Here is a 114,535-nt window from a genome sequence, read left to right on the forward strand (position 1 = left end):
GGATCCTTGCGCCCGACCTCGATGAACTGGAAGTCATTACTCAGACGTTCAGCCATGTTCAAAAAACCTCATCAAACTCTTCAGGCGCATATCACTGCGGGTTGGCACGGGTGCTGGACAGCAAGGATTTCAGGTTGGCGGCCTTGGGCTTGACCAACCAGAAACGGCGCAGGTAATCGTCGAGGTTTTCCCAGACGTTGCGCCCCCACTCGCTTTCGGTTTCCGCGACGTACTCCTTGAGCACGCCGTCCAGGTGCGTGCGGTAGGCTTCCATCGCTTCGCCGCTGATCCGCTGGATTTCCACCAACTCGTGGTTCACCCGGTCGACGAAGGTGTTGTCCAGGTCCAGCACATAGGCGAAGCCGCCGGTCATGCCGGAGCCGAAGTTGTAACCGGTCTTGCCAAGAACGCAGACGAAACCGCCCGTCATGTATTCACAGCAATGGTCGCCGGTGCCCTCGACGATGGTGTGCGCGCCGGAGTTGCGCACGGCAAAACGCTCACCTGCGGTGCCAGCGGCGAACAGCTTGCCGCCAGTGGCGCCGTACAGGCAGGTGTTGCCGATGATGGCGCTGTCCTGGGTCTTGAACGGACTGCCCTTGGGCGGCACGATCACCAGCTTGCCAGCGGTCATGCCCTTGCCCACGTAGTCGTTGGCATCGCCTTCGAGGTACATGTTCAGGCCACCGGCGTTCCATACGCCGAAACTCTGCCCGGCGGTGCCGGTGAAGCGGAAGGTCACCGGCGCCTTGTTCATGCCCTGGTTGCCGTGACGCTTGGCGATTTCCCCGGAGATGCGCGCGCCGATGGAGCGGTCGCAGTTGCAGATGTCCATGGCGTAGTCGCCGCCGCTCAGCGATTCGATGGCCGGCAGCGCGAGCTCGACCATTTTCTCGGCCAGCAGGCCTTTGTCGAACGGCGGGTTGCGGTCCACTTCGCAGAACTGCGGCTTGTCGGCTGGAATGTGGTCGCTGCCCAGCAGCGGCGTCAGGTCCAGGTGCTGCTGCTTTTCGGTCTCGCCAGCCAGGATCTCGAGCAGGTCGGTGCGCCCGATCAGTTCACCGAGGCTGCGCACGCCGAGCTTGGCCAGCCACTCGCGGGTCTCTTCGGCGACATAGGTGAAGAAGTTGATCACCATGTCGACGGTGCCGATGTAGTGGTCCTTGCGCAGCTTGTCGTTCTGGGTCGCCACGCCGGTGGCGCAGTTGTTCAGGTGGCAGATGCGCAGGTACTTGCAGCCCAGGGCAATCATCGGCGCGGTGCCGAAGCCGAAGCTTTCGGCGCCAAGGATGGCCGCCTTGATCACGTCCAGGCCGGTTTTCAGGCCGCCGTCGGTCTGCACCCGCACCTTGCCGCGCAGGTCGTTGCCGCGCAGGGTCTGGTGGGTCTCGGCCAGGCCCAGCTCCCACGGTGCGCCGGCGTACTTGATCGAGCTCAGCGGCGAAGCGCCAGTGCCGCCGTCGTAGCCGGAGATGGTGATCAGGTCGGCATAGGCCTTGGCCACGCCGGCCGCAATGGTACCGACGCCCGCTTCAGCCACCAGCTTGACCGAGACCAGCGCGGCAGGGTTGACCTGCTTGAGGTCGAAAATCAGCTGCGACAGGTCTTCGATCGAATAGATGTCGTGGTGCGGCGGCGGCGAGATGAGGGTCACGCCCGGTACTGCATAGCGCAGCTTGGCGATCAGGCCGTTGACCTTGCCGCCTGGCAGCTGCCCGCCCTCGCCCGGCTTGGCGCCCTGGGCCACCTTGATCTGCAGCACTTCGGCATTGACCAGGTATTCCGGGGTGACGCCGAAGCGGCCGGTGGCCACTTGCTTGATTTTCGAGCTGCGGATGGTGCCGTAGCGGGCCGGGTCTTCACCGCCCTCGCCGGAGTTGGAGCGCGCGCCCAGGCGGTTCATGGCCTCGGCCAGCGCCTCGTGGGCTTCCGGCGACAAGGCGCCGAGCGAGATCCCCGCCGAGTCGAAACGCTTGAGGATGGCCTCCAGCGGCTCGATCTGGTCCATGGCCAGCGGTTGCGCGGCCTCTTTCACCGCGAACAGGTCGCGGATCATCGACACCGGGCGGTTGTCCACCAGCGCCGTGTATTCCTTGAACTTGCTGTAGTCACCCTGCTGCACAGCAGCTTGCAAGGTGTTGACCACGTCCGGATTGTAGGCGTGGTATTCGCCCCCGTGGACGAATTTGAGCAGGCCGCCCTGCTGGATCGGCTTGCGCACGCTCCAGGCCTCGCTGGACAACGCCTTCTGCTCGGCTTCGATGTCGACGAAACGCGCACCCTTGATGCGGCTCGGCACGCCACGGAAGCTCAGGTCGCAGACTTCCTCGGACAGGCCGATGGCCTCGAACAGCTGCGCGCCGCGGTACGAAGCCACGGTGGAGATGCCCATCTTCGAGAGGATCTTCAGCAGGCCCTTGGTGATGCCCTTGCGGTAGTTCTTGAACACCTCGTAGAGATCGCCCAGCACTTCACCAGTACGAATCAGGTCGCCGAGCACTTCATAGGCCAGGAACGGATAGACCGCCGAGGCGCCAAAACCGATCAGCACGGCGAAATGGTGCGGGTCGCGCGCGGTGGCGGTTTCGACGAGGATGTTGCTGTCGCAGCGCAGACCCTTTTCGGTCAGGCGATGGTGCACTGCACCGGTGGCCAGCGCCGCGTGGGCCGGCAACTTGCCCGGCTGGATGTTGCGGTCGCTGAGGACGATCTGCGTGTTGCCGCCCCGCACGGCTTCTTCCGCCTGATCGGCGATGTTGCGCACGGCGGCTTCCAGGCCCAGCGCCTCGTCGTAGTTGAGGTCGATCACCACGCGGCCGAAACCCGGGCGGTCGAGGTTGCTCAGGGAGCGCCACTTGGCCGGGGAGATCACCGGCGAGCTGAGGATGACGCGCGAAGCGTGCTCCGGCGACTCCTGGAAAATGTTGCGCTCGGCGCCCAGGCAGATTTCCAGGGACATCACGATGGCTTCGCGCAGCGGGTCGATCGGCGGGTTGGTGACCTGCGCGAACTGCTGGCGGAAGTAATCGTATGGCGTGCGCACACGGCGCGACAGCACCGCCATCGGCGTGTCGTCCCCCATCGAGCCCACGGCTTCCTGGCCCTGCTCGCCCAATGGCCGCAGCACCTGGTCACGCTCCTCGAAGGTGACCTGGAACATCTTCATGTATTGCTTGAGCTGATCCGGATTGTAGAAGGCCGAACCGTGATCGTTGTCTTCCAGGTTGGCCTGGATGCGCAGGGCGTTCTTGCGAAGCCACTGCTTGTAGGGGTGGCGCGATTTCAGACGGTTGTCGATGGCGTCAGTGTCGAGGATCTGCCCGGTCTCGGTGTCCACGGCAAAGATCTGCCCAGGGCCAACGCGGCCTTTGGCAATGACGTCCTCGGGCTTGTAGTTCCACACGCCGATTTCCGAGGCCAGGGTGATGTAACCATTCTTGGTGGTCACCCAGCGCGCCGGGCGCAGGCCGTTGCGGTCGAGCAGGCACACGGCATGGCGACCTTCGGTCATGACCACGCCAGCGGGGCCGTCCCAGGGTTCCATGTGCATCGAGTTGTATTCGTAGAACGCCCGCAGGTCGGGGTCCATGGTCTCGACGTTCTGCCACGCGGGCGGGATGATCATACGCACGCCGCGGAACAGATCGATACCGCCAGTGACCATCAGCTCGAGCATGTTGTCCATGCTCGAGGAGTCCGAACCCACGCGGTTGACCAGCGGGCCGAGCTCTTCGAGGTCGGGGATCAGTTCGTTGGCGAACTTGGTGCGCCGCGCCTGGGCCCAATTCCGGTTGCCGGTGATGGTGTTGATTTCACCGTTGTGCGCGAGGAAGCGGAACGGCTGGGCCAGCGGCCACTTGGGCAGCGTGTTGGTGGAGAAGCGCTGGTGGAACACGCAGATCGCGGTCTGCAGGCGCTCGTCACCCAGGTCCGGGAAGAAGGCTTCCAGGTCCGCCGGCATCATCAGGCCTTTATAGATGATGGTCTTGTGCGAAAAGCTGCAGATGTAGTGGTCGGTGTCGGCGGCGTTGGCCACCGACGACCGACGACGGGCGCTGAACAGCTTGATGGCGAATTCCTGGTCACTCAGGCCTTCGCCGCCAATGAACACCTGCTCGATCTGCGGCAGCCGCTCCAGGGCCAGGCGGCCGAGCACGCTGGTGTCGATCGGCACCTTGCGCCAGCCGATCAGCTGCAGGCCGGCGGCGAGGATCTCGCGGTTCATGTTCTCGCGAGCCGCGTCGGCACGGCTTTCGTCCTGGTTGAGGAAGACCATGCCCACCGCGTACTGACGCGGCAGCTCGACGCCAAAGGTTTCCTGGCCGATGGCGCGCAGGAACTGGTCGGGCTTCTGGATCAGCAACCCGCAGCCGTCGCCGGTCTTGCCGTCGGCGTTGATCCCACCGCGGTGGGTCATGCAGGTCAGGGCCTCGATGGCCGTCTGCAACAGGTGATGACTGGGTTCGCCCGTCATATGGGCGATCAGGCCAAAACCACAGTTATCCTTGAATTCGTCGGGATGGTACAGACCTGTTTTCATAGACACTTTCTCACCAGGCTGCCTCTCTTGGAGGGAAATCTCTCTCGGAGGCAAATTTCTTTTCAATTCAACCGCTTACCACCCACGCTAGACGTTCGCCAGCTTTGTGGGGGCAAAAGGGAGGTCATTGTACACAGCGACAGGGTCGCTCACAAATTCGGCGACGAACGCGCGCAAACTCGTGTCGCTTTTTTGAATGTTTCTAGCGAGGTGTTGTGATAGCAACTTTCGCTGGAGTCTGCCGGTAATCAGACAGTACGGCAATAGCTATGCGCTACCAACCGCTCTGGGACGCGGAAGCCCGCCGCATTGTGTGCAGCAGGCTTCGCTTGATCAGATTAGTGCTTCAGGTGAAATAGAGCGAGCCTTAGAGTGGCCCGCCCATCACTGGATCAGTGTGCCGTGGCAAGGTCCTGTTGGACGCTGGCCACCGAGCGAGGCCAAGGTTTACCAGCCTGGACCTTCTCTGGCAAGTTCTTGATCGCGGCGAGCGCCGCTTCGCGGCTGGCGAAGTTGCCGTAGGTCACCACGTACAGCGGCTTGCCCTGCAGGGTTTTCTTGAAGTAGCGGTACTCGCCACCCTGGGCGGTATAGGTGCGTGCGGTGGCTTCGGAGCTAGTGCCGATGATCTGCACCACATAGTTGCCCGGCGCCTGGCCTGCGTACCAGCCACTGCCGGCAGCGCCTGCGGCAGCGTGTGCGGCGGGTTTTTCGGCCGGCTTGGTTTCGGCCTTGGCCAACTGGGTCGCCGGCTTGGCGGCTTCATGCTTGATCGGCTCGGCCTTGGCCGGAGCCGGCTTGGCCGCTGCCACCGGTGCCTGAGCCCGCGGTGCCGGGGTCGGCGCCGGCGCCATGGTCGCGGCGGGACCGGCCTGTACACCTGGAGGTGGCGCGGTGGTAGTCACGGTTGGCGGCTTGAACGAAGACTGCGGCACGGCATTGTTCGGCGTCGCAGGCGCCGGCGCAGCGGCTCCTGGGGCGCTGTCTTCGCCGTCGGCATCACCGGCACCAGCGCCAGCATTGGCCGCCAGCGGGCCGCGCATGACCGGCTGGCCATTGAGCGGCAGCGATTGGGTGTTGCCGGAGAATTCGACGGCCGGGCCGTCGGCATTGTTGGACTTGGCCGTGGTCGGCTGACCCTGGCCCAATGGCAGTTGCGCCTGCTGCGGCGCGCCGGCAGTCGGCGCCTTGTTGCGGCCCGGGATGATCCAGGCGGCGGCAACGGCCACCACAACGACGGCGGAGAACGCCAGTACCAGTTTTTTCGGCATTTTAAACCCCATAGATGGACGCTTAACCGCAGAACGGCTTGCGATCATGGCCTCGATCATTGCATCGCGGGCGACCTGGTTGATGATTCCCGGCCAACCCGCCGAATTCTCGTGGATATCGGTGATCTGTTCGTTACTGAACAGCTTGATGCTCTGGCCTGCACCTTCAAGGCGTTGGGCCAGATACTCGCGGGTTTCTTCTTCGGTGTACGGTTCCAGCTCGATGACGTGGAACACTTCCTCCTCGGCGGCGAGGTTTTCCAGACCGGCGATCAGCGACGGCTCGCCGAACAGGAACACATGCGGCCGCCCCTCAGGGGCGCCGGCCGCCAGGGCGAGCAGGGCTTCGAGTGCGGATTCGTCGAGTTGTTCCGCATCGTCCACCAGCAGGTAGACTTCCTGCCCGGTCAACGCCAACTGCACGATCTGCGCAAGAATGGCAGTGACTTCCAGCTGCGCCACGCCCAGGCTCTGGGCGACCTGGCTGAGCACAGCGGCCGCATCGCCGGCGCCACGGGCCGACACCACCACGCTTTGCACCGACTGCTTGTTGGTGCTGGCCACCAGGGCCTGGCGCAACAAGGTCTTGCCGCTGCCGTGGGGCCCGGTGACCACCAGCAGCAGCTGGCTGTAGCGCGCCAGATGGTGCAACTGGCCCAGCACCGGCTTGCGCTGGGCAGGGAAGAACTTGAAGCCGGGAACGCGCGCCGCGAAGGGGTCGTGTTCCAGCTGATAGTGGCCGAGGAAAGCCTCGTCGGCGTGCAGACTTGTCATCGAATTCTCATAGATCTGATTGTTTGTTGATGGACGAGCGCCTGTGCATCAGGTTACCAGCAGGCCATCGGCGATGGCCTGGTAATCGGCGATCAACGTCGCCTGGAGCACCTCGCGAGGATACTCGTCGGTGATCACCGCCTCGCCGATACGGCGCAGCAGTACCAGGCGCAGGCGACCGTCGATGACCTTCTTGTCGATGGCCATGTGCTCGAGGAAATCCTGCGCGGTCATCTCGGCCGGAGGCACCACGGGCAAGCCCGCGCGCAGCAGCAATACGATGCCGCGGTCGCGTTCGGCCTGGCTGATCCAGCCCAGGCGCATGGACATTTCCAGGGCCATCACCGTGCCGGTAGCCACTGCCTCACCATGCAGCCAGACACCATACCCCATGTGCGTCTCGATGGCGTGACCAAAGGTGTGACCCAGGTTCAAGGTAGCGCGCAGGCCAGCCTCGCGCTCGTCGGCGCCGACCACGTCCGCCTTGGCCTGGCAGGAGCGCGCGATGGCTTCGGTGAGAGCGGCCTGGTCGAGATTGCGCAAGGCCTCGATGTGCTCCTCGAGCCAGCGCAGGAACGGCTCGTCGCAGATCAGCCCGTACTTGATGACCTCCGCCAGGCCCGCCGAGAGCTCGCGCGGTGGCAGGCTGGCCAGGGTCGAGGTGTCGATCAGCACGGCCTTGGGCTGGTAGAACGCGCCGACCATGTTCTTGCCCAGCGGATGGTTGATGCCGGTCTTGCCACCCACCGAGGAGTCCACCTGGGACAGCAGCGTGGTCGGGATCTGGATGAAGTCGACGCCGCGCTGGTAGCAGGCCGCCGCGAAGCCGGTGAGGTCGCCGATCACCCCGCCGCCCAGGGCGATGAGGGTGGCGCGGCGGTCCAGCCGAGCTGTCAGCAGGGCATCGAAGACGGTTTGCAGGGTTTCCCAGTTCTTGTGCGCCTCGCCATCGGGCAACACCACCGACACCACCGAATAGGCACCCAGCGACTGGCTCAAGCGCTCCAGATACAGCGGCGCCACCGTGGTGTTGGAGACGATGGCCACCTGACGCCCGGCGATATGCGGCGTCAGCAGCCCGGGCTGGCCGAGCAGGCCTTCGCCAATGTGGATGGGGTAGCTGCGCTCACCCAGTTCGACGGTCAGTGTCTGCATGTCATGCACTCGGCTTCTTGTTGGTTTGAGTTCCACCTAACGCGGTGGCAGCTGCTGCAGGCGCTCGAGGATATCCAGCACCACCATGCGGGGCGGCCGCTCGTCGGTCTGCACCACCAGGTCGGCAATCTCTCGATACAGGGGGTCGCGCAGCTCCAGCAAGGCGCGCAGCGTGGCGGCTGGATCGGCGGTACGCAATAGTGGCCGGTTGCGGTCACGGGCGGTGCGCCCCACTTGCTGCTCCACCGAAGCGTGCAGGTAGACCACACGCCCGCCGGCGTGCAGGGCCTGGCGATTGGCATCGCGCATCACCGCACCGCCGCCGGTGGCCAGGACCAGGCCATCGAAGGTGCACAGCTCGGTCAGCACAGCCTGCTCGCGATCACGAAAGCCGGCCTCGCCCTCACGGTCGAAGATCCAGGGAATGTTGGCGCCGGTGCGCTGTTCTATTTCCTTGTCGGAATCCTTGAACGGCAACCGGAGCTCTTTGGCCAGCAAGCGGCCGATGGTGCTCTTGCCCGCACCCATCGGCCCTACAAGTATCAAATTTCGCACGGAATCAACGACTCACAGCAATCGCCTGGTTGTTCATGATACGCGGAGTCAGGAACACCAGCAGCTCGGATTTTGCTTCCGAAACGGTATCGCTGCGGAAGAGGCGGCCAAGATACGGCACATCGCCGAGAAATGGCACCTTCGCCGTGGTTTTACTTTGCGTGTTGGAGAACACCCCACCGATCACGATGGTCTCGCCGTCGTTGACCAGCACCTTGGCGTTGACCTCGTTTTTCTTGATCGGCGGCACGCCCAACACTGCGTTGAGGTAGTCCGGTTCATCCTTGGTGACCTTGACCTCCATGATGATGCGGCTGTCCGGGGTGATCTGCGGGGTCACCTCCAGCGACAGCGAGGCCTCCTTGAACGATACCGTGGTGGCGCCGCTGGAGCTCGCCTCCTGGTACGGCACCTCGGTACCCTTGAGGATCTTCGCGGTCTCCTTGTCGGAGGTCACCACCTTGGGTTGCGAGACGATTTCACCGTTGCCCGTGGCTTCCATGGCGCTGAGTTCCAGGTCCAGCAGCACGTTGCTGGTCAGGAAGCCGATGCCGATGCTGGAGGTGGCATCGGTGGCACCCAGGTCGACGAACGGCTGGGCAGTGGTGACCGTGGTCCCGGTGGTGGCCGTGGTGGTCGAGCTGGTCGACGTGGTGGGCAGGCCACCGTAGGTGGTGAAATTGCTGTTGCCGGTGCGGTTGGTCTGGCCACCCCACTTCACGCCCAGGCTCTTGTTGTAGTTGACGTTGGCTTCGACGATGCGCGCCTCGATCTCTACCTGGCGCACCGGAATGTCGAGCTGCGCCACAATGCGCCGCAATTCGTCAAGGCGGTCCTGGGTCTGATAGGCAATGATGTTGTTGGTGCGCTCGTCGACGGTGATCGAACCGCGCTCGGTTTCCTTGCTCTCGCCGGCGGTCACCGACTGGAACAGCTTGGCGATGTCGGCGGCCTTGGCGTAATTGACCTGCAGCAGCTCACGGCGCAGCGGTGCCAGCTCCTGAATCTGCTTCTGCGACTCCAGCTCCTGACGCTCGCGGGCGGCGATCTCGTCGGCCGGCGCCACCAGCAGCACGTTGCCGATCTTGCGCTTGTCCAGACCCTGGGTCTTGAGCACCAGGTCCAGCGCCTGGTCCCATGGCACGTTCTGCAGGCGCAGGGTAATGCCGCCCTTGACCGTGTCGCTGGCCACCAGGTTCAGGTTGGTGAAGTCGGCGATCAGTTGCAGCACCGAGCGCACGTCGATGTCCTGGAAGTTCAGCGACAGCTTCTCGCCGGTGTAGACATTGCGCTCGGCGTTGCGCCGCGCCAGGTCGTCGTTGGTCAACGGCCGCACGCTGACAGTCAGCTTGTTGTCGGTCTGGTAGGAGGAATAGTCGAAAGCCCCGGTGGGCTCGATCAGGATGGTCGCGCGGTCGGCGGCGATCGATGAATTGACGAACTGCACCGGCGTGGCGAAATCCTTGACGTCCAGGCGTACGCGCAGTGCGTCCGGCAGCTGGGTGCGCGGGAAGTCGACGCGGATCTTGCCGCCTTCTTCCTTGATATCGGCGCTGATCGACGGGTCGCTGAGGTCGATGACCACATTGCCCTCGCCCAGCTCGCCGCGTTGGAAATCGACGTTGCGGATGGCCCGGCCCAGCGGCGAGCTCGACTTGCTGGCCACTGCCGAAGGCGCGGCCACCGGGCGTGCTGCAGCCGGCGGATTGGTCGGCGCGCGTGGCGTGGCGCCCAGCGAAGCGGCGCCCTGGCCGATCAGGATGAACAGGTCGTTGCCCTGCACGCGGGTGCTGTAGGGCACCAGCGTGGTCAGGTTGACGATGATCCGGGTGCGATCCTTGGCCTCGATCACCACCGCGCTGCGGGCGTTGCCGCCACCCAGATCGCGGCTCTTGTTGTCGACCTGGCTGGTGACGCCCGGCAGATCCAGGGCGATGCGCGCCGGCTGGTCGGTGGTATAGCCGCGCGGCGGCGCGACCGGCCCGTCGAAGGACAGCTTGAGCTCCACCCGGTCACCGGGCAGCGAGGCGACGTCGAGGGTCTTGAGTGTGGCCGCCATGACGGCAGGCGCTCCCAGGGCTATCCATAGCCAGATGCCGAAGGCGGAAAGAATCCTGTTCATTTTCGAGTTCCACTGTGCATGCTAGACCAGCCCTTATGAGCGTTCCTTGAGAGGTATGGTGCGCGGACGCTCCAGCCACCCCCCTTCACCATCAGGAACGATTTCGACGACGTCGACCTGTGATTCGGAGATCGCGACGATGCGACCTTCATTGCGGCCCAGGTAGTCGCCTACCTTCACTCGATGAACGCCGCCCGCCCCGCGCATCAACGCGTAACGGCCTGTTTCGTTGGCGAGTGTACCGACCATTTCGAAACTTTCTATGTTGAAGCCTTCCAGGAACTGCTTGGTGCGATTGGGATCGGGCTTGACCAGCTGCGAGCCCTTGGCGCGCTTGGTCAGGTCGATCTTGATCGGCGGCTGGAACGGACTGCGCAACGCCGAGGCCTCGTAGGTGAACGCCTCGTACGGGGCGAACCGCGGGATCGGCTCGATGGCGCCCTTGGGCCGCTTGTTGGCGGCGTCCATGAACGCACGAATGTCGCTCGTGTCGCTGTTGCCGCAGCCGCTCAGCGCCAGGGTCAGGGCAATCAGCCCACCTGCTACCCACGCCCTCATTTCGCTTGCCCCTGTGCCGCGGCCGGCTTGGCCATGCCCTGATCGTTGTAGCGGTAAGTCTTGGCCAGGATGCTCATGCGCAGCTTGGTCGTCGAGTTCTCTTCGGCCGGCTTGATCTCGAAGTCATGCAGGGTAACGATGCGCGGCAGGCTGGCCACGCCGCTGACGAAGGTCGCCAAGTCATGGTAGTTGCCGGTGACGGTGATCTGTATCGGCGTCTCGATGTAGAACTGTTGCGGCACCTCGGGCAACAGCTTGATCTCCTCGAACTCCAGGCCGCTGCCCAGGCCCGTGCGGGTGATGTCTTCGAGCAGCCCCGGCACCTCGGTGACACTCGGCAACTGGCGCAGCATGGCGCCGAAAGAGGTCTCCATCTCCTTCATCTGTTCGATGTAGGTGTCCAGGTTGGCGGCCTGGAACGCCTTGGTCGAGTACTGTTCGCGCAGCGCCTGCTCCTGGGCCCGGCTGGCTTCGAGCTGGTCGCCCATGTCACTGATGTGGAACTGGTAACCCAGGCCCAGCAGCAGCACCAGCAACAGCACGCCGGCAATGGTCTTGATCGCCGCCGGCCAGGAGCCGACGTTGTTGATGTCCAGGTCACTGAGGTTGACCTTGCGCAGGCTGTCCATCCATTCCGACATGTTCATTTGGCCTCCCCTTCGGCCGGCACGGTCTGGCGCACCGTCAACTGGAAGGCGTTGGCCTGGTCGACGTCACCCGAGGGCTTGGTCTTGACCTCGGTCAGCACCGCCTGCTCCAGCCACGGCGAGGATTCGAGGTTGCGCAGCAGCTCGGACACGCGGTTGTTGGACTCGGCATTGCCGGCAATCGAAATCACTTTGTCGACCATCTTCACGTCGGTGAAATACACCCCGTCAGGCAAGGTGCGCGCCAGCTGGTCGAAGATACGCCCGCTGATCGGCCGGTTGCCTTGCAGGTCCTGGATGATCTTCATGCGTTCGACCAACTGCTTGCGCCGCGCCTTGAGGTCGCTGATCTGCTTGATGCGGTTGTCCAGGCCGGCGATTTCGGCCTGGATGAACTGGTTGCGCGCAGCTTGCGCGTCGATTTCGCTGGTGTAGTAGCGGTCGGCCAGGATGATGATGCCAATGGCGCCGATGGCCACTGCGGCCAGGGAAGTCAGGAAGCGCTTGCGGCGTTTTTCGCGCAGCTGCTCGCGCCAGGGCAACAGGTTGATGCGTGCCATCAGTCGAAGCTCCTCAACGCCAGCCCGCAGGCAATCATCAGGGCGGGCGCGTCACTGGCCAGCGCGCCGGCGTTGACCTTGTTGCTCAGGGCCATGTCGGCGAACGGGTTGGCCACCAGGGTCGGGGTGCCCAGGCGCTGCTGGATAAGGTGGTCGAGCCCGGCGATGGAGGCCGTGCCGCCAGCGAGCATGATGTAGTCGACATCGTTGTACTGGCCGGCGGCGAAGAAGAATTGCAGCGAGCGCGAGACCTGTTGCACCACGGCATCCTTGAACGGCTGCAGCACCTCGGCCACGTAGTCGTCGGGCAGCCCGCCCTGCTTCTTGGCCAAGCCCGCCTCTTCGACCGACAGGCCGTAGCGGCGCTGGATTTCTTCGGTGAGCTGGCGGCCGCCGAACAATTGCTCGCGTGTATAGATGATGCGCCCGTCGTGCAGCACGCTGAGGGTGGTCATGGTGGCGCCGATGTCGACCACCGCCACGGTCAGCGGCGTGTCGCCCATGGCCATCTGCGGCGCCAGCAGGCCGAAGGCCCGTTCCAGCGCATAGGCTTCGACGTCCACCACGCGGGCGTCGAGCCCGGCCAGGGTCAGCGCGGCTTCGCGCACCTCGACGTTTTCCTTGCGGCAGGCGGCCAGCAGCACTTCGACGCGCTCGGGGTTGCGCACCGAGGGGCCCTGGACCTCGAAGTCGATGGCGACTTCTTCCAGGGGATAGGGAATGTACTGGTCGGCCTCGACCTTGAGCTGGTTTTCCATCTCGTCGTCGGACAGGCCCGCGTCCATTTCGATGGTCTTGGTGATGACGGCGGAGCCGGCCACCGCCAGGGCCACGGTGCGGGTGCTCGAGCGCGCCTTGACCAGCACCCGGGTCAGGGCATTGCCGACGCCCTCGAGCTCGGCGATGTTCTTTTCCACCACGGCATTGGCTGGCAGCGGTTCGACGGCATAGGCCTCGACCCGGTAGCGGTTGCCGGAGCGGCTGAGCTCCAGCAGCTTCACGGAGGTGGAGCTGATGTCGATGCCGAGAAGCGAACTTGTTTTCTTGCTGAAGAGTCCAAGCACAGCCGTTTCCCTATTGCTTTCCGTGACTTACGGACCATTTTTTATGCGGAGCATTTAATAGCAGTCTTGACAGAAGCGCAAATGACGCTACCAGCCGAAAAATGCTTATAATGCCCAGCGCTTTTTCTTGCCATTGCTCACTGCGCTCAACCCATTCTTTTCCTGTGGAAATACAAAAGCCTTGATTCGTCTGCTGAAGTTTATCGGGTGGTCTTTTCTCGCCGTGGTCTGCGGGCTTGGGCTCGTCCTGAGTGGTGCATTTCTTTATCTTAGCCCGACGCTGCCCTCCGTGGATGCGCTGAAAAGTGTCGAATTACAGATCCCCCTGCGGGTCTACAGCAGCGACAACAAGCTGATCGCCGAATTTGGCGAGATGCGCCGCTCGCCAATCAAGTTCGCCGATGTGCCACCCCATTTCATTGACGCCCTGCTGTCGGCTGAAGACGACAACTTCGCCAACCACTATGGCGTCGATCCGGGCAGCCTGGCCCGCGCGGCCTCGCAATTACTGCGTACCGGGCACATCCAGACGGGTGGCAGCACCATCACCATGCAAGTGGCGAAGAACTATTTTTTGACGAATGAGCGCAGTTTTTCGCGAAAAATCACTGAGATCCTCCTTGCCTTGCAAATCGAGCGCCAACTTACCAAGGACGAGATTCTCGAGCTGTACGTCAACAAGATCTACCTGGGCAACCGCGCCTACGGCATCGACGCCGCTTCGCAGGTGTACTACGGCAAGTCCATCCGTGACGCCAGCCTGGCGCAGATGGCCATGATCGCTGGCCTGCCCAAGGCCCCGTCGCGCTTCAACCCGCTGGCCAACCCGGCGCGCAGCAAGGAACGCCGCGACTGGATCCTGGGGCGCATGTTCAAGCTCGGCAAGATCGATGAAGCCAGCTACCAGGCGGCCCTGGCCGAGCCTTTGAACGCCAGCTACCACGTGCCGACGCCAGAAGTGAACGCCCAGTGGATCGCCGAGATGGCTCGCGCCGAAATGGTCGGCCGCTATGGCAGCGACGCCTACACCCAAGGCTTCCGGGTCACCGTGACCGTGCCAAGCGATCTGCAGGAAGACGCCAACAAGGCGGTGTTCGACGGCCTCGTCGAATACGACCAGCGTCACGGCTACCGGGGCCCCGAGGCGCGCCTGCCGGGCAAGACCCGCGACGCCTGGGTGACCGAGCTGGGCAAGCAGCGGCCGCTCAATGGCCTGGAGCCGATGATCGTCACCCAGGTCGACAAGACCGGCCTGGGCGTGATCGACCGCGACGGCAAGGACGGCCGGGTCAACTGGGACACCATGAAATGGGCGCGTCCGTTCATCAACACCAACAGCCTGGGCCGCGCCCCGGCGCAGCCTGGTGACGTGGTTCAGGTCGGCGACCTGATCCGCGTGCAACGTCTGGACGACAGCACGCTGAAGTTCAGCCAGGTGCCGCAGGCGCAGAGCGCACTGGTGTCGCTGGACCCGCACAACGGCGCAATCCGCGCGCTGGTGGGCGGCTTCGCCTTCGAGCAGAGCAACTACAACCGCGCGATGCAGGCCAAGCGCCAACCGGGCTCGAGTTTCAAGCCGTTCATCTATGCCGCGGCCCTCGACAGCGGCTACACCCCGGCCAGCTTGGTCAACGACGCGCCGATCGTGTTCGTTGATGAGGCAGTCGACAAGGTCTGGCGCCCAAAAAATGACACCAACACCTTCCTTGGGCCGATCCGCTTGCGCGAGGCGCTGTACAAGTCGCGCAACCTGGTGTCGATCCGCGTGTTGCAGAGCATGGGTGTCGGCCATACCATCGACTACATCAGCAAGTTCGGCTTCAACAAGCAGGACCTGCCCAACAACCTCTCGCTGGCCCTGGGCACCGCGACGCTGACGCCGATGGAAATCGCCACCGGCTGGAGCGTGTTCGCCAACGGCGGTTTCAAGGTCACGCCGTACCTGATCGACAAGATCGAAAGCCGCAGCGGCGACACGCTGTTCACCGCCAACCCGCCGAGCGTGCCGCCTGACGACGTCGCCAGTTCGTCGCCGATTCCGGCGCCAGCTGCGGCCGACGCGCCGATCACCACCAGCGACGCCAGCAGCACCGGTACCGGCACCGGCACCGGCAACGATGCCAGCCCAGCCCTGACCAGCGCTCCCGGCGCGCCAGCCTATGCGCCGCGGATCATGGACGGGCGCACCACCTTCATCCTCAACAGCATGCTCGAGGACGTGATCAAGCTGGGCACCGGCCGTCGGGCCTTGGCCCTGGGCCGGCCGGACATTGCTGGCAAGACCGGTACCACCAACGACTCCAAGGACGCCTGGTTCTCCGGCTACAATGGCGACTACATGACCACCGTGTGGACCGGCTTCGACCAGCCCGAAACCCTGGGCCGCAAGGAATTCGGTGGCACCGTGGCCCTGCCGATCTGGATGGACTACATGGCCGCCGCGCTTAAAGGCAAGGCGCCACACACCCAGGCCGAACCCGAAGGCGTGCTGAGCCTGCGCATCGACCCGGCCAGCGGCCGCGCGGCCGCACCTGGCACGCCGAACGCCTACTTCGAGCTGTTCAAGAGCGAAGACACGCCGCCGTCGAACACCGAACTGGGCAACGGCGCCGCGCCGGGCAGCCCGCTGCCGGCGGACGAGCAGGCGCCGATCGATCTGTTCTGACCCCTTCGCCGGTTCCTGCATAAACCTGGGCGTCAAGCCAATAGGATGTAGGAGCTGGCGAGCCAGCTTGATACGGCAGCAGGCCACGGGGAAAGCGTGCCGGCTTGGCAGGGTTGCGCACAGAGCTGATCTTCAGGACGCCGATAACCGGCACTCAAGGAGATTGCAATGATCAGCCCCGAGCACCTCGCTACCTATTCACACGATCGTACGGCCGCCGCGGCCCTTAAAATGCTTGACAGCACCGCCGAGCAGCGCGAAACCGCGCTGGCCAAGCTGCATCTGTACGCACTGGTACAGCGTCATCAGCAGGCGACGCTCACGGCCGAAGACCGCGACTTTCTGGCCACCCTGGCACAGGCTGACCGCTACTTCTCGATACTCGCGGATTACCGCAAGCTGATTGGGTGATCCCCCCCGCAGACAAAAAAGCCCCGACTCGTCACCGAGCCGGGGCTTTTCATTCAGTGCCCGTCAGCCTCAGCCGTTGAACACGTCATCCACGCTCTTGAGCGGGTAGTGCTTGGGATACGGCAGGGTCGCCACACCGGTCTCGATAGCGGCCTTGGCCACGGCGTCGGAGATCAGGGTGATCAGGCGTGGGTCCATCGGCTTGGGGATGATGTACTCACGGCCGAACTCCAGGCTGATACCGCCGTAGGCGTCGCAGACTTCCTTGGGCACCGGCAGCTTGGCCAGTTCGCGCAGGGCGGTGGCGGCAGCGATTTTCATCTCTTCGTTGATACGCTTGGCGCGAACGTCCAGGGCACCGCGGAAGATGAACGGGAAGCCCAGCACGTTGTTGACCTGGTTCGGGTAGTCCGAACGACCGGTGGCCATGATCACGTCGTTGCGAGTGGCGTGGGCCAGCTCCGGGGAGATTTCCGGGTCCGGGTTGGAGCAGGCGAACACGATCGGATTGGCCGCCATGCGCTTGAGATCTTCGGGGCTCAGCAGGTTCGGACCCGACAGGCCGACGAACACGTCGGCGCCATCCAAAGCTTCGGACAGCGTGCGCTTGTCGGTCGGGTGGGCGAACACCGCCTTGTACTGGTTGAGGTCTTCGCGGCCAGCGTGGATCACACCGGTACGGTCGATCATGTAGATGTTCTCGATCTTCGCCCCCATGCTCACCAGCAGCTTCATGCAGGAGATTGCCGCAGCGCCGGCGCCCAGGCAGACGATCTTCGCCTGCTCGAGGGTCTTGCCGGCGATTTCCAGGGCGTTGATCATGCCGGCGGCGGTGACGATCGCGGTGCCGTGCTGGTCATCGTGGAACACCGGAATGTCGCACTGTTCGATCAGCGCGCGCTCGATCTCGAAGCACTCTGGCGCCTTGATGTCTTCCAGGTTGATGCCACCGAAGGTGATGGAGATGCGCTTGACGGTGTCGATGAAGGCCTGCGGGCTTTCCGAATCGACTTCGATGTCGAACACGTCGATGCCGGCGAAGCGCTTGAACAGCACGCCCTTGCCTTCCATCACCGGCTTGGAAGCCAGCGGGCCGAGGTTGCCCAGACCCAGAATTGCCGTACCGTCGGAGATCACCGCCACCAGGTTGCCCTTGCCGGTGTACTTGTAGGCAAGCTCCGGGTCACGCCCAATTTCACGCACCGGCTCTGCCACACCCGGGCTGTAGGCCAGGGACAGGTCACGGGCAGTGGCGGTTGGCTTGGTGAGCTCGACGCTCAGCTTCCCCGGACGCGGGTGGGCATGATATTCGAGAGCGGCAGTTTTCAGGTCTGACATAGTGGCGTTCCGCTTTTGTTGGGTCTGACGGGACCGCCGAGGATACGCAACTCGCAAACGCCCCACAAGACTGGTCAGTCATCCTATGGCCCGCCTGTAAAGCCTGACTTTGGTCGCAAACCCAGCTGGATCGCGGGCTGCAAGTGTTTACAATAAATTTATTTATTGTGTACATTTCTATTGTCTTTCAAAGTGCGCGCTGCAGCATGCTCGGATCACTGACCGCCAGCATCCAGCGCGCCTGGCCCGGCCTGAGCCCGCCGCGCCGGGAGCGATCCAGCACCCAGCCGCGCGCTTCCAGCAGCTGGCCCTGGTAGCTCGCCAGCAGGGCAGCGCTGAAGCGCGACTCATCCTTGGGCGCGATATGCACCACCAGGCTGTCGCCCAGGGCGATCCAGGTGCCCCCGCGGTTGCGCTGCACCTGGCCGACCCGCCCGCTCACCAAGGCAAAGCCCGACTGGCGCAGCTGCCCGGCCGCAATCAGCGGCGTACGCCGCCACACGCCCAGGCCCGCAGCGCGAGCCTGACGTTCGGCCTGCTGGTGACAGGCCACCAGGTCGGTGTTCGGCGCAATGGCAATCTGCAATGCCAAACCGTCGCGCAGCAGCTGCGCTTCCAGGTTGCTACCGTCGGCGGCGTACAGGTGGGCCAGGGTACGGCCGTACTTGTCCCTGGCCTCGCGGCCCGGCTGCATCAGCACTCGGCCCTGGCTGGCACTGACCAGCGCCTGCAAGCGCTGGCGCGCGGCCACGGCAAACGGCTCCTCGCTGCGACCCTGATGCGCCAACTCCGGCGCGTTCAGGCCGATCAGCCGGACGCTGCGGCCATCCTGCAGCTTCACCGTGTCGCCATCCACCACGTTGCGCACCTGCACGCCCGGCAGCCCCGGCGGGGCGATGCAGGCGGCATCGGCCAGCGCCAGCGTCGAGACTCCGGGTACCAAAAAAGCGGATACAAAAAAGGCGCCCACAAGGGGCGCCTTCTTTACCAGCTTGATCAAGTCGATCAGGCCTTCTTGCTGCCGAAACCACCGAAACGCTGTTTGAAACGGTCAACACGGCCGCCTACGTCCAGCACTTTCTGCTTGCCGGTGTAGAACGGGTGGCACTCGGAGCAAACGTCCAGGCTCAGTGGCTTGGCCAGGGTGGAACGGGTCTTGATGACGTTGCCGCAGCTGCAGGTGGCGTCAACGGCTTCATAAACTGGATGGATATCAGCTTTCATGATTACTTCCTCAGCTAGCGTGCCGCCACTCAACACCATTGTTGAATACCGCACGAAAGGCCGGCCATATTATCAGACTTCCACATTCACGCAAGCGGTCGCCTCTACCGGTGGTCGTCTGCTAACCTGCCCCACCATTCCCCCATTACGAGCCTTCGCGTGCCCGACGTCATACTGCGCCTCGCCTTGCCCTCGCCGCTGCGACGCCTGTTCGACTACCGCGCGCCGCTGGGCATGACGGCGGCCGACTTCGCCCCGGGGATGCGCCTGCGGGTGCCGTTCGGGCGGCGGGAAATGATCGGCGTGCTGATCGAGGTCACCGAGCACAGCGAGGTGCCCGCCGCCAAGCTCAAGCCGGCGCTGGCCCTGCTCGACCCGGTCAGCCCGCTGCCGCCCAGCCTGTTCAAGCTGTGCCTGTGGACCGCGCAGTATTATCAGCACAGCCTGGGCGACACCCTCAGCTGGGCACTGCCGGTGCTGCTGCGCCAGGGCGACCCCGCCGAGGCGCGCCAGGAGCGCTTCTGGCAGGCCGCCGCCGACGCCCGGCTGGACGACCCGCGCATCGCCCGCGCGCCGAAACAGCGCGAAGCCCTGACCACCCTGGCCCAGCACCCCCATGGCGTGGCCCACGCGCTGCTGAGCAAATTGCAGCTGAGCAAGGACAGCCTCGACATGCTGCTGGCCAAGGGCCTGGTGACCGTCGAGGTGCGCCGCCATCACCCCGAGGCACGTCACCAGCGCTGGCTGGCCCAACCGGAGCTGCCGCTCAATCCCGAGCAAAGCGCGGCGTTCCAGGCGGTACGCGCCGGCTTCGGCAGCTATCACGCCTCGCTGCTGGCCGGGGTCACCGGCAGCGGCAAGACCGAGGTGTACCTGCAACTGATTCGCGAAACCCTGGAGGCCGGCAAGCAGGCGCTGGTGCTGATTCCGGAGATCAACCTCGGCCCGCAGACCCTGGCGCGCTTCGAGCAGCGCTTCAACGCCCGCATCGCCCTGCTGCATTCGGCGGTCAACGACCGCGAGCGGCTCGATGCCTGGCTGGCGGCTCGGGACGGCGAGGCGGACATCATCATCGGCACGCGCTCGGCGCTGTTCACCCCGATGAAGCATCCCGGCCTGATCATCATCGACGAGGAACACGACGGTTCCTATAAACAGCAGGAAGGCCTGCGCTACCACGCCCGCGACCTGGCGCTGGTGCGTGCGCATCAGGAAAACATCCCGATCGTGCTGGGCTCGGCGACGCCGTCGCTGGAAAGCCTGCACAACGCCTATATCGGCCGCTACGCCCTGTTGCGCATGGACCAGCGCGCCGGTGGCGCCAAGCCACCGAAGTTCATGCGCCTGGACGTCAAGAGCCGGCCACTGGACAGCGGCATCAGCGGGCCAATGCAGCAGGCCATCGGCCAGACCCTGGAGCGCGGCCAGCAGGTGCTGGTGTTTCTCAACCGTCGCGGCTTCGCCCCGACCCTGCTCTGCCACGACTGCGGCTGGCTTTCGGAATGCCCGCGCTGCGACGCGCGCACCACCGTGCACCAGCGTTCCGGCGAGCTGCGCTGCCACCATTGCGGCTACGCCGAGCGTGTCCCGCGCAAATGCCCGCAGTGCGGCAGAGTCGACCTGCGGCCGGTGGGCGCTGGCACCGAGCGGGCCGAGGAACGCCTGAGCATCCTGTTTCCGGACTACCCGGTGCTGCGCGTCGACCGCGACAGCACCTCGCGCAAGGACGCCATGGCGCAGCTGTTCGCCACCATCCAGAAGGGCCAGCCGTGCATCCTGGTCGGCACGCAGATGCTTGCCAAGGGCCATCACTTTCCGCGGGTCACGCTGGTGTCGATTCTCGATGCCGACGGCGGCCTGTTCTCCGGGGACTTTCGCGCCAGCGAGCGCATGGCGCAGTTGATCGTGCAGGTCGCCGGCCGCGCCGGCCGCGCCGAAGAACCGGGGCGAGTGATCATCCAGACCCACCTGGCCGAGCACCCGCTGCTGGTGCAACTGACTGAACAAGGCTACTTCGCCTTCGCCGACCAGGCCCTCAGCGAGCGCCGCGCCGCCGGCCTGCCGCCCTTCGCCCACCTGGCCCTGCTGCGCGCCGAAGCGCACAAGCCCGGCCAGGCCGAAGGCTTTCTCGACGAGGCCTGCAGCGCTGCCGAACAGTTGCTGGGGTCGTTGCAACTCCACGCCATCGAACTGCTGGGCCCGGTGCCCGCTCCCATGGAACGCCGCGCCGGGCGCTTCCGCGCGCAGCTGCTGGTGCAAGCCAGCGCCCGCGCGCCGCTGCATAAATTGCTCAGCCACTGGATGCTGCAATTGGAGCAGATGCCCAGCGGGCGCCAGGTCCGCTGGTCGCTGGATGTCGATCCGGTGGATCTGTATTGAGCACACTGCGGCCTTCAGCGGGTTGGCAATCGGCCGTTCACACCGGATAATGCTCCGTTTTATGCCCGCGCATTCCAGCGCCGCCGCGCCTGCGGTCGAAAGAGATCCCCATGAAAGACATCATTCGCCAGCTCATCCAGCAAGCCCTCAACCACCTCGTCGCGCAAGGTGTGCTGCCTGAAGGGCTGACGCCGGCGATCCAGGTGGAAAACGCCCGGGACAAGACCCACGGCGACTTCGCCAGCAATATCGCCATGATGCTGGCCAAGCCGGCCGGCATGAAGCCGCGCGACCTGGCCGAGAAGATCATCGCTGCGCTGCCGGCCGACGAGCAGGTGAGCAAGGTGGAAATCGCCGGCCCAGGCTTCCTCAACTTCTTCCAGAACACCCAGGCCCTGGCCGCGCGCCTCGACGCCGCGCTGGCCGACCCGCAGCTCAACGTGCGCAAGCACGGCGCGCCGCAGCGGGTAGTGGTCGACCTGTCGGCTCCCAACCTGGCCAAGGAGATGCACGTCGGCCACCTGCGCTCGACCATCATCGGCGACGCCGTGGCCAATGTGCTGGGCTTTCTCGGCGACGAGGTGATCCGCCAGAACCACGTTGGCGACTGGGGCACCCAGTTCGGCATGCTGCTGGCCTTCCTGCAGGAGCAGCCGGCAGCCAGCGACGAGCTGTCGGACCTGGAAAACTTCTACCGCGCGGCCAAGCAGCGCTTCGACGAGTCGCCGGAGTTCGCCGAGCGCGCCCGCGGCCTGGTGGTCAAGTTGCAGGCCGGCGACGCCGAATGCCTGAAGTTGTGGAAACATTTCAACGACATTTCCCTGTCGCACTGCCAGGCCACCTATGAGCGCCTCAACGTCAACCTGACCCCCGCCGACGTCATGGGCGAAAGCGCCTACAACGATGACCTCGCCCAGGTGGTCAGCGACCTGGCCGCCGCAGGCCTGCTGCAGGAAAGCAACGGCGCCCAGTGCGTGTTCCTCGATGAGTACAAGACCGCCGAAGGCACCCCGCTGCCGGTGATCGTGCAGAAGGCCGGCGGCGGCTATCTCTATGCCACCACCGACCTCGCCGCCGTGCGCTACCGCAGCAACGTGCTCAAGGCCGACCGCGCCCTGTACTTCGTCGACCAGCGCCAGGCCCTGCACTTCCAGCAGGTGTTCGAGGTGGCCCGCCGCGCCGGTTTCATCAGCAACGGCATGCTCACCGAGCACATGGGCTTTGGCACCATGAACGGCGCCGACGGCAAGCCGTTCAAGACCCGCACCGGCGGTACCGTGAAGCTGGTCGACCTGCTCGACGAGGCGCAAGAGCGCGCCTACGCACTGGTCAAGGAAAAGAACCCGGAACTGGCCGAAACCGAGCTGCGGGTGATTGCCAGGGCGGTGGGCATCGGCGCGGTGAAATACGCCGACCTGTCCAAGCATCGCACCAGCGACTACAGCTTCAACTTCGACCAGATGCTCAGCTTCGACGGCAACACCGCGCCGTACCTGCTGTACGCCTACACCCGCGCGGTCGCGGTGTTCCGCAAACTGGGCAAGGGCCTGGATCAGGTCACCGGGCACATCGTGCTGCAGGCCGAGCCGGAACTGGAGCTGGCTGCGCGCCTGGCGCAGTTTGCCGAGGTGCTCAACAACGTCGGCGAGAAAGGCACGCCACATGTGCTGTGCGCCTATCTGTACGATGTCGCCGGCCTGTTCTCCAGCTTCTACGAGAACTGCCCGATCCTCACCGCCGAAAACCCCGAGCAACAACAGAGCCGCCTGCGCCTGGCCGCCCTGACCGCCCGCACCCTCAAGCAAGGCCTGCAACTGCTGGGCCTGGAAACCCTGGAGCGTATGTAAGTTGGTCGCCAAGAAAAAACCTGCTCCCAAGCGTGGCGCCAGCCGCAATACCGCACCCGCGAAAAAGCCGATCCCGGGCTGGATATGGATGGCGATCGGCCTCACGGTCGGCGCCTTCGTGGTGTTCCTGACCAAGCTGGAACCCGGCCACGACGAAGTCAAGCGCACCAAGGCCGAGATCAAGGCCGAGCGCATCGCCGAGGCCAACAAGACCCCGCCCAGCCCGCAGGCACCGGTCAAGCCCAAGTACGACTTCTATACCTTGCTGCCGGAGTCCGAGGTCATCGTGCCGCCCGACGCCGTGCCGGAGAAGACCCCGCCGGTGCCGGCGCAACCGCAGACCCCGGTGACTCCGGCGCAGGCGGCGAAGATCGACACCAATCGCGCCCTGACCGCTCTGAGCGGGCAGACGCCACCGCCGGCGCCACCGGTGGTCAAGCCGGCCGCGACCACCCAGTACTTCCTGCAGGCCGGCTCGTTCCGCAAGCAGAGCGATGCCGACAAGGTGCGTGCGCAGATCATCCTGCTGGGCCAGGCGGTGTCGGTGGAGTCCGGCACCGTGAAGGACGAGACCTGGTACCGGGTATTGGTCGGACCGTTCAGCAACCGCGAACAACTGACCACCGCTCAGAAGCAGCTGGCTGGCAGTGGTTTTAGTAACCTTTTGTTGCAACAGCGCCAGACGCGGCAGTGATCAGCCGAGTGGGAGGGGGCAAAGCCCCCGAGCTCTTGATGTGGGTGAAGATCAACAGCTCGGGGCTTTGCCCCCCTACCACAGTGTGATCCCGGCCCAAGCTGTGCGCCCCCACCCGCTTGAAATCCCCTCCCCCATCCCCATATCAGTTTCCATCAGGGCATTTTCGCCCCGCTGCGTGGAGACTCCCCCTTGACCACCATCGTTTCAGTACGCCGCCACGGCAAAGTCGTCATGGGCGGCGACGGCCAGGTTTCCCTCGGTAATACCGTGATGAAAGGCAACGCCAAGAAAGTCCGGCGCCTTTACCACGGCCAGGTGATCGCCGGTTTCGCCGGCGCCACCGCCGACGCCTTCACGCTGTTCGAGCGCTTCGAAGGGCAGCTGGAAAAACACCAGGGCCACCTGATTCGCGCCGCCGTCGAGCTGGCCAAGGAATGGCGTACCGATCGCTCGCTGAGCCGCCTGGAAGCCATGCTGGCGGTCGCCAACAAGGATGCCTCGCTGATCATCACCGGCAACGGCGACGTGGTCGAGCCGGAAGACGGCCTGATCGCCATGGGCTCCGGTGGCGCCTTCGCCCAGGCCGCAGCTCGGGCCCTGCTGCTCAAGACCGAACTCTCGGCCCGGGAAATCACCGAGACCGCACTGGGTATCGCCGGTGACATCTGCGTGTTCACCAACCACAACTTCACTATCGAGGAGCAGGACCTAGCCCAGTGATCGGCTGCGCATTTTTCGTTCACGCGCACTCATCACCCGCTAGAGGCCGCCACATACCATGCCCATGACCCCCCGCGAAATCGTCCACGAACTCGACCGCCACATCATCGGCCAGGACGATGCCAAGCGCGCCGTCGCCATTGCCCTGCGCAATCGCTGGCGGCGCATGCAGCTGCCCGAAGAGCTGCGCGTCGAGGTGACACCCAAGAACATCCTCATGATCGGCCCGACCGGCGTCGGCAAGACCGAGATCGCCCGTCGCCTGGCCAAGCTGGCCAATGCGCCGTTCATCAAGGTGGAGGCGACCAAATTCACCGAGGTCGGCTACGTCGGCCGCGATGTCGAGTCGATCATTCGTGACCTGGCCGATGCCGCGATCAAGCTGCTGCGCGAGCAGGAAATGGTCAAGGTCGGCCACCGCGCCGACGACGCCGCCGAAGAGCGCATCCTCGATGCCCTGCTGCCGCCGGCGCGCACCAGCTTCGCCGAAGAGGCCAGCACCAGCGATACCAACACCCGCCAGCTGTTCCGCAAGCGTCTGCGCGAAGGCCAGCTGGATGACAAGGAAATCGAGATCGAGGTGGCCGATCAGGTCGGCGTCGACATTTCCGCGCCGCCGGGCATGGAAGAGATGACCAACCAGTTGCAGAGCCTGTTCGCCAACATGGGCAAGGGCAAGCGCAAGAGCCGCAAGCTCAAGGTCAAGGAAGCGCTCAAGCTGGTGCGTGACGAAGAGGCCGGCCGCCTAGTCAACGAGGAAGAGCTCAAGGCCAAGGCCCTGGAAGCGGTCGAGCAGCACGGCATCGTGTTCATCGACGAAATCGACAAGGTGGCCAAGCGCGGCAACGTCGGCGGCGCCGATGTCTCCCGCGAGGGTGTGCAGCGCGACCTGCTGCCGCTGATCGAAGGCTGCACGGTGAACACCAAGCTGGGCATGGTCAAGACCGACCACATCCTGTTCATCGCCTCCGGCGCCTTCCACCTGAGCAAGCCCAGCGACCTGGTGCCCGAGCTGCAGGGCCGCCTGCCGATCCGCGTCGAACTCAAGGCCCTCAGCCCGCAGGATTTCGAGCGCATCCTCAGCGAGCCGCATGCCTCGCTGACCGAGCAATACCGCGAGCTGCTGAAAACCGAAGGCCTGCACATCGAGTTCCTGCCCGAAGGCATCAAGCGCCTGGCCGAGATCGCCTGGCAGGTCAACGAGAAGACCGAGAACATCGGTGCCCGTCGCCTGCACACCCTGCTCGAGCGCCTGCTCGAAGAGGTGTCGTTCAGCGCCGGCGACCTGGCCAGCGCCGAGGGCGCCGCACCGATTCGCATCGATGCCGACTACGTGAACAGCCACCTGGGTGAACTGGCGCAGAACGAAGACCTGTCCAGATATATCCTGTAATAACCCAATCTGCAGGACCAAGCTCGCTCGGGAACGAATTACTCAGGCTCCCGAGCAAGCCCGGTCCTGCAGCGCTGCCGCCACGGACTGTCCATGCCTCCCATCCCCACCGCCATCAACCTGCACAAGGCCTCGAAAACCCTCGGCCTGACCTACGGCCCGGGCGAGCACTACAGCCTGCCCGCCGAGTTCCTGCGGGTTCATTCGCCCTCGGCCGAGGTGCAGGGCCACGGCAAGCCCATCCTGCAGTTCGGCAAGCTGGGCGTCGGCCTGAGCAAGATCGAGCCTGCCGGGCAATATGCCCTCAAACTGACCTTCGACGACGGCCACGACAGCGGCCTGTTCACTTGGGAGTACCTGTATCAGCTGGCAGTACGCCAGGAGACGTTGTGGCAGGACTATCTCGACGAACTCAAAGCGGCCGGCAAATCCCGCGACCCCAATGAAGCCGTGATCCGGCTGATGCTTTAATTTGCCGTTTTTTTGACAAAAAAATCACATTCGGAGGGCTACGGTTCGTCACCGTTTTTAGTCCAGGCCACTCAATGCGCCGCAAAGCGCGCCAGAGCCGGCCGTATTTGGAACTCCGATGTCCACCACCTCCCCGACCCCCGCCGCGAGCCGGCGCCGTTTCGACTGGAAAGGCCTGATCTGGCTGTTCGTGTTCTTCTGGTACTTTTCCGGCGTCACCCAGACCCTGATCCAGCTCAGCGGCACCAGCGGTTTCGAAGGTTTTCGCGAAGCCTTGCTGCTGAGCACGCTGTGGCTGATCCCGGTGCTGCTGTTTCCCGCGCGCACCCGGCTGATCGCCGGCGTCCTGGGCATCATTCTGTTCCTCTGCTCGCTGCTCAGCTTTGGCTATTTCCTGATCTACCAGCAGGAATTTTCCCAGAGCGTCATCTTCGTGCTGTTCGAGTCCAACAACGCCGAAGCCGGCGAATACCTCAGCCAGTATTTCGCCTGGTGGATGGTGCCGGCCTTCCTGCTCTACACCCTGGGCGCCGTGCTGCTCTGGACCCGGGTACGGCCTGTGTACCTGTCGGCGCCCAAGGCGACCGCTGTCAGCCTGGCCTTGCTGCTGTTGTTCGTGGCCATGCCGCTGTACAAGCAGGTGGACCGCGCCGGCGATTTCGCCGACGGCCTGCAGAAGTTCCAGGACCGCATCGAACCCGCCGTGCCCTGGCAGCTGGTGATCGGCTACCAGAGTTATCGCGAGCAGCTGGACGGCATGCAGGCCATGCTCGAGGCCAACGCCAAGGTGCCGCCGCTGAACAACCTCAAGGACGCCACTGCCGGCCTGCCGGCAACCCTGGTGCTGATCATCGGCGAGTCGACCAACCGTGGCCACATGAGCCTCTACGGCTACCCGCGCAACACCAACCCGAACCTGGACCAGATGCGCGACCAGCTCAGCGTGTTCGACAACGTGGTCAGCCCGCGGCCCTACACCATCGAGTCGCTGCAGCAGGTGCTGACCTTCGCCGACGAGCAGCATCCGGACCTGTTCCTGAAAACCCCGTCGATCGTCGACGTGATGAAGCAGGCTGGCTACAAAAGCTGGTGGATCACCAACCAGCAGACCCTGACCAAGCGCAACACCATGCTCACCACCTTCTCTCAACAGGCCGACGAGCAGGTGTACCTCAACAACAACCGCAACCAGAACGCTGCGCAGTACGATGGCGACGTGCTGGAGCCCTTTGCCAAGGTGCTGGCAGACCCGGCGCCGCGCAAGCTGATCGTCATCCACCTGCTGGGCACCCACGTCAACTACGACTACCGCTACCCGCCTGAATTCGCCAAGTTCACCGGGCGCGAAAACACCCCCCCGGGCCTCGACGACGAGCAGCTGGCCACCTACAACAGCTACGACAATGCCGTGCTGTACAACGACTTCGTGGTGTCGAGCATCATCAAGCAGTACGCCGCCACCGACCCCAATGGCTTCCTGCTGTACCTCTCGGACCACGGCGAAGACGTCTACAACTCCGGCGATCACAAAAACCTGGGGCGCAACGAAGGCCGGCCGACCGCGCCGATGTACACCATCCCGTTCATCGCCTGGGCTTCGCCGAAGTGGAAGGCCAGCCACGACTGGAATTTCGCCAGCTACCTGAAGCGTCCGTACAGTACCTCGAGCCTGATCCACACCTGGTCGGACATGGCTGGCCTGACCTTCGACGAGCACGATGTGTCCAAGAGCCTGGTCAGCCCGTACTTCGTGCCGCATACACGCTGGATCGGCGACCCGTACAACCCCAAATCGCTGAATGACTTCGACCAATTGGCCAAGTAGAGCGCATCGCGACAGGCGCCACACAGCGCTTGCCAAGACAAAGCGGGCGGGGCCGATTAGAATGGCCAGTAATTTTCCCCGGTGACTAGCGAAATGAACGATCAGCGCAAGGCCAGCGACACCGAACCCACCACTCACTTCGGCTACAAGACCGTGGCCGAAAGCCAGAAGGCGGAGAAGGTCGCCGAAGTGTTTCACTCGGTTGCGGCCAAGTACGACCTGATGAACGACCTGCTCTCCGGCGGCATGCATCGGTTGTGGAAACGCTTCGCCATCGAGCTGTCCGGCGTGCGCGTCGGCAACCGGGTGCTGGACATCGCCGGCGGTACTGGCGACCTGACCCGCAAATTCTCCCAACTGGTCGGCCCGACCGGCCAGGTGGTGCTGGCCGATATCAACGACTCCATGCTCAAGGTCGGCCGCGACCGCCTGCTCGACCTGGGAGTGGCTGGCAACGTCGAGTTCGTCCAGGCCGACGCCGAAAAGCTGCCGTTCCCGGACAACCATTTCGACTGCGTGACCATCGCCTTCGGCCTGCGCAACGTCACCCACAAGGACGCCGCCATTGCTTCGATGCTGCGCGTGCTCAAGCCCGGTGGCCGGCTGCTGGTGCTGGAATTCTCCAAGCCGACCAACAAGCTGATGTCCAAGGCCTACGACGCCTACTCGTTCGCCTTCATGCCGCTGATGGGCAAGCTGATCACCAATGACGCCGAGAGCTACCGCTACCTGGCCGAATCGATCCGCATGCACCCCGACCAGGAAACCCTCAAGGCCATGATGCTGCAGGCCGGCTTCGACCGCGTCACGTACCACAACATGACCAGCGGTATCGTCGCCCTGCACCGCGGCATCAAACCCTGATGCTCCTCGACGGCCTGATCGCCGGCGCCGAGCACAGCCTCAACCGCGTGCTGCGCCTGGACAGCACCGCGCTGCCGCGCCTGGGGCACCTGCATGGCAAGGTCATCGAGATCGACTGCCAGAAGCCGGCCCTGCAATTGTTCGTGCTGCCCGGCCCGCAGGGCCTGATGCTGGCCCGGCATTGGGCCGGCGAGGTCGACTGCACCCTGCGCGCCCCGGCGGCGAGCCTGGCGCAGCTGGCCCTGAGCAAGGACAAGACCGCCGTGCTGCACAGCCCGCAGGTCGACCTGAGCGGCAACAGCGCCGTGCTGCTGGACCTGGTGGCCGTGCTCCAGGACCTGGATCTGGACTGGGAATACGAAGTGCAGCGCTGGATCGGCCCGGTGGCCACCAGCCTGCTCAGCGGCCATCTGCGCAGCCGCGCCGGCTGGGCCCGCCAGGGCCTGCACAGCGTTGGCCACAACCTGGCCGATTACCTGGCCGAAGAAACCCGCACTCTGGTGGGCGAACACGAGGCCCAGGCCCGTTTCGCCGAGCTGGACCGGCTTAAAATCGACCTGGATCGCCTGGAGGCCCGCATCGAGCGCCTCCAGCGCTCCCATCACTCCAGCGATAATGAATGAAGCTGCTTGCCGTTCGCCGTTTGTTGCGCATCCAGCGCGTCGTGATTCGCTACCGTCTCGATGACCTGATGTTCGCCCTGCCGCTGCCCTGGTGGCTGATGGTGCTGCGCTTCGCCATGCCCTGGCGCTGGCTGCCGCGCAGCGCCAAAGAGCTCAGCCGGGGCGCGCGTCTGCGCCTGGCATTGCAGGACCTGGGGCCGATCTTCATCAAATTCGGGCAGATTCTTTCGACCCGCCGCGACCTGCTGCCCGAGGACATCGCCGACGAGCTGATGCTGCTGCAGGACCGCGTGCCGCCGTTCGACCCGCAAAAAGCCATGCAGTTGATCGAGGAGCAACTCGGGGCAAAGATCACCGACGTGTTCAGCCGCTTCGACGTCGAGCCGCTGGCCTCGGCCTCGGTCGCGCAGGTGCACTCGGCGCAGCTGAAAACCGGCGAAGAGGTGGTGGTCAAGGTGATCCGCCCGGGCCTGCGGCCGATCATCAGCCAGGACCTGGCCTGGCTGTTCATGCTCGCCCGCCAGGCCGAGCGGCTGTCGGCCGACGCGCGCCTGCTGCACCCGGTGGACGTGGTGCTCGACTACGAGAAGACCATCTACGACGAACTCGACCTGCTGCGCGAGGCGGCCAATTCCAGCCAGTTGCGGCGCAACTTCGAAGACTCCGACCTGCTCTACGTGCCCCAGGTGTACTGGGACTGGTGCCGGCCGAAAGTGCTGGTGATGGAACGCATCTACGGCATCCAGGTGACCGACCTGGCCACCCTCGCCGACCAGCGCACCGACATGAAGCTCTTGGCCGAGCGCGGCGTCGAGATCTTCTTCACCCAGGTGTTTCGCGACAGCTTCTTCCACGCCGACATGCACCCGGGCAACATCTTCGTCAGCACCGTGGCGCCGTGGAGCCCCAAGTACATCGCCATCGACTGCGGCATCGTCGGCAGCCTGACGCCCCAGGACCAGGACTACCTGGCACGCAACCTGTTCGCCTTCTTCAAGCGCGACTATCGCCGCGTGGCGCAGCTGCACATCGATTCGGGCTGGGTGCCGGCCGAGACCAAGCTCAACGAGTTCGAGGCGGCGATCCGCACCGTGTGCGAGCCGATCTTCGAGAAGCCGCTCAAGGACATCTCCTTCGGCCAGGTGCTGATGCGCCTGTTCCAGACCGCGCGGCGCTTTAACATGGAAGTCCAGCCGCAGCTGGTGCTGCTGCAAAAGACCCTGCTCAACATCGAAGGCCTGGGCCGCCAGCTGTACCCCGACCTCGACCTGTGGAGCACCGCCCAGCCGTTCCTCGAACGCTGGATGCGCGAGCGGGTCAGCCCCAAATCCCTGTTGCGCAACCTGCAGGCGCAGATCGAGCAGATCCCTCACGTGGCCGGCATGACCCGCGACCTGCTCGAACAACTGTCGCAGCCCGACAAACGCAACCCGACCCCGCCTTGGTACCAGCCGCGCGACCGGCAGATCCTGCGCCTGCTGGGCTGCGGCCTGCTCGCCGGTGGCGCGGTACTGGCCAGCCACGCCGTGGCGCTGGACGCCATCGAGGCCTGGCCGGCCTGGTTGATGCTGGCCGCCGGGGTCTATCTGGTCGTGCGCCAATAGCCAGTGCTTGACGAGACTGGCACACTAGTCGTTCTGTAGTCGGAGTCGAAGATGAAAGACTGGCTGGACGAGATCAAATGGGACAGCGACGGCCTGGTACCGGCCATCGCCCAGGACCACAAGACCGGGCGCATCCTGATGATGGCCTGGATGAACCGCGAGGCGCTGGGTCTCACCGTGGCCGAGAACCGCGCTATCTACTGGTCGCGCTCGCGCGGCCGCCTGTGGCGCAAGGGCGAAGAGTCCGGGCACGTGCAGCATCTGCATGAGCTGCGCCTGGACTGCGACGCCGACGTGGTCGTGCTGCAAGTCGAACAAGTGGGCGAGATTGCCTGTCATACAGGGCGCCAGAGCTGCTTTTACCGGGTGTACCAGAACGGCGCGTGGCAAACCGTCGACCCGGTGCTCAAAGACCCTCACGCCATCTACCAAGCGGGGCACAGCCATGAGTGACACCCTGACCCGCCTGGCCCAGGTGCTCGAAGAGCGCAAGGGCGCGGCTGCCGACTCGTCCTACGTCGCCAGCCTGTATCACAAGGGCCTGAACAAGATTCTGGAGAAGGTTGGCGAGGAGTCGGTAGAAACCATCATCGCCGCCAAGGACGCCGCCGTCAGCGGAGATTGCAGCGATGTCATCTACGAAACCGCCGACCTGTGGTTTCATAGCATGGTCATGCTGGCTGCGCTGGGGCAACACCCGCAGGCGGTGCTGGACGAACTCGACCGGCGCTTCGGGCTGTCCGGACACATCGAGAAAGCCTCGCGCCAGCCATCTGAATAAGTAGTTTCGAGAAGGAGTTGCAGCATGGGTATTTTTGACTGGAAACACTGGATCGTCATTCTGGTGGTCGTGGTGCTGATTTTCGGCACCAAGAAGCTGAAGAACCTCGGCACCGATGTCGGCGAGTCGATCAAGGGCTTTCGCAAGGCCATGAACGATGACGACAAGCCTGCCGAGCCGCCGGTACAACCGGTGCACCCGCAGGCCACCTCGCCGATCAACGAGCCGCGCCCGGTCAGCGAACCCCACACCATCGACGGCCAGCACCACAAGGTCGAAGAGCCCATCAGGAAAGACTGATCAATGTTCGGTATCAGCTTCAGTGAATTGGTGCTCGTCGGGCTGGTCGCCTTGTTGGTGCTCGGCCCCGAGCGGCTGCCCGGCGCGGCGCGTACCGCAGGGTTGTGGGTGGGCCGCTTGAAGCGCAGCTTCAACGCCATCAAGTCGGAGGTCGAACGCGAGATCGGCGCCGACGAGATCCGTCGCCAGTTGCATAACGAGCACATGCAATCACTGGAGCAGGAAGCGCGCAAAATCCTCAATCCGCAGTACACGCCGCCTTCCCAGCAGCCTGAAGCGGCCCCGGCGCCCGACGTGCCCGCGCCCGTGGCCACCGTCTCGATGCCGATCGATACGCCGCACGCCGCTGCAACACCGGCAACGCCAGCCCAGCCGGCCGAACCGGTGGCCGCCCCGGCGCATATCACCCCGGTCACCCCTGCGCCCTCCGCCAACGATCCAGTACAGCCGCCGCGAGCCCCATGAGCGATATCCCGGAACAAGACCAGCCGATGCCGCTGGTGTCGCACCTGACCGAACTGCGAACCCGCCTGCTGCGCTGCGTCGTCGTGGTCTTCGTGGTGTTTGCCTGCCTGTTCTCCTTCGCCCAGCAGATCTACACCCTGGTCTCGGCGCCGCTGCGTGAATACCTGCCGCCAGGCGCGACGATGATTGCCACCGACGTCGCCTCGCCGTTCCTGACGCCGTTCAAGCTGACCATGATGGTCTCGCTGTTCCTCGCCATCCCGATGATCCTGCACCAGGTCTGGGGCTTCATCGCTCCGGGCCTGTACAAGCACGAGAAGCGCGTGGCTGTACCGCTGCTGGTCTCCAGCATCCTGCTGTTCTACCTCGGCATGGCCTTCGCCTACTTCGTGGTGTTCCCGCTAGTGTTCAAGTTCTTCGCCCATGCCACGCCCGAAGGCGTGACCATGGCCACCGACATCGCCAGCTACCTGGATTTCGTCATGACGCTGTTCTTCGCCTTCGGCGTGGCGTTCGAGATCCCGGTGGCGGTGGTGCTGCTGATTTGGATCGGCGTGGTCGACGTCAAGTACCTGCGCAAGATCCGCCCGTACGTGGTCATCGGCTGCTTCGTGGTGGGCATGATCCTGACCCCACCGGATATCTTCTCGCAGACCCTGCTGGCCGTGCCGATGTGGCTGCTGTTCGAAATCGGCGTGCTGGCTGGCGGCATGATCCGCAAGCGCAGCGACGAAGACCCTGAACAAGAGCAGCAGGACCGCCCGCCCGCTACCCGCCCATGAACCTGCTGCTGCTCGAAGAGGCCGACTTCGTCGCGCCTGACCGCGTGGTGCTGAGCGACCGGCGTCTCAAGCATATGCAGGAAGTGCAGGGCGTCGCCGTAGGCGATACCCTGCGCGTCGGGCGCATCGACGGCCTGCTCGGCAGCGCCCAGGTGCTGCGCCTCGAGCCACGTGAAGCCGAGCTCTCGGTGGACCTCACGCAAGCGCCGCCGGCCAAGCTGCCGCTGACCCTGGTGCTGGCCCTGCCGCGGCCGAAGATGCTGCGGCGGGTGTTCCAGACCATCGCCACCATGGGTGTGCCGCGGCTGATTCTGGTCAACAGCTACCGGGTCGAGAAAAGTTTCTGGCAGACCCCGTTCCTGCAGCCCCAGAGCATTCGCGAAAACCTCATCCTGGGCCTGGAGCAGGCGCGTGACAGCGTGTTGCCCGAAGTGCTCATCGAAAAGCGTCTCAAGCCTTTTGCCGAGGACCGCCTGCCCGCCATCAGCGCCGGCACCCTGGGCCTGCTCGGCCACCCCGGGGACCACCCGCCCTGCCCCCGCGGCCCCCTGCCGGGCGCAGTCACCCTGGCCATCGGCCCCGAGGGCGGCTGGATTCCCTACGAGGTGGAAATGCTCGCCAAGGCCGGCCTGCAGCCGGTGCAACTGGGCGATCGCATCCTGCGCGTGGAGACCGCTGTCACTGCCCTGCTCGCCCGGCTGTTCTGAAGCTACGCTTGAGTTTGACGCACGTCTGCCGATCAAGAGGCGCACGACTCAATTCAAGCCGCAAGCAGGGAGCAATTCATGGGTGGTTTTCTAGGGAATATCAGCGTCAATCGTAAACTGGGCACCGGTTTCGGGCTGGTGCTGTTGCTGACGTTGCTCATCACATTCACGGCATGGCACGCGCTCAGCAGCCTGCTCGACCGCGGTGACAAGATCGTATCGGTGTCATTGATTGCCGATGGCGCCCGCGACCTGCGCATCAATCGCCTGGATTACCAGGCCAGCGGCAAGAGCGAAGACGCCGACAAGGTGCGCGCCGCGCTCGATGCCTTGAAGCTCGCAATAGACGATGCGCGCGGACGCATGGTGGTCGCCGAAGATATCCATAACCTGGACCTGGCCAACACCGCCGTGGCCGACTACCGCACCGCCTTCGCCGCCCGTGACCTGACCCACATGAGTCAGCTGGGCGGGCAATTGCTGGACATCAGCCGCACCCTCACCGACGCGCAGAACCGCCGCCGCGATGCCGACGCCCTGAGCGCCAGGACCACCATCGCCGGCGCCGCCGTGCTGGCGCTGCTGGTGGGCATCGGCGCTGCCTGGGTGATCACCCGGCAGATCGTCGGGCCGTTGCGTGACACCATCCGCGTGGTCGAGCGCGTGGCCGAAGGCGACCTCAGCCAGGACCTCGCGGTCAACCGCCGTGACGAGTTGGGCCGCCTGCAGCAAAGTATGCAACGCATGACCCTGGGCCTGCGCGAACTGGTGGGTGGCATCCGCGACGGCGTCACGCAAATCGCCAGTGCGGCCGAGCAGTTGTCGGCGGTCACCGAGCAGACCAGCGCCGGGGTCAACGCGCAAAAGAGCGAGACGGACCTGGTGGCCACTGCCATGCACCAGATGAACGCCACGGTGCAGGAGGTGGCGCGCAATGCCGAAGAGGCCTCCGAGGCCGCCAGCGCGGCCGACCGCCAGGCCCGGGACGGCGATCGCGTGGTCGGCCAGGCAGTGGCGCAGATCGAACGCCTGGCCAGCGAGGTGGAGCACTCCACTCAGGCCATGAATGAGCTCAAGCGCGAAAGTGACAAGATCGGCGGGGTGCTCGACGTGATCAAGTCGGTGGCCCAGCAGACCAACCTGTTGGCGCTCAACGCCGCCATCGAGGCGGCGCGCGCGGGTGAGGCCGGGCGCGGCTTTGCCGTGGTCGCCGACGAAGTGCGCAGCTTGGCCCAGCGCACCCAGAAGTCCACCGAAGAGATCGAGGAATTGATCAGCGCCCTGCACACCGGCACCCAGCAGGTCGCCAGCGCCATGGACAACAGCCGCTCACTGACCGACAGCTCGGTGGAGTTGACGCGCAAGGCCGGCACCGCGCTGGAAAGCATCACCCGCACGGTGTCGACCATTCAGTCGATGAACCAGCAGATCGCCGCTGCTGCCGAAGAGCAGAGCGCCACGGCCGACGAGATCAACCGCAGCGTGATCAACGTGCGCGATATCTCCGACCAGACCTCGGCCGCCAGCGAAGAGACCGCCGCCTCGAGCGCCGAATTGGCGAGGTTGGGGGTACATCTGCAGGGTTTGGTAGGGAAATTCAGGGTCTAGTCGAAAAGCACACCGGCCTTGCGGCCTCCCACGGTCGATGTGGGAGGCCGCAAGGCCGACTCAAGCCTCAGGCGCTCTGCAGAGGCGTGGCAGAGCCCAGCACCACCGGCTGCAAGGGCAGCAGCGGCGCATGGGGATCGGCCGCGATCGACTGGCGCCAGGCGCCCAGCCACGACGCGTTCTGGCTGCTCCAGACCTGGTCATGCAGGCGCGACAGCGCCACCGGGTCGCTGAGCAGGTGCAGGCGGGTGCCGTTGTCGAGCTTCTCCGGCCCCTCGGCCAAGGCCTTGGCCACGCGCACTTCACGCATGTGTTCGACCGGCGTCGCCAGACCGTGGCGGGCGGTTGCCATGCCATAGGCCAGCGCGTTCTGCTGCGGGTCGACCACAGCGCGAACGAAGCCATCCTTCAGCGAATGCCAGCGGTTCTCGTGGGTGTACAGGTCGGTGGAGATCAACTCCTGCGGCGTGTCGTATTCCTCGGGAATCAGGAACAGCTTCTCGTCGCGCGCGGCCACACCCAGGTTGGTGCGGCTGGAAATCACCGACACCGGAATCGACAGCATCAAGGAGCCCACGATCGGCGTCAGCCACCACAGGAAGCTGGGGTTCAGCCAGATCACCAGCGCGGCCCAGGCCGCCCCCAGCAGGGTCTGCGAACCGTGACGCTTGACCGCCTCGGACCACGGCGTGGAGTCGTCGTCGCGCTGCGGCGAGTTCCAGGTCGCGGCCCAGCCAAGGAACGCGGCCAGCACGAAGCGGGTGTGGAACAGCATGCGCACCGGTGCCAACAGCATGGAGAACAGCATCTCCATGAGCATGGACAGGGTCACCTTGACCACACCGCCATACTGTTTCGCGCCCTTGGCCCAGATCAGGATGATGCTCAGCAACTTGGGCAGGAACAGCAGCACGATGGTGGTGGAGAACAGCGCCACCGCCTTGTCCGGGTGCCACTGCGGCCACAACGGGTACAACTGCCGGGGTTCCAGGAAGTAGGTCGGCTCCATCAAGGTATTGACCGCCAGCAACGCCGTCGACAACACCAGGAAGAAGAACCACAACGGCGCCGACAGGTAGCTCATGACCCCGGTCAGGAACACCGCACGGTGCACCGGGTGCATGCCCTTGACCAGGAACAGGCGGAAGTTCATCAGGTTGCCGTGGCACCAGCGACGGTCGCGCTTGAGCTCGTCGAGCAGGTTGGGCGGCAGTTCTTCATAGCTGCCCGGCAGGTCGTAGGCAATCCAAACGCCCCAGCCGGCCCGGCGCATCAGCGCCGCTTCGACGAAGTCGTGGGACAGAATGGCGCCGGCGAAGGCCCCTTTGCCCGGCAACGGCGCCAGGGCGCAGTGCTCGATGAACGGCTTCATGCGAATGATCGCGTTATGGCCCCAGTAGTGCGATTCGCCCAGCTGCCAGAAGTGCAGGCCGGCGGTGAACAGCGGGCCGTACACGCGGGTGGCGAACTGCTGCATGCGCGCATACAGAGTGTCCATGCCCGACGCTTTCGGCGCAGTCTGGATGATGCCGGCGTCTGGCGTGGCTTCCATCAGGCGCACCAGGCCGGTCAGGCATTCACCGCTCATCACGCTGTCGGCGTCGAGGACCACCATGTAGCGGTAATCGCCGCCCCAGCGACGGCAGAAGTCGTCGAGGTTGCCGCTCTTGCGCTTGACCCGGCGACGCCGACGGCGGTAGTGGATGTGGCCGAAACCACCAGCCTCCTTGCACACCTGCAGCCAGGCCTGTTGCTCGGCCACGGCGATGTCGGGGTCGTTGGTGTCGCTGAGCACGAAGAAGTCGAATTTGTCGAGGTCACCGGTGGCCTTGACCGACTCGAAGGTCGCCCGCAGGCCGGCGAACACGCGCGGCACGTCTTCGTTGCAGATCGGCATAACCAGTGCGGTGCGCGCCCCCGCCTCGATCGGCTCGTTGCCGGCGCTGGCCCCGGAGATGCGGTACTTGTCGTGGCCGGTGAGCAGTTCGAGAAAACCCATCAGAGCGGTCCAGAAACCCGCCGAAACCCAGCAGAACAGAATCCCGAAGAGAATCAGGATGCTGGTCTGCAGGAAGTACGGCAGCACCTGGGTGGCGGTCTGCAGGATCGGCTGCTGGACGACTTCGTCGAAGTCGACCATGCCCCAACCCTGGTACGGCATGATGCCTTTCATGTACCAGCCGGCGACGATGGTCTGGCCGAGCATCAGCACCAGCAGGATGTAACGGCGCATCGAACCGACCCAGCGCCAGCGCGCCTTGGGCAGGTCGCGCTTGTCGCTGGTCGGCTCGGGGGTCTGGCGCTTGCCGGTCAGGGCCCGCCAGCCGCGCACCAGCATGTTGGTGTGCCAGGGCTCGGGCACGACCTTGGTGCGGTTGATGGGCGGGGTGATCTTCAGCCGCACGCGGCCGCTGGCATCCACCGTAAGCATCTCGGCTTCGCGCAGCTCCTCGGCGCTGGACAGCGTCAGGCGCCGCCCCACCGAAGCCTGCACGCCGCCGGCGCCAGAGGAAGGCTCCAGGGCCAGGCGCTGGTGCAGCTCGGCGAACGAGGTGCACGAGGCCAGCTCCGCCCGCTGCTCATCGCTGAGCGGCAGGTGGGCCAGGTACTCGCTCAGCGATTCAGGCTGAGCCGGTTGTGCTTGAAAGTCACTCATCGGAAGGCAACTGGTAGCTCCAGGTTTCAGTCAGGACCTGCTGGGTCGTGACCGGTTCGGCCGGTGCCGGGGCTGCAGCCGGTGCAGGCTCGGTCACCGTGGCTTGGGCATCGGGCTTGTCATGCTTGACCGGTGCCTTGACCTTGGCGGTCTCGGCCTTGGCTTCCTTCACAGGCTCGGCGGGCTTGGCCGGCTCGGTGACGTCGCGCACCAGTGCGGCGCGCATTTCCACGGCCTGCTTGCTGTCCTTGACCTTGACCCGCAGGGTCAGGCGCCAGCCCTTGGTCTCTGGATTGTAGCGCAGGGTATTTTCCACGAGATCGGCGTTGTCGCCGGTGCTGACCTGGCTGCGCACGTCGGTGTCCTCGGGCAGCTTGGCCAGGGACGGACCTTCGAAGTCGATCAGGAAGGCCACGCTGCCGTCCGGTTGACGGATCAGGTTGGATTGCTTGACGTCACCGGTGGAACGCAGGGTCTGCTTGACCCAGCCGCTGTCCTGGCTGTGCAGGGCCGCTTCGTCCATGGTGAAGTGGATGCGGTAGTTGTGCTCCAGGGCTTCGCCCGGCTCCGGCATCTTTTCAGGGTTCCAGAAGGCCACGATGTTGTCGTTGGTTTCGTCGGCAGTGGGGATTTCCACCAGGTCGACGGTGCCCTTGCCCCAGTCGCCGCGCGGCTCGACCCAGGCGCTCGGGCGCTTGTCGTAGCGGTCGTCGAGGTCTTCGTAGCGGTCGAAGTCGCGGCCGCGCTGCAGCAGGCCGAAACCTTTCGGGTTTTCCACGGTGAAGTTGCTGACGGCGAGGTGTTTGGGGTTGTTCAGCGGCCGCCAGATCCACTCGTCATTGCCGGCGTGGATCGACAGGCCAGTGGAGTCGTGCAGCTCGTGACGGTAGTTGAGCACCTTGGACGGCTGGTTGGAGCCGAACAGGAACATGCTGGTCAGCGGGGCGATGCCCAGGCGGCTGACGTGGTCACGCAGGAATACTTTGGAGCTGACGTCCACCACGGCATCGCTGCCCGGGCGCAGGATCATCTTGTAGGCACCGGTGGAGCGCGGCGAATCGAGCAGCGCGTAGATCACCAGCTGCTTGTCGTCCGGGCCCGGACGCTCGATCCAGAATTCGCGGAACCGCGGGAATTCTTCGCCCGACGGCAAGGCGGTGTCGATCGCCAGGCCACGGGCCGACAGGCCGTAGACCTGGTTCTTGCCGATGACGCGGAAGTAGCTCGCGCCCAGCAGGGTCATGATCTCGTCCTGCTTGTCACCCTTGTTGATCGGGTAGAGCACGCGAAAACCCGCGTAGCCCAGTTGCTCGGTACTCTTGGGGTCGAACTGCAGGTCGCCGAAATCGAACCGCGCCGGGTCGTACTTGATTTCCTCGACGTTGTTGGCGGTGACTTCGTTGATTTTCACCGGCGTGTCGAAGTGCATGCCCTGGTGATAGAACGAAAGCTTGAACGGGGTCTTGTCGTCAGCCCATTCGGCCTTGTCGGCGCGGAAATGGATCTTCTGATAGTCCGCGAACTTCATGTCGCGGAACTCCTTGGGCAGGTTGCTTTTCGGAGCTTCGAACTTCTGCCCGGCGAGCTCTTTGGCGCGCGCCGCTACATCGTCCAGGTCAAACGCCCAAAGCTGACTGGCGCCGAACAGGCAGAACAATGCAGAACTTGCCAACAGTGCGCTACGCAACCGTCCAGCGGTCTTCCTTGGTGCATTACAGGGACTAACAATCACGAGCAACCCTCGCCGAAAACAGATCAAAAAACCAACGGCCAGCTATCGTTTGCCGGGTTGGCGAGCATTGTTCGGACTGCGAAAGGGCTCAATGATTCCCCTGACGTGGTCCGAGCAGGCTCTGGGTGGACAATTTTTGTACAAAACGCAGGTCAAAGAACGCTGATTTCCGTAGCGCGCGATTATCTAGCAGGCCGCGTAACAACGCATCAGGGACAGTGAAGTATTTATGCTACAAACAGGCTGTTTTTCCTGCAATTGCCGGATTTCGACCGTTGCACAGTCGCCACCTAGACCTGCAGGAGAAACGTCACCGGGCCATCGTTGGTCAGACTGACCTGCATGTCGTCGCCGAAGCGGCCCGTCGCAACTGTTTCGTGCAACAAGCGGGCCCGTTCCACCAGGTAGCTGAACATCTGCTCGCCGAGGGCCGGCGGCGCCGCCGTGGAAAAGCTCGGGCGCAGGCCGCTGCGGGTGTCGGCGGCCAGGGTGAACTGCGAAACCAGCAGCAGGCCCCCGCAGACATCCTTGAGCGAGAGGTTCATCTTGCCGGCGGCATCGCCGAATACGCGGTAGTCGAGCAGGCGCCGCAGCAACTTGTCGGCGCTCTCCTGGGTGTCCTGCGGCTCGACTGCCACCAGCACCAGCAAGCCCTGCTCGATGGCGCCGATCTGTTCCCCTGCTACCTCGACCTTCGCCTGACTGACACGTTGCAGCAGCGCCTTCATGCCTCCTCCAGAGGCAGGTCGAGCAGGCGGCGCGCCATCTGGTCGGCGGCGCGCACCAGCGCGTCGGTGATGCCCGGCTCGGAGGCCGCGTGGCCGGCGTCGCGAATCACCTGCAGTTCGCTGTTGGGCCAGTTCTGGTGCAATTCCCAGGCGTTGTCCAGCGGGCAGATGACGTCGTAGCGGCCGTGCACGATCACCGCTGGCAGGTGGGCGATGCGTGGCATGTCGCGAATCAGCTGGTCGGGCTCGAGGAAGGCATTGTTGACGAAGTAATGGCATTCGATGCGGGCGATCGACAGGGCGCGCTGCGGCTCGCTGAAACGGTCGACCACCAGCGGGTTGGGGCGCAACGTTGCGGTGCGGCCCTCCCAGGTGGACCAGGCCTTGGCCGCGTGCATCTGGGCGATCTGGTCAGGGCCGGTCAGGCGCTTGTGGAAGGCGCTGAGCAGGTCATCGCGCTCATCGGCCGGGATCGGCGCCAGGTAATCCTGCCAGTAGTCAGGGAACAGGCGGCTGGCGCCGGCCTGGTAGAACCATTCGATTTCCTGCGGGCGGCACAGGAAGATGCCGCGCAGGATCAGGCCATGCACGCGCTCGGGGTGGGCCTGGGCGTAGGCCAGCGACAGGGTCGAACCCCAGGAGCCGCCGAACAGCACCCATTTCTCGATGCCCAGATGCTCGCGGATGCGTTCGAGGTCGGCCACCAGGTGCCAGGTGGTGTTGTTCTCCAGGCTGGCATGGGGCGTGGAGCGACCGCAGCCACGCTGGTCGAAGGTAATAATTCGATACAGATTAGGGTCGAAATAGCGCCGGCTCTGAGCGTCGCAACCCGCTCCAGGGCCACCGTGAATGAACACCACCGGCAACCCTTCCGGGGACCCGCTCTCGTCGACGTACAGCACATGCGGCGCCTCTACGGCCAGATCGTGCCGGGCGTAGGGTTTGATCTGCGGGTACAAGGTCTGCATCACGCGCTCCGTAGGAATGGTCCAAATCTTGGCTGGAGCCATCATAAACCTGAATACAGGTTTGGCGCATTCCCCCTGTTAATCATGTGGATGTCCAATGGTCAGGCGTAACGCTCCTTACCCCAACCGACAAATGCCTCCAGCATCTGCCGAATGACCCGCTGGGTCGGCTCGGCCAGATCTTCGCGATAGTTGAAGGGCTCGAACTCTTCCATATACCGGCACTGCGCCAACTCCAGCTGCACGGCATGGATGTCACGCGCCGGGTCGCCGTAGTGGCGGGTGATGTGGCCGCCCTTGAAGCGCCCGTTGAGCACGTGGCTGTAGCCCTCGGCGGCGGTGCACACGGCTTCCAGGCGCGAAGCCACCTCCGGGTCGCAGCTGGCGCCGTTGAAAGTGCCCAGGTTGAAGTCCGGCAGCTGGCCTTCGAACAGGTGCGGCACCACCGAGCGAATCGAATGGGCATCCCACAACAATGCATAGCCGTGCTCGGCGCGCAGGCGCTCGAGCTCGCTGCGCAGTTGCTCGTGGTAAGGCGTCCAGACATTGCCCAGGTAGCGCGCGCGCTCCTCGCTGGACGGTTCCAGGCCCGGCTTGAACAACGGCACGCCGTCGAACAGGGTGGCGGGATAGAGTCCGGTGGTGGCGCCGGCGTACAGCGGCTTGTCGTCGGCAGGACGGTTCAGGTCGATGACGAAACGCGAGTAGTGCCCGGCCAGCACGCTGGCGCCCATGTCCCGGGCGAAGGCGTACAGCAGGGGAATGTGCCAGTCGGTATCCGGCAGGCCCAGCGCTTCGTCGACCAGACCGGCTTCCACCGCCGCAGTCAGCTCCAGGCCGGCGTGGGGGATGCTGATCAGCAACGGGATGCGCCCTTGGGTGAAGCTCAGAACGTTGTCCATGCGGTCTCCTTAAATACTGACGAGGGCGCCGTGGCGAACCACGCGCTTGTTCAACTCACCGCCCAGCCAGTAGGCGAGGTCGGCGGGCCGGTCGATGTCCCAGGCGACGAAGTCGGCATGCTTGCCGGCCTCCAGCGAACCGTGGCTGGCCTGCATGCCCAGCGCCGTGGCCGCGTGCAGGGTGACGCCGGCCAAGGCCTCTTCCGGAGTCATGCGAAACAGCGTGCAGGCCATGTTCATCATCAGCCGCAGCGACAAGGCCGGCGAGGTGCCGGGGTTGAGGTCGCTGGCGATGGCGATCTGCACGCCGTGCTTGCGCAGGGCCTCCATGGGCGGCAGCTGGGTCTCGCGCAGGAAGTAGAACGCGCCCGGCAGCAGCACGGCAACGGTGCCAGCGGCGGCCATGGCCTGGGCGTCGTCCTCGGTCATGAATTCCAGGTGATCGGCGGACAGCGCGTGGTAACGCGCCGCCAGCGTGGAACCGTGCAGCGAGGACAATTGCTCGGCATGCAGTTTCACCGGCAGGTCCAGGCCCTGCGCCACCTTGAACAGGCGCTCGACCTGCTCCGGGGAAAACGCCAGGTATTCGCAGAAGGCGTCCACCGCATCCACCAACCCTTCCTCGGCCAGCGCCGGCAGCATCTGCGTGCAGATGTGGTCGATGTAGGCGTCGGCCTGGCCGGCATATTCCGGCGGCAGCGCGTGGGCCGCCAGGCAGGTGGCGCGCACGGTCACTGGCAACTCCTCACCGAGGCGGCGGATGACCTGGAGCAGTTTGCGTTCGTTGGCCAGGTCCAGGCCGTAGCCGGACTTCATCTCCACCGTGGTCACGCCGTCGCGCAGCAGGCTGACCAGCCGGCGCCGGGCACTGGCGAACAGCTCATCGGCAGTGGCTGCGCGGGTGGCGCGCACGGTGCTGGCGATACCGCCACCGGCGGCGGCGATCTCGGCGTAGCTGACGCCTTGCAGGCGCTGCTCGAACTCGCCACTGCGGTTGCCGCCGAACACCGTGTGGGTGTGGCAGTCGATCAGCCCGGGCGTGACCCAGGCACCGCCGAGGTCGACTTGCGTGGCATCGGCAGGCGGTGCGGCGTGCGCCGCGCCGATCCACTCGATCAGAGGGCCGTCGGTGAGGATCGCGGCGTTCTCGATGATCGAGTAACGGCCGCCGACCATGCTCGCGGCGTGGCAGTTGTGCCATAGGGTTTTCATTGAACAGCCTCCCTCGATCAGAGCAAATTGGGGAACGTACGCGACAACAATGCCGCATCTTTCAAGATCGCCGCACTGGTGGCGATATCCGGCGCCAGCCAGCGGTCCTGGTCGTAAGGTGGCACGTGCAGGCGCATCAGCTGCCAGGCCGCCGTGGTACCGACGCCAAAGCCCTGCACCTTGAGAAATTCGAACGCCTGGGCGGCCAGCAGGTACTCGATGGCGAGGATCTGCGTGCAGTTCTCCAGCGCCCGGTGCAGCTTCAGCGAAGCGTTGGTGCCCATGCTCAGGTGGTCTTCCTGCAGACCCGAGGTGACGTAGTTGTCGACCACCGCCGGCTGCGCCAGCTGGCGGTTCTCTGCACACAAGGCAGCGGCCACGTACTGCACGATCATCATCCCCGAATTGACCCCCGGCTGGCTGACCAGGAAGGCCGGCAGGCCGCTGACCTGCGGGTTGATCAGGCGGTCCAGGCGCCGCTCGGCGATGGCGCCGATCTCGGCCACGGCGATCGCCAGCAGGTCGGCGGCGAACGCCACCGACTGGCCGTGCGGGTTGGCCTGGGAGACCACCCGGTAATCCTCCGGGGTGCCCAGCAGCAGCGGGTTGTCGGTGGCCGAGTTGAGCTCGGTCTCGATCTGCCGCGCGGCGTGGGCCAGTTGATCACGCGCCGCGCCATGCACCTGGGGTATCGAGCGGATGCTCAAGGCGTCCTGGGTGCGAATGCCGCGGCTGCTGTCGATCACTTCACTGCCGGCCAGCAGCGCACGCAGGTTCTCGCCGACCCGCTGCATGCCCGGGTGGGGCTTGAGCGCGATGATCTGCGGGTCGAAGGCGTCGATCTGCCCGCGCAGGGCCTCGAAGCTCATGGCGCCGATCACGTCGGCCCATTGGCTGAGGCGCTGCGCGTCGTCCAGGGCCAGGCAGCTGAGGCCGGTCATGCAGGGCGTACCGTTGACCAGGCAGAGGCCGTCCTTGGCGCCGACCTGCAGCGGCTGCAGGTGCGCCTCGGCCAGCGCCTGGCTGGCCGGCACCACCTGGCCGCGGTAGCTGACCATACCGACCCCGAGCAGGCCCACACCGATGTGCGCCATGTGCGTCAGGTAACCCACCGAGCCCTGCGACGGCACCTGCGGGGTGATGCCCAGGTTGAGGAAGGCCAGCAGGGCTTCGACCACGCGGCGGTGCAGGCCGGATTTGCCCTGGCTGAAGTTGACCACGGCCGCGCAGATGATCGCCCGGGTCTGTTCGTCGGTCAGCGGCTTGCCGACCCCGCAGGCATGGCTGAGCAGGGTGTTGCGCGACAGCTGGCTGAGCTGCTCGTCCTGCAGCGAGACGTTGCACAGCGCACCCAGCCCGGTGTTGACGCCATAGGCGCGCTCGCCGCTGACGACGATGCGCTGGACGATCGCCTGGGCGTTGTCGATGCGCGCCCAGGCCTGCGGCGACAGCTCAAGCACGGCGCCATGCCGGGCCACGGCCACCACGTCCTGCCAGCGCAACGGCGACTCGCCGATCACCACGTTCTGCACGAACACCATGTCTGCCTACCTCTTTGGCCCGCAGTGGGCACGTAGCGCGTGGCCACTAAAGCGTGGCCACCCGTCGCTGCACGAACCGATCGACATAGTCGTCGGCGGGTTGATGAATGATTTGTTTCGGGGTGCCAACCTGAATCAGCCGCCCGTCCTTGAGAATCGCAATGCGATTGCCCAGGCGCAGGGCCTCGTCGAGGTCGTGGGTAATGAACACGATGGTCTTGTGCAGGCTGGCCTGCAGTTCGAGCAACTGGTCCTGCATCTCGGCGCGGATCAACGGGTCGAGCGCGCTGAACGCCTCGTCCATTAGGATGATGTCGGTGTCGGCAGCCAGCGCCCGCGCCAGCCCGACGCGCTGGCGCATGCCGCCGGAAAGTTGTTCCGGCCAGGCCTGCTCGTAGCCCTTGAGGCCGACCTGCTCGACCCAATGCTGGGCGCGCTCGCGGCACAACTGCTTGCTCTCGCCGCGCACCTTGAGGCCATAGGCGACGTTCTCCAGCACGGTGCGATGGGGCAGCAGGCCGAAGCTCTGGAAGACCATGCTGATGCGGTGCCGGCGAAACTCGCGGAGCGCGTCCAGCGACAACCCGAGGATGTCCTGGCCGTCGATCAGCACCTGGCCGGCGGTCGGGTCGATCAGCCGGTTGAGATGGCGCACCAGGGTTGATTTGCCGGAACCCGAGAGGCCCATGATGACGAAGATCTCCCCCGCCTCCACCGCCAGCGACAGGTCGTTGACGCCGACCACGCAACCGGTCGCCGCCAGCACCTGCTCCTTGCTCTGGCCTTGCTGCAACAGCGCCAGCGCCTGCTCGGGCTGACGACCGAAGATTTTCGAAACGTTGCGCAGTTCGATGCGGCTCATGGCTGCACCCCGTGACGTGGGCGACCGTAGGCCTGGGTGATGCGGTCGATGACCACGGCGAGAATGACGATCGCCAGCCCGGCTTCCAGGCCGCGCCCGACGTTGAGGGTCTGGATGCCGATCAGCACGTCCTCGCCCAGCCCGCGGGCGCCGATCATCGAGGCAATCACCACCATCGACAGCGCCATCATGGTGGTCTGGTTGATCCCGGCCATGATGCTCGGCAGCGCCAGGGGCAATTGCACGCCGAACAACTGCTGCCAGCGGCTGGCGCCAAAGGCGTTGATCGCCTCCATCACTTCGCGATCGACCTGGCGGATGCCCAGGTCGGTCAGGCGTATCAGCGGCGGCGCGGCGTAGATCACCGTGGCGAAGATCGCCGGCACCTTGCCCAGGCCGAACAGCATCAGCACCGGAATCAGGTAGACGAAGCTGGGCAGCGTCTGCATCACGTCGAGCAGCGGCATCAGCACGGCGCGCAGGCGGTTGCTGCGCGCCGCGAGCATGCCCAGCGGAATGCCGATCAGCACCGAGATGAGCGTGGACACCAGCATCAGCGCAAGCGTCTGCATCAGCTTGTCCCACAGCCCCACCGCGCCCACCAGAAACAGCAGGCCGACGATCAGCAAGGTGCTGCCCAGCTTGCGCGTGGCATGCCAGGCGATCAGCCCGACGAGGATCAGCAACAGCCACCAGGGCGTCATGCGCAGCAGGCCTTCGAGCTGCACGATCAGCCACAGCATGCTGTCGGAGATTCGGCGAAACAGGTCGCCATAGCGGGTTACCAGCGCGTCCACCCAGGTGTTGATCGGGTTGGCCACGGAAAACGTCAGGCTCTCGGGAAACATAGGCGGCTCTCAGGCTCTGTAGGTCAAGTACAGAGCCTAGGACACCTGGCCGCAACCCATTGCTGCGCATCACGCGCTTCTCGCCCCGGGCAGGATCATCTGCGCCGGCACCGAGGCCTTGCGCCCGCGCGCCACCAGGTAATACAGCACTGCGGGAACGATCAGGCCGATGATCCACGAGATGTCGGTGTCGCCCAGGCTGGCCACCAGGGGCCCGGTGTAGAAATGCGTGGAAATGAACGGCATCTGCACCAGCACGCCAATGATGTACACAGCGATGCCGGCGAGGTTCCAGCGCCCGTAGCGGCCGTCGGGGTCCGACAGTGCCGGGATGTCGTAGCGCTCGCGGGTGATGCAGTAGTAGTCCACCAGATTGATCGCACTCCAGGGCGTGAAGAACGCCAGCAGGAACAGGATGAACGCCGAGAAGTCCTTGAGGAACGAGTCCTTGCCGAGCAGCGCCAGCAGCGTGGCCATCGCAACCATGGCGAGGATGTAGGCCATGCGCAGGCCTTGCGAGATATGCCGGTTGCCACGAAAGCCGCTGACGATGGTGGCGATCGACATGAAGCTGCCGTAGGCATTGAGCGTGGTGATGGTGACCTTGCCGAAGGCGATGCTGAAATACAGCAGCGCCGCGACCAGGCCGGTACCGCCCAGGCTGACGATGAAGGCCACCTCGTGGTGGGCGAACTGCGCGCCGGCCAGGGCGGCGGCGAATACACCGAAGACCATGGCCGCCTGGGCGCCGATCACCGAGCCCAGGCCCACCGCCCAGAACGTGCCGGCGGCAGGCGTGCTGCGCGGCAGGTAGCGCGAATAGTCGGCCACGTAGGGGCCAAAGGCGATCTGCCAGGACGCCGACAGGGAAATCGCCAGCAGGAAGCTGCTCAACGAGAAATGCTTGTTGCCCAGCAGCGCGGCGACGTCGTTGCCGGCCAGCAGGCGGTAGAACAGAAAGACGAAGGCGATCACCCCCAGCACGCTGGCAACCCGACCGATCAGATGGATGACCCGATAGCCGAACAGCGTCAGCACCACGATCAGTGCGGCGAAGACGACGATGCCCAGCCAGTCTTCGACATGCAGCAGTTGCGCCACCGCCTGGCCCGCCAGCAACGAGCCGCTGGCAGAGAAACCGATGTACATCAGGCACACCAGAAACAACGGGATCACTGCGCCGTACACACCGAACTGCACGCGGCTGGAAATCATCTGCGGCAAGCCCAACTGCGGGCCCTGGGCCGCGTGCAGAGCCATCACCGCGCCGCCGAGCAATTGCCCGAGCAGCAGGCCCACCAGTGACCAGAACACATCGCCGCCCAGCACCACGGCGAGGGCGCCGGTGACGATGGCGGTGATCTGCAGGTTGGCCCCCAGCCACAGGGTGAACTGACTGGACAGCCGGCCGTGGCGCTCGCTGTCGGGGATGTAGTCGATGGAACGGGTTTCGATCAGGGATTTGTTGGCAGCCATGGAGTTCTCACTGCTTTGACAGAAGCACAATCTCGCGGGCAAGGCCCGCGAGAGGCCGCAGGCCGATTACGGACTGCTCAATCAACCATCGGCAGGTTCAGGCCCTGCTCTTTCGCGCAATCGATAGCGATCTGGTAACCGGCATCGGCGTGGCGCATCACCCCGGTGGCCGGGTCGTTGTGCAGCACGCGGGCGATGCGCGCGGCGGCTTCGTCGCTGCCGTCGCAGACGATGACCATGCCCGAGTGCTGCGAGAAGCCCATGCCGACGCCACCACCGTGGTGCAGCGAGACCCAGGTCGCGCCGCTGGCGGTGTTGAGCAGGGCGTTGAGCAGCGGCCAGTCGGAAACGGCGTCGGAGCCGTCCTGCATGGCCTCGGTTTCGCGGTTGGGGCTGGCCACCGAGCCGGAATCCAGGTGGTCACGGCCGATCACCACCGGCGCCGACAACTCGCCGCTGCGCACCATCTCGTTGAATGCCAGGCCCAGCTTGGCGCGCTGGCCCAGGCCGACCCAGCAGATGCGCGCCGGCAGGCCCTGGAAGCTGATGCGCTCGCGGGCCATGTCCAGCCAATTGTGCAGGTGGGCGTCGTCGGCGATCAGCTCCTTGACCTTGGCGTCGGTCTTGTAGATATCTTCCGGGTTGCCCGACAGCGCCGCCCAGCGGAACGGCCCGACACCGCGGCAGAACAGCGGACGGATGTAGGCCGGGACGAAACCGGGGAAGTCGAAGGCATTGGCGACGCCTTCTTCCTTGGCCATCTGGCGAATGTTGTTGCCGTAGTCGAAGGTCGGGATGCCCTGCTTCTGGAAATCGAGCATGGCCTGCACGTGCACTGCCATCGACTGTTTGGCGGCCTTGACCACCGCGGCCGGCTCGGTCAGCGCGCGGGCGCGGTACTCTTCCCAGCTCCAGCCGGCCGGCAGGTAGCCGTTGAGCGGGTCGTGGGCGCTGGTCTGGTCGGTGACCATGTCCGGGCGCACGCCACGCTTGACCAGCTCGGGGAGAATCTCGGCGGCATTGCCGAGCAGGGCGATGGACACCGCCTTGCCTTCGCCGGTGTACTTGGCAATGCGCGCCAGGGCATCGTCGAGGTCGCTGGCTTGCTCGTCGACGTAGCGGCTGGCCAGGCGGAAGTCGATGCGGCTCTGCTGGCATTCGATGTTCAGCGAACTGGCGCCGGCCATGGCCGCCGCCAGTGGCTGTGCGCCGCCCATGCCGCCGAGGCCGGCGGTGAGCACCCACTTGCCGGTGAGGTCGCCGCCGAAGTGCTGGCGACCGGCCTCGACAAAGGTCTCATAGGTGCCCTGGACGATGCCCTGGCTGCCGATGTAGATCCAGCTGCCGGCGGTCATCTGGCCATACATGGCCAGGCCCTTGGCGTCGAGCTCGTTGAAGTGCTCCCAATTGGCCCAGTGCGGCACCAGGTTGGAGTTGGCAATCAGCACGCGCGGGGCATTGCTGTGGGTCTTGAACACGCCGACCGGCTTGCCCGACTGCACCAGCAGGGTCTCGTCGTCGTTCAGGTTGGTGAGGCTCTCGACGATCTTGTCGTAGCACTCCCAGTTGCGCGCGGCGCGGCCGATACCACCGTACACCACCAGTTCCTTGGGGTTCTCGGCCACTTCCGGGTCGAGGTTGTTCATCAGCATGCGCAGCGGCGCTTCGGTCAGCCAGCTCTTGGCGGTCAGCTGGGTGCCACGGGCGGCGCGGATTTCGACGTCGCGAAATTTTTCGGGGAATTTGTCAGGCGATTTATCAGACATGGAAGCTGGACTCCTTGGAGATTCGTACGCACACATATTTACTTGTATGTACAAGCATATGCAAGCTGAGGGCCAAGTTGTCGGATCAGGCTTGGGAGCCTTTGCAGCAGGGGTTCGAGAAGCGGTGCAGCGGTGTTACCGAGCACTGCCATCGCCCCGTTGCGGGGCGTTCGGTAACATTTTGGTGCAGCAAAAGCTCGCCAGCGTATGAGCTGTGGGTGAGTTCAGCGTCGCCGGGAGACCGCAGGCCGGCCTCCCCTTCTACACCCGTGAACTCAACTCGATCACACAACACCTTCCTGCCAGGTTCACCTTCAGCAGGCCCTGCTGATCATCGATCTGCAGGCTGTCGTAGATCCCCAGCGACTCGGCCGCAAAACCGGCAATGCGCACCTGCAAGTCATCACAGGCACTGAACACCAGCAAGGTTTCGGCCGAACTGAACAGGGTGGCCGGGACGATGCCGTCCAACCATTGCAGGCGTGCCTGGTAGCGCTGCGGCTGATAGATGAGGTTGAAGTCGCGAATGGTGCCACCCAACAGCGTGCAGTCGACATTGCTGTCGCCGCTGAAGGCCAGGGCGTCATAGGGCAGCAGGTCGCGGCTCAGCTTGCCGTCGATATTCAACTGCATGCCATCGCCCTGCAGCACGGTGATCACTCGCTGGTAACCGCTGAACGTCGAGAAGCCGCCGGATTCGGCAATGTCGGCGATCGACACCCGCCAGCCGAAGCCGTCCAGGCCGTGGCCGGCGTCGCGGGTAATCTCCTCGGTGCTGCCCCCGCCGTTCTTCCAAGGCATGCGCGGATAATGCGCCGCGCGCAGGATCTTCAATCGACTCATTTGCTGAAACGCCCCTCCAGGCGATGACGAGAACCGGGGTGGATCAGGCGCGCTGCCGTGACTGGCTGGCGACCCGACCAGGTGCGCCGGCGAATCAGCAGGCACGGCTCGCCCAAGGGAATCTGCAGCAGCTCGCACTCGTCCGGCTCGGCCAGAATGGCCTCGACCACATGCTCACCCTCAGTCAAGGGCGCCACCTGGGAAAGATAAGCATAGGGCGTCTGCCGGCTGAAATCCTGGCGCAGGTAGTCCGGGGCGACCAGCGCGTTGACGTAGCGGTCTTCGATCTGCACGGCGATGTCGTTCTCGTAGTGCACGATCACCGAATGGAACACTCGCTGGCCTTCGCGCATGTCCAGCGCCAGCGCGCGCTCGGAACCGGCCGCCTCCTCGCCCAGCAGCACCACCTTTGAGGTGTGCCGGTGCCCGCGCGAGGCGATCTCGTCGGCGATATTGTGCACCTCGAACAGCGCCGACTGGCTCTTGGGCTCGGCGACGAAGGTGCCCACACCTTGCATGCGCACCAGCAGCCCTTCGGCGGTCAGCTCGCGCAGGGCGCGGTTGATGGTCATGCGGCTGAACCCCAGCTGGTTGACCAGCTCGCTCTCCGACGGCACACGGTGGTGCGGCGGCCAGGTGCCGTTCTGGATCTGCTGGGCGATCATCAGTTTGACGCGCGCGTACAAAGGCGCCGGGCTGTCGCCCATCTGAGCGACCAGCGTGGAAACGGCAGGCGGAGTCGGCACGGGAATTCCCTGTTCTGGATCTGAAGGCTGATGAAGATGGCCATAGCTTGCCGGAGTTTACCGAGCAGGCAAACGTCTGTATATGTATATACAAATCTTCCTGATGAGGTGTCGATGATGGCCGCCTTCTTTGCCGAACGCGCTCTGCTGCCCAGCGGCTGGGCTGAAAATGTCCGATTGCAGGTGGAGGGCGGGCAGATCAGCGCGATCCAGGCCAACGCCAGCCCCACTGGCGCCGAGCGCCTGGCCGGGCCGCTGTTGCCAGGCATGCCCAACCTGCATTCGCACGCCTTCCAACGGGCCATGGCGGGCCTCGCCGAAGTAGCCGGCAACCCCAACGACAGCTTCTGGACCTGGCGCGACCTGATGTACCGCCTGGTGGGCAAGATCAGCCCCGAGCAGCTGGAAGTCATCGCCCGCCAGCTGTACATCGAGATGCTCAAGGCCGGCTACACCTCGGTGGCCGAATTCCATTACGTGCACCACGACCCCGCCGGCCAGCCCTACGCCGACCCCACCGAACTGGCTGCACGCATCAGCCAGGCCGCCGCCGGCAGCGGTATCGGCCTGACCCTGCTGCCCGTGCTGTACAGCCACGCAGGCTTCGGTGGCCAGGCGCCCAACGACGGCCAGCGCCGCTTCATCCACAGCACCGACAGCTACCTGGACCTGCACCAGCGCCTGGCGCCGCTGCTCGCCGCGCAACCGGCGCAGCGCCTGGGCCTGTGCTTTCACTCGCTGCGCGCGGTGACGCCGACACAGATCGAGCAGGTGCTGGCGGCGAGCGATCGCAGCAGCCCGATTCACATCCACATCGCCGAGCAGCAGAAGGAAGTCGATGACTGCCTGGCCTGGAGCGGTCGCCGCCCCATCCAGTGGCTGTACGAGAACACGGCCGTGGACGCGCGCTGGTGCCTGGTGCATGCGACCCACGCCAATCCCGAGGAAGTCGGCCTGATGGCGCGCAGCGGGGCAGTGGCCGGGCTATGCCTGACCACCGAGGCGAATTTGGGTGACGGCATCTTTCCGGCGGTGGATTTCATGGCCCAGGGCGGGCGCTGGGGTATTGGCTCCGACAGCCATGTTTCGCTGAGCGTGGTCGAGGAGCTGCGCTGGCTGGAGTATGGCCAGCGCCTGCGCGACCAGCGTCGCAACCGCCTGTATGGCGCCGAGCAACCCATGGTCGGGCGCACCCTGTTCGACGCCGCCCTGGCCGGTGGCGCCCAGGCGCTGGGCCAGCCGATCGGCAAGCTCGAGGTCGGCCAGCGCGCCGACTGGCTGGTGCTGGAGGGCAGCGACCCGTACATCGCCACGGCCAGCGGCGACGGTATCCTCAACCGCTGGCTGTTTGCCGGTGGCGACCGTCAGGTGCGCGATGTGATGGTCAATGGCAAGTGGGTTGTGGTCGAGGGGCGGCATGCCGGCGAGGCGCAGAGTGCGGCGGCGTTTACCCGGGTGTTGCGCGAGATGCTGGGCTGAAAGCTCGGGGGCTGTGCTCCCGAGCCGATGAACCACAACCTTAGCGCAACGTCTTGATCTGCTCGTCCTCGGCCCGCCAGATCAGGCGGCTGGTGTCGTAGCCTTGCTGCCGAGCCTTGGCCAGCAGCTCCTCGCGCACTTCGCGGGTGACCTTGGGCGTGCGCGACAGCAGCCACAGGTATTTGCGGTCAGGGTTGCCGACTACGGCGACGTTGTAGTCGCGGTCAATGTACAGCACCCAGTACGCGCCCTTGGCCACGCCCGGCAGCAGGCGCGAGAACCAGTTGTCGAACCGCACCCAGAGCTTGTCGGTCTTGCCCGGCACCTGCGGCGAAGCGGTGCCCGTGATCTCGTCCCACTGGCCATCGGCCTTGCGGCAGCGGTTGAGCACGGCCACATTGCCGTCGGGCTTGAGCCCGTAGTGGGCCTCGGACTGCGCGCAATTGCGCTGGAAGAACATCGGCAGTCGCGCCAGCTCGTACCAGGTGCCCTGGTAACGCTGGAGGTCGACCTGGCCAACGGTGTTGGGCGGCTCCAGCTCGCCGCTGTGGCGGGTGGCGCACGCGGCCAGCAACAAGCCACCGGCGGCAACGGTCAGCAGGGCAATCGTGGATTTACGCATAAGCAACGATCCTTGGCAGAGCAATTAAGGGCAGGCGCGCAAGGCGCACAATGCAGGTTAGAAGATCATTCGCGCGGGGGGTTCAACCCGATGGCCCGCAACCACCCCGCGAACACCCTGCACCTGCCTCGCAACCACCTGTCAGCTGCGCGCCCGCTGCGGCTAAGCATTTGCCTGCGGCTGCCGACACAGGTTGGCGCTCCAGCCCGGCTTCTGGCAGATTGCACGCCCTCCAAGAACAAGTCCTTCGCAGAACGATGCTCTAAATGACCAAGAACCTGAAATTCAGCCACAAGATTCTGCTCGCCGCCGCCTTGATCGTCGCGGTGGCGTTCACCTGTTTCGTCCTGTTCAACGACTATCGTCAGCGCGAGACGCTGCGCGCCAGCACCGAAGCCTCGATGCGCGAGCTCGGCAGCCTGACCACGCGCAACATCCAGACCTGGCTCGACGGTCGTATCCAGCTGCTGGAGTCGCTGGCCCAGCAGGTGGGTGCCGACGGCAACGCCAACCTGCCGCGCGACGTCGGCCTGCCGGCCTATACCGGCAACTTCCAGCTGACCTATTTTGGCGGCCAGGACGGCGTGATGTTCTCGGTGCCAGCGGGCAACCGCCCAGCCGACTACGACCCGCGCGCCCGCGGCTGGTTCAAGGCGGCCAATGCCGCGCAGCAGACCATCGTCACCGAACCCTATGTCGCAGCCTCCTCCGGCAAGCTGGTGGTGACCGTGGCCAGCCCGGTGCGCCATGACGGCCAGTTCATCGGCGTGGCCGGTGCCGACATCGACCTGTCGAGCATCAGCGCGACCATCAACTCGCTGAACTTCGGCGGCCATGGCCTTGCCTTCCTGGTCAGCCGCGAGGGCAAGATCCTCGTCCACCCCACCAGCGCCCTGCAACTCAAGACCCTGAACGACGCCTATCCGGGCGGGGCACCGAGCATCGGCAGCGGCCTGCGTGAAGTGCAGGTCGACGGCAAGCGCCAGTTCATCACCTTCACCCACGTCGACGGCGTGCCTTCGGCCGACTGGTATGTGGCGCTGGTGCTCGACCAGGACGCCGCCTTCGCCATGCTTGGCGAGTTCCGCACCTCGGCTGCCGTGGCCACGGTCATCGCCGTGGTGGTGATCATCGCCCTGCTCGGCCTGCTGATCCGCCTGCTGATGGAGCCGCTGCATGTGATGGGCCGCGCCATGCGCGACATCGCCGAAGGCGAAGGCGACCTGACCCGGCGCCTGGAGATCCACGGCCAGGACGAGTTCGGCACCCTGGGCATGTCCTTCAACCGCTTCGTCGAGCGTATCCACGAATCGATTCGCGAGGTGGCGTCCACCAGCGGCCAGGTCAACGAGGTGGCGCTGCGTGTGGTCGCCGCCTCCAACTCGTCGATGATCAACTCCGACCAGCAGGCCAGCCGCACCAGCAGCGTGGCTGCGGCCATCAACCAATTGGGCGCCGCCGCCCAGGAAATCGCCCAGAACGCCGCGCTGGCCTCGCAGCACTCCAGCGATGCGCGCAGCCAGGCCGAGGAAGGCCAGCAGGTGGTCAACCAGACCATCGAGGTGATGGGCCAGTTGTCACGCAAGATCAGCGACTCGTGCGCCAACATCGAGGAACTGAACGCCAACACGGTGAACATCGGGCAGATTCTCGAAGTGATCACCAGCATTTCCCAGCAGACCAACCTGCTGGCGCTCAACGCGGCCATCGAAGCGGCCCGTGCCGGCGAGGCCGGGCGCGGCTTCGCGGTGGTCGCCGACGAGGTGCGCAACCTCGCCCATCGCACCCAGGACTCGGCCCAGCAGGTGCAGAAGATCATCGAGCAGCTGCAGGTCGGCGCCCAGCAGGCGGTGGGCATCATGGTCGAAAGCCAGAGCCAGAGCGAACACAGCGTCGGCATCGCCAACCAGGCCGGCGAGCGCCTGAGCGGCGTGACCCAGCGCATCGGCGAGATCGACGGCATGAACCAGTCGGTGGCCACCGCCACGGAAGAACAGACCTCGGTGGTGGAGTCGATCAACGTCGACATCACCGAGATCAATACGCTGAATCAGGAAGGCGTGGAAAACCTGCAGGCGACCTTGCGCGCCTGCGCCGACCTTGAGCAGCAGGTCGGGCGGTTGAAGGGCTTGGTGGGCAGCTTCCGGATCTGATTCCAGGCCTCTAAAAAAAGCTCGGGGGCTCTGCCCCCTCCCACGGTCGATGTGGGAGGGGGCAGAGCCCCCGAGCATTTCCGGGCCAGCCCGCAAGATCTTACTGGTGATAGCCCGTCACGCGATCAACCTCTTCCTTGGAACCCAGGAACACCGCCACGCGCTGGTGCAGGCCTTCGGGCTGGATGTCGAGGATGCGCTGGTGGCCGTCGGTGGACTTGCCGCCGGCCTGTTCCACCAGGAACGACATCGGGTTGGCTTCGTACATCAGGCGCAGCTTGCCCGGCTTGGATGGATCGCGACCGTCGCGCGGGTACATGAACAGCCCGCCGCGGGTCAGGATACGGTGCACGTCGGCCACCATCGCCGCCACCCAGCGCATGTTGAAGTCTTTCTTCAGCGGGCCTTCCTTGCCGGCCATCAGCTCGTCGACATAGCGCTTCACCGGTTCTTCCCAGTGGCGCTGGTTGGACATGTTGACGGCGAATTCCTGGGTGCTGGCTGGAATCGAGATGTCTTCGTGGGTCAGCACGAAACTGCCCATTTCGCGGTCCAGGGTGAAGCCGCGCACGCCGTTGCCGAGGGTCAGCACCAGCATGGTCTGCGGGCCGTAGATAGCATAACCGGCAGCGACCTGCTCGGTGCCTGGCTGCAGGAAGGCCTTCTCGTTGAGCGGCTCGTTCTGGGTCAGGTATTCGTTGGGGCAACGCAGCACCGAGAAGATGGTGCCGACCGGGGCGTTGATGTCGATGTTCGACGAGCCGTCCAGCGGGTCGAATACCAGCAGGTAGGCGCCTTTGGGGTACTTGCCGGGGATCTGGTAGGCGTTGTCCATTTCTTCGGACGCCATGCCGGCCAGGGTGCCGCCCCACTCGTTGGCTTCCAGCAGGATGTCGTTGGACATGACGTCCAGCTTCTTCTGCACTTCGCCCTGCACGTTCTCGGTGCCCATGCTGCCTAGCACGCCGCCCAGGGCGCCTTTGGACACAGCGTGGCTGATCTCTTTGCAAGCGCGCGCCACCACTTCGATGAGGAAGCGCAGATCGGCAGGCGTGTTGTTGCTGCGGGTCTGCTCGATCAAATAGCGACTCAGGGTAACGCGGGACATGGGCGACTCCGGATACAAGAGGGGGAGGGAAAACCCGCGCAGTCTACAGACTGGGCGGATAGCTGACGAGTCAAAGACCAAAGCATAGCGCCACTACGCAAGCAGGGTACCAGGGTCGTGTGTCCGATGAATGTCATGGCAGCCGCCGATAGGACCGGTGCGGCTGGCCAAGAGTTCAGCGCGGCCGCGCCGAACGGGCCCGGCCCAGGCTCCAGGCCATCGCCACCAGTAGCAAGGCAGCCACCACCAGCCCCGCCCACAACGCCGCGTGCGCCCACCCGGGCAGGCCGGCGGCCGGCGCAGCGCTGGCAGGCGCCGGTGCCACGGCCGCGGCTGCCGGCAGGGGCGCAGCGGGTTTCAGCGGCGCGGCCACCACCACGTGCGCCTGCCCGGCCGCGCCGACGTCCACCGGCGCCACCGGGGCGCCGCGCACGGTGCTGTTGCCCAGGGCCAGGGTGAACGGCGGCTTGCCTTCACCCTTGAACAGCACCTGCACGGCGTGGGTGGCCACTTCCAGGCGCGGCACGGCCGAGCCCAGGCCGCCACCACGGTCGTCCACCTGCAGCATGATCTGGCGCAGGGTCTGACCTGGCAGCGCCAGTTGATCCTGAACGAAGTCCTGGCCATTCTGCGCCAGCCGATACAGCAGGCCGTTCTGCAGCGGCTGCCAGCTGCCGCCGGCTTCGCTGCGACCATACACCGCCACCGGTGCCAGGCTGTTGGACTGCTCCACCAGCACCTTGATGCGCTCCACCGCCAGCGCCGCCGGCAGTTGCCAGATGTATTCGTTGGGCTTGTCGCTGCGCCCGGCCACCGGCTCCGACCAGGTCAGCGGCATGGCGGCGGCATTGGAGATGTCACTGGTGACCTGCACCGAGGTGAGGATGGGCGCTGCCTGCGGGCTTTTCCACAGCAGGCGCAGGTAGCGCGCCGGGCGCGCGGCGAGGTCGACGTCGTGCTGCTCGATGCGCTCGTCGGCAAAGGAGAATCGCCCGACCTGGCCATCGCCCCAGGGTTGCCATTGCTTGAGGTCATCGCTGGCCTCGATGCTGAAATGCTGGAAACCTTCACGCTCGCTGGTCCAGTCGAAATTCAGGTGAATGAGTGGCGCCTTGATGGCGCTGGTATCGAGCAGCCAGCCGCGCAGGATCTCTTCGCCCGCTTCCAGTTCCTCATTGGGCTGCACGTCGCTGACGCTGCCATTGCCAGCCAGCTGCACGCGCACATCAGGCACCCGCCGGCTAGCTTCGGCGGCGTCGTACAAGGGGAACCACTTGACCCCAGCCTGGGCTTCGCCATAGGCGTGGGCGGCAGTGGGACGCGCGATGAAATAGGGTTGTGGCTGGCCTGCGGCATCGAACACGCGCAGGTCGCCGAGATCGGCCTGATGCGCCAGCAGTTGCGCGCTCAGGGGTAGATCGAGGTGGTACCAAGGCCCGGCGCCTTCGGCAGCCAGTGGCCATTGCCGGGCGAAATCCGCCGGGCGCGGGGCACTGCCTTCGGCCAGCGCCGCGCTCGACAGCAGCGAACACAGCGCCAGCACGGCGACTCGCCAGGCTCTGGATGTGCATTGCGACCTGATCACTAGACGTTACTCCTCGCCGGCATGATCGATATCCCTGAGAGCTCAGGCTCCAGTATATCGATCTGCCAGTACGGAATCACGCCGCTGATCGGCGCTATTCCAAGGCTTTCCAGATTTCTTCGGCGTACTCGCGGATGGTCCGGTCCGAGGAGAACCAGCCCATGCGCGCGGTGTTGAGCACCGCCGCACGCCACCATTTATCGCCGTCGAGCCACATCTCGTCGACCTTGCGCTGGGCGTTCCAGTAGGCGTCGAAGTCGGCGCACAGGTGGAAGCGGTCATAGCCGACCAATCCGTCGACCAGCCCGGTGTAGCGCGACGGATCATCCGGCGAGAAGGTCCCGCCGCGAATCGCCTGCAGCACGTCGTTGAGTCGATGCGAGGCGGCCACTTCGGCGTGGGCGTTGAATTCATCGGTGCGCTTGCGCTCCTCCACCTCCTGCGAGGTCAGGCCGAAGATGAACATGTTCTCTTCGCCCAGGTAGTCGCGCATCTCGACGTTGGCGCCGTCGAGGGTGCCGATGGTCAGCGCACCGTTGAGGCCGAACTTCATGTTGCTGGTGCCCGAGGCCTCGTAGCCGGCAGTGGAAATCTGCTCCGAGAGGTCGGCCGCCGGAATGATGCTCTCGGCCAGGCTGACGTTGTAGTTGGGCAGGAACACCACCTTGAGCATGCCGCGCAGGGTCGGGTCGTTGTTGACCGTACGGGCGATGTCGTTGGCCAGCTTGATGATCAGCTTGGCCTGGTGGTAGCTGGCCGCCGCCTTGCCGGAGAAGATCTTCACCCGCGGCACCCAGTTGGTGCTCGGGTCGGCGCGCATGGCCTGGTACAGCGCCACGGTGTGCAGCAGGTTGAGCAGCTGGCGCTTGTACTCGTGGATGCGCTTGACCTGCACGTCGAACAGCGCCTCGGGGTTGACCGTGATGCCCAGGCGATCCTGGATGATCTTGGCCAGCGCCTTCTTGCTGTGCAGGCGCTGCGCGGCAAAGGCCTGGCGAAACTCGGGCTTGTCGGCGAAGGGTTCGAGGTCTTTAAGGCGCCCTTCCGGATTGTCCAGCACGTCGTCGCCCAGCGCCTCCATCAGCATCGCGGTCAGCTGCGGGTTGGCCTGGTACAGCCAGCGGCGGAAGGTAATGCCGTTGGTCTTGTTGTTGATGCGGTCCGGGTAGAGCTTGTGCAGTTCCTTGAACACGGTCTTGCGCATCAGCTGGGTGTGCAGCCCGGATACGCCGTTGACGCTGTGCGAACCGAGAAACGCCAGGTTGCCCATGCGCACACGGCGGCCGTTGTCTTCCTCGATCAGCGACACCGCGCGCAGCAGGTCGAAGTCGTCCTTGCCCTGGGCGCGCAGCGAATCGATGTGGTAGGCGTTGATCAGGTAGATGATCTGCATGTGCCGCGGCAGCATGCGTTCCATCAGGCCCACCGGCCAGGTTTCCAGGGCCTCGGGCAGCAAGGTGTGGTTGGTGTATGACAGGGTGCCGACGGTGATCTGCCAGGCGGTGTCCCAGGCGATGCCATGGGTGTCGACCAGCAGGCGCATCAGCTCGGGCACGGCGATCGAGGGGTGCGTATCGTTGAGCTGGATCGCGGCCTTGTCGGCCAGGTTGAGCAGGGTGTCATTCATGTTCAGGTGGCGACGCAGCAAATCCTGCAAGGACGCCGAAACGAAGAAGTATTCCTGGCGCAGGCGCAGTTCCTGGCCGGCTTCGGTGCTGTCGGCCGGGTACAGGACGCGCGAGATGCTCTCGGCGCGGGCCACTTCGGCCACGGCGCCGAGGTGGTCACCGGCGTTGAAGCGCTCCAGGTGCAGCTCTTCCAGCGCCCGGGCACGCCACAGGCGCAGGGTGTTGACGCTGGAGCCACGCCAGCCCACCACCGGGGTGTCATAGGCCACCGCGCGCACGGTCTCGGCCGGCCACCAGACCTGCTTGGGCTCGCCGTCGGTGTGCACGGTTTCGACATGACCGCCGAAGCTGATCGGGTATATCACCTCGGGGCGCTCGAACTCCCAGGGGTTGCCGAAATCCAGCCAGTTCTCGGTCTGCTCCTGCTGCCAGCCGTCAACGATGGCCTGGCGGAACAGCCCGTGTTCGTAACGGATACCGTAGCCATGCGCAGCGACACCAAGGGTCGACATGCTTTCCATGAAGCACGCCGCCAGCCGGCCAAGGCCGCCGTTGCCGAGCGCGGCATCGGGCTCCAGCAGGCGGATGCGTTCCAGGTCCACGCCCAGGTCGGTCAGCGCCTCGCGGGCGATGTCGAGCAGGCCCAGGTTGCTCAGGCTGTCGTACAGCAGCCGGCCGATGAGAAATTCCAGGGAGAGGTAGTAGACGCGCTTTTGACCCTTGCGGTAGATCTGCCGGGTGTGGTCCATCCAGTGTTCGACCATGTGGTCGCGAGCAGCCAGCGCGATAGCCTCGAACCAGTCATGGTCGAAGGCGTGGTCGGGGTCTTTGCCCACCGCGTATGTGAGTTTGGCCAGGACAGCGGCACGAAAATCGGCCACCTCGGCATCACGGACAAGCGGTTCCTGAGACATTCGGACGTCCTCGGGGGGAAGATTGCGGTTTTGGGAATTCGATTTATCAGAGCCTAGACGGTCTGACAGGAGGTGGGGGCCCGGGTTCGACCTTTTATGCCTCGAAGGGCTTAAACCGGCGCTATCCGGCAAATGGTTGTTCACAAATTCACCAACCCCGGTATGATCGCGCGCCTGCTGCTCCCCTACCGCGATAGATGCCGACCATGATGAGACCCTCCCTGATTGCCGCCGCCGAGCTGGACCGCCTCGACACCTGGCAAAAATACAGCGCGCCGATGTGCGGCGCGTGCATTTCCAGCTGCTGCACCTTGCCGGTGGAAGTGAAGATCAAGGACTTGATCCGGATTGGCGTGGTCGATGAATTCGAGATGGGTGAGCCACCGAAGAACATTGCCAAGCGTTTGCAGAAGGACGGGATCGTCGAGCGCTTCAACCAGAAGACCGGGATCTTTACCTTGCAGCGCATGAGTAACGATGACTGCCTTTATCTGGATCGCAAGAGCCGGATGTGCACCATCTATGACAAGCGTCCGGATACTTGTCGGAATCATCCGAAGATCGGGCCGCGGCCGGGGTATTGCGCGTACAAGCCGAAGACGGCCTAAGAGCCCCTCCCCGCTGGTGATCTGCTGTGCTGTAAATGTGGCTCTTGATCTTGATGTAGCTTTTGATCTTGATCTTGATCTGCTTTTGATCTTGATCTTGATCTTGATCTACCGCGACTTCAGCAGGCCGAACGGAGCAGCGCGGGAGTGGTGGCGCGAGGCAGGAGCCGAGCGAGCGCCGCGCGGCCAGGGACGGCCGCTCGGCGCGTACGCTACGGAGCGATGTGGAGTGAGGGAACCCGGAGCGAAGCGTAGGGCCAATGAATGGAGCGGAGGCCTTTTGGTTACTTTTGGGCCTTTCCAAAAGTGACTCGCCGTAAGGGCGAAAGGGGCCTTGAGCCGCGTTGGAGATGCCGGATAAGCTTCGATATCGCAGTAGCGACCCTTTGATTTTTAAGCTAATCCATTTGCTAAAGTGGTGCTAAATCACCTTTTCGCCCTTACGGCGACTCACTTTTGGAAAGGCCCAAAAGTAAGCAAAAGGCCTCCGCTCCATTCATTGGCCCTCCACTTCGCTACGCTACGTTACGGGTTCCCTCCTTACGCATCGCTCCGTGGCGTACGCGCCGAGCGGCCGTCCCTGGCCGCGCGGCGCTCGCTCGGCTCCTGCCTCGCGCCACCACTCCCGCGCTGCTTCAGTCGGCCTGCTGAAGTCGCGGCAGATCAAGATCAAAAGCCAGATCAAAAGCCACATCAAAAGCCAGATCAAAAGCCGGATCAAAAGCCGGATCAAAAGCCGGATCAAAAGCCGGATCAAAAGCCAGATCAAAAGCCACATTTGAAGCAAAGCAGATTGCTGAAATTTGGGCATAAAAAAACCCCCGAACCTTGCGGTTCGGAGGGCTTTTTATATTGCTGGAACTAACGAATCAGTTCTTGGCCTTTTTGGCAGCGCGAGTGCGCTCGCCTTCGTCCAAGATCTTCTTGCGCAGACGAATCGACTTAGGCGTCACTTCGCACAGCTCGTCATCCTGGATGAATTCCAGAGCCTGTTCCAGGGTGAAACGAACCGGCGGAACCAGGGCGATGGTTTCGTCCTTGCCCGAAGCGCGCATGTTGTCGAGCTTCTTGCCTTTGGTTGGGTTCACGCCCATGTCGTTGTCGCGGCTGTTCAGGCCGACGATCTGACCGTTGTAGATCTCCTGGCCGTGCTCGACGAACAGCTTGCCGCGCGCCTGCAGGGTTTCCAGCGAGTAGGTCAGCGCCTTGCCGGTTTCGACCGAAACCAGTACGCCGTTCTGCCGGCCGGACATGTCGCCGGACTTCATGGTGTCGTAGCGATCGAAGATCGAGGTCAGGATGCCAGCACCGTTGGTCAGGGTCAGGAACTGGTTACGGAAACCGATCAGACCGCGAGCAGGGATGTTGTATTCCAGACGAACACGGCCCTTGCCATCCGGCACCATGTTGGTCAGGTCGCCCTTACGCAGACCCATCTCTTCCATGACCTTGCCCTGGGATTCTTCCGGGGTGTCGATGGTGACGTTTTCGAACGGTTCCTGCTTGACGCCGTCAACCTGACGGATGATCACTTCCGGACGGCCTACACCCATTTCGAAGCCTTCGCGACGCATGGTTTCGATCAGTACCGAAAGGTGCAGTTCGCCACGGCCCGAGACCTTGAACTTGTCGGCCGAGTCGCCTTCCTCAACGCGCAGTGCCACGTTGTACAGCAGCTCCTTGTCCAGACGCTCCTTGATGTTGCGCGAGGTCACGAACTTGCCTTCTTTACCGCAGAAAGGCGAGTCGTTGACCTGGAAGGTCATGGAAACGGTCGGCTCGTCGACGGTCAGCGGCTTCATCGCTTCTACCGCGTCCGGGTGGCACAGGGTGTCGGAGATGAACAGCGAGTCCATACCGCTGATGCAGACGATGTCGCCAGCGGCGGCTTCTTCCACGTCGATACGGTGCAGGCCGTGGTGACCCATCAGCTTGAGGATACGACCGTTGCGCTTCTTGCCGTCGGCGCCGATGGCGACCACTGGGGTGTTCGGCTTGACGCGACCACGGGCGATACGGCCAACGCCGATGACGCCGAGGAAGCTGTTGTAGTCCAGTGCCGAGATCTGCATCTGGAACGGACCGTCACGGTCGACAGCCGGCGCAGGTACGTTGTCGACGATCGACTGGTACAGCGGGGTCATGTCTTCGGCCATGTCGGTGTGGTCCAGACCGGCGATGCCGTTCAGGGCCGAGGCGTAGACGACTTTGAAGTCCAGCTGTTCTTCGGTGGCACCGAGGTTGTCGAACAGATCGAAGATCTGGTCCAGCACCCAGTCAGGACGCGCGCCTGGACGGTCGACCTTGTTGATGCAGACGATCGGACGCAGGCCGGCTTCGAAAGCCTTCTTGGTCACGAAACGGGTCTGTGGCATCGGGCCATCTTGCGCGTCGACCAGCAGCAGCACGGAGTCGACCATCGACATCACGCGCTCTACTTCACCGCCGAAGTCGGCGTGGCCGGGGGTGTCGACGATGTTGATGTGGTAGCCGTTCCAGTTGATGGCGGTGTTCTTGGCCAGGATGGTAATGCCGCGCTCTTTTTCCTGGTCGTTGGAGTCCATCACGCGCTCGTCGTTGAGCTCGTTGCGCTCCAGGGTGCCGGATTGACGCAGCAGCTTGTCGACCAGAGTGGTTTTGCCATGGTCAACGTGAGCAATGATGGCGATGTTGCGTAGATTTTCGATCACTTGTGTATCTCGATCAGAGGATTCGGTGTGCTGACAGGTCGTGGCAGCAATTACAGTAGAGTCAGGCCTTGCCGTTACAGCTTGACGGCAACGTCGGGGGGCCGGTGACGCAGGCCACAGGCATACAGCCCCGGGCTCTTAGCTCGGTCGATAAACGCGCACATTGGCATGCCCCTCACTGAGCAAATGGTGGGCATGCAGGCGACTCATCACGCCTTTGTCGCAATACAGCAGGTACTGGCGAGTCTCATCCAGTTCCTTGAAGCGGTTGTTCAGGGCATAAAAAGGCAGCGCCTTGACTTCGATGCCGTCGAGCTCGAGTGGCTCGTCTTCCTGCGCGTGCGGGTGGCGGATGTCGACGACCACCTGGCCGGCCAGCACCTGGCTGACCTCCTCGATCTCGATGTCGCGCCCCAGCTCGTTGATCACTTCGTCGATCGAGATCAGGCGAGCCTGCTCGAGGGCGCGCTGGAGGACGGCCATGTCGAAGTTCTTCTCTTCATGCAGCACTCGCGGCAACTTCGCATGAGTGGTCGGGTTCACCGAGATCACTCCGCAGTATTCCGGCATGTGCTTGGCAAAATCGGCGGTGCCGATTCTGTTGGCTTCGTCGATGATGTCCTGCTTGTGGCTGGCCAGCAGCGGGCGCAAGACCAGCTTCTCGGTCGCCGAGTCGATCACCGACAGGTTCGGCAGGGTCTGGCTGGACACCTGGGAAATCGCTTCGCCGGTGACCAGCGCGTCGATCTGCAGGCGGTCGGCCATCTGCGTTGCCGCGCGCAACATCATACGCTTGAGTATGACGCCCATGTGACTGTTGTCGACCTTGCCGAGGATTTCTCCGACGACTTCCTCGAATGGCACGCTGATGAACAGCACGCGCTGGGAGCTGCCGAACTTCTTCCACAGGTAGTGGGCGACTTCCATCACCCCCAGCTCATGGGCCTTGCCGCCCAGGTTGAAGAAGCAGAAGTGGGTCATCAGGCCGCGGCGCATCATCTGGTAGGCAGCCACGGTGGAATCGAAACCGCCGGACATCAGCACCAGGGTCTGTTCCAGTGCACCCAGCGGATAACCGCCCAGGCCCGCGTGCTGGCTGTGGATGATGAACAGGCGCTGGTCGCGGATCTCCATGCGTACTTCGACTTCGGGCTTCTTCAGGTCGATGCCGGCGGCGCCGCAGCGCTGGCGCAACTGGCTGCCGACATAGCGCTCGACATCCATGGAACTGAAGGTGTGGCGGCCGGCGCGCTTGCAGCGCACGGCGAAGACCTTGCCCGGCAGTTGTTCGCCGAAATGCAGCTGGCACTTGGCGAGGATGTCGTCGAGGTCGCCCAGCGGGTACTCGTCCACCTGCAGGAAGTGGGTGATACCCGGAATGCAGCTCAGCCGTTCGGTGAGTTCGCGCAGCACCTTGGCATCTTCGACACGGGTCTGGACCTCGAGATTGTCCCACACGCCGCTCACCACCAGCTGCGGGTCCAGATCGCGGACAACCGTGCGGATGTTGCGGGCGAGCTGCTTGATGAAGCGCTTGCGCACCGGCGGGCTCTTGATAGTGATCTCGGGGAAGACTTTGACGATTAATTTCATGTGAATAGGTTGAAAACCGCGCGCGAGATGCCAGCTGAAAAAGTGGGGGCGGGATTATAGCGGAAATTGCTCAAGGTTTAATCAACTATCGTACGACCGGTCAATCACGCCTCTATTTGGTGCGCCCAGGAATTTTCCCGCCCCAAGAAGGTGCTAGCAATCGCCGGGAAAACCGCTGAAACGCCCTGAGAGCGCCCATTTGCGGCGCCAAACCCATCTCGGGGCACTGGCATGCAAATTGCTCCCTTGTGAGGCAGGTTGCCTTGGACGAGACTCGCGCCCGGCATCACTCATTACGGGGCTATCCATAACAAGGCCCCAATCCACCCGGAGGACACTATGTCGAAGTCGGTTCAACTCATCAAAGATCATGACGTAAAGTGGATTGATCTGCGCTTCACTGACACCAAAGGCAAGCAGCAGCACGTCACCATGCCAGCGCGCGACGCCCTGGACGAGGATTTCTTTGAAGTCGGCAAGATGTTCGACGGTTCCTCCATCGCCGGCTGGAAAGGCATCGAAGCCTCCGACATGATTCTGCTGCCAGACGACGAAACCGCCGTGCTGGACCCGTTCACCGAAGAGCCGACGCTGATCCTGGTTTGCGACATCATCGAGCCTTCGACCATGCAGGGCTACGATCGCGACCCGCGCGCCATCGCTCACCGCGCCGAGGAATACCTGAAGTCGACCGGCATCGGCGACACCGTATTCGTAGGTCCAGAGCCTGAATTCTTCATCTTCGACGAAGTGAAGTTCAAGTCGGACATTTCCGGCTCGATGTTCAAGATCTTCTCCGAACAAGCTTCCTGGATGACCGACCAGGACGTCGACGGCGGCAACAAAGGCCACCGTCCAGGCGTCAAGGGCGGCTACTTCCCAGTACCACCGGTCGACCACGACCACGAAATCCGTACTGCCATGTGCAACGCACTGGAAGAAATGGGTCAGACCGTCGAAGTTCACCACCACGAAGTGGCGACTGCCGGCCAGAACGAAATCGGCGTCAAGTTCAACACCCTGGTGAAGAAGGCCGACGAAGTTCAAACCCTGAAATACATCGTGCACAACGTGGCCGATGCCTACGGCCGCACCGCTACCTTCATGCCTAAGCCACTGTACGGTGACAACGGCTCGGGTATGCACGTGCACATGTCCATCTCCAAGGATGGCAAGAACACCTTCGCGGGCGAAGGCTATGCCGGCCTGTCCGACACCGCCCTGTACTTCATCGGCGGCATCATCAAGCACGGCAAGGCACTGAACGGCTTCACCAACCCGGCCACCAACTCCTACAAGCGTCTGGTACCAGGTTTCGAAGCTCCAGTGATGCTGGCCTACTCGGCGCGCAACCGTTCCGCCTCGATCCGTATTCCTTACGTCTCCAGCCCTAAAGGCCGTCGTATCGAAGCACGCTTCCCGGACCCGGCTGCCAACCCGTACCTGGCTTTCTCGGCGCTGCTGATGGCCGGCCTGGACGGCATCCAGAACAAGATTCACCCTGGCGATGCGGCCGACAAGAACCTGTACGATCTGCCGCCTGAAGAGGCCAAAGAGATCCCGCAGGTTTGCGGCAGCCTGAAAGAAGCCCTGGAAGAGCTGGACAAGGGCCGTGCGTTCCTGACCAAGGGCGGCGTTTTCAGCGACGACTTCATCGATGCCTACATCGAGCTGAAAAGCGAAGAAGAAATCAAGGTACGGACCTTCGTACACCCACTGGAATACGACCTGTACTACAGCGTCTGATCCAGCTTGATTGACCTTGACGCATGAAAAGGCCTCCTTCGGGAGGCTTTTTTCATGCCCGGGGCAGATCAAAAAACCGGGGGCTTTGCCCCCTCCCACCTCGACCGTGGGAGGGGGCAAAGCCCCCGATCTTTTGCTCTGAAACAAACCACCGTGGCAGCCCATCGGTAATTTATGCAAACTGCCGTTCTTCACCGAAGATGAGCCTGCCCATGATCAAACCCCTCGCTGCCATCCTGCTCCTGCTCAGCACCAGCGCCTTCGCCGCCCCCACACCCGCCCCTGCCGCCCTGGCCCCCTTGCTGGCCAGCATCCAGCAGCGCCTGGCCGTCGCCGACCAGGTCGCCCTGAGCAAGTGGGACAGCGGCAAGGCCGTCGAGGATCGTCCGCGCGAACACGACGTGATCGTCGGCGCAACCATCATGGCCAACAACTTCAAGGTTCCGGCCGAGCTGGTCGAGCCGTTCTTCAGTGCGCAGATCGAAGCCAACAAGCTGGTGCAGTACGCGCGCCTGGCCGAATGGCACCTGCAAGGCAAGGCGCCGGATTCGCCGCGGCCGGACCTGGCCGGCGAGATCCGGCCGAAACTCGACGAACTGCAGAAGGCCCTGCTCAAGGAGCTCGCCGACTTCGCCCCCTACCGTCAGCAGGCGCTGTGCCCGGTGTGGCTGGCGGCTGCCAACCGCCAGGCCACCCAGGATCCGCTGCGCTACCTGGCCCTGACCCGGGCAACCGCGCCACTGTGCGGTGCCAAAGCTTAACGAGCCTGCGCGGGCCAGATGTTCTATGCTGAGCAAGGTCGGCCGCGGGGTTGGAATCCCTGTCCAGGGCGCGGCCACTTCAAACGATCCAGGTAAGCCGTCCATGCGCCCATTGTTCCTTCTTATCGCTCTGCTGTTTGCCGTGCCCGCCTCGGCGCAGATCTACAAGTACACCGACGCCAACGGCCACACCGCTTTCAGCAGTCAGCCGCCGAACGATACCAAGGCCGAGCCGATCGACCTGCAGCCGCTGCCCAACGTGCAGACCCCGGCCGCCGACGACGCGGCGGCGCCGGCACCGGGCGGTACGCCGGCCAAGCCTGCCGCAGGCGCTGATCGCAATTCGCCCAGGACCGGCCCCAGCACTCCCGTGGCGCCTGGCGGCAAGGCCCTGCCCTACCAGCGCCTGGCGCTGACCGACCTGCCCACGGCCGATGCCCTGCGCGCCAACAACGGCAACATCACCGTGGGCGTGGACATCGCCCCGGCCTTGAGCGGTACACGCCTGGTACGCCTGGTACTGGACGGCGAGGTGTACGGCGAGCCGACCAACCAGACCAAAGGCCTGAAACTGGAAAACCTCGACCGCGGCGACCATTCCATGGCCGTGCAGGTGGTGGACGGCGACCAGGTCATCCAGCAAAGCGGTGACGTCGAATTCACCATACAGCGAGCCCATCAGTGAAGGCAGCCGCACCGTTCCTGCTGAGCCTGATCTGCCTGCTTGCCACCTTCCCCTGCGCCGCCCAGGTGTATACCTACAAGGACGCCGACGGCAATACGGTGTTCACCGACCAGCCGCGGCCGGGCGCCAAACGTGTCGACCTGGCCCCGACCAACCGGGTCAGCTCCCCGGCCGCGCCGAGCCACCGCGCAGCCAAACCTGCGGCCACGCCGGCACCGGCCATGGTCACTCGCTACCAGATGCTGCGGATCCTGGTGCCGCTGCCCGACGCAGGGGTGGAGCAGGACGACGGCGCACTGGTGGTCACCCTGGCCAGCGACCCGGCGCTGGCCGAGGGCAACTACTACCGCCTGCTGATGGACGAGAACCCGGTGGGCGACCCCAGCCAGGGCCCGGTGTTCTCGATCCAGAACGTCGACCGCGGCGAGCACAAGCTGGCCGCCGAGATCATCGACGACCGCGGCCATGTCATCGAACGCACCCCCACCCAGTCATTCTTCATGCAGCGCATCTCGCTGTCGCAGAAGCGCCGCGTGCACCCCTGCCAGACTGCGGACTATGGGGTGCGCCCGGAATGCCCGCTGGCCGACAAGCCCGCCGACAGCTGATTGGCCTGGCGCGACAGGTGACGCTGGCCATGCGCTCCAGTTTGGTGCAAAGCTGAACGAGGCGCGCGCCATGCTTGCCCACTCTCTGGGCGATTTGACCGGTCACCGCCCTCGGGGCTCGTGGAATGGGCAGTCTTTGCGCCCCGCCCGAGTATTCGCGCTTCTTTTCGGAGCCTTGGTTTGGTTTTTGCATTTTAAGTGCATCAGCAATTATCGACGCGCGCGGCTCGGAGGCTTCCGAGGCTGCAATGTGCCAAAAGAGGTCAACGACATCCTAATGACCATCAGTGATGCACTGCACCGACTGTTACTCGACAACCTGACCACTGCCACCATTCTGCTCAACGCCGAACTGCGCCTTGAGTACATGAACCCCGCAGCGGAGATGCTGCTGGCAATCAGCGGTCAGCGCAGCCATGGGCAGTTCATCAGCGAGCTGTTCACCGAGTCGGTCGAAGCCCTCAACTCCTTGCGTCAGGCGGTGGAGCAGGCCCACCCATTCACCAAGCGCGAGGCGATGCTGACCGCGCTCACGGGCCAGACCTTGACCGTGGACTACGCCGTCACGCCGATTCTGAGCAAGGGCCAGACCCTGCTGCTGCTCGAAGTTCACCCCCGTGACCGGCTGCTGCGCATCACCAAGGAGGAGGCCCAGCTGTCCAAGCAGGAAACCACCAAAATGCTGGTGCGCGGCCTGGCCCATGAAATCAAGAACCCGCTGGGCGGCATTCGCGGTGCGGCGCAGCTGCTGGCGCGCGAGCTGCCCGAGGAAAGCCTCAAGGACTACACCAATGTCATCATCGAAGAAGCCGACCGCCTGCGGAACCTGGTGGACCGCATGCTCGGCTCCAACAAGCTGCCGTCGCTGGCCATGACCAACATCCACGAGGTGCTGGAGCGGGTCTGCAGCCTGGTCGAGGCAGAGAGCCAAGGCTGCATCACTTTGGTGCGCGATTACGACCCGAGCATTCCCGACGTGCTGATCGACCGGGAACAAATGATCCAGGCGGTGCTCAACATCGTACGCAACGCCATGCAGGCCATCAGTGGCCAGAACGAGCTGCGCCTGGGCCGCATCAGCCTGCGCACCCGGGCCATGCGCCAGTTCACCATCGGCCATACGCGCCATCGCCTGGTGAGCAAGATCGAGATCACCGACAACGGCCCGGGCATCCCGGCCGAACTGCAGGAAACCATTTTCTACCCCATGGTCAGCGGGCGCCCGGACGGCACCGGCCTGGGGCTGGCCATCACTCAGAACATCATTAGTCAGCACCAGGGGCTGATCGAATGTGAAAGCCATCCTGGCCACACCACGTTCTCGATCTTTCTGCCGCTGGAACAAGGAGCCGCTTCGTCATGAGCCGTAGTGAAACTGTCTGGATCGTCGATGACGACCGTTCCATCCGTTGGGTGCTGGAAAAGGCGCTGCAACAGGAAGGCATGACCACGCAAAGCTTCGACAGCGCCGACGGGGTGATGAGCCGCCTCGCCCGCCAGCAGCCTGACGTGATCATCTCCGACATCCGCATGCCCGGGGCCAGTGGCCTGGACCTGCTGGCGCGCATTCGCGAACAGCACCCGCGCCTGCCGGTGATCATCATGACCGCGCACTCGGACCTGGACAGCGCCGTGGCGTCCTACCAGGGCGGTGCGTTCGAGTACCTGCCCAAGCCGTTCGATGTCGACGAGGCGGTGTCGCTGGTCAAGCGCGCCAACCAGCACGCCCAGGAACAGCAAGGCCTGCACGAAGTGCCGGCACTGACCCGCACCCCGGAAATCATTGGCGAAGCGCCGGCCATGCAGGAGGTGTTCCGCGCCATCGGCCGCCTCAGCCACTCCAATATCACCGTGTTGATCAACGGTGAGTCGGGTACCGGTAAAGAGCTGGTCGCCCACGCCTTGCACCGTCACAGTCCGCGCGCGGCTTCGCCGTTCATTGCCCTGAACATGGCGGCGATTCCCAAGGACCTGATGGAATCCGAGCTGTTCGGCCATGAGAAAGGCGCCTTCACGGGCGCTGCCAACCTGCGCCGCGGACGCTTCGAACAGGCTGACGGCGGCACGCTGTTCCTCGACGAGATCGGCGACATGCCGGCCGACACCCAGACCCGCCTGTTGCGCGTGCTGGCCGACGGCGAGTTCTACCGGGTCGGTGGCCACACCCCGGTCAAGGTCGACGTGCGCATCATCGCCGCGACCCACCAGAACCTGGAAACCCTGGTGCATGCCGGCAAATTCCGCGAGGACTTGTTCCACCGCCTCAACGTCATCCGCATCCACATCCCGCGCATGTCCGACCGCCGCGAGGACATTCCGACCCTCGCCCGGCACTTCCTCAGCCGCGCAGCCCAGGAGCTGGCCGTTGAGCCCAAGCTGCTCAAGAGCGAGACCGAGGAGTACCTGAAAAACCTGCCGTGGCCGGGCAACGTGCGCCAGCTGGAGAACACCTGCCGCTGGATCACGGTAATGGCCTCGGGCCGCGAAGTGCACATCAGCGACCTGCCGCCGGAGCTGTTGAGCCTGCCGCAGGACTCCGCGCCGGTCACCAACTGGGAACAGGCCCTGCGCCAGTGGGCCGACCAGGCCCTGGCCCGCGGCCAATCGAGCCTGCTCGACAGCGCGGTGCCGAGCTTCGAGCGGATCATGATCGAGACCGCCCTCAAGCACACCGCCGGCCGCCGTCGCGACGCCGCCGTGCTGCTGGGCTGGGGCCGCAACACCTTGACCCGCAAGATCAAGGAGCTGGGCATGAAGGTCGACGGCGGCGATGAGGATGAAAGCGACGACGCCTGAGCTGATGCCTGGTTGAAAAAGCCCGCGACTGCTTCGCGGGCTTTTTTTTGTGCAAGCCAGCCGCATCCCAAGGTGGGAGGGGGCAAAGCCCCCGAGAGGCCCAGGCCGATTTGACCATGATCTCCCGTGCAGAAATATCTCCGCCTTAGTGCACCAGACCCACTCCATGCACCGCCTGAATGCGCGCTGAATCGATTCGAAATCATTCAGAAGACCGCACCAGTCGTTCTCGCAAACGCTGCAGCCCTTGTACTACGGGGCCTCCAGCGCAGCAATCAAGAAAAAAGCAGAACTGGCACGCGCCCTGCAATGTACTAGTCATGGATGAGCAAGATGCTCACCCACCCGTTTCGGGGACCTTGGTACAGGCAGGCCGGGGATTCCCCTCTTTTACACCGGGACGTGCGGCAACCATCGCCACACAGACTCCCACCCTTTTGGGGACCTTGGTACAGGCAGGCCGGGGATTCCCTCTTTTACACCGGGACGTGCGGCACCACCGCCGCACAGGCTCCCACCCTTTTGGGGACCTTGGTACAGGCAGGCCGGGGATTCCCTCTTTTATTGCTCACGGAGAAGGATCTCCAGACGCCAGCGCCCGTCAACCTTCGCACCGCTCCACTCTCCGTGCAACGGCCGGGCCGCCACCACGCTCAGGAACAATCCCCTGTCGCTATGGGCCACCCGCCAGTTGACGAACTTGCCGTTGACCTGCAACTGGCCATTCTGCGCACTGCCCTCGGCGGCAAACAGCATCGCAATCGCCCCATCGACGTGTTCGCCGTGCAGCTGCGTCTCGTGGTTGAACCACAGCGTCAGGTGGTCGGGCCCGGCCTGCACCTCTTCGAGCTGCGCCGGAGTGGGCAGGGTCAGGCGGCCGATCATCATGCCGACCATCAGCGCAAAGATTGCCATCGAGCCCAATACCCGCGGCCAGAGTTGCGAACGTTCCTTCGGATCGGGGGTAGAATGCTGCCCGTCCTTCAGTTCGGAGCCGTGCATGTTTCACGTCATCCTTTTTCAACCGGAAATACCACCTAATACCGGCAACATTATCAGGCTGTGCGCCAACAGCGGCTGCGATTTGCACCTGATCGAGCCGATCGGCTTCGAGCTCGACGATAAACGCCTGCGCCGCGCCGGCCTGGACTACCACGAGTACGCCAGCCTGCAACGCCACAGCGACCTGGCCAGCTGCCTGGCGGCGCTGGGGCAGCCGCGCCTGTTCGCCTTCACCACCAAGGGCTCGCGGCCGTTTCATGATGCCGCATTCGAGCCGGGCGATGCCTTCCTGTTTGGCCCGGAAAGCCGTGGGCTGCCGGCCGAGGTGCTGGACGCGCTGGATGGCGAGCACAAGCTGCGTTTGCCGATGCGCGAGGGCAGTCGCAGCCTGAATCTCTCGAATACGGTGGCAGTGGCGGTGTACGAGGCCTGGCGCCAGCAGGGGTTTGCCTGAGCGGAACTTCGCGGGCCAGCCCGCTCCTACGGTCGGATCCGCTTACTGCGAGCGGACAAAAAAACGCCCCGAGGGGCGTTTTTTTTCAGCAGCAACCAGCGCTTACTGAACGGTAGGCGTCTCGCCGGCTTCCTGCATGCGCTGCAGCTCTTGCGCGTACAGGGCGTCGAAGTTGACCGGGGCCAGCATCAGCGCCGGGAACGAACCACGGGTCACCAGGCTGTCCAGCGCTTCGCGCGCGTACGGGAAGAGAATGTTCGGGCAGAACGCACCCAGGGTGTGGCTCATCGAAGCGTCGTCCAGATTCTTGATCAGGAAGATACCGGCCTGCTGCACTTCGGCGATGAAGGCAACCTCTTCACCGTTCTTCACGGTGACCGACAGGGTCAGCACCACTTCGAAGAAGTCCGATTCCAGAGCCTTCTGGCGAGTGTTCAGGTCCAGGGCAACGCTCGGCTCCCACTGCTGACGGAAGATCGCCGGGCTCTTCGGGGCCTCGAACGATACGTCGCGCACGTAGATACGCTGCAGGGAGAATTGGGGTTCGTTGTCGCCAGCGGCGGCGCCGTTTGCAGCTTGATCAGTCATTGCAGATCCTTACTTACTTGCGGGACGTAGAGAGAGGGTTCAAGCCTTGAGCAGCGCGTCGAGCTTGCCGGCGCGCTCCAGGGCAAACAGGTCGTCGCAACCACCGACGTGAGTCTCGCCGATCCAGATCTGCGGCACCGACGTGCGGCCCGCCTTGCTGGACATTTCAGCGCGAAGCTGAGGCTTGCCGTCGACGCGAATTTCCTCGAAGGCAACGTTCTTGCTTTCCAGCAGCGACTTGGCGCGCATGCAGTATGGGCACCAGTCACTTGAGTAGACGACGACGCGAGACATGTCACTTTACCAAAGGAAGGTTGTCGGAGCGCCAGGTGGAAACACCACCTGACAACTTGGCGGCGGTGAAGCCGGCCTTGATCAGCGCAGCGCAGGTCGTGCCCGAGTGCTGGCCGATGCTGTCGACCACGATCAAGGTCTTGCCCTTGTGTTTCTCCAGCTCGCCCATGCGCTCGGCGACTTTCTCCTGGGGGATGTTCAAGGCGCCAACGATATGCCCGCTGGAATAGTCTTTCTTGGCGCGGATGTCGATGACCACGCCTTGATCGGCGTTGACCAGCGCGGTGAGTTCGCGCGAGCTCAGGCTGCGACCGCCCTTGCCCATTTCCAGGACCAGCAGCAACACCAGCAACACGGCGAAAACGCCGACCAGCAGATAGTGATTCGTGGCAAATTCGATGAAGTGAGCAAGCATCAGCGGCTTCCAGAGCGTAAAAATGTGGGCCAGTATACACAGCCGCCAAGGCCGGCCAAAGCCCGTCGGGCAGTCGTCATCATGGAACTGTGCAGCGCTTGCTACTGTCAGTGCAATGAATTGCGTCCAGCACGGGCAGACAAATGCGCCGCTGCGCAAAGTCGGTTGCTCGCGACCCTCGCCAATGGCCTAAAATGCCCGTCCTTGACCCTGACCCTCAACAACAACGAGTGGCATCCATGACTACCACGCCTAAACCTTTGGTACTGATTATCCTGGACGGTTTCGGCCACAGCGATAGCCATGAATACAACGCGGTCTACTCGGCGAAGATGCCTGTGTTCGACCGCCTGCTGGCCAACCAGCCCAATGGCCTGATCTCCGGCTCAGGGATGGACGTCGGCCTGCCGGACGGGCAGATGGGCAACTCCGAAGTCGGCCACATGAACCTCGGCGCCGGCCGCGTGGTGTATCAGGATTTCACCCGGGTCACCAAGGCCATCCGCGATGGCGAGTTCTTCAGCAACCCGACCATCTGTGCGGCCGTGGACAAGGCCGTGAGTGCCGGCAAGGCCGTGCACATCATGGGCCTGCTCTCCGACGGCGGCGTGCACAGCCACCAGGACCATCTGGTGGCCATGGCCGAACTGGCCGCCCGGCAAGGTGCCGAGAAGATCTACCTGCACGCCTTCCTCGACGGCCGCGACACCCCTCCGCGCAGTGCCAAGGCCTCGCTGGAGCTGATGGACGCCACCTTCGCGCGTCTCGGCAAGGGCCGCACCGCGAGCATCATCGGCCGCTACTTCGCCATGGACCGCGATAACCGCTGGGACCGCGTCGAAGCCGCCTACAACCTTATCGTCGACGGTGAAGCGCTGTTCCACGCCGCAACGCCTGTCGAAGGCCTGGAAGCCGCCTATGCCCGCGACGAGAACGACGAGTTCGTCAAGGCCACCAGCATCGGCGATGCGGTGAAGGTTGAAGACGGCGACGCCGTGGTGTTCATGAACTTTCGCGCCGACCGCGCGCGGGAAATCACCCGCCCCTTCGTCGAGGACGACTTCAAGGAGTTCGCCCGCAAGCGCCAGGCCAAACTGGCCGGCTACGTCGGCCTGACCCAGTACTCGGTGAACATCCCGGCCCCGGCCGCCTTCGCCGCCGGCAGCCTGCACAACGTGCTCGGCGAATACCTGGCCAACAACGGCAAGACCCAGCTGCGCATCGCCGAGACCGAGAAATACGCCCATGTGACCTTCTTCTTCTCCGGTGGCCGCGAAGAACCTTTCGCCGGTGAAGAGCGCATCCTCATCCCCTCGCCGAAGGTCGCCACCTACGACCTGCAGCCAGAGATGAGCGCGCCGGAGGTCACCGACAAGATCGTCGACGCCATCGAGCACCAGCGCTACGACGTCATCGTGGTCAACTACGCCAACGGCGACATGGTCGGCCACAGCGGCATCTTCGACGCTGCGGTCAAGGCCGTGCAGTGCCTGGACCAGTGCGTGGGGCGCATCGTCGAGGCGCTCGACAAGGTCGGCGGTGAAGCGCTGATCACCGCCGACCACGGCAACGTCGAGAAGATGGAAGACAAGGACACCGGCCAGGCACACACCGCGCACACCACCGAGCCGGTGCCTTTCGTGTACGTCGGCAAGCGCAACCTCAAGGTCCGCGAAGGCGGCGTGCTGGCCGACGTGGCGCCGACCATGCTGTACCTGATGGGCCTGGACAAGCCACAAGAAATGACCGGCACCTCGATCCTGGTCGAGGGCTGATACCCGGCATTTTCAGCAAACGCCTTGCTGCGCAAGCACGCGAGGCGTTTTTTTTGCCACTAGCGGCGGGCATACTAGACCGTCCTTTCCATGGTGACCGCCACCCTCATGCTTCGCGTCCTGATATTCCTGACCTCGTTCTGCCTGCTGAGCACGGCCTTTGCCGATGACCGCGCGCAAACCCAGCAGCAGCTGGATGCCACGCGCAAGGACATCGCCGATCTGCAAAAGACCATGAATCAGCTGCAGCAAGAAAAATCCGGCGTGCAGAAAGACCTGCGCACCACTGAAACCGAAATGGGCAAGCTGGAAAAGCAGGTGGAGGCCCTGCAAAAAGAACTAAAAAAGACTGAAAGCGAGCTGGAGCGGCTCAATGGCGAGAAATCCAAGCTCCAGAGCGCTCGTGTCGAACAGCAGCGCTTGATCGCCATTCAAGCGCGTGCGGCCTATCAGAGTGGGCGCCAGGAATACCTCAAGCTGCTGCTCAACCAGCAGAACCCGGAGAAGTTCGCGCGCACCCTGACCTATTACGATTACCTGAGCCAGGCGCGCCTGGAACAGCTCAAGCAATTCAACCAGACCTTGCAGCAACTGGCCGAGGTCGAGCGCCAGAGCCAGCTGCAACAGGCGCAGCTGCTGGTGCAGCAGGGCAACCTGGATGACCAGCGCGCCCAGCTCGACCAGGTGCGCAAGGACCGCCAGGCGGCACTGGCCAAGCTCAACGACCAGTACAAGGACCGTGACACCAAGCTGCAGGCACGCCAGCAGGACCAGGCCGACCTGACCAAGGTGCTCAAGACCATCGAGGAAACCCTCGCCCGCCAGGCCCGCGAGGCCGAAGAAGCGCGGCAGAAAGCCTTGCTCGCCGAGCAGCAAGCGCAGAAGCAACGTGAGCGCGAGGCCCAGGCCCGCGCCCAGGCGCAGGCGCAGAGCAAGGCCGACGCCGGCAAGCAGGACGACGACATGCCTGCGCCGAAACGGCCACGGCCAAGCCCCGGGCCGATGGTTTCCAGCAGCGGCGAAACCTTCGGCGGTGCATTTGCCGAGGCCCGGGGAAAACTTCCATGGCCTGTCGATGGTCGATTGTTGGCACGTTTCGGCGAAACCCGTGGCGACGACGAGCGCACCAAGTGGGACGGCGTGATGATCAGCGCCCAGGCGGGCAGTGCAGTGCATGCCGTACACGGCGGGCGCGTGGTATTCGCCGACTGGTTGCGCGGCGCCGGACTTCTGGTCATTCTCGACCATGGCAACGGCTATCTGAGCCTGTACGGACACAACCAGACGCTGCTCAAGAGCGCCGGCGATGTGGTCAAGGCTGGCGAAACCATCTCGACGGTGGGCACCAGTGGCGGCCAGGACACTCCGGCACTGTATTTCGCGATACGCCAGCAGGGTAAACCGACGGACCCTGCACAGTGGTGCCGCGGCTGATACGCAACATTGACCACGGCGTCGAGACGACGCCGACATGCTCCGGCTCCAGGCTTGCGCAGGGAACGGTAGAACACAGGATTAGGAGTTTGTTAATGCCGCATCTGTCACGCCTCACCACGCTGGCCCTGACCATCGCCGTGACCCTCGGCGCTCCGCTGGCCCTGGCGGCCGACCCTGTCGCCGCCCCGGTCAAGCCAGCCTCGAGCCCGGCCTCGGGCGGCGCGGTGGTCAACACCCCGGTGCCTGCCGCCGCCTCGACGCCAGCCGCCGACAAGGCGCCACTGCCGCTCGAAGAGCTGCGCACCTTCGCCGAGGTGATGGACCGGATCAAGGCCGCCTACGTCGAGCCGGTGGATGACAAGACGCTGCTGGAAAACGCCATCAAGGGCATGCTCAGCAACCTCGACCCACACTCCGCCTACCTCGGCCCGGAGGATTTCCAGGAGCTGCAGGAAAGCACCAGCGGCGAATTCGGCGGCCTGGGCATCGAAGTGGGCGCCGAGGACGGCTTCATCAAGGTGGTCTCGCCCATTGACGACACCCCGGCGTCCAAGGCCGGCATCCAGGCCGGCGACCTGATCGTCAAGATCAACGGCCAGCCGACCCGTGGCCAGACCATGACCGAGGCGGTCGACAAGATGCGCGGCAAGATCGGCGAGAAGATCACCCTGACCCTGGTCCGCGATGGCGGCAACCCGTTCGACGTGACCGTGGCCCGGGCGGTTATCCAGGTCAAGAGCGTCAAGGCGCAGATGCTGGAGAACGGCTACGGCTACATCCGCATCACCCAGTTCCAGGTCAAGACCGGCGAGGAAGTCTCCAAGGCCCTGGCCAAGCTGCGCAAGGACAACGGCAAGAAGCTCAACGGCATGATCCTCGACCTGCGCAACAACCCGGGCGGGGTGTTGCAGGCGGCGGTGGAGGTGGTCGACCACTTCATCAGCAGCGGCCTGATCGTCTACACCAAGGGCCGCATCGCCAACTCCGAACTGCGCTTCTCGGCCACCGGCCACGACGAGAGCGAGCAGGTCCCCCTGGTGGTTCTGATCAACGGCGGCAGCGCCTCGGCCTCCGAGATCGTTGCCGGCGCCTTGCAGGACCACAAGCGTGGCGTGCTGATGGGCACCGACAGCTTCGGCAAGGGCTCGGTGCAGACCGTGCTGCCGCTCAACGGTGACCGCGCCCTGAAGATCACCACCGCGCTGTACTACACGCCCAACGGCCGCTCGATCCAGGCCCAGGGCATTGTCCCGGATGTGGAAGTGCGCCAGGGCAAGGTGACCAACGACGTCGACTCGGAAAACTTCAAGGAAGCCGACCTGCAGGGTCACCTGGGCAACGGCAACGGCGGCGCCGACCGGCCGACCGCGTCGTCACCGGCCCCGGCCAAGGGTGCCAAAAAAGCCTCGGCGCGGCCTCAGGACGACGACTTCCAGCTCAGCCAGGCACTGTCCCTGCTCAAGGGCCTGAGCGTGACCCGCGGCAACTGATATGCGCAGGTTTTGCCAAGCACTGGGCCTGGCGCTTGCGCTGGGCCTCACGGCGAGCGCCCACGGGGCGCCGCCAGCCTATTTCAGCCTGATCATCGACGACCTCGGGCAGAACCTGCCGCGCGACCGTCGCGCCCTGGAGCTGCCAGGGCCGGTGACGCTGGCGGTAATGCCCGACACCCCCCATGCCGCCGAATTCGCCCAGCAGGCGCACAAGGCCGGCAAGACGGTGATCATCCATATGCCCATGGACCCGGCCACCGGCCCGTTCGCCTGGCACCCCGACCTGCCCCAGGCGCAATTGCAGTCGCGGCTGGAAGCGGCGATCGCTGCGGTGCCGTTTGCCGAAGGCCTGAACAACCACGAAGGCAGCCGCATGACCTCGCGGCCGGACGCCATGACCTGGCTGATGACCTCGCTGCAGGTCCACGACCTGTTCTTCGTCGACAGCCGCACCAGCGCCAAGACCGTCGGCGCAGCCAAGGCCCAGGCCATGGGCGTGCCAAGCGTGTCGCGAGACGTATTCCTCGATGACGTGCGCACCCCGGAGGCAGTAGCCAAGCAATTGCAGACAGCCATCGACATCGCCCGCAAGCATGGCTCGGTGGTAGTTATCGGCCACCCTTATCCGGTGACACTCGACCTGCTGGAAAAGGAACTGCCCAAGTTGAAAAGCCAAGGGGTGGACTGGATACCGATCCTGCAGATGATCGCCGAACGGGGCAACCGGGCCATGGCCGGGCATGGCAAGGATGGCGAGTACCCGCAGAATCCGTGAGGGCTGCCTCGGCGCTCGCATCCGAAGATTTTGCTTGCTTGGGAGCCCGGCGCTCCAGAAGCCCCCGAGAGGCCGCCAGGCCGGTTTGATCTTCGACAAGGATCAAAAGATCGCGGGATGCGGCGATCACGCTTGCGTGGGAGGGGGCCAAGCCCCCGAGAGGCCGCCAGGCCGGTTTGATCTTCGGCAAGGATCAAAAGATCGCGGGCTTCGCCCACTCCCACAAAAGCCGCCAGCAGTCTGCGTGGGAGGGGGCCAAGCCCCCGAGAGGCCGCCAGGCCGGCTTGATCTACGGCACAGATCAAGGATCGCGCGGGATCTTACAGATACTTGGCCATCACCTGATCGATATAGCCATCGGCTCGCATCTGGTCCAGGGCCTTCTGCAACCGGGCCACCACCTCGTCCGGGGTGTCCTTGTTGATGGCCAGGAACAGCTCGTCGCTGTTGAAGCGCAACACTGTCTTGAGGTGCGTCACCCCTTCCAGCCGTGCCAGGTAGCGCCCGGCCGGGTCGCCGGTGGCCCACAGGTCGATCTCGCCACTCTGCAGCTTCTTGGCATTGTCCTGATCACGCAGGGCGATCACCGGCTCGATGCCTTTCTTGGTCAGGGTTTCGGCAATGGCATCGCCCTTGTAGGCGCCGATCTTCATCTTGCGCGCCTGCTGCAGGTTGTCGAGGCTGATTTTGCTGTCGTCGCGGGCCAGCATCACCCAGTCGTCCGGGCCAATCGGGCCGACCCACTTGAAGGATGTCTCGCGCTCGGCGATGCGTGCGGTGACGAACACGCCATAGTTGGGGTTTTGCAGCGCGAGTTTATAGATGCGGTCCCAGGGGAAGCGCAGGGTCATGTTGTAGGCGATGCCGGCGCGCTTGAACATCTCGCGCACGATATCCACGGCGATGCCGCTGAGGTTTTCTTCCTGGGCGAAGTTCTTGCCCCCAGCCGCCATGTTGTAGGGCGGGAAGTTTTCCGTCAGCAGCACCATCGAGTAATCCGCCGGCACCTCAGCCCGCGCCCCTGCGGCAACGCTCATCACCAGCCCGGCCAGAGCCGCCTGCCACACGCGCTTCACCATGACTCAGCCTCCATTCTTCGATGGAGCCAGCTTGCCCAGCCGGCCGGCCACTGTCCAGCAAAAAATACCGGCCAGTGGCCATCATTGCCAGCGATCCGACTCAGCGCACCACGATACCCTGGTGGGCCATGAACGCCTTGGCTTCCGGCACGGTGTACTCGCCGAAGTGGAAAATGCTCGCCGCCAGCACCGCACTGGCGCCACCTTGCAGCACGCCGTCGGCCAGGTGCTGGAGGTTGCCGACGCCGCCCGAGGCGATCACCGGAATGCCCAGCGCGTCGCTGATGGCGCGGGTCACACCAAGGTCGAAGCCGTTCTTCATGCCGTCCTGGTCCATGCTGGTCAGGAGGATTTCACCGGCACCCAGGCCTTCCATCTTCATCGCCCATTCCACCGCATCCAGGCCGGTCGGCTTGCGCCCACCGTGGGTGAAGATCTCCCAGCGCGGCGTCTCGCCCGGGCCGGAGACCTTCTTCGCATCGATGGCGACGACGATGCACTGCGAGCCGAAGCGCGCCGCCGCCTCGCCGACGAACTCCGGGTTGAACACCGCGGCAGTGTTGATCGAGACCTTGTCGGCGCCAGCATTGAGCAGGTTGCGGATGTCCTGCACGGTGCGCACGCCGCCGCCCACGGTCAGCGGGATGAACACCTGGCTGGCCATGCGCTCGACGGTATGCAGCGTGGTATCGCGGCCGTCGACGCTGGCGGTGATGTCGAGGAAGGTGATCTCGTCGGCACCCTGCTCGTCGTAGCGTCGGGCGATTTCCACCGGGTCGCCGGCGTCGCGGATGTTCTCGAACTTCACGCCCTTGACCACGCGGCCGTTATCCACGTCCAGGCAAGGGATGATGCGTTTAGCCAGCGCCATGCTCTGTTCCTCAGCCGTTGTAGGAATCGCAGAAAGCCTGGGCCTCGGCGACGTCCAGGGTACCTTCGTAGATGGCCCGGCCGGTGATGGCGCCGATGATGCCCGGCGCCTTGGCGTCGAGCAGGGCCTTGATGTCGCCCAGGTTGTGGATGCCACCCGAGGCGATCACCGGAATGCGCGTGGCCGCAGCCAGGGCCGCGGTGAAGGGCACATTGCAGCCCTGCATCATGCCGTCCTTGGCGATGTCGGTGTAGACGATGGCGCTGACGCCATCGGCTTCGAAACGCTTGGCCAGGTCGATGACCTGCACCGAGCTGACTTCGGCCCAGCCGTCGGTGGCGACGAAACCATCCTTGGCATCCAGGCCGACAATGACCTTGCCGGGAAACGCCCGGCAGGCCTCGGCGACGAACTCGGGCTGCTTGACCGCCTTGGTGCCGATGATCACGTAGCTGACGCCGGCTTTCACGTAGTGCTCGATGGTTTCCAGCGAGCGGATGCCACCGCCGATCTGGATCGGCAGCTGGGGATAGCGCTTGGCGATGGCGGTCACCACCTCACCGTTGACCGGCTGGCCTTCGAAGGCGCCGTTCAGGTCGACCAAGTGCAGGCGCCGGCAGCCGCCGTCGACCCACTTGGCGGCCATGCTCACCGGGTCGTCGGAAAACACCGTGGAATCTTCCATGCGGCCCTGGCGCAGACGCACGCAAGCGCCGTCCTTGAGATCGATAGCGGGAATAATCAGCATTGTTGCAACCTGTGAAATTCAGTCATCAGCAAGGCTCGAGTCAGTTTTTCTCGAGCGCCCAGAGGTCGCTCTCGATGCTCTCGAAGCGCTCCTTCAGGAGTGCCTGAGCATCGAAGATCGCCCGGTTGTAGTAGTGCGGCGCGACTTCGCGGGTGAACAGTTCGAGCACTTCCAGGGCTTCGAACGAGCCCAGGTCGAGGTCGAAGCGCTCAGCCATGAAGCGCTTGATCTTGTTGGCCGCGTCGCTCTCCTGCTCACTGGTGAGCGTGAGGATCGGCGGCTTGGCCTTGGCCATTACCAGCGCCCGTCCCAGGCGGCGAAGTTCTGCAGCAACTGCAGGCCGTGGGTGTGGCTCTTCTCGGGGTGGAACTGCACGGCAAAGCGCGAGCCTTCGGCCAGCGCTGCGGCGAAATCCTTGCCGTAGTGCCCGCGACCGACCACCTGGCCCGGCTTGCCGGCCTCGATGTAGTAGCTGTGCACGAAATAGAAGCGCGCCAGGTCCGGAATGTTGTGCCACAGCGGGTGATCCACCGCCTGCTGCACTTCGTTCCAGCCCATGTGCGGCACCTTCAGGTGCGCGCCGTCTTCGTGCAGGTCCTTGCCGAAGAAGCGCACCTGGCCGGGGAACAGGTCGATGCAGTCCACACCGCCGCTCTCCTCGCTGCGCTCCATCAGCGCCTGCATGCCCACGCAGATGCCGAGGAACGGGCGGTTCTGGCTGACTTCACGGACCAGGCTGTCGAAGCCCAGGCGCTTGATCTCGGCCATGCAGTCGCGAATCGCGCCGACCCCGGGGAACACCACCCGGTCAGCTTCGCGAATCACCGTGGCGTCGCTGGTGATCAGCACCTTGCCGGCGCCGACGTGCTCCAGGGCCTTGGCCACCGAGTGCAGGTTGCCCATGCCGTAGTCGATTACCGCGACGGTCTGCATCAGAGCACGCCCTTGGTCGACGGGGTCTGGCCGGCCATGCGCTCGTCACGGGTGATGGCCATGCGCAGGGCGCGGCCGAAGGCCTTGAACACGGTCTCGATCTGGTGGTGGGTGTTGTGCCCGCGCAGGTTGTCGATGTGCAGGGTGACATTGGCGTGGTTGACGAAGCCCTGGAAGAATTCCTGGAACAGGTCGACGTCGAATCCGCCGACGGTGGCGCGGGTGTAGGGCACGTGCATCTGCAGGCCGGGGCGGCCGGAGAAGTCGATGACCACGCGCGACAGCGCTTCGTCCAGCGGGACGTAGGCGTGGCCGTAGCGGAAGATGCCTTTCTTGTCGCCGACAGCCTGGCTGAAGGCCTGGCCGAGGGTGATACCGACGTCTTCGACGGTATGGTGATCGTCGATTTCAAGGTCGCCCTTGCACTCGATGTCGAGGTCGATCAGCCCGTGGCGGGCGATCTGGTCCAGCATGTGCTCCAGGAAAGGCACACCGATTGCAAATCGGGCCTTGCCGGTGCCATCCAGGTTGATCGAGGCTTTGACCTGGGTTTCCAGGGTATTGCGCTCGACGGACGCCTTACGTTCGACCATCACCAACTCCGCAAATCATTGGGCGAAAAAGGGGGTCATTATAGGCGCGTGGGCGGCAAACAGGAACCTGAGACTGGTCCGAAGGATGAGTGAGCAAGCGGACGCCTGCACGCCCCCCACATCCATTACGCACGATGTGGAAGGAAGCGCAGGCGCCTGGCCGGCTATTGCTTAATGAAACAGCACAGCGGTCTTCGACAGCGTTACCGAGATACCCCAGATCAACGGGATACCCACGGCCAGCCAGGCCGCGATCACCATCGGCTTGCTGCTCGGCGCGGCGCTCCACTCCAGCACGGTGGAACCGTCGGCGCCCTTGTCATGGCCCAGCGCCTGCTCGGCCTTGAGCTCGGCATCGGTCATGAAGTACTTGTCGGCCACCGGACGCACCAGCAGGTTGCAGACAAAGCCCAGCGCCAGCAGGCCGGCAAGGATGTACAGGGTGATGTCGTAGGCCGCCGCGCGGTCCACGCCATGGCTCAGCTGGTACTCGCGCAGGTAGTTGACCAGCACCGGACCCAGCACGCCTGCGGCCGCCCAGGCAGTCAGCAGGCGACCGTGGATGGCACCGACCATCTGCGTACCGAACAGGTCGGCCAGGTAGGCCGGCACAGTGGCGAAACCGCCGCCGTACATCGACAGCACCACGCAGAACGCCGCCACGAACAGGCCGATCAGGCCCAGGTGGCCGAGGTTCGGCACCAGCGAGTAGAGCACCACGCCCAGCACGAAGAACACGAAATAGGTGTTCTTGCGCCCGATGTAGTCGGAGAACGACGCCCAGAAGAAGCGACCGCCGATGTTGAAGAGGCTCAGCAGGCCGGTGAAGCCGGCCGCGATGGCCGCGATAGCCTTGAGCTGGTCGCCCGACAACTGGCCGAACGGGGTGTCGACGCCCAGCAGCTTGCCGCCGAACACTTCCTGCAGCAGCGGCGAGGCCATGCCGAGGATGCCGATACCGGCCGACACGTTCAGGCACAGCACCAGCCATACCAGGCGGAATTGCGGGGTCTTCCAGGCCACGCTGACGTGCACGTGACGGTTGGTGATCATCGCGTTGGCGACCTTCTTCACCGGTGCGGTCCAGCCGGCCGGTTTCCAGCCGGTAGGCGGCACGCGGTAGGCCAGCGCGCCGCCGACCATGAAGATGAAGTAGATCACCGCCATCACCACGAAGCTCTGCCACACGCCGACATTACCCGGCGAAGCGAAGTAGCCCATCAGGCCGGTGGCCAGCGGAGCACCGACCATGGCGCCACCGCCAAAGCCCATGATCGCCATGCCGGTGGCCATGCCGCGCTTGTCCGGGAACCACTTGATCAGGGTCGACACCGGCGAGATGTAGCCCAGGCCCAGGCCGATACCGCCGATCACCCCGCTGCCGATCCACATCAGCCAGATCTGGTGGGTATACACCCCCAAGGCCGAAATCAGCAGGCCGCCGCACCAGCACAGCGCCGAGACCACACCCGCCTTGCGCGGCCCGGCGTGTTCCAGCCAGCCACCCCAGATGGCTGCCGAGCAGCCGAGGAAGATGAAGAACAGGGTGTAGATCCAGCCCAGCATGGAGATCGGCCAGTCGCAGCTGGACGAAACCATCTGGCTGAGGAAGCTCATGTCGGCCGGGCAGGCGGTGCCGACCGCCTTGGACAACGGCAGCCAGAACACCGAGAAGCCGTAGGCCATGCCGATGCACAGGTGGATGGCCAAGGCCGCCGGGGGTACCAGCCAGCGATTGAAGCCTGGCTTGGCGATGATGCGCTCCTTGGACAGAAACGCCGGCTCTGTGGCCCTCGCGCTTGCTGCTGAGATACTGCTCATTGTTATGAACCTCGTAGGTAGGAAATGCTCGTCGGCCTGCCCGGGTGCCTCTGGCACGGTGTACGCAGGCCGTCGCTTAACGTTATCGGCAGCTTTTGGCAAAACGCGACCCCATGTCGCGCTCGATAGGCAAGCACGCCAAGATTAACATTTGGAAAGGAAAACCAAGCAGATTGCTATTATTTGTAACGCTATGCTTACAGTCCATTCGTCTGAGGCGTTGGCGGCTCTGGCGCGCGCAGGAAATATCTCGATACAGGAACCTCCCGGCTGTGCGAGGCTGGCGGCTAGCCAGTAGCCCATTCGTCGGCGGCGCGGCGCTATACTCACCCGCTAATTCTGAATCGCACTAAAGGACTCGCCTATGAAAGCGTTCGGCAAAATCCTGGGGCTTTGTGTTCTCGGGTTGTTGCTGATCATCGTGGCTTTGGGCTTTGCCCTCACCCACCTGTTCGATCCCAACGATTACAAGGACGAAATCCGTCAACTGGCCCGGGACAAGGCGCGCGTCGAGCTGACCCTCAACGGCGACATTGGCTGGAGCCTGTTCCCCTGGCTGGGCCTGGAGTTGCACGACGCGAGCGTGGCGACCCTGAACAACCCCAAGCAGCCGTTCGCCGACCTGCAGATGCTCGGCCTGTCCGTGCGTGTATTGCCGCTGCTGCGCCGCGAAGTGCAGATGAGCGACATCCGCGTCGAAGGCCTCAACCTCAAGCTGGTGCGCGACGAAAGCGGCCACGGCAACTGGCAGGACATCGGCAAGCCGCTGGCCCCGGCGGCCGCTGCTTCGGCGCCCGACGTCGCCGTCGACCACAATGCCTCCGCCGCCCAGCCCCAGCCGGCGCAGGAACACAGCTCGCGGGTGGTCAAGCTGGACATCGACAGCCTGACCATCAACAACGCCTCGGTGCACTACAGCGACATCAAGAGCGGCCAGGAGCTGACCGCCGACAGCATCCAGCTGAGCACCGGCGGCATCCACGAAAACACCGACATCCCGCTCAAGCTGACGGCCTTCCTCGGCACCAATCAGCCGGTGGTGCGGGCGCGCACCGAATTGGCCGGCGAACTGCGCATCGACCGCAAGACCCGACGCTATCAGTTCGAAGACATGCGCCTGTCCGGCGAGGTTTCCGGCGACCCGCTGCAGGGCAACACCGTCAGCTACGCCGCCCAGGGCCAACTGCTGCTCGACCTGGGCGCCAACGTCGCCGAATGGAGCGGCCTGAAGTTCTCCGCCAACCAGCTGCGCGCCCTGGGCGAGCTCAACGTGCGTAATCTCGACAGCGACCCGCAGTTGAGCGGCGGGCTGTCGATTGCCCAGTTCGACCTGCGCACCTTCCTCGAGAGCGCCGGCCAGACCCTGCCGGCCATGGCCGCCGCCGACAGCCTGCGCAGCGTCGAGCTGGTCGCGCGCCTGCAAGGCACGAAAAACAGCCTGGCCCTCGAAGACCTCAACCTCAAGCTCGACGGCGGCAGCTACAGCGGCCGCGTCGCCGTTGACGACTTCGGCAAAAAAGCCCTGCGCGTGACCCTGCAGGGCGACAAGCTCGACGCCGACCGCTATCTGCCACCGCGCAGCGCCGATGCCGCCAGCGCCGCCGCCGCGCGCAAGACCGAAGTACAGGAGAGCGAAGCCGGGGCCATCGCCGGCGCCGGCACCACGCCGCTGCCCGATAAACCCAGCCACGTCGCCTGGAGCAACGACCGCCTGCTGCCCATCCAGCTGCTGCGCGAACTCGACCTGCAGGCCGACCTGAGCCTGGGCCAGCTGACCCTGCAGCAACTGCCGATCCAGAACGCCGCGCTCAAGCTGCAGGCCGCCGGTGGCCTGCTGACCCTCGACCAACTGTCCGGTGGCCTCTACAACGGCAGCTTCCAGAGCCACGCACTGCTCGACGTGCGCCCGGAACAGCCGCTGCTGGCGATTCAGACCAAGCTCGACCGGGTGCCCATCGAACGCTTCATCAAGACCCAGAACCCCAACCCGCCCATGACCGGCCTGCTGACCCTGGACAGCGACCTGCAAGGCCGCGGCAACAGCCAGAAGGCGCTGATCGACAGCCTCGGCGGCAAGGCCAACTTCTCGGTGAGCAACGGCGTGCTGGTCAACGCCAACCTGGAACAGCAGATGTGCCAGGGCATCGCCATGCTCAACCGCAAGAACCTCACCAGCGAGCCACGGGGCAAGGACACGCCCTTCCAGCAGCTCAAGGGCAGCCTGGTGTTCAACAACGGCGTAGCCAGCAACCAGGACTTCACCGCCAGCGTCCCGGGCCTGACCATCAATGGCAACGGCGACATCGACCTGCGCGTGCTGGGCATGGACTACCGCATCGGCGTGGTGCTGCAGGGTGACCTCAGCGACACCCCGGACCCAGCCTGCCAGGTCAACCAGAACTTTGTCGGCCTGGCCTTCCCGCTGCGCTGCCGCGGCCCGCTGGAACTCGGCGCCAAGGCCTGCCGGGTGGACAAGGAAGCCCTCATGCAACTGGCCACAAAGACCGCTGCCGAGCGCATCGGCGACAAGCTCCAGGACAAGCTCCAGGATAAATTGGGCGACAAGGTACCCGAGCAATTGAAAGACACCATCAAGGGGCTGTTCAAGCGATGAGCCCCCACGGCATGACCCCCGAGCAGTTTTCCGGCTCGGTACTGAGCTGGTTCGACCACAACGGCCGGCATGACCTGCCCTGGCAGCGTGACATCAACCCCTACCGGGTGTGGGTCTCGGAAATCATGCTGCAGCAGACCCAGGTCAGCACCGTGCTCGGCTACTTCGACCGCTTCATGGACGCCCTGCCCACAGTCCAGGCCCTGGCTGCGGCGCCCGAAGACGAAGTGCTGCACCTGTGGACCGGCCTGGGCTACTACACCCGCGCGCGCAACCTGCAAAAAACCGCGCGCATCGTGGTCGAGCGGCACGGCGGCGAGTTCCCGCGCAGCGTCGAGCAGCTCACCGAGCTGCCGGGCATTGGCCTGTCCACCGCCGGCGCGATCGCCAGCATCAGCATGGGCCTGCGCGCGCCGATCCTGGACGGCAACGTCAAGCGCGTGCTGGCCCGCTTCACCGCCCAGGAGGGCTACCCGGGCGAGCCCAAGGTGGCCAAGGCGCTGTGGGCCGCCGCCAAGCGCTACACGCCGCAGGCGCGGGTGAATAACTACACCCAGGCGATGATGGACCTGGGCGCCACCATTTGTACCCGCAGCAAGCCCAGCTGCCTGCTGTGCCCACTGGAAAAAGCCTGCGAAGCGCACCTGCTCGGCCTGGAGACCCGCTACCCGATTCCCAAGCCGCGCAAGGCCGTGCCACAAAAGCGCACCTTGATGCCCATGCTGGCCAACGCGGACGGTGCCATACTTTTGTACCGTCGCCCCTCCAGCGGCCTCTGGGGCGGCTTGTGGAGCCTGCCCGAGCTGGACGACCTGAGCGATCTCGAACACCTGGCCATCCAGCACTCGCTGGGCCTGGGCCAGCCGCGCCAACTGGCCGAGCTGACCCACACCTTCAGCCACTTCCAGCTGGCCATCGAGCCATGGCTGGTGCGCGTCGAGGAGTCGGCCCTGCACGTGGCCGAGGCCGACTGGCTCTGGTATAACCTCGCCACCCCGCCGCGCCTGGGCCTGGCCGCCCCGGTCAAGAAGCTGCTCAAACGCGCGGCCGATGCCTTGAATGCAGGAGAGTTGTGATGACCCGCACCGTGATGTGCCGCAAGTACAAAGAAGAACTCCCCGCCCTGGAGCGCCCACCCTACCCGGGCGCCAAGGGCGAGGACATCTACAACCATGTCTCGCAGAAGGCCTGGGCCGACTGGCAGAAACACCAGACCCTGCTGATCAACGAGCGCCGCCTGAACATGATGAACGCCGAGGACCGCAAATTCCTCCAGGCGGAAATGGACAAGTACCTCAGCGGCGAGGAATACGCCCAGGCCGAAGGCTACGTGCCGCCGTCCGAATAACCCGGTCAAAACGTAAGCGACGGTATTAATTAAAATTTTTTTTGATCTCGCGCTTGACGACCCCTCAAAAAACCAGTTTAATGCGCCCCGTTGCCCAGATAGCTCAGTCGGTAGAGCAGGGGATTGAAAATCCCCGTGTCGGCGGTTCGATTCCGTCTCTGGGCACCACTCTTCAGTTTCAGGTGGTGGTTGAATTGCCTGGAACAACAAAAAACCCGCTTCGGCGGGTTTTTTGTTGTCTGGATTTTTTTACTGAGCGAGCGCGGACTGCCATCCTCCCGAGTATAAGATTGATACGGTTTCGCCCGCTGTTTCCTCTCAACTCTTGCTATCGTGCTCGCTGTATGAGGGTATTGATTATTCGGGCCAAGGCGGCGCGCAGAGGTGGTATCCGGTAAAACGCAGCAAGGCAGTTGTGCTGGATCCTGAGAGGAATTTCGGCGAACCGCTGCTTTCGAAGATAGGCATCGATACCTCGGCTGTTTATCAAGCCTTCAAGGCCGAAAGCTAGGACATCAAGCGCGTATCGCTGATGTTCGAGATACCGGTCGCTGCAGTGAATGCAGCCGTTGCCTATGAGCATGGAATTGCCGCTTGAAATTTCTGGTCGACAACAACCTACCCCCTGCCTTGGCTCGAGCACTGCATGCGCTGTGCAAGGCGCAAGTTCGAGCAGATCAAGACTTGACCTCGGCAACGCACCCTATCGAACTGGCAACCGCTACGGTTCGCCTACACTACGGCTTCGTCCCGCCATCCTCCGGAGCCGCCGCCCCATGTACTACGAAATCCGCACCTACACTTTCAAGCCCTCGCGCGCACCGCAATGGATCGCCCTGTACAAGGCCGAGGCGCTGCCTATCCAGCTGGAGCTGCTGGGCAAGCTCATAGGCTTCTTCACGACCGAAATCGGCGACATCAATCAGGTGGTGCACATCTGGGGCTACGACAGCCTCGACGACCGCGTAGCGCGCCGTGACCGCATGGCCGCCGACCCGCGCTGGCAGGCGTGGGGCAAGAAGACCCGGGAGCTGGATCTGCTGCAATCGATGGAAACCAGAATCATGCGGGCGACGGATTTTTCGCCGCTGCAGTGACTTGCATGGGCTGCATTGCCCCGCGTCACGGCGTGGGAGGGGGCGACGCCCCCGACAGGCCGCCAGGCCGGCTCAAGCCATCCCAAACAGGAAGCCCGCCTGCCTGCGCCCAAAATCACCGCCCAGCCTTGAACACCAGACTTGGGGCCTGCCCCGGCACATCGTCCAGCTCACCGGCCGGATGCATGCCGATCTTCTCCAGCACCCGTATAGACGCCAGGTGAGCTGGGCGCACCACGGCGTATATTTTCGGCAATTGCAATTCAACCAGGCCGTAGCGCAGCGCCGCCTCTGCAAGCTCGGTGGCATACCCCCGCCCCCAAGCCTCGGGAGCGAAGCGATAACCCAGGTTGACGCGCTCCACCTGCAAATAAGAGCGCGCATCGATGCCTCCAAAGCCAGTCACCTGCTGTACATCTTCACGGGCGGCTACGGCCCATTGGCCGTAGCCCTTGGCATCCCAGTGCTCGATCCACTTGCCGAGCAATGAGCGCGCCTGATCAATATCGATCAGGGGGCCGAAGGGACTGAACCGATGCGTTGCGCTGTCGCCGTAAATCTCGAACAGCCGTTCAAGGTCCGTATTACGTGGCTTGCGCAAGACCAGCCTGGACGTCAACCACTCCATGGGTTCTCCCGGATCAAAGCGTACTGTGCGAGGACATGGTAGACACATCCGTCCCACCCTCCCTAAACAAAAAAGGCCGCCGTCATCTCTGACAGCGGCCTTCTCACTCAAGCCTGAACAGCAATCAACGGCTCATCGCCATCGCGCCGCTCCTGCCCGCCTTGCGGCGGCGGTCCACCACCAGGCCGGCCACGACCACGGCGATGGTCAGCAGGCCCGTGGCGAGAATCTCCACGCGGTGGTCGACACGAATCGCCATGATGGTCAGCACCGCCACGATGAACGCGATCACCGCCCAGGTCAGGCCCGGGAACAGCCACATCTTGAAGGCGATCTTCTCACCGTTGGCCTGGCGCTTGTGGCGCATGCGCAGCTGCGAGATGGCGATCACCAGGTACACCAGCAGGGCGATGGCGCCGGAGCTGGCCAGCAGGAAGTCGAACACCTCCGCCGGCGCGACATAGTTGGCGAACACCGCCAGGAAGGCCGCGGCGGTCGACAGCAGCACCGCCACCACCGGCGTGCCGGCCTGGGAGGTGCGCTGGGCCATGGCCGGTGCGTCGCCACGCTTGCTCAACGAGTAGAGCATGCGCGAAGCGGTGTACAGCGCCGAGTTCAGGCAGCTGGTCACGGCAACCAACACCACCAGGTCGACGATCAGCTTGGCGTTCGGCACGCCGATCAGGTTCAGCACGGTCTGGTACGAGCCCAGCTGCGGCAGGCGGCTGTCGTTCCACGGCACCAGCGCCACGACCAGGAAGATCGACACGAGGTAGAACAGGAAAATCCGCCAGATCACCGAGTTGGTGGCCTTGCTGATCTGCTGGCCGGGGTCTTTGGACTCGGCGGCCGCGATGGTGACGATCTCGGTACCCATGAAAGAGAACATGGTGGTCAGCATGGCCGCGATCACCGCGCCGATGCCGTTGGGCATGAAGCCCTGGGTGTCGACCACATGGCTGACGCCGCTGACCTGGCTGCCCGGTACGAAGCCGAACACGGCTGCAGCCGCCAGAATGATGAAGGCGACGATGGCGATGACCTTGATCAGCGCGAACCAGAACTCGAACTCACCGTAGTTCTTCACGCTGAACAGGTTGGTTGCGGTCAGCACCAGGGTGATCACCAGGGTGAACATCCACACCGCGATCCCCGGGAACCAGGCGTGCAGGATGCCGGCGGCGGCGTTGGCTTCCAGCGGAATCACCAGCACCCAGAACCACCAGTACAGCCAGCCGATGGTGAAACCGGCCCAGTGCCCGATCGCACGGTCGGCGTAGGTGGAGAACGAGCCGGTGTCCGGCGAGGCAACGGCCATCTCGGCCAGCATGCGCATCACCAGCACCACCAGGGTGCCAGCAGCGGCGTAGGCCAGCAGCACGGCAGGGCCGGCTTCGGCAATGGCGTGGCCGGAGCCGACGAACAGACCGGCGCCGATCACGCCAGCAATGGAGAGCATGGTCACGTGGCGCTGCTTGAGGCCCTGACCCAGGTTATTCGATTTATGAGTGCTGCTCATATAGCTACCTTTGCGAGGAAAAGCGTTCAGTCCGGCAAGGAATCGAGCCTTCGTTCGAAGTACGAAACATCCCGTTGCGAATAATTTACGCAAATATTGCGCCAAAAAGCTTCAGCGGCCCGACGAGCGCACTGAAATGGGCTGTCGCCCTTTATTACCAACTCCTTGAAAGCAAAAGAATTTAGCTAGCAATTTGCTAATCGGTACCGATCTACCCGAAAATGCACGCTTTCCGCGCACCAAAATATTCCACAGGTAACACCCTGGCACAACTTAAGTGCAACCTCAGGGTACAACCCATCTTGCAAATTTCGCCAATTTCTGGCGCAACCTTCATCTTCTCCGCGCACTCCAAACCTTGCCTTAACGCCGCTCCATTCGCCGCTGTGCGGCCACCCCGGAAGGCCTTAACATGCAGGCATGTCGAGCCCAATGTCCCCGCCTCGTCGCCTCGGAGCTACACGGATGCAGAAACCTGTTCGCACACCCCTTGCCCTCTCGGCGATTGCCTTCGCCGCCGCGCTGCTGTTCAGCCAGGGCGCCAGCGCCGTCGAAAAACTGAAAATGGGCATGGAGGCCGGCCACCCGCCCTTCAATGGCAAAGACGCCAGCGGCCAGGTGGTCGGCTTCGACGTCGACATCGGCAACGCCCTGTGCGCCAAGATGAAAGTCGAGTGCGAGATCGTCACCGATGACTGGGACACGCTGATCCCGTCGCTGAACAACAACCAGTTCAACTTCCTCGTCTCGTCTTTGCCGATTTCCGCCGAGCGCCTGCAGGTGGTCGACTTCACCAACCCCTACTACTCCGACAAGTTGCAGCTGGTGGCCGCCAAGGACACCAACCTGAGCACCGACATCCCCTCCCTCTCCGGCAAGATCGTCGGCGCCCAGCGCGGCACCGCTGCCGGCAAGTGGCTGCAGGACAACCTCACCGACCAATCGGCGGTGATGCTCTTCGACACCCAGGAAGACGCCTACAAACAGCTGGTCAGCGGCGGCCTCGACGCCGTGCTCACCGACAAATACGTCAACTACGAGTGGCTCAAGAGCGACGCCGGCAAGAACTTCGAAACCAAGGGTGATGCCGTGGGCGACGGCGACAAGATCGGCATCGCCGTGCGCAAGGGCGACCCGCTGCGCGACAAGCTCAACGCCGCGCTGCACGAGCTCATCGTTGATGGCACCTACAAGAAGATCAACGACCGCTACTTCCCCTTCAATATCCTGCAATGACCGCAGCCGGCATCCTCGCGGGCGAGCAGCTGCTGGCCCGCTTCCACGCCCTCGATCGCTTCCTGCTGCAACACCAGGCGCTGTGGCGGCCGCGGCCCTTCATGCAGCTGCAGTTGCCCTGGGAGCGCGAGCATCCGCAGCTGGCGGATTGGCTGCGCGGGCGCAGCGTCGAGCAGGCCGACCAGGCCCAGCAACAGCCCTACGCCCTGGCCGCGCCGGCGCCTTATCCACAGCTGGCAACAGCGGCGGCGCAGCTGGCCGAGGTCGGGCCGTTATCCACAACCCCACTGCACCCTGCGGCGCAACGGCTGGACGTCGACGTGCCCGGGCGCAAATGGCAACAGATCGAAGCCTTCGGCAGTTGCCTGCATGTGGCTGACCCCACCCGCCACTGGCTGGACTGGTGCGCCGGCAAAGGCCACCTCGGCCGCCGCCTGCTCGCCCCCGGCCAGCGCCTGACCTGCCTGGAACACGACCCCGCCCTGGTCGCCAGCGGCCAGGCCCTCAGCCAACACCACCAGCTGGACGCAACCCACGTGCAGCAGGACGTCATGGCCGCCGCCCTGCAGCTCGACCCCAGCCACACCCCTGTCGCACTGCACGCCTGCGGCGACCTCCACGTGCGCCTCATCCAGCTGGCCAGCGCCGCCGGCTGCACGCACCTGGCCATCGCCCCGTGCTGCTACAACCGCATCGCCAGCCCGCACTACCAACCCCTCAGCCAACCGGCGCGCGCCTCGCTGTTAACGCTGGACCTGCACGACCTCAGCCTGCCCGCCACCGAAACCGTCACTGCTGGCGCCCGCGTGCGCCGCCAACGCGACCAGTCCATGGCCCGCCGCCTGGCCTTCGACCTGCTGCAACGCCAGCTGCGCAGCTGCGACCAATACCTACCGACCCCGTCGCTGCCGAGCCTCTGGCTCGACAAACCCTTCGCCGACTATTGCCGCCATCTGGCCGCCCTCAAAGACCTGCCACCGCCCGGCCAGCAGGATTGGGCGGCGCTGGAACAAGCAGGAATCAAAAGGCTGGCCCAGGTGCGCAACCTCGAGCTGCTGCGCAACCTGTTCCGCCGCCCATTGGAGCTGTGGCTGGCGCTAGATCGTGGCTTGATGTTGCAGGAAAACGGCTACGACGTAGAGCTCGGCACCTTCTGCCCCATCACACTCACCCCCCGCAACCTGATGCTCCGCGCCAACCGCCAGCCTGTGGATAACTCTGTGGGCAGTTCTCCGGCATAAGCCGAGAAAACGGGGCCCAAAGATGAAAACAGCCCCTGGTCATTTTTTGTTCATATTTTAAAGTGCTGGAAAAACAGCAGGTTGGAGCGAAGGTGAGAATTGCTCACAATTTCATCATTTGGGGGATATTGCTCAAGACCAATTGTGCATAAGCGCCAAGGACGGGGGCTGCGGCGGGGTGAGAAATATGCAGATCGGGGGTTTACTCGGGTGGGTGAATGGCTATAATCAGCGCCCTCACATGCCGGTATAGCTCAGATGGTAGAGCAACTGACTTGTAATCAGTAGGTCCCGGGTTCGATTCCTGGTGCCGGCACCATATGAGGTTCCAGAGATTTTTTTATTATCTCTGGGGCTGTTGGGAAAACCCGCCTTTTGGCGGGTTTTTTCGTTTCTGGGGGGCCTGATTATTCGATGGCGGGTGTAAGTGCTCAGTCGCTGGTTCGAGTCCGGGCCGTGCAGATCGGAATTGAAGGCTTCGGCTGAGGACTACATTTCAGTCTCGGTAACGCTTCCGCCACCTTGCCGATTCTGACGTTGACTCTGCCTCTGATCCCTGTAGGACCGAGCTTGCTCGGGAACCCCTTCACCCAACGAGCCTGCAAATCCCGCAACGGTTGATTAGGGGCAGACAGTTGACTCCATTTGCTTATGCGCCTCGGCCCTGAATGACCCCCACCGCTGTCAAACCACCCCTTGCGCTCCAAAAGCCACGCACGTCGGCACATTCATCCACCGTCCAAATGTGGGAGTGGGCAAAGCCCACGAGAGGCCGCTAGGCCGGCCTGGTGCCTTGAAGAAATATGGCTTGCGCGCCTGATGGGCTGTGGAAAACTCGACATTGCCCAAGTTGAGCGTTATCCACAGGCGCTAAATTATCCCACCCAGGCCGGAGGACGACACTTGTCCACAGGCGTGACTACGAGCCTAGTCGCGTTGGCGACGTGGCCCGGAAGCTGGGAGGTCATGTCCCTCGTGCAGCGGATCATTCCAAGTACGATTTCGCGTCTGGTAGCTCGTACGGTCACTACCCATGTGATGGATGCCTACTCAACATCGTTGCCCCTGCGGCAACCACCCTACCCTTCTCCCAGCAGCAACCTACCCGATTGCACATTTCGTGTGCGCGAATCCTTTGCCCGTCTCTTTCTACAAGCTAGAGACGGGCGCTCAAACCACTGATGCAGCCCATATAGAACGTGGCTTTGCCGCAATCCTCCTCATGACAGTCGGCGTGACAAACACCGAAGTCATCAGCAACAGCGATTTGGACGATGGTGCCGCAGACCATGGATTGGACTGCGGTAAGCCTGCAGTCAGGCATGCCCCTACTACATAGCTACCTTCGCTCGTCTCAAGACCTCGTGGCGTTGGTCCTCAGCCGTTACTGCTTCCACCAGCCCACCGGAGGAGGCCAGATCATGAGATAGCCATGCTCCCAATCGCAGGGAGCCGTGCGTCGAAGGTTGGCGCATGCTCCTTTGTAGCAAGGCGTTGCAGATCGTTGAAAACCGTGATCAAATGCATCACGATCTTCGGATGATAAAGAGCTTTCAACACAAAGGTCTCAAGCTTTTTTACGAGACCGGGTCAACCCGCGGTATCCGGGCAGATCATGCCAAACGGCTCGCGCGCGCCCTGCATTTTCTGGATCGTGCGGCGTCCCCTGGCGACGTAGACATTCCCGGTTGGAGATTGCATCCGCTCAAGGGGGATCTGGCGCAATATTGGTCCATCACCATCAGCGGGAGCTGGCGTGTAATTTTCCGGTTCGACGATAGCGATGTTGAACTGATTAATTATCTGGATTACCACTGAGGCGCACCTAATGACTATGTTCAACCCACCACATCCCGGTGAAACTTTGCTGGAAGACGTGCTGCCTGCCCTTGATATCAAGATTGCAGAGTTTGCTCGCCGCCTCGGCTACGCGAGAGAAACGTTGTCACGGATCCTGCATGGACACGCACCCATCAGTCCTGATCTGGCTGTTCGGCTTGAGCGGGCCGGTATTGGGAATGCCCGCACGTGGCTGGCCGTTCAGGCTGACTGGGATCTTTGGCAAGCGGAGCGAAGAGAACAGCCCGTTATCCACAGATTCGCGGAGATTGAGCAGAGCAGAACGGACTAGGAGGGTGATCAATCAGGCGTGCACTCACTAAGCAAGTCTTAGTAGTCCTTCGAAGCAAAGACGGTAGCCTTGAGCTTCGTCCGACCTTCAAGGACCGACCAAAATGCCTATCAATGCCAGCACTCACCGCCTGCAACGCAGCCTGCAATCGCACGCAACTCAAGCTTGCTTGCCAGAGCTCGAGATGATCCATGAATGGGAACGGGAGGTCTCTCAGATCTTCGAATCTCTCGCGGCACTGACCTATGGCGTCCAGGATCTGGGCGAAGTCAGTGCCGGGATCGCCTTGTTCAACCAACTCCTGGACGCTTCGGAAGCTAACTGCCTGAGCGCGGATCAGATTCGTTCGCTGCTGATGCCGCTGCAAATCAAGCTTGAGGCTGGGGTCGAGCAGGTACGGAATGCGCTTTAGACATGTCGCAGGCAACAGGGTCGGCCTGCAAAAGCTGGTTCGTGAGCATTACAGTGGATTGCGCTGATGCCTTCCTGAGCAAGCTCGGCCCTACAGGACCTGATGAAGGCTGCAGAGTCTTTCCGCATTTCCGCGTCCAGGGGATAAATGTGCGTCAGGCGTGAACCGGTCGCTTGCGCTCCGTATCGCGGGCTCTGCCCGCTCCTCCTTTTTCGACCGTGGCCAGCCATCATTTGCGGCGATACCTACAATCATCCCAATGAAATTCTCAAAAAAACCTCGGGGCGTAGACTTGCCACATACCCCAAACAAACCAGGTTACGGAGAACTTCATCATGAAAGGCCAAATCATCCTCAGCATCGCTTTCTCGGTACTCGCAGCCAATGCATTCGCGCAGCCACTGACTCAATCGGTTGTTCAGCATCAAGCTTCGCAAGGTGTCGTGAAGCAGTTGATGGCTGAAGGCGGTTCTGATCGGGTTCTGCATCGTTTGGCTCAGGATGGTTCGGATCGCACCATGAATCGGGTTGCTCAGGACGGTTCGGACCGCACCATGAACCGTGTTGCACAAGACGGCTCGGATCGCACCATGAACCGTGTTGCACAGGACGGCTCGGACCGCACCATCAACCGTGTTGCACAGGACGGTTCGGACCGCACCATGAATCGCGTTGCACAGGATGGTTCGGACCGCACCATGAACCGTGTTGCCCAAGATGGCTCCGACCGCACCCTGGTCCGCGTCGCTCAAGACGGCTCGGACCGCGCTCTGAACCGCGTTGCCCAAGATGGCTCTGACCGCACCCTGGTCCGCGTTGCCCAAGACGGCTCCGACCACGTGCTGAACAACCGCGTATGAGTCAGTGCCTCAGCAGTATTCATGGCAAACAGAAAGCCCACCTCAAGCAGGTGGGCTTTTTGTTTGGGCGAAGCTGGAAAACCGTGTCGTCTGTTTCGCGAGCAAGCTCGTTCCTTCGGGATTGGCGTTAGGCGTCGAGAGATGCATCAAGCTGAAACCGGTCGCTTGCGCTCCCTATCGCGGGCTCTGCCCACTCCTACATTTTCGACCGTGACCAGCCATCATTTGCGGCGATACCCACAATCATCCCAATGAAATTCTCAAAAAAACCTCGGGGCGTAGACTTGCTACATACCCCAAACAAACCAGGTTACGGAGAACTTCATCATGAAAAGCCAACTCATCCTCAGCATCGCTTTCTCGGTACTCGCAGCCAATGCATTCGCGCAGCCACTGACTCAATCGGTTGTTCAGCATCAAGCTTCGCAGGGTGTCGTGAAGCAGTTGATGGCTGAAGGCGGTTCTGATCGGGTTCTGCATCGTTTGGCTCAGGATGGTTCGGATCGGACTATGAATCGGGTTGCTCAGGACGGTTCGGACCGCACCATGAACCGTGTTGCACAAGACGGCTCGGATCGCACCATGAACCGTGTTGCACAGGACGGCTCGGACCGCACCATCAACCGTGTTGCACAGGACGGTTCGGACCGCACCATGAATCGCGTTGCACAGGATGGTTCGGACCGCACCATGAACCGTGTTGCACAAGACGGCTCGGATCGCACCATGAACCGTGTTGCACAGGACGGCTCGGACCGCACCATCAACCGTGTTGCACAGGACGGTTCGGACCGCACCATGAATCGCGTTGCACAGGATGGTTCGGACCGCACCATGAACCGTGTTGCCCAAGATGGCTCCGACCGCACCCTGGTCCGCGTCGCTCAAGACGGCTCGGACCGCGCTCTGAACCGCGTTGCCCAAGATGGCTCTGACCGCACCCTGGTCCGCGTTGCCCAAGACGGCTCCGACCACGTGCTGAACAACCGCGTGTGAGTCAGTGCCTCAGCAGTATTCATGGCAAACAGAAAGCCCACCTCAAGCAGGTGGGCTTTTTGTTTGGGCGAAGCTGGAAAACCGTGTCGTCTGTTTCGCGAGCAAGCTCGTTCCTTCGGGATTGGCGTTAGGCGTCGAGAGATGCATCAAGCTGAAACCGGTCGCTTGCGCTCCCTATCGCGGGCTCTGCCCACTCCTACATTTTCGACCGTGACCAGCCATCATTTGCGGCGATACCCACAATCATCCCAATGAAATTCTCAAAAAAACCTCGGGCGTAGACTTGCTACATACCCCAAACAAACCAGGTTACGGAGAACTTCATCATGAAAAGCCAACTCATCCTCAGCATCGCTTTCTCGGTACTCGCAGCCAATGCATTCGCGCAGCCACTGACTCAATCGGTTGTTCAGCATCAAGCTTCGCAAGGTGTCGTGAAGCAGTTGATGGCTGAAGGCGGTTCTGATCGGGTTCTGCATCGTTTGGCTCAGGATGGCTCGGATCGGACCATGAATCGGGTTGCTCAAGATGGTTCGGATCGGACCATCAATCGTGTTGCACAGGATGGTTCAGATCGCACCATGAACCGTGTTGCCCAAGATGGTTCGGACCGGACCATGAACCGCGTTGCCCAAGATGGCTCGGATCGCACCATGAATCGCGTTGCTCAAGACGGTTCCGACCGTGCTCTGAATCGCGTTGCCCAAGACGGCTCCGACCGCACCCTGATCCGCGTTGCCCAGGACGGTTCTGACCGCGTGCTGAACAATCGCGTATGAGTCAGTACCTCGGCAGTATTCAAGGCAAACGAAGAGCCCACCTCAAGCAGGTGGGCTTTTTGTTTGGGGGTTCGCGCAGGGCACCATGCGTAGCCGCGTACTTTTGTACGAAGAATCACCCTTCACGTTGGGAAAAGTCCTATAGATCCCCGCCTCTCACTTCCCTAGCCTTGAGACCCTAACTGGGGTGGTACAGGCGGGAAGTCGAATGACTGAGAGAACGTATCTAACGGCAGCTGAAATGCTTAGCGCCAATCTGACCGGCACCGTCGCACTGCTGCTTACCGTTGGCCTTCTGATCAGCATGTGCTTGACCCTCTATATAGCCTTTTTCAAGCTGGATCAGGTGCTGGACCGTATGAGTAAGGCCTTACTCAGGGCGCGGAGATGTCCTTTCCCTAATGGCGCTATGGGCCGGATTCGGGTGATAGGTGAACTGATGGGGTTGGCGGCGTTTCCGAGCGTTGCAATTAATAACGGAAGCGCTACGGCCGAGGAAATACAAAGCATACCGGTGGGGATGAGGAGTCTACTCAAGCGGATGTTTTGGGGAAATGTGGGACTGCTGGGGGCTGGAGCTGCTCTGTGGCTAGCTTACAAACTCGAAGCTGTGTGAGGACACATCTGTCACCGATGGCTTGGATAGGTGATTGCAGTTCTTAGGAGCCGCGTTAAGGGATTGGCGTTAGGCGTCGAGAGATGCATCAAGCTGAAACCGGTCGCTTGCGCTCCCTATCGCGGGCTCTGCCCGCTCCTACATTTTTGACCGAGACCATCCAGCCAGTCAGTCAGCCAGCCAGCCAGCCAGCCAGCCAGCCAGCCAGCCATCATTTGCGGCGATACCCACAATCATCCCAATGAAATTCTCAAAAAAACCTCGGGGCGTAGACTTGCTACATACCTCAAACAAACCAGGTTACGGAGAACTTCATCATGAAAAGCCAAATCATCCTCAGCATCGCTTTCTCGGTACTCGCAGCTAATGCATTCGCGCAGCCACTGACTCAATCGGTTGTTCAGCATCAAGCTTCGCAGGGTGTCGTGAAGCAGTTGATGGCTGAAGGCGGTTCTGATCGGGTTCTGCATCGTTTGGCTCAGGATGGTTCGGATCGGACTATGAATCGGGTTGCTCAAGATGGTTCGGATCGCGCTCCGAATCGTGTGGCTCAAGATGGTTCGGATCGGACCATCAACCGTGTTGCACAGGACGGTTCAGATCGCACCATGAACCGTGTTGCCCAAGATGGTTCGGACCGGACCATGAACCGCGTTGCCCAAGATGGCTCGGATCGCACCATGAACCGTGTTGCACAGGACGGCTCCGACCGCACCCTGATCCGCGTCGCCCAGGACGGCTCGGACCACGTGCTGAACAATCGCGTATGAGTCAGTGCCTCGACAGTATCAAAGGCAAACAAAAAACCCACCTCAAGCAGGTGGGTTTTTTGTTTGGGCCGGGGCGAATACCGCGCCGTCTGGTTCGCGAGCAAGCTCGTTCCTACGCGACTGGCGTTAGGCGTCGAGAGATGTATCAAGCTTAAACCGGTCGCTTGCGCTCCCTCTCGCGGGCTCTGCCCGCTCCCACATTTTTGACCGAGACCATCCACCCATCCACCCATCCACCCAGTCAGCCAGTCAGCCAGTCAGCCAGTCAGCCAGTCAGCCAGTCAGCCAGTCAGCCAGTCAGCCATCATTTGCGGCGATACCCACAATCATCCCAATGAAATTCTCAAAAAAACCTCGGGGCGTAGACTTGCCACATACCCCAAACAAACCAGGTTACGGAGAACTTCATCATGAAAAGCCAAATCATCCTCAGCATCGCTTTCTCGGTACTCGCAGCTAATGCATTCGCGCAGCCACTGACTCAATCGGTTGTCCAGCATCAAGCCCCGCAGGGTGTCGTGAAGCAGTTGATGGCTGAAGGCGGCTCTGATCGGGTTCTGCATCGTGTGGCCCAAGACGGCTCCGACCGCACCATGAACCGCGTCGCCCAGGACGGCTCCGACCGCACCCTGATCCGCGTCGCCCAAGACGGCTCCGACCGCACCATTAACCGCGTCGCCCAAGACGGTTCCGACCGCACCATGAACCGTGTCGCCCAGGACGGCTCCGACCGCACCCTGATCCGCGTCGCCCAGGACGGCTCGGACCACGTGCTGAACAATCGCGTATGAGTCAGTGCCTCGACAGTATCAAAGGCAAACAAAAAACCCACCTCAAGCAGGTGGGTTTTTTGTTTGGGCCGGGGCGAATACCGCGCCGTCTGGTTCGCGAGCAAGCTCGTTCCTACGGGATTGGCATCAGCCTCGAGCCAGGCACTCCCGCATAGCCGCTACTTCACGCACATCAACACAAACGCCTGCGAGCTGTCCGCCGACGGGCCGCCTTTGCTCAGTTGGGTGACGACGGTGACGTGGGTCGCTTTGGGGGCGGCGCCCAGGCGGGCCTGGCCGTAGTAGAGGTCATCTTCGTTGCGGGTGTCGGTCAGGGAGACGGCGCAGAAGCTTGGGGCCTGGGGGTAGATGCCGGCTTTGTATTTGATTTCGTAGTTGGCCAGGTAGCCTGGGTGGACCGAGTATTTGATGCTGTCGATCCATTCCGGCGACTGGGCCTGGACCTTGCCGTCGGCGCTGATCGAGGCGGTGTAGTGCGAGACGGGGGCGGTGTCGGCGACGGCCAGGCCGCAGAAGGTCAGGCCGGCGATGGCACAGGTGGCGCGCAGGTAGTGCGTGAGGCTCATGGAGGGCCCTCCGAGGGCGGTTGGTTAGGCCGACCAATCTAGAGGGCGCACGGAGTGGAGCAAGGAGGGCTCAGTTGCAGGGTATTACGGCCTGGGGCAGCTTTTCCCTGCGGGGAATGGGCCGTCTAGCGCTGGGCCAGCTTGACCGGCGTTTGCGCACGCGGGGTGCCGGCCGGGACCCAGTCGTAGTTGACGGGCAAGGCGCGATACACCCAGTTACTAATTGCCTCGCTGCCCGGCGCCTGGCCGAGGTAGGGGCTGACGTATTCCCAGACGATTTCGCCGGCGCTGGTCACCTGGAAGAAGCGGCCGTTCATGCCTTCGTCGATCAGGGTGTTGCCGTTGGGCAGGCGCCGGGCGCTGCTGATGAACGAGCTGTAGAAGGCCCAGCCCGGCTGCATGGAGCTGGCGGCGCTGTACTGCCAGACGATCTGGCGGGTGGTGGGGTCGATTTCCAGCACCCGGGAACCGCTGGCCAGGCCCAGCGGCACGCTGGGGTAGCCGGCGCTGCCCTGGTTGTCGAACACCAGCAGGTGGCCGGCGCCGGGCAGGCCGGCGGGGATGATGTGGGCGTCGTGCTGGCCGACGAACTGGTCGACCGGGCGCGGCAGTGGCTGGCTGGCCTGGGGGTTGGGGCTGACGTGGGGCAGGTTCGGGCCCAAGCTCCAGACGACCTTGCCGCTGTGCTTGTCGATGATGGCGATGAAGTTGGCGTTGCGCGAGTCCAGCAGCAGGTTGTCAGGGGCGAAGCGCTGGTCGCCGGCGTCGTACCAACGGTTGGGGCCGACCACATTGAGGTTGTTGATGTGCAGGTAGTCGGGGTTGTTGCTGGCGCGCACCAGTTGCAGTTGTTCGGCGGTGAAGCCGAATTCCTCGAGGTGTTCGGAAGCCAGCCACTGCCATTGAATGCGGCCGTCGGGGGCCACTTCGTAGACCACGTCGTCGATGACTTGCGGCACCTTGAAGCCGGGCACCGCATGCACCTTGTTGGCCAGCACCAGTGTGTTGCCATTGCTCAGACGGCGCTGGTCGTGGTGCTGTTGCGCGGCGCCACCGGGGGCCTTGTCGCCCCACTGCCAGACCACTTTGCCGCTCCAATCCAGCTCGCCGATGCTCTGGTTGCCCAGGCCGTTGCCGGCGGCGCCGAGCTTGCCGGGGTCCTTGTCGGCCAGTTGCAGCAGCACGTGGCCGCGCTGGCCGCCGACCAGCGCCGGGTCGATGATCGCCGAGGGAAAGCCGGCCTGGGGCCAGCGCTTGACCTCGTTGCCGTCCATGTCGATCAGGTGGGTCTGCTTGTCGGCACCGCTGAAGATGACGTACTGGTTGTAGGCCTTGTCCGGGTCGTAGCGGGTCACGCCGGTGGGGTAGACGCTGGGAGCGGCGTGCACGCTGCCGGCCAGCAGGGCCAGGGTCAGGTTGATCAATGTCTTGCGCATGGTGGAGTCCTCGCCAACAGGTCAGAAGTCGTAACGGGCGGTCACGCCCAGGGTGCGTGGGCTGCCCAGCAAGCCTTCATAGCCGCCGTTGGGGGCGTTCCACAGGGTGGTGTAGTAGGTCTTGTCGAAGGCGTTCTTCAGCCAGATCGAGGTGTCCCACTGGCCTTGGCCGAGGTTGCCGCGCAGGCCCGTGGAGAGGTTGACCACGGCGTAGGACGGCAGCTGGGCGTAGCTGGAATCTTCCACGGTGCCGACTGCGTGGGTGCGGAACGAGTAGCTGCCGGTGACGTAGGGTTCCAGGCCGTTGGCCAGGTTCCACTTGTACTCGGCGTTGGCGTTGGTCACCCATTTCGAGGCGCCGACCACCTGGTGGCCGCTGAGGTCGCAGGAGGTCGGCGCGCCTGGGCGTTCGCTGACTTCCGGCGGGCACGGGGCGTCCTTGTAGGACAGGTAGCGCACGTCGTTGTAGGTGCCGTTGATGTTCAAGGTCAGGCCGCGGATGGGGATCAGCGTGCTGTCCAGCTCCAACCCGCGCGAGCGCACCGAGCCGGCGTTGGTCAGGTAGGAGACGCGGTTGGCGGCGTCGTAGGCGTTGGTCTGGTAGCCGTTGACCTGGGTCCAGAACAGGTTGGCGTTGAGCTGCAGGCGGCGGTCCCAGAGGGTGCTCTTGAGGCCCAGTTCGGCGTCGTTGGCGCGCTCGCCGCCCACCAGCAGCGAGTCGGCGCCGGCGGTCGGCGCGCTGCCCACGGCCAGGTTGACCCCGCCGGACTTCTCGCCGTGGGACAGGGTGGCGTAGCCCAGCACGTTGTCGGTGAAGTGGTAGTTCAGGCTCAGCAGGCCCGACGGGCTGGCGCTGTACTGGTTGAGGTCGCCGGAGTCGTAGGCGCCGGCTCGACCGTTGCGCTGGGCAGCGGCGGCGCCGGTGACGGCCGCGCCACCCAGCGGGGCGTTGCGGTTGACCCACGCGCTCTTCTCTTCATAGGTGCCGCGCAGGCCGGCGGTGAAGTCCAGCTTGGGCGTCAGGTGCCAGGTGCCCTGGGCGAACAGGGCGAAGCTGTTGGTGTCGATGTGGCCCTTGCCGATGCTGGTGACGTTGCTCAGCGCGCCAGCGGCGGTGCCGTTCCAGACGTCGGCCTGGGGGCCGTAGTAGGCGAAGGATTTGTTGTCCAGGTCGTTGCCGTAGTAGTACGCGCCGAGCACGTAGTCGAAGGCGCCACCGGACGGCGAGGCCAGGCGAAATTCCTGCGACCACTGTTTGTCCTGCACCGAGACGCCGGCGTTGTAGGTGGTGGCGACGTTGAGGCCATCGTCGTTGCGCGGGGTGAAGTCCCAGAAGCGGTAGGCGCTGATGGAGGTCAGGGTGTAGTCGCTGGGCAGCTTCCAGTTGGCCTCCACCGAGGTGCCGCCCTGGTGCACGGTGACGTGCTGGTCGTTGTCCAGGTTGACCTTGCGATCGGAGCCGTCCACCAGGGTGGCGCCGGCCGCCGCCGCGCGGCTCTCGTAGAGGTTGACGCCGTTGACCACCGGGCCGGTGTTGAACAGCGTGCGGGTGCCGGCGCTGGAGTCTTCCTCGTTGTAGTCACCGATCCAGCGCAGGCTGAAGTCTTCGTTGGGCTTGAACAGCAACTGGCCCCGGAAGCCGTCCCGCGAGCCGCCGTCGAACTTGCGGCTGTCGTGTTCGTTGTCGATGTCGCCGTCACTGCGGGTGCGGTAGGCCGACAGGCGCCCGGCCAGCTCGTCGGTGATCGGCCCGGAGATCGTGCCCTTGGTCTGGAAATAGCCGTCCTCGCCCACCGAGGTCTCGATGGTGCGCTCGGGGGTGAAGGTCGGGGCGCGGGTGGTGATGTTGAGCACCCCGGCGGTGGTGTTCTTGCCGAACAGGGTGCCTTGCGGCCCGCGCAAAACATCCAGCTGGTCGATGTCCATCAGGTCGAACACGGCCATCCCCGGGCGGCCGAGGTAGACGTTGTCGATGTACAGGCCGACGCTGCCTTCCAGGCCGTCGCTGGCCGGGTTGTTGCCCAGCCCGCGGATCGAGATGCTCGACTGGCGTGCGTGCATGTAGGCGACGTTGAGGCTCGGCGCCAGCTGCTGGATGTCCTGGATGCGGTAGATACGTTGCGCCTCCAGGGTCTGCCCGGTGACCACGGTGATCGGCGTCGGTACGTCCTGGGCACTCTCTTCACGGCGCCGGGTGGTCACGGTGACGGTCTGCAGATGGGTGTCGGCGTCGGCCTGGCTGGCCGGGGTGGCGGTGCTCGTCGTATCGGCCTGGGCCAGCGAGGCGCCAGCGCTGCCGGCCAGCAACAGGGCCAGGGGCAGCCGTTTGAGCTGGCGTAAGGAGTCGGGCGAACGGTGGGAGATCGGGGTCACGGGGCGCTCCTGCATATTCCAAATGGTTTGCTATTTATATTTTTTCAAATATTTACGATATATAGAAATGCCTTTATAAGGAGTCCAGTTGCGGCATGCCAATGCATTTCCCCGATACTTTTGATGTGGCCCATGCATATCGATCTGCGCCAGTTACGACACCTCATCGCCCTCGCCGACCATCGCAGCTTCGTCGCTGCCGCCGTGGCCGTGAACCTTTCGCAGTCGGCGTTCAGCCGCAGCATCCAGGCGCTGGAGCACAGCGTTGGCTGCCAGTTGATCGACCGCGCGCGCAAGGACCTGGCCCCCACCCAACAGGGCCAGGTGGTGCTCGACCATGCGCGGCGGTTGGTCAGCGGCGCGCGTCAGCTGACCAACGAGATCATCCAGTTCAAAGGGCTCGAAGCCGGCGAGCTGCGCTTCGGCTGCGGCCCGGCGCCAGCGGCGGGGCTGATTCCGCGGGCGGTGGGGGCATTCATCGGCCATTACCCGCAGGCGCGGGTGCATTTTCAGGTGGACGACTGGCAGAGCCTGAGCAAGCGCCTGCTGGGCGACGAGTTCGAGTTCTTTGTCGCCGACACCCGCCAGTTCGAGGCGGACCCGGACTACCTGACCCAGCGCCTGCGCCCTCGCCAGTGGCATTTCTGCTGCCGGGTCGGGCATCCGCTGGCGCAGCAGGCCAGGGTCAGCGCCGAGCAGCTGTTCAGCTATCCACTGGCGGTGACCATCCGCCCGCCAAACCTGCGCAAGGTCATCGCCGACCTCAGCGGGCGCCCCGACTACCAGCCCAATGTGGAGTGCGAGCACAGCTACAGCCTGCTGGGCGTGGTGCTGCGCTCGAACGCCATCGGCATCTGCGGCTCGTACAGCGATGCCCTGTACAGCGCCAAAGGCGAGCTGGTGCGGCTGAGCGTCGACGGCCTGGCTGGCGATTGCGAAGAGACCTTTACCCGCTATGGCATCGTCAGCCGCGCCGGGCATCGGCTGTCACCCCTGGCCAAGGCGATGGTCGAGCAGATCAAGCGCACCGATGACGAGGATGTCGGGGCCGAGGCGTATGAATTGAGCAATCTGGCGGTCTGATCGGGTTATGCAATCGCTGCATCTGACCCATTCACCAAATGCGCTTGTCGCACGGCATCGCTCACCGCGAAATAGGCGCCACCTTTCCACCGGTGATCCGTCATGCCTGCCCCCACCCCAATCCGCAACGTGCTTTACATCATGTGCGACCAGCTGCGTCGCGATTACCTGTCGTGCTATGGCCACCCGCACCTGCAAACGCCCAACCTCGATCGCCTGGCCGCTGCCGGCGTGCGTTTCAGCCGCGCCTACACCCAGGGCACCATCTGCGGCCCGTCGCGGATGTCGGCCTACACCGGGCGCTATGTCAGCAGCCATCAGGTGGCCTGGAATGGCGTGCCATTGCCGCTCGACGAGCTGACCCTGGGCGACTACCTGCGCCCGGCCGGGATCCGCACGGCGCTGGTCGGCAAGACCCACGCCACGCCCAACGACGCCGCCCTGGCGCGCCTGCAACCGCACAGCGAGGCGGCCGAGCAGCTCAGCGAGGTCGGCTTCGAAGCCTTTTTCCGCCACGACGGCATCTACCCCGACGACCCGCTGTTCGACGCCAAGCGCGACTCGGCGCCCTACACCCAATACCTGCGCGACCTTGGCTACGACGGCCAGAACCCCTGGCACGACTGGGCCAACGCCGCCGCCGGCGAGCACGGGGAAATCCTCAGCGGCTGGAAAATGCGCAACGCCCACCGCCCCGCGCGGGTCGCCGAAGCGCACTCGGAAACGGTGCACACCACCGACCGCGCCATCGACTTCATCGCCGAGCAGGGCGAGCAACCCTGGTGCCTGCACCTGTCGTACATCAAGCCGCATTGGCCCTACATCGCGCCGGCGCCCTACCACGCGCTGTATGGCCGCGACCAGGTGCTGCCTGCGGTGCGCGCCGCCAGCGGCCAGCGCAGCGACCACCCGGTGTACGCCGCCTTCCGCCAGCACGAAGAGAGCCTGAATTTTGCCCGCGAAGACGTGCGCCTGAACGTCATCCCCACCTACATGGGGCTGATCAAGCAGGTCGACGATCAATTGGGTCGGTTGTTCGATTACCTGCAATCGACTGGGCGTTGGGACGACACGCTGATCGTGTTCACCAGCGACCACGGCGACTTCCTTGGCGATCACGAGCTGGGCGAAAAGGAATTCCTGCTGGAGCAAGCCGTGGGCGTGCCGCTGATCGTCCGCGATCCGCGCCCGGCGGCGGACGTGACCCGCGGCACGGTGGACCGCAGCCTGGTGCAGACTATCGACGCCCTGCCGACTTTCCTCGAGGCGCTCGGCCTGCCCGGTGCCGAGCATCGTCTGGAGGGCCGCTCGCTGTTGCCGCTGCTGCATGGCGCCAGCCCGGCGTGGCGCGAGTACGCCATTGCCGAGTACGACTACGCCTTCCAGGCGCCGGCCCGCGAACGCCTGGGCCAGCCGATCGACAGCTGCCGCATGACCATGGTCTGCAGCCAGCGCTGGAAGTACCTGGCCTACGACGGCTTCCGCCCGCAGCTGTTCGACCTGCACAACGACCCCCACGAGCTGCACGACCTGGGCGCCGACCCGGCCCATGCCCAGGTGCGCGAGCAACACCTGGGCTACCTCTACCACTGGCTGCGCAACCTGAAACGCCGCACCACCATCAGCCACGAGGAGATCGAGCGCCGTGGCCAGCGCTTTCGCTACGGCGAGCCGCAGGCCAGCAAGCTGGTACCCATCGGCGAGTGGTGATCACTCAGGCTTGGCACCGCGCGTGGTGACGCTGACCTGGCCATGCACGCCATGGGGCACGTCGCCGCGCAGGGTCACCCGGCGCACGATGCGCGGCTGCTGGCCGTAGTCGTCGACCGCGTAGTGCTGGGTCGAACGGTTGTCCCAGATCGCCACGTCACCGGCGCTCCAGCGCCAGCGCACGGTGTTTTCCAGGCGCGTGACCTGGCTTTGCAGCAGGTTGAACAGGTGCTGCGAATCGCTCTGCGCGTAGCCCTTGATGCGCTTGACGAAATGCCCGAGCACCAGGCTCTTCTCGCCGCTGACCGGGTGCACGCGCACCACCGGATGCTCGGTCTCGTAGACCGTGGAAACGAACACCTTGCGGTAGCGCTCCAGCTGCTCGACGCTGGCCGAGCGCTTGACTGCGGCGTAGTCGTACTCGTTGCTGTGCACCGCCCAGAGCTTGTCCGCCAGGGCCTGCAGATCTTCGGGCAGGTCGTTGTAGGCCGCCGCCGTGTTGGCCCACACCGTGTCGCCGCCGGACGCCGGCGCCACCACCGAGCGCAGGATCGAGGCCTTGGGGTAGGCGGCGACGAAGGTCACGTCGGTGTGCCAGGAGTTGGCCCGGGCACCCTCGGCGCCGTCCAGCTCCAGCAGATAGCGGGTGCCTTCGCGCACCGGCACGGTGGGGTGGGCGATCGGCTCGCCGAGCAATTGGGCGAAGGCTTCCTGGCCCTGGTCGTCGAGGTGGGTCTGTTCGCGGAAGAACAGCACCTTGTGCTCCACCAGCGCGGCCTGGATGGCTTCGATCACTTCTGGCGGCAGCTCGCCGCCAAGGCGGATGCCGCGAATTTCGGCGCCGATACGGCCGGCGACCGGGTGCACGTCGAGTACCGCAAGGTCAGGGGTATTCAGGGTTTGCGCAGCTTGGCTCATCAGGGCTCTTCCTTTGGCTGAAGTTTTTCAACGCTATGCTTATTCCATTCAAATCTAAATGAATTGATAAACCTACGTTGACGACATAAGAGCCTTATTTAAAACTCACCCTCCCCCGAGGCACCAATTCCTTCGACCTATTTTTTGCATGCCGGGAACGCATCGCCATGGATCTTCGCCAACTGCGTTACTTCATCGCCCTCAACGAGCACCGCAGTTTCGTGCGTGCCGCCGAGGCCATGGGCATCACTCAACCGGCGTTCAGCCGCAGCATCCAGGGCCTGGAGCAGGAGTTTCGCTGCCAGCTGGTGGACCGCGGCGACAAGGAACTGCGCCCTACGCCCGAAGGCCAGGTGCTGTTGCAACATGCCTGGCGCCTGGTGCAAGGCGCCACCCAGCTGGTGGCCGAGGTCAGCCAGATGACCAAACTGGACGCCGGCGAGGTGCGCTTCGGCTGCGGCCCGGCGCCAGCAGCGCGGCTGGTGCCGGACACCCTGGCCGCGTTCACCCGCAGCTACCCGGGGGTGCGCTGCCAGTTTCACGTGGACAACTGGGAGCGCCTGAGCCGGGCGCTGAACCGCGACGAAATCGAGTTCTTCATCGCCGACATCCGCCACTTCGAAGCCGACCCGCACTTCCAGACCCAGGCACTGAGCCCGCGCAGCGGAATGTTCTACTGCCGCCCAGGGCACCCCTTGCTGCACAAGGAAAGCCTGACCACCAACGACCTGTTCGCCTACCCGCTGGCCACCGGCTTGATCCCCCCGGGGGTGCGCAAGCTGCTGGCCAACCTCAGCGGCCGCGATGACTTCACCACCCAGGTTGAATCCGAACATTTCCCGGCGCTGCGCGCAGTGGTCGAGCAGACCGACGCCATCGGTATCAGCACCGAGGAGGCCTGCGCCGAGGCGCTGGCCGCCGGGCGCATCCAGCGCCTGCACTGGCGCAACCTGCCCACCTCCCTGCACAGCCTGGCGGCCCAGTGCGGCATCGTCACGCGCAGCGGTTTTCGCCTGTCTGCCGCCGCCCGGGCGCTGCTCGAGACCCTCGGCGCCGTCGACCAGGCGCTGTATCCGCCGATGCGCGCGGCGCAATGAAAGTATTCGCGCAATGCATTGGCTGAATAGGCTACGGCGCCGGTTAAATGGCTATTTATGCCTGCGCCACCGATAAAACTTTTTTTATAGACGATCTGGTACTAAGCAAAGTGCTGAACGCCTGGCCTACCCACCCGACCACGGAGCAATGACATGGCCCGCGCTGCCTCATTAGCGGTGCCCGCGACCCCAGGGTTGCGGCGCCCCAATCCACGCTGGCAGGCCTTCGGCCGAGCGGCCCAGGGCTGGCTGCTGCCGCTGGCCCTGTTGCTGCTGTGGAGCCTGGCCAGTCAGCATCACTGGATGAGCGAGCAGATTCTCCCGGCCCCCAGCCTGGTCTGGCACAGCGCCGGCGAGCTGGCCCAGGACAATCTCTGGAGCAACCTGTGGATCAGCCTGCAACGCCTGGCCCTCGGCGTGCTCGCCGGGGTTTTGAGCGGCGCGGCGCTGGGCGCCTGGCTGGGCTTCAGCCGCCTGGCCGAACGGCTGGTGCTGCCGACCTTCAATGCCCTGGCGCAGGTGCCGACCCTGGCCTGGATCCCGCTGTTCATCGTGCTCTTCGGCATCGGCGAAACCCTCAAGCTGGTGGTGCTGGTCAAGGCGGTGGTGGTGCCGGTCACCTTGCACACCCTGGTCGGCGTGCGCGATGCCCAGCCGCGCCTGCGCGAGGCCGCCGCCGTGCTGCGCCTGCCGCGCGGGCAACTGATCCGCCGGCTGATCCTGCCGGCCGCGCTGCCGGCCTTCATGGCCGGCGTGCGCCTGGCGCTGTCGGCCGGTTGGGCGGCGCTGCTGGCCGTAGAATTGCTGGCCTCCAGCGAAGGCATCGGCTA

Annotated in this window: 102 protein-coding genes, 2 tRNA genes and 1 pseudogene (2 of these 105 running past the window's edge); 55 read left to right on the plus strand and 50 right to left on the minus strand. The window is 64.0% G+C overall.

The genetic code is table 11. The features are described 5' to 3' along the window. From SFA35_RS23870 to SFA35_RS23915, 10 genes are all read right to left on the minus strand, one after another. On the minus strand, positions 1–56 hold the 5' end (the start) of the coding sequence (locus SFA35_RS23870) for an FAD-dependent oxidoreductase (protein WP_320573358.1). Its footprint begins 1,363 nt before the window's first position; the window shows 56 of its 1,419 coding nt (coding positions 1–56); it begins with the start codon at positions 54–56; its stop codon lies beyond the left edge, outside the window. 35 nt (positions 57–91) lie between these two features. Beyond that, the gene (gene gltB / locus SFA35_RS23875; protein WP_320573360.1) at positions 92–4,540 is read right to left on the minus strand and encodes a glutamate synthase large subunit; all 4,449 of its coding nucleotides are present in this window, start codon (positions 4,538–4,540) and stop codon (positions 92–94) included. Between the two features lie 392 nt (positions 4,541–4,932). Continuing rightward, positions 4,933–6,585, minus strand: a complete 1,653-nt coding sequence (locus tag SFA35_RS23880; protein WP_320573363.1) for an AAA family ATPase — start codon at positions 6,583–6,585, stop codon at positions 4,933–4,935. 48 nt (positions 6,586–6,633) lie between these two features. Beyond that, the gene (aroB, locus tag SFA35_RS23885; protein WP_320573365.1) at positions 6,634–7,740 is read right to left on the minus strand and encodes a 3-dehydroquinate synthase; all 1,107 of its coding nucleotides are present in this window, start codon (positions 7,738–7,740) and stop codon (positions 6,634–6,636) included. A gap of 36 nt (positions 7,741–7,776) precedes the next feature. Next, positions 7,777–8,295, minus strand: coding sequence for a shikimate kinase AroK (aroK, locus tag SFA35_RS23890; protein WP_320573367.1), 519 nt, complete (start codon positions 8,293–8,295; stop codon positions 7,777–7,779). Positions 8,296–8,299: 4 nt separating this feature from the next. Next, the gene (gene pilQ, locus SFA35_RS23895) at positions 8,300–10,417 is read right to left on the minus strand and encodes a type IV pilus secretin PilQ (protein ID WP_320573369.1); all 2,118 of its coding nucleotides are present in this window, start codon (positions 10,415–10,417) and stop codon (positions 8,300–8,302) included. Positions 10,418–10,450: 33 nt separating this feature from the next. Further along, positions 10,451–10,975, minus strand: coding sequence for a pilus assembly protein PilP (locus tag SFA35_RS23900; protein WP_320573371.1), 525 nt, complete (start codon positions 10,973–10,975; stop codon positions 10,451–10,453). Continuing rightward, positions 10,972–11,622, minus strand: a complete 651-nt coding sequence (gene pilO, locus SFA35_RS23905; RefSeq protein WP_320573373.1) for a type 4a pilus biogenesis protein PilO — start codon at positions 11,620–11,622, stop codon at positions 10,972–10,974. Before pilO ends, SFA35_RS23900 begins: the two co-directional genes overlap by 4 nt. Beyond that, positions 11,619–12,182: a PilN domain-containing protein gene (locus SFA35_RS23910; protein WP_320573375.1), complete on the minus strand. Its 564-nt coding sequence runs from the start codon at positions 12,180–12,182 to the stop codon at positions 11,619–11,621. Before SFA35_RS23910 ends, pilO begins: the two co-directional genes overlap by 4 nt. Next, positions 12,182–13,246: a pilus assembly protein PilM gene (locus SFA35_RS23915; RefSeq protein ID WP_320573377.1), complete on the minus strand. Its 1,065-nt coding sequence runs from the start codon at positions 13,244–13,246 to the stop codon at positions 12,182–12,184. Before SFA35_RS23915 ends, SFA35_RS23910 begins: the two co-directional genes overlap by 1 nt. 181 nt (positions 13,247–13,427) lie before the next feature. Between SFA35_RS23915 and SFA35_RS23920 the strand changes: the two genes are divergently transcribed. Continuing rightward, positions 13,428–15,911 carry a penicillin-binding protein 1A gene (locus SFA35_RS23920; RefSeq protein WP_320573379.1) on the plus strand — a complete coding sequence of 828 codons (2,484 nt, stop codon included), beginning with the start codon at positions 13,428–13,430 and terminating at the stop codon, positions 15,909–15,911. 168 nt (positions 15,912–16,079) lie between these two features. Continuing rightward, complete coding sequence (locus tag SFA35_RS23925; protein ID WP_320573381.1) at positions 16,080–16,322, plus strand: hypothetical protein; 243 nt, start codon at positions 16,080–16,082, stop codon at positions 16,320–16,322. Between the two features lie 69 nt (positions 16,323–16,391). Here SFA35_RS23925 and SFA35_RS23930 read toward each other — a convergent pair whose 3' ends face one another. The 3 genes from SFA35_RS23930 to rpmE all read right to left on the minus strand — a co-directional run bounded on the left by SFA35_RS23930 (position 16,392) and on the right by rpmE (position 18,884). Beyond that, positions 16,392–17,660 (minus strand): malic enzyme-like NAD(P)-binding protein, encoded by a 1,269-nt coding sequence (locus SFA35_RS23930; protein ID WP_320573384.1) that lies wholly within the window; start codon positions 17,658–17,660, stop codon positions 16,392–16,394. A gap of 187 nt (positions 17,661–17,847) precedes the next feature. Then, the gene (locus tag SFA35_RS23935; protein WP_320573386.1) at positions 17,848–18,660 is read right to left on the minus strand and encodes a thermonuclease family protein; all 813 of its coding nucleotides are present in this window, start codon (positions 18,658–18,660) and stop codon (positions 17,848–17,850) included. 5 nt (positions 18,661–18,665) lie between these two features. Then, on the minus strand, positions 18,666–18,884 hold the full coding sequence (rpmE, locus tag SFA35_RS23940; RefSeq protein ID WP_320573388.1) for a 50S ribosomal protein L31: 219 nt from the start codon (positions 18,882–18,884) through the stop codon (positions 18,666–18,668). Positions 18,885–19,043: 159 nt separating this feature from the next. On the opposite strand from rpmE, the gene SFA35_RS23945 reads away from it, so the two are divergent. The 17 genes from SFA35_RS23945 to SFA35_RS24025 all read left to right on the plus strand — a co-directional run bounded on the left by SFA35_RS23945 (position 19,044) and on the right by SFA35_RS24025 (position 35,950). After that, positions 19,044–21,263 (plus strand): primosomal protein N', encoded by a 2,220-nt coding sequence (locus tag SFA35_RS23945; protein ID WP_320573390.1) that lies wholly within the window; start codon positions 19,044–19,046, stop codon positions 21,261–21,263. A gap of 110 nt (positions 21,264–21,373) precedes the next feature. Then, on the plus strand, positions 21,374–23,110 hold the full coding sequence (gene argS, locus SFA35_RS23950; RefSeq protein WP_320573393.1) for an arginine--tRNA ligase: 1,737 nt from the start codon (positions 21,374–21,376) through the stop codon (positions 23,108–23,110). Between the two features lies 1 nt (position 23,111). Beyond that, positions 23,112–23,804: an SPOR domain-containing protein gene (locus SFA35_RS23955; protein WP_320573395.1), complete on the plus strand. Its 693-nt coding sequence runs from the start codon at positions 23,112–23,114 to the stop codon at positions 23,802–23,804. 192 nt (positions 23,805–23,996) lie between these two features. After that, on the plus strand, positions 23,997–24,527 hold the full coding sequence (gene hslV / locus SFA35_RS23960; protein ID WP_320573397.1) for an ATP-dependent protease subunit HslV: 531 nt from the start codon (positions 23,997–23,999) through the stop codon (positions 24,525–24,527). 58 nt (positions 24,528–24,585) lie between these two features. Continuing rightward, positions 24,586–25,920, plus strand: coding sequence for an ATP-dependent protease ATPase subunit HslU (gene hslU / locus SFA35_RS23965; RefSeq protein WP_320573399.1), 1,335 nt, complete (start codon positions 24,586–24,588; stop codon positions 25,918–25,920). Between the two features lie 93 nt (positions 25,921–26,013). Then, complete coding sequence (locus SFA35_RS23970) at positions 26,014–26,391, plus strand: DUF971 domain-containing protein (RefSeq protein ID WP_320573401.1); 378 nt, start codon at positions 26,014–26,016, stop codon at positions 26,389–26,391. A gap of 118 nt (positions 26,392–26,509) precedes the next feature. Beyond that, on the plus strand, positions 26,510–28,216 hold the full coding sequence (gene cptA, locus SFA35_RS23975) for a phosphoethanolamine transferase CptA (RefSeq protein WP_320573403.1): 1,707 nt from the start codon (positions 26,510–26,512) through the stop codon (positions 28,214–28,216). A gap of 93 nt (positions 28,217–28,309) precedes the next feature. After that, entirely contained in the window at positions 28,310–29,080 is a 771-nt protein-coding gene (gene ubiE, locus SFA35_RS23980; RefSeq protein WP_320573405.1) for a bifunctional demethylmenaquinone methyltransferase/2-methoxy-6-polyprenyl-1,4-benzoquinol methylase UbiE, read from the plus strand. Next, positions 29,080–29,703 carry an SCP2 domain-containing protein gene (locus tag SFA35_RS23985; protein ID WP_320573407.1) on the plus strand — a complete coding sequence of 208 codons (624 nt, stop codon included), beginning with the start codon at positions 29,080–29,082 and terminating at the stop codon, positions 29,701–29,703. The genes ubiE and SFA35_RS23985 overlap by 1 nt, the downstream gene beginning before the upstream one ends. After that, positions 29,700–31,307, plus strand: coding sequence for a ubiquinone biosynthesis regulatory protein kinase UbiB (ubiB, locus tag SFA35_RS23990; protein WP_320573409.1), 1,608 nt, complete (start codon positions 29,700–29,702; stop codon positions 31,305–31,307). The genes SFA35_RS23985 and ubiB overlap by 4 nt, the downstream gene beginning before the upstream one ends. A gap of 51 nt (positions 31,308–31,358) precedes the next feature. After that, positions 31,359–31,760 (plus strand): phosphoribosyl-AMP cyclohydrolase, encoded by a 402-nt coding sequence (gene hisI, locus SFA35_RS23995; RefSeq protein WP_320573412.1) that lies wholly within the window; start codon positions 31,359–31,361, stop codon positions 31,758–31,760. Beyond that, entirely contained in the window at positions 31,753–32,088 is a 336-nt protein-coding gene (locus tag SFA35_RS24000) for a phosphoribosyl-ATP diphosphatase (protein ID WP_320573414.1), read from the plus strand. The genes hisI and SFA35_RS24000 overlap by 8 nt, the downstream gene beginning before the upstream one ends. A 24-nt stretch (positions 32,089–32,112) precedes the next feature. Next, entirely contained in the window at positions 32,113–32,388 is a 276-nt protein-coding gene (locus SFA35_RS24005; RefSeq protein WP_320573417.1) for a twin-arginine translocase TatA/TatE family subunit, read from the plus strand. A 3-nt stretch (positions 32,389–32,391) separates the two neighbouring features. Further along, complete coding sequence (gene tatB / locus SFA35_RS24010) at positions 32,392–32,853, plus strand: Sec-independent protein translocase protein TatB (RefSeq protein ID WP_320573419.1); 462 nt, start codon at positions 32,392–32,394, stop codon at positions 32,851–32,853. Then, on the plus strand, positions 32,850–33,635 hold the full coding sequence (gene tatC / locus SFA35_RS24015) for a twin-arginine translocase subunit TatC (protein ID WP_320573421.1): 786 nt from the start codon (positions 32,850–32,852) through the stop codon (positions 33,633–33,635). Before tatB ends, tatC begins: the two co-directional genes overlap by 4 nt. Next, entirely contained in the window at positions 33,632–34,342 is a 711-nt protein-coding gene (locus tag SFA35_RS24020) for a 16S rRNA (uracil(1498)-N(3))-methyltransferase (RefSeq protein ID WP_320573423.1), read from the plus strand. The genes tatC and SFA35_RS24020 overlap by 4 nt, the downstream gene beginning before the upstream one ends. Positions 34,343–34,420: 78 nt before the next feature. Then, complete coding sequence (locus tag SFA35_RS24025) at positions 34,421–35,950, plus strand: methyl-accepting chemotaxis protein (RefSeq protein ID WP_320573425.1); 1,530 nt, start codon at positions 34,421–34,423, stop codon at positions 35,948–35,950. Between the two features lie 67 nt (positions 35,951–36,017). On the opposite strand, the gene mdoH is transcribed toward SFA35_RS24025, so the two are convergent. The 13 genes from mdoH to hutC form a co-directional block, all read right to left on the minus strand. Continuing rightward, positions 36,018–38,606: a glucans biosynthesis glucosyltransferase MdoH gene (mdoH, locus tag SFA35_RS24030; RefSeq protein ID WP_320573427.1), complete on the minus strand. Its 2,589-nt coding sequence runs from the start codon at positions 38,604–38,606 to the stop codon at positions 36,018–36,020. Continuing rightward, the gene (locus tag SFA35_RS24035; protein WP_320573429.1) at positions 38,599–40,338 is read right to left on the minus strand and encodes a glucan biosynthesis protein G; all 1,740 of its coding nucleotides are present in this window, start codon (positions 40,336–40,338) and stop codon (positions 38,599–38,601) included. Before SFA35_RS24035 ends, mdoH begins: the two co-directional genes overlap by 8 nt. Before the next feature lie 290 nt (positions 40,339–40,628). Further along, positions 40,629–41,066 (minus strand): D-aminoacyl-tRNA deacylase, encoded by a 438-nt coding sequence (gene dtd / locus SFA35_RS24040; protein ID WP_320573432.1) that lies wholly within the window; start codon positions 41,064–41,066, stop codon positions 40,629–40,631. Next, positions 41,063–42,034: a prolyl aminopeptidase gene (pip, locus tag SFA35_RS24045; protein WP_320573433.1), complete on the minus strand. Its 972-nt coding sequence runs from the start codon at positions 42,032–42,034 to the stop codon at positions 41,063–41,065. The genes dtd and pip overlap by 4 nt, the downstream gene beginning before the upstream one ends. A gap of 101 nt (positions 42,035–42,135) precedes the next feature. After that, complete coding sequence (gene hutG, locus SFA35_RS24050) at positions 42,136–42,936, minus strand: N-formylglutamate deformylase (protein ID WP_320573435.1); 801 nt, start codon at positions 42,934–42,936, stop codon at positions 42,136–42,138. 9 nt (positions 42,937–42,945) lie between these two features. Next, positions 42,946–44,148 carry an imidazolonepropionase gene (gene hutI, locus SFA35_RS24055; protein ID WP_320573437.1) on the minus strand — a complete coding sequence of 401 codons (1,203 nt, stop codon included), beginning with the start codon at positions 44,146–44,148 and terminating at the stop codon, positions 42,946–42,948. Between the two features lie 17 nt (positions 44,149–44,165). Next, the gene (gene hutH, locus SFA35_RS24060) at positions 44,166–45,689 is read right to left on the minus strand and encodes a histidine ammonia-lyase (protein WP_320573439.1); all 1,524 of its coding nucleotides are present in this window, start codon (positions 45,687–45,689) and stop codon (positions 44,166–44,168) included. Between the two features lie 46 nt (positions 45,690–45,735). Then, on the minus strand, positions 45,736–46,551 hold the full coding sequence (locus SFA35_RS24065) for a glycine betaine/L-proline ABC transporter ATP-binding protein (RefSeq protein ID WP_320573441.1): 816 nt from the start codon (positions 46,549–46,551) through the stop codon (positions 45,736–45,738). Further along, positions 46,548–47,399, minus strand: coding sequence for a proline/glycine betaine ABC transporter permease (locus tag SFA35_RS24070; RefSeq protein ID WP_320573443.1), 852 nt, complete (start codon positions 47,397–47,399; stop codon positions 46,548–46,550). The genes SFA35_RS24065 and SFA35_RS24070 overlap by 4 nt, the downstream gene beginning before the upstream one ends. Before the next feature lie 69 nt (positions 47,400–47,468). After that, a complete protein-coding gene (locus SFA35_RS24075; protein WP_320573444.1) occupies positions 47,469–48,875 on the minus strand; it encodes a cytosine permease in 1,407 nt (468 codons plus the stop codon). A 77-nt stretch (positions 48,876–48,952) separates the two neighbouring features. Further along, entirely contained in the window at positions 48,953–50,641 is a 1,689-nt protein-coding gene (gene hutU / locus SFA35_RS24080) for a urocanate hydratase (RefSeq protein ID WP_320573445.1), read from the minus strand. A gap of 261 nt (positions 50,642–50,902) precedes the next feature. Beyond that, the gene (locus SFA35_RS24085; protein ID WP_320573448.1) at positions 50,903–51,484 is read right to left on the minus strand and encodes a HutD family protein; all 582 of its coding nucleotides are present in this window, start codon (positions 51,482–51,484) and stop codon (positions 50,903–50,905) included. Further along, positions 51,481–52,191, minus strand: coding sequence for a histidine utilization repressor (hutC, locus tag SFA35_RS24090; RefSeq protein WP_320579201.1), 711 nt, complete (start codon positions 52,189–52,191; stop codon positions 51,481–51,483). The genes SFA35_RS24085 and hutC overlap by 4 nt, the downstream gene beginning before the upstream one ends. Before the next feature lie 156 nt (positions 52,192–52,347). On the opposite strand from hutC, the gene SFA35_RS24095 reads away from it, so the two are divergent. Then, the gene (locus SFA35_RS24095; RefSeq protein WP_320573450.1) at positions 52,348–53,709 is read left to right on the plus strand and encodes a formimidoylglutamate deiminase; all 1,362 of its coding nucleotides are present in this window, start codon (positions 52,348–52,350) and stop codon (positions 53,707–53,709) included. Between the two features lie 40 nt (positions 53,710–53,749). Here the strand turns inward: SFA35_RS24095 and SFA35_RS24100 are convergent, their stop codons facing one another. Continuing rightward, complete coding sequence (locus SFA35_RS24100; RefSeq protein WP_320573451.1) at positions 53,750–54,331, minus strand: lipocalin family protein; 582 nt, start codon at positions 54,329–54,331, stop codon at positions 53,750–53,752. 401 nt (positions 54,332–54,732) lie between these two features. Here SFA35_RS24100 and SFA35_RS26850 point away from each other — a divergent pair. Next, positions 54,733–55,581 (plus strand): annotated as a pseudogene (locus SFA35_RS26850) (cache domain-containing protein); the annotation flags it as partial. A 138-nt stretch (positions 55,582–55,719) separates the two neighbouring features. Further along, complete coding sequence (locus SFA35_RS26855) at positions 55,720–56,484, plus strand: methyl-accepting chemotaxis protein (RefSeq protein WP_414058564.1); 765 nt, start codon at positions 55,720–55,722, stop codon at positions 56,482–56,484. Between the two features lie 100 nt (positions 56,485–56,584). On the opposite strand, the gene SFA35_RS24110 is transcribed toward SFA35_RS26855, so the two are convergent. The 3 genes from SFA35_RS24110 to SFA35_RS24120 form a co-directional block, all read right to left on the minus strand. Continuing rightward, entirely contained in the window at positions 56,585–57,592 is a 1,008-nt protein-coding gene (locus SFA35_RS24110) for a class 1 fructose-bisphosphatase (RefSeq protein WP_320573455.1), read from the minus strand. A gap of 175 nt (positions 57,593–57,767) precedes the next feature. After that, positions 57,768–59,177, minus strand: a complete 1,410-nt coding sequence (locus SFA35_RS24115) for a DUF3999 domain-containing protein (RefSeq protein WP_414058441.1) — start codon at positions 59,175–59,177, stop codon at positions 57,768–57,770. Positions 59,178–59,271: 94 nt separating this feature from the next. Then, positions 59,272–61,719 (minus strand): glycogen/starch/alpha-glucan phosphorylase, encoded by a 2,448-nt coding sequence (locus SFA35_RS24120; RefSeq protein WP_320573457.1) that lies wholly within the window; start codon positions 61,717–61,719, stop codon positions 59,272–59,274. Between the two features lie 206 nt (positions 61,720–61,925). On the opposite strand from SFA35_RS24120, the gene SFA35_RS24125 reads away from it, so the two are divergent. Further along, a complete protein-coding gene (locus tag SFA35_RS24125) occupies positions 61,926–62,327 on the plus strand; it encodes a YkgJ family cysteine cluster protein (protein WP_320573459.1) in 402 nt (133 codons plus the stop codon). 635 nt (positions 62,328–62,962) lie between these two features. Here the strand turns inward: SFA35_RS24125 and SFA35_RS24130 are convergent. From SFA35_RS24130 to thiI, 3 genes are all read right to left on the minus strand, one after another. Then, a complete protein-coding gene (locus SFA35_RS24130; protein WP_320573461.1) occupies positions 62,963–63,103 on the minus strand; it encodes a hypothetical protein in 141 nt (46 codons plus the stop codon). Positions 63,104–63,196: 93 nt separating this feature from the next. Beyond that, the gene (typA, locus tag SFA35_RS24135) at positions 63,197–65,017 is read right to left on the minus strand and encodes a translational GTPase TypA (protein WP_058423717.1); all 1,821 of its coding nucleotides are present in this window, start codon (positions 65,015–65,017) and stop codon (positions 63,197–63,199) included. A 138-nt stretch (positions 65,018–65,155) separates the two neighbouring features. Continuing rightward, positions 65,156–66,610, minus strand: coding sequence for a tRNA uracil 4-sulfurtransferase ThiI (gene thiI, locus SFA35_RS24140; protein WP_320573474.1), 1,455 nt, complete (start codon positions 66,608–66,610; stop codon positions 65,156–65,158). A gap of 339 nt (positions 66,611–66,949) precedes the next feature. Here thiI and glnA point away from each other — a divergent pair, with 339 nt between their 5' ends. The 6 genes from glnA (at position 66,950) to ntrC (ending at position 73,206) form a co-directional block, all read left to right on the plus strand. Next, the gene (glnA, locus tag SFA35_RS24145) at positions 66,950–68,356 is read left to right on the plus strand and encodes a glutamate--ammonia ligase (RefSeq protein WP_320573481.1); all 1,407 of its coding nucleotides are present in this window, start codon (positions 66,950–66,952) and stop codon (positions 68,354–68,356) included. 212 nt (positions 68,357–68,568) lie between these two features. Continuing rightward, positions 68,569–69,117, plus strand: a complete 549-nt coding sequence (locus SFA35_RS24150; protein WP_320573483.1) for a chorismate mutase — start codon at positions 68,569–68,571, stop codon at positions 69,115–69,117. 103 nt (positions 69,118–69,220) lie between these two features. Next, entirely contained in the window at positions 69,221–69,802 is a 582-nt protein-coding gene (locus SFA35_RS24155) for a DUF4124 domain-containing protein (protein WP_320573485.1), read from the plus strand. After that, positions 69,799–70,410, plus strand: a complete 612-nt coding sequence (locus tag SFA35_RS24160; protein ID WP_320573487.1) for a DUF4124 domain-containing protein — start codon at positions 69,799–69,801, stop codon at positions 70,408–70,410. The genes SFA35_RS24155 and SFA35_RS24160 overlap by 4 nt, the downstream gene beginning before the upstream one ends. A 277-nt stretch (positions 70,411–70,687) precedes the next feature. Next, entirely contained in the window at positions 70,688–71,773 is a 1,086-nt protein-coding gene (glnL, locus tag SFA35_RS24165; protein WP_320573489.1) for a nitrogen regulation protein NR(II), read from the plus strand. Then, positions 71,770–73,206, plus strand: a complete 1,437-nt coding sequence (ntrC, locus tag SFA35_RS24170) for a nitrogen regulation protein NR(I) (protein ID WP_320573491.1) — start codon at positions 71,770–71,772, stop codon at positions 73,204–73,206. The genes glnL and ntrC overlap by 4 nt, the downstream gene beginning before the upstream one ends. Positions 73,207–73,767: 561 nt before the next feature. On the opposite strand, the gene SFA35_RS24175 is transcribed toward ntrC, so the two are convergent. Beyond that, positions 73,768–74,208, minus strand: coding sequence for a hypothetical protein (locus SFA35_RS24175; RefSeq protein WP_320573493.1), 441 nt, complete (start codon positions 74,206–74,208; stop codon positions 73,768–73,770). Between SFA35_RS24175 and trmL the strand changes: the two genes are divergently transcribed. Then, entirely contained in the window at positions 74,207–74,662 is a 456-nt protein-coding gene (gene trmL / locus SFA35_RS24180) for a tRNA (uridine(34)/cytosine(34)/5-carboxymethylaminomethyluridine(34)-2'-O)-methyltransferase TrmL (protein WP_320573495.1), read from the plus strand. The two genes, SFA35_RS24175 and trmL, sit on opposite strands and share 2 nt — an antisense overlap. Before the next feature lie 102 nt (positions 74,663–74,764). On the opposite strand, the gene secB is transcribed toward trmL, so the two are convergent. From secB to SFA35_RS24195, 3 genes are read right to left on the minus strand one after another with little or no spacing between them, the layout of a single operon-like run. Further along, positions 74,765–75,250 carry a protein-export chaperone SecB gene (gene secB / locus SFA35_RS24185; protein WP_320573497.1) on the minus strand — a complete coding sequence of 162 codons (486 nt, stop codon included), beginning with the start codon at positions 75,248–75,250 and terminating at the stop codon, positions 74,765–74,767. A gap of 39 nt (positions 75,251–75,289) precedes the next feature. Then, positions 75,290–75,544, minus strand: a complete 255-nt coding sequence (gene grxC, locus SFA35_RS24190) for a glutaredoxin 3 (RefSeq protein WP_320573499.1) — start codon at positions 75,542–75,544, stop codon at positions 75,290–75,292. A 1-nt stretch (position 75,545) separates the two neighbouring features. Beyond that, on the minus strand, positions 75,546–75,959 hold the full coding sequence (locus tag SFA35_RS24195) for a rhodanese-like domain-containing protein (RefSeq protein WP_320573501.1): 414 nt from the start codon (positions 75,957–75,959) through the stop codon (positions 75,546–75,548). A 239-nt stretch (positions 75,960–76,198) separates the two neighbouring features. On the opposite strand from SFA35_RS24195, the gene gpmI reads away from it, so the two are divergent. The 4 genes from gpmI (at position 76,199) to SFA35_RS24215 (ending at position 81,439) form a co-directional block, all read left to right on the plus strand. Beyond that, on the plus strand, positions 76,199–77,734 hold the full coding sequence (gene gpmI / locus SFA35_RS24200; RefSeq protein ID WP_320573503.1) for a 2,3-bisphosphoglycerate-independent phosphoglycerate mutase: 1,536 nt from the start codon (positions 76,199–76,201) through the stop codon (positions 77,732–77,734). A gap of 108 nt (positions 77,735–77,842) precedes the next feature. Beyond that, entirely contained in the window at positions 77,843–79,168 is a 1,326-nt protein-coding gene (locus SFA35_RS24205; RefSeq protein ID WP_320573505.1) for a murein hydrolase activator EnvC, read from the plus strand. Positions 79,169–79,263: 95 nt separating this feature from the next. Then, positions 79,264–80,661, plus strand: coding sequence for a S41 family peptidase (locus SFA35_RS24210; RefSeq protein ID WP_320573507.1), 1,398 nt, complete (start codon positions 79,264–79,266; stop codon positions 80,659–80,661). A 1-nt stretch (position 80,662) separates the two neighbouring features. After that, the gene (locus SFA35_RS24215; RefSeq protein ID WP_320573509.1) at positions 80,663–81,439 is read left to right on the plus strand and encodes a divergent polysaccharide deacetylase family protein; all 777 of its coding nucleotides are present in this window, start codon (positions 80,663–80,665) and stop codon (positions 81,437–81,439) included. 320 nt (positions 81,440–81,759) lie between these two features. On the opposite strand, the gene SFA35_RS24220 is transcribed toward SFA35_RS24215, so the two are convergent. The 7 genes from SFA35_RS24220 to SFA35_RS24250 form a co-directional block, all read right to left on the minus strand. Next, entirely contained in the window at positions 81,760–82,518 is a 759-nt protein-coding gene (locus SFA35_RS24220; RefSeq protein WP_320573511.1) for an ABC transporter substrate-binding protein, read from the minus strand. 100 nt (positions 82,519–82,618) lie between these two features. Then, complete coding sequence (gene hisF / locus SFA35_RS24225) at positions 82,619–83,389, minus strand: imidazole glycerol phosphate synthase subunit HisF (protein ID WP_320573513.1); 771 nt, start codon at positions 83,387–83,389, stop codon at positions 82,619–82,621. A gap of 10 nt (positions 83,390–83,399) precedes the next feature. Further along, positions 83,400–84,137: a 1-(5-phosphoribosyl)-5-[(5-phosphoribosylamino)methylideneamino]imidazole-4-carboxamide isomerase gene (hisA, locus tag SFA35_RS24230; RefSeq protein ID WP_320573515.1), complete on the minus strand. Its 738-nt coding sequence runs from the start codon at positions 84,135–84,137 to the stop codon at positions 83,400–83,402. Between the two features lie 40 nt (positions 84,138–84,177). Beyond that, on the minus strand, positions 84,178–84,432 hold the full coding sequence (locus SFA35_RS24235; protein WP_320573517.1) for a DUF2164 domain-containing protein: 255 nt from the start codon (positions 84,430–84,432) through the stop codon (positions 84,178–84,180). Next, positions 84,432–85,070 carry an imidazole glycerol phosphate synthase subunit HisH gene (gene hisH / locus SFA35_RS24240; RefSeq protein WP_320573519.1) on the minus strand — a complete coding sequence of 213 codons (639 nt, stop codon included), beginning with the start codon at positions 85,068–85,070 and terminating at the stop codon, positions 84,432–84,434. The genes SFA35_RS24235 and hisH overlap by 1 nt, the downstream gene beginning before the upstream one ends. Next, positions 85,070–85,663: an imidazoleglycerol-phosphate dehydratase HisB gene (hisB, locus tag SFA35_RS24245; RefSeq protein WP_320573521.1), complete on the minus strand. Its 594-nt coding sequence runs from the start codon at positions 85,661–85,663 to the stop codon at positions 85,070–85,072. The genes hisH and hisB overlap by 1 nt, the downstream gene beginning before the upstream one ends. 171 nt (positions 85,664–85,834) lie before the next feature. Beyond that, on the minus strand, positions 85,835–87,484 hold the full coding sequence (locus SFA35_RS24250) for an OFA family MFS transporter (RefSeq protein ID WP_320573523.1): 1,650 nt from the start codon (positions 87,482–87,484) through the stop codon (positions 85,835–85,837). 364 nt (positions 87,485–87,848) lie between these two features. Here SFA35_RS24250 and SFA35_RS24255 point away from each other — a divergent pair, with 364 nt between their 5' ends. The 5 genes from SFA35_RS24255 (at position 87,849) to SFA35_RS24275 (ending at position 92,543) form a co-directional block, all read left to right on the plus strand. After that, positions 87,849–90,098 carry an AsmA family protein gene (locus SFA35_RS24255; RefSeq protein ID WP_320573525.1) on the plus strand — a complete coding sequence of 750 codons (2,250 nt, stop codon included), beginning with the start codon at positions 87,849–87,851 and terminating at the stop codon, positions 90,096–90,098. 11 nt (positions 90,099–90,109) lie between these two features. Continuing rightward, positions 90,110–91,174 (plus strand): A/G-specific adenine glycosylase, encoded by a 1,065-nt coding sequence (gene mutY, locus SFA35_RS24260; protein ID WP_320579204.1) that lies wholly within the window; start codon positions 90,110–90,112, stop codon positions 91,172–91,174. After that, positions 91,174–91,446 carry an oxidative damage protection protein gene (locus tag SFA35_RS24265; protein ID WP_320573528.1) on the plus strand — a complete coding sequence of 91 codons (273 nt, stop codon included), beginning with the start codon at positions 91,174–91,176 and terminating at the stop codon, positions 91,444–91,446. The genes mutY and SFA35_RS24265 overlap by 1 nt, the downstream gene beginning before the upstream one ends. Before the next feature lie 92 nt (positions 91,447–91,538). Beyond that, a tRNA-Phe gene (locus tag SFA35_RS24270) sits at positions 91,539–91,614 on the plus strand. A 608-nt stretch (positions 91,615–92,222) separates the two neighbouring features. Beyond that, positions 92,223–92,543: an NIPSNAP family protein gene (locus tag SFA35_RS24275; RefSeq protein ID WP_320573530.1), complete on the plus strand. Its 321-nt coding sequence runs from the start codon at positions 92,223–92,225 to the stop codon at positions 92,541–92,543. Between the two features lie 115 nt (positions 92,544–92,658). Here SFA35_RS24275 and SFA35_RS24280 read toward each other — a convergent pair whose 3' ends face one another. Beyond that, on the minus strand, positions 92,659–93,171 hold the full coding sequence (locus SFA35_RS24280) for a GNAT family N-acetyltransferase (RefSeq protein WP_320573532.1): 513 nt from the start codon (positions 93,169–93,171) through the stop codon (positions 92,659–92,661). Between the two features lie 124 nt (positions 93,172–93,295). Next, on the minus strand, positions 93,296–94,690 hold the full coding sequence (gabP, locus tag SFA35_RS24285) for a GABA permease (RefSeq protein WP_320573534.1): 1,395 nt from the start codon (positions 94,688–94,690) through the stop codon (positions 93,296–93,298). A 465-nt stretch (positions 94,691–95,155) separates the two neighbouring features. Between gabP and SFA35_RS24290 the strand changes: the two genes are divergently transcribed. The 12 genes from SFA35_RS24290 (at position 95,156) to SFA35_RS24345 (ending at position 104,522) form a co-directional block, all read left to right on the plus strand. Beyond that, on the plus strand, positions 95,156–95,926 hold the full coding sequence (locus SFA35_RS24290; protein WP_320573537.1) for a transporter substrate-binding domain-containing protein: 771 nt from the start codon (positions 95,156–95,158) through the stop codon (positions 95,924–95,926). Further along, positions 95,923–97,167 (plus strand): methyltransferase, encoded by a 1,245-nt coding sequence (locus SFA35_RS24295; RefSeq protein ID WP_320573539.1) that lies wholly within the window; start codon positions 95,923–95,925, stop codon positions 97,165–97,167. The genes SFA35_RS24290 and SFA35_RS24295 overlap by 4 nt, the downstream gene beginning before the upstream one ends. Positions 97,168–97,410: 243 nt before the next feature. Further along, positions 97,411–97,486 (plus strand) — tRNA-Thr (locus SFA35_RS24300). A 1,220-nt stretch (positions 97,487–98,706) separates the two neighbouring features. Further along, positions 98,707–98,985: a type II toxin-antitoxin system RelE/ParE family toxin gene (locus SFA35_RS24305; protein WP_320579206.1), complete on the plus strand. Its 279-nt coding sequence runs from the start codon at positions 98,707–98,709 to the stop codon at positions 98,983–98,985. A 10-nt stretch (positions 98,986–98,995) separates the two neighbouring features. Further along, positions 98,996–99,298 (plus strand): HigA family addiction module antitoxin, encoded by a 303-nt coding sequence (locus tag SFA35_RS24310; protein WP_320573541.1) that lies wholly within the window; start codon positions 98,996–98,998, stop codon positions 99,296–99,298. Between the two features lie 103 nt (positions 99,299–99,401). Beyond that, a complete protein-coding gene (locus tag SFA35_RS24315) occupies positions 99,402–99,710 on the plus strand; it encodes a hypothetical protein (RefSeq protein ID WP_320573543.1) in 309 nt (102 codons plus the stop codon). A gap of 335 nt (positions 99,711–100,045) precedes the next feature. After that, the gene (locus SFA35_RS24320; RefSeq protein WP_320573545.1) at positions 100,046–100,570 is read left to right on the plus strand and encodes a phage infection protein; all 525 of its coding nucleotides are present in this window, start codon (positions 100,046–100,048) and stop codon (positions 100,568–100,570) included. A gap of 327 nt (positions 100,571–100,897) precedes the next feature. Further along, on the plus strand, positions 100,898–101,566 hold the full coding sequence (locus SFA35_RS24325; protein WP_320573547.1) for a phage infection protein: 669 nt from the start codon (positions 100,898–100,900) through the stop codon (positions 101,564–101,566). A 326-nt stretch (positions 101,567–101,892) separates the two neighbouring features. Next, positions 101,893–102,345, plus strand: a complete 453-nt coding sequence (locus SFA35_RS24330; protein ID WP_320573550.1) for a phage infection protein — start codon at positions 101,893–101,895, stop codon at positions 102,343–102,345. Between the two features lie 208 nt (positions 102,346–102,553). Next, a complete protein-coding gene (locus tag SFA35_RS24335; protein ID WP_320573551.1) occupies positions 102,554–102,961 on the plus strand; it encodes a hypothetical protein in 408 nt (135 codons plus the stop codon). 317 nt (positions 102,962–103,278) lie between these two features. Then, positions 103,279–103,731 carry a phage infection protein gene (locus tag SFA35_RS24340; protein WP_320573553.1) on the plus strand — a complete coding sequence of 151 codons (453 nt, stop codon included), beginning with the start codon at positions 103,279–103,281 and terminating at the stop codon, positions 103,729–103,731. A 410-nt stretch (positions 103,732–104,141) separates the two neighbouring features. Then, the gene (locus SFA35_RS24345; RefSeq protein WP_320573555.1) at positions 104,142–104,522 is read left to right on the plus strand and encodes a hypothetical protein; all 381 of its coding nucleotides are present in this window, start codon (positions 104,142–104,144) and stop codon (positions 104,520–104,522) included. 158 nt (positions 104,523–104,680) lie between these two features. Here the strand turns inward: SFA35_RS24345 and SFA35_RS24350 are convergent, their stop codons facing one another. From SFA35_RS24350 to SFA35_RS24360, 3 genes are all read right to left on the minus strand, one after another. Further along, on the minus strand, positions 104,681–105,088 hold the full coding sequence (locus SFA35_RS24350) for a hypothetical protein (RefSeq protein WP_320573557.1): 408 nt from the start codon (positions 105,086–105,088) through the stop codon (positions 104,681–104,683). A gap of 125 nt (positions 105,089–105,213) precedes the next feature. Then, a complete protein-coding gene (locus tag SFA35_RS24355; RefSeq protein WP_320573559.1) occupies positions 105,214–106,524 on the minus strand; it encodes an aryl-sulfate sulfotransferase in 1,311 nt (436 codons plus the stop codon). Between the two features lie 21 nt (positions 106,525–106,545). Next, complete coding sequence (locus tag SFA35_RS24360; protein ID WP_320573561.1) at positions 106,546–108,897, minus strand: TonB-dependent receptor; 2,352 nt, start codon at positions 108,895–108,897, stop codon at positions 106,546–106,548. 132 nt (positions 108,898–109,029) lie between these two features. On the opposite strand from SFA35_RS24360, the gene SFA35_RS24365 reads away from it, so the two are divergent. Further along, positions 109,030–109,980 carry a LysR family transcriptional regulator gene (locus SFA35_RS24365; protein ID WP_320573564.1) on the plus strand — a complete coding sequence of 317 codons (951 nt, stop codon included), beginning with the start codon at positions 109,030–109,032 and terminating at the stop codon, positions 109,978–109,980. A gap of 102 nt (positions 109,981–110,082) precedes the next feature. After that, a complete protein-coding gene (locus SFA35_RS24370) occupies positions 110,083–111,690 on the plus strand; it encodes an alkaline phosphatase family protein (RefSeq protein WP_320573566.1) in 1,608 nt (535 codons plus the stop codon). On the opposite strand, the gene SFA35_RS24375 is transcribed toward SFA35_RS24370, so the two are convergent. Beyond that, a complete protein-coding gene (locus tag SFA35_RS24375; protein WP_320573568.1) occupies positions 111,691–112,608 on the minus strand; it encodes a TauD/TfdA family dioxygenase in 918 nt (305 codons plus the stop codon). A 167-nt stretch (positions 112,609–112,775) separates the two neighbouring features. Here SFA35_RS24375 and SFA35_RS24380 point away from each other — a divergent pair, with 167 nt between their 5' ends. Both SFA35_RS24380 and SFA35_RS24385 read left to right on the plus strand, forming a co-directional pair. Then, entirely contained in the window at positions 112,776–113,705 is a 930-nt protein-coding gene (locus SFA35_RS24380) for a LysR family transcriptional regulator (protein WP_320573570.1), read from the plus strand. A gap of 153 nt (positions 113,706–113,858) precedes the next feature. Continuing rightward, a protein-coding gene (locus tag SFA35_RS24385) for an ABC transporter permease (RefSeq protein ID WP_320573572.1) crosses the window boundary here: on the plus strand, positions 113,859–114,535 show its 5' portion. 922 nt of this gene lie beyond the right edge of the window; only the first 677 of its 1,599 coding nucleotides appear in the window; its start codon is at positions 113,859–113,861; its stop codon lies off the right edge, out of view.

Source organism: Pseudomonas sp. HR96, assembly GCF_034059295.1.
GTDB lineage: Bacteria > Pseudomonadota > Gammaproteobacteria > Pseudomonadales > Pseudomonadaceae > Aquipseudomonas.

Excerpts from the sequence above, each read along its gene's own strand:
- gltB (WP_320573360.1), bottom strand. The coding sequence starts at position 4,540 with ATGAAAACAGGTCTGTACCATCCCGACGAATTCAAGGATAACTGTGGT.
- SFA35_RS23880 (WP_320573363.1), bottom strand. The coding sequence starts at position 6,585 with ATGACAAGTCTGCACGCCGACGAGGCTTTCCTCGGCCACTATCAGCTG.
- aroB (WP_320573365.1), bottom strand. The coding sequence starts at position 7,740 with ATGCAGACACTGACCGTCGAACTGGGTGAGCGCAGCTACCCCATCCAC.
- pilQ (WP_320573369.1), bottom strand. The coding sequence starts at position 10,417 with ATGAACAGGATTCTTTCCGCCTTCGGCATCTGGCTATGGATAGCCCTG.
- SFA35_RS23900 (WP_320573371.1), bottom strand. The coding sequence starts at position 10,975 with ATGAGGGCGTGGGTAGCAGGTGGGCTGATTGCCCTGACCCTGGCGCTG.
- pilO (WP_320573373.1), bottom strand. The coding sequence starts at position 11,622 with ATGAACATGTCGGAATGGATGGACAGCCTGCGCAAGGTCAACCTCAGT.
- SFA35_RS23910 (WP_320573375.1), bottom strand. The coding sequence starts at position 12,182 with ATGGCACGCATCAACCTGTTGCCCTGGCGCGAGCAGCTGCGCGAAAAA.
- SFA35_RS23925 (WP_320573381.1), top strand. The coding sequence starts at position 16,080 with ATGATCAGCCCCGAGCACCTCGCTACCTATTCACACGATCGTACGGCC.
- SFA35_RS23930 (WP_320573384.1), bottom strand. The coding sequence starts at position 17,660 with ATGTCAGACCTGAAAACTGCCGCTCTCGAATATCATGCCCACCCGCGT.
- rpmE (WP_320573388.1), bottom strand. The coding sequence starts at position 18,884 with ATGAAAGCTGATATCCATCCAGTTTATGAAGCCGTTGACGCCACCTGC.
- argS (WP_320573393.1), top strand. The coding sequence starts at position 21,374 with ATGAAAGACATCATTCGCCAGCTCATCCAGCAAGCCCTCAACCACCTC.
- hslU (WP_320573399.1), top strand. The coding sequence starts at position 24,586 with ATGCCCATGACCCCCCGCGAAATCGTCCACGAACTCGACCGCCACATC.
- SFA35_RS23970 (WP_320573401.1), top strand. The coding sequence starts at position 26,014 with ATGCCTCCCATCCCCACCGCCATCAACCTGCACAAGGCCTCGAAAACC.
- cptA (WP_320573403.1), top strand. The coding sequence starts at position 26,510 with ATGTCCACCACCTCCCCGACCCCCGCCGCGAGCCGGCGCCGTTTCGAC.
- ubiE (WP_320573405.1), top strand. The coding sequence starts at position 28,310 with ATGAACGATCAGCGCAAGGCCAGCGACACCGAACCCACCACTCACTTC.
- SFA35_RS23985 (WP_320573407.1), top strand. The coding sequence starts at position 29,080 with ATGCTCCTCGACGGCCTGATCGCCGGCGCCGAGCACAGCCTCAACCGC.
- ubiB (WP_320573409.1), top strand. The coding sequence starts at position 29,700 with ATGAAGCTGCTTGCCGTTCGCCGTTTGTTGCGCATCCAGCGCGTCGTG.
- hisI (WP_320573412.1), top strand. The coding sequence starts at position 31,359 with ATGAAAGACTGGCTGGACGAGATCAAATGGGACAGCGACGGCCTGGTA.
- SFA35_RS24000 (WP_320573414.1), top strand. The coding sequence starts at position 31,753 with ATGAGTGACACCCTGACCCGCCTGGCCCAGGTGCTCGAAGAGCGCAAG.
- SFA35_RS24005 (WP_320573417.1), top strand. The coding sequence starts at position 32,113 with ATGGGTATTTTTGACTGGAAACACTGGATCGTCATTCTGGTGGTCGTG.
- tatB (WP_320573419.1), top strand. The coding sequence starts at position 32,392 with ATGTTCGGTATCAGCTTCAGTGAATTGGTGCTCGTCGGGCTGGTCGCC.
- tatC (WP_320573421.1), top strand. The coding sequence starts at position 32,850 with ATGAGCGATATCCCGGAACAAGACCAGCCGATGCCGCTGGTGTCGCAC.
- SFA35_RS24020 (WP_320573423.1), top strand. The coding sequence starts at position 33,632 with ATGAACCTGCTGCTGCTCGAAGAGGCCGACTTCGTCGCGCCTGACCGC.
- SFA35_RS24025 (WP_320573425.1), top strand. The coding sequence starts at position 34,421 with ATGGGTGGTTTTCTAGGGAATATCAGCGTCAATCGTAAACTGGGCACC.
- mdoH (WP_320573427.1), bottom strand. The coding sequence starts at position 38,606 with ATGAGTGACTTTCAAGCACAACCGGCTCAGCCTGAATCGCTGAGCGAG.
- dtd (WP_320573432.1), bottom strand. The coding sequence starts at position 41,066 with ATGAAGGCGCTGCTGCAACGTGTCAGTCAGGCGAAGGTCGAGGTAGCA.
- pip (WP_320573433.1), bottom strand. The coding sequence starts at position 42,034 with ATGCAGACCTTGTACCCGCAGATCAAACCCTACGCCCGGCACGATCTG.
- hutG (WP_320573435.1), bottom strand. The coding sequence starts at position 42,936 with ATGGACAACGTTCTGAGCTTCACCCAAGGGCGCATCCCGTTGCTGATC.
- hutI (WP_320573437.1), bottom strand. The coding sequence starts at position 44,148 with ATGAAAACCCTATGGCACAACTGCCACGCCGCGAGCATGGTCGGCGGC.
- hutH (WP_320573439.1), bottom strand. The coding sequence starts at position 45,689 with ATGGTGTTCGTGCAGAACGTGGTGATCGGCGAGTCGCCGTTGCGCTGG.
- SFA35_RS24065 (WP_320573441.1), bottom strand. The coding sequence starts at position 46,551 with ATGAGCCGCATCGAACTGCGCAACGTTTCGAAAATCTTCGGTCGTCAG.
- SFA35_RS24070 (WP_320573443.1), bottom strand. The coding sequence starts at position 47,399 with ATGTTTCCCGAGAGCCTGACGTTTTCCGTGGCCAACCCGATCAACACC.
- SFA35_RS24075 (WP_320573444.1), bottom strand. The coding sequence starts at position 48,875 with ATGGCTGCCAACAAATCCCTGATCGAAACCCGTTCCATCGACTACATC.
- hutU (WP_320573445.1), bottom strand. The coding sequence starts at position 50,641 with ATGTCTGATAAATCGCCTGACAAATTCCCCGAAAAATTTCGCGACGTC.
- SFA35_RS24085 (WP_320573448.1), bottom strand. The coding sequence starts at position 51,484 with ATGAGTCGATTGAAGATCCTGCGCGCGGCGCATTATCCGCGCATGCCT.
- hutC (WP_320579201.1), bottom strand. The coding sequence starts at position 52,191 with ATGGGCGACAGCCCGGCGCCTTTGTACGCGCGCGTCAAACTGATGATC.
- SFA35_RS24095 (WP_320573450.1), top strand. The coding sequence starts at position 52,348 with ATGGCCGCCTTCTTTGCCGAACGCGCTCTGCTGCCCAGCGGCTGGGCT.
- SFA35_RS24100 (WP_320573451.1), bottom strand. The coding sequence starts at position 54,331 with ATGCGTAAATCCACGATTGCCCTGCTGACCGTTGCCGCCGGTGGCTTG.
- SFA35_RS26855 (WP_414058564.1), top strand. The coding sequence starts at position 55,720 with ATGATCAACTCCGACCAGCAGGCCAGCCGCACCAGCAGCGTGGCTGCG.
- SFA35_RS24110 (WP_320573455.1), bottom strand. The coding sequence starts at position 57,592 with ATGTCCCGCGTTACCCTGAGTCGCTATTTGATCGAGCAGACCCGCAGC.
- SFA35_RS24120 (WP_320573457.1), bottom strand. The coding sequence starts at position 61,719 with ATGTCTCAGGAACCGCTTGTCCGTGATGCCGAGGTGGCCGATTTTCGT.
- SFA35_RS24125 (WP_320573459.1), top strand. The coding sequence starts at position 61,926 with ATGATGAGACCCTCCCTGATTGCCGCCGCCGAGCTGGACCGCCTCGAC.
- thiI (WP_320573474.1), bottom strand. The coding sequence starts at position 66,610 with ATGAAATTAATCGTCAAAGTCTTCCCCGAGATCACTATCAAGAGCCCG.
- glnA (WP_320573481.1), top strand. The coding sequence starts at position 66,950 with ATGTCGAAGTCGGTTCAACTCATCAAAGATCATGACGTAAAGTGGATT.
- SFA35_RS24150 (WP_320573483.1), top strand. The coding sequence starts at position 68,569 with ATGATCAAACCCCTCGCTGCCATCCTGCTCCTGCTCAGCACCAGCGCC.
- SFA35_RS24155 (WP_320573485.1), top strand. The coding sequence starts at position 69,221 with ATGCGCCCATTGTTCCTTCTTATCGCTCTGCTGTTTGCCGTGCCCGCC.
- glnL (WP_320573489.1), top strand. The coding sequence starts at position 70,688 with ATGACCATCAGTGATGCACTGCACCGACTGTTACTCGACAACCTGACC.
- ntrC (WP_320573491.1), top strand. The coding sequence starts at position 71,770 with ATGAGCCGTAGTGAAACTGTCTGGATCGTCGATGACGACCGTTCCATC.
- trmL (WP_320573495.1), top strand. The coding sequence starts at position 74,207 with ATGTTTCACGTCATCCTTTTTCAACCGGAAATACCACCTAATACCGGC.
- SFA35_RS24175 (WP_320573493.1), bottom strand. The coding sequence starts at position 74,208 with ATGCACGGCTCCGAACTGAAGGACGGGCAGCATTCTACCCCCGATCCG.
- secB (WP_320573497.1), bottom strand. The coding sequence starts at position 75,250 with ATGACTGATCAAGCTGCAAACGGCGCCGCCGCTGGCGACAACGAACCC.
- grxC (WP_320573499.1), bottom strand. The coding sequence starts at position 75,544 with ATGTCTCGCGTCGTCGTCTACTCAAGTGACTGGTGCCCATACTGCATG.
- SFA35_RS24195 (WP_320573501.1), bottom strand. The coding sequence starts at position 75,959 with ATGCTTGCTCACTTCATCGAATTTGCCACGAATCACTATCTGCTGGTC.
- gpmI (WP_320573503.1), top strand. The coding sequence starts at position 76,199 with ATGACTACCACGCCTAAACCTTTGGTACTGATTATCCTGGACGGTTTC.
- SFA35_RS24205 (WP_320573505.1), top strand. The coding sequence starts at position 77,843 with ATGCTTCGCGTCCTGATATTCCTGACCTCGTTCTGCCTGCTGAGCACG.
- SFA35_RS24210 (WP_320573507.1), top strand. The coding sequence starts at position 79,264 with ATGCCGCATCTGTCACGCCTCACCACGCTGGCCCTGACCATCGCCGTG.
- SFA35_RS24215 (WP_320573509.1), top strand. The coding sequence starts at position 80,663 with ATGCGCAGGTTTTGCCAAGCACTGGGCCTGGCGCTTGCGCTGGGCCTC.
- SFA35_RS24220 (WP_320573511.1), bottom strand. The coding sequence starts at position 82,518 with ATGGTGAAGCGCGTGTGGCAGGCGGCTCTGGCCGGGCTGGTGATGAGC.
- hisF (WP_320573513.1), bottom strand. The coding sequence starts at position 83,389 with ATGGCGCTGGCTAAACGCATCATCCCTTGCCTGGACGTGGATAACGGC.
- hisA (WP_320573515.1), bottom strand. The coding sequence starts at position 84,137 with ATGCTGATTATTCCCGCTATCGATCTCAAGGACGGCGCTTGCGTGCGT.
- SFA35_RS24235 (WP_320573517.1), bottom strand. The coding sequence starts at position 84,432 with ATGGCCAAGGCCAAGCCGCCGATCCTCACGCTCACCAGTGAGCAGGAG.
- hisH (WP_320573519.1), bottom strand. The coding sequence starts at position 85,070 with ATGCAGACCGTCGCGGTAATCGACTACGGCATGGGCAACCTGCACTCG.
- hisB (WP_320573521.1), bottom strand. The coding sequence starts at position 85,663 with ATGGTCGAACGTAAGGCGTCCGTCGAGCGCAATACCCTGGAAACCCAG.
- SFA35_RS24250 (WP_320573523.1), bottom strand. The coding sequence starts at position 87,484 with ATGAGCAGTATCTCAGCAGCAAGCGCGAGGGCCACAGAGCCGGCGTTT.
- SFA35_RS24255 (WP_320573525.1), top strand. The coding sequence starts at position 87,849 with ATGAAAGCGTTCGGCAAAATCCTGGGGCTTTGTGTTCTCGGGTTGTTG.
- mutY (WP_320579204.1), top strand. The coding sequence starts at position 90,110 with ATGACCCCCGAGCAGTTTTCCGGCTCGGTACTGAGCTGGTTCGACCAC.
- SFA35_RS24265 (WP_320573528.1), top strand. The coding sequence starts at position 91,174 with ATGACCCGCACCGTGATGTGCCGCAAGTACAAAGAAGAACTCCCCGCC.
- SFA35_RS24275 (WP_320573530.1), top strand. The coding sequence starts at position 92,223 with ATGTACTACGAAATCCGCACCTACACTTTCAAGCCCTCGCGCGCACCG.
- SFA35_RS24280 (WP_320573532.1), bottom strand. The coding sequence starts at position 93,171 with ATGGAGTGGTTGACGTCCAGGCTGGTCTTGCGCAAGCCACGTAATACG.
- gabP (WP_320573534.1), bottom strand. The coding sequence starts at position 94,690 with ATGAGCAGCACTCATAAATCGAATAACCTGGGTCAGGGCCTCAAGCAG.
- SFA35_RS24290 (WP_320573537.1), top strand. The coding sequence starts at position 95,156 with ATGCAGAAACCTGTTCGCACACCCCTTGCCCTCTCGGCGATTGCCTTC.
- SFA35_RS24295 (WP_320573539.1), top strand. The coding sequence starts at position 95,923 with ATGACCGCAGCCGGCATCCTCGCGGGCGAGCAGCTGCTGGCCCGCTTC.
- SFA35_RS24305 (WP_320579206.1), top strand. The coding sequence starts at position 98,707 with ATGATAAAGAGCTTTCAACACAAAGGTCTCAAGCTTTTTTACGAGACC.
- SFA35_RS24310 (WP_320573541.1), top strand. The coding sequence starts at position 98,996 with ATGACTATGTTCAACCCACCACATCCCGGTGAAACTTTGCTGGAAGAC.
- SFA35_RS24315 (WP_320573543.1), top strand. The coding sequence starts at position 99,402 with ATGCCTATCAATGCCAGCACTCACCGCCTGCAACGCAGCCTGCAATCG.
- SFA35_RS24320 (WP_320573545.1), top strand. The coding sequence starts at position 100,046 with ATGAAAGGCCAAATCATCCTCAGCATCGCTTTCTCGGTACTCGCAGCC.
- SFA35_RS24325 (WP_320573547.1), top strand. The coding sequence starts at position 100,898 with ATGAAAAGCCAACTCATCCTCAGCATCGCTTTCTCGGTACTCGCAGCC.
- SFA35_RS24330 (WP_320573550.1), top strand. The coding sequence starts at position 101,893 with ATGAAAAGCCAACTCATCCTCAGCATCGCTTTCTCGGTACTCGCAGCC.
- SFA35_RS24335 (WP_320573551.1), top strand. The coding sequence starts at position 102,554 with ATGACTGAGAGAACGTATCTAACGGCAGCTGAAATGCTTAGCGCCAAT.
- SFA35_RS24340 (WP_320573553.1), top strand. The coding sequence starts at position 103,279 with ATGAAAAGCCAAATCATCCTCAGCATCGCTTTCTCGGTACTCGCAGCT.
- SFA35_RS24345 (WP_320573555.1), top strand. The coding sequence starts at position 104,142 with ATGAAAAGCCAAATCATCCTCAGCATCGCTTTCTCGGTACTCGCAGCT.
- SFA35_RS24350 (WP_320573557.1), bottom strand. The coding sequence starts at position 105,088 with ATGAGCCTCACGCACTACCTGCGCGCCACCTGTGCCATCGCCGGCCTG.
- SFA35_RS24355 (WP_320573559.1), bottom strand. The coding sequence starts at position 106,524 with ATGCGCAAGACATTGATCAACCTGACCCTGGCCCTGCTGGCCGGCAGC.
- SFA35_RS24365 (WP_320573564.1), top strand. The coding sequence starts at position 109,030 with ATGCATATCGATCTGCGCCAGTTACGACACCTCATCGCCCTCGCCGAC.
- SFA35_RS24370 (WP_320573566.1), top strand. The coding sequence starts at position 110,083 with ATGCCTGCCCCCACCCCAATCCGCAACGTGCTTTACATCATGTGCGAC.
- SFA35_RS24375 (WP_320573568.1), bottom strand. The coding sequence starts at position 112,608 with ATGAGCCAAGCTGCGCAAACCCTGAATACCCCTGACCTTGCGGTACTC.
- SFA35_RS24380 (WP_320573570.1), top strand. The coding sequence starts at position 112,776 with ATGGATCTTCGCCAACTGCGTTACTTCATCGCCCTCAACGAGCACCGC.